General features: G+C 52.0%; 91 protein-coding genes and 2 pseudogenes (2 of these 93 running past the window's edge). 49 read left to right on the top strand and 44 right to left on the bottom strand.

Features of this window, described 5'->3' with window-relative positions:
• A protein-coding gene (gene pyrH, locus BQ5591_RS19405; protein ID WP_022162665.1) for a UMP kinase crosses the window boundary here: on the bottom strand, nucleotides 1-389 show its 5' portion. It extends 322 nt beyond the left edge of the window; only the first 389 of its 711 coding nucleotides appear in the window; it begins with the start codon at nucleotides 387-389; its stop codon lies off the left edge, out of view.
• Between the two features lie 232 nt (nucleotides 390-621).
• Between pyrH and BQ5591_RS19400 the strand changes: the two genes are divergently transcribed.
• The 5 genes from BQ5591_RS19400 to BQ5591_RS19380 all read left to right on the top strand — a co-directional run bounded on the left by BQ5591_RS19400 (nucleotide 622) and on the right by BQ5591_RS19380 (nucleotide 8311).
• Nucleotides 622-1689: an efflux RND transporter periplasmic adaptor subunit gene (locus BQ5591_RS19400; RefSeq protein WP_071150584.1), complete on the top strand. Its 1068-nt coding sequence runs from the start codon at nucleotides 622-624 to the stop codon at nucleotides 1687-1689.
• A gap of 13 nt (nucleotides 1690-1702) precedes the next feature.
• Nucleotides 1703-4741: an efflux RND transporter permease subunit gene (locus tag BQ5591_RS19395; RefSeq protein ID WP_071150583.1), complete on the top strand. Its 3039-nt coding sequence runs from the start codon at nucleotides 1703-1705 to the stop codon at nucleotides 4739-4741.
• Between the two features lie 295 nt (nucleotides 4742-5036).
• Nucleotides 5037-6338, top strand: a complete 1302-nt coding sequence (locus BQ5591_RS19390) for a TolC family protein (RefSeq protein WP_071150582.1) — start codon at nucleotides 5037-5039, stop codon at nucleotides 6336-6338.
• A 113-nt stretch (nucleotides 6339-6451) separates the two neighbouring features.
• Entirely contained in the window at nucleotides 6452-7504 is a 1053-nt protein-coding gene (locus BQ5591_RS19385) for a sensor histidine kinase (RefSeq protein WP_071150581.1), read from the top strand.
• An 18-nt stretch (nucleotides 7505-7522) separates the two neighbouring features.
• Nucleotides 7523-8311, top strand: coding sequence for a LytR/AlgR family response regulator transcription factor (locus tag BQ5591_RS19380; protein ID WP_071150842.1), 789 nt, complete (start codon nucleotides 7523-7525; stop codon nucleotides 8309-8311).
• Here BQ5591_RS19380 and BQ5591_RS21005 read toward each other — a convergent pair.
• Both BQ5591_RS21005 and BQ5591_RS19370 read right to left on the bottom strand, forming a co-directional pair.
• Entirely contained in the window at nucleotides 8308-11070 is a 2763-nt protein-coding gene (locus tag BQ5591_RS21005) for a heavy metal translocating P-type ATPase (RefSeq protein ID WP_083381042.1), read from the bottom strand. The two genes, BQ5591_RS19380 and BQ5591_RS21005, sit on opposite strands and share 4 nt — an antisense overlap.
• A 239-nt stretch (nucleotides 11071-11309) precedes the next feature.
• Nucleotides 11310-12662, bottom strand: coding sequence for an MATE family efflux transporter (locus BQ5591_RS19370; protein WP_071150580.1), 1353 nt, complete (start codon nucleotides 12660-12662; stop codon nucleotides 11310-11312).
• A 176-nt stretch (nucleotides 12663-12838) separates the two neighbouring features.
• Here BQ5591_RS19370 and BQ5591_RS19365 point away from each other — a divergent pair, with 176 nt between their 5' ends.
• Entirely contained in the window at nucleotides 12839-13522 is a 684-nt protein-coding gene (locus tag BQ5591_RS19365; RefSeq protein ID WP_022162140.1) for a tetratricopeptide repeat protein, read from the top strand.
• A 19-nt stretch (nucleotides 13523-13541) separates the two neighbouring features.
• On the opposite strand, the gene BQ5591_RS19360 is transcribed toward BQ5591_RS19365, so the two are convergent.
• Complete coding sequence (locus tag BQ5591_RS19360) at nucleotides 13542-17600, bottom strand: hybrid sensor histidine kinase/response regulator transcription factor (protein WP_071150579.1); 4059 nt, start codon at nucleotides 17598-17600, stop codon at nucleotides 13542-13544.
• Nucleotides 17601-17810: 210 nt separating this feature from the next.
• On the opposite strand from BQ5591_RS19360, the gene BQ5591_RS19355 reads away from it, so the two are divergent.
• The 5 genes from BQ5591_RS19355 (at nucleotide 17811) to BQ5591_RS19335 (ending at nucleotide 29120) form a co-directional block, all read left to right on the top strand.
• Entirely contained in the window at nucleotides 17811-19757 is a 1947-nt protein-coding gene (locus BQ5591_RS19355) for a glycoside hydrolase family 97 protein (RefSeq protein WP_071150578.1), read from the top strand.
• 163 nt (nucleotides 19758-19920) lie between these two features.
• Entirely contained in the window at nucleotides 19921-23079 is a 3159-nt protein-coding gene (locus tag BQ5591_RS19350; protein ID WP_071150577.1) for a SusC/RagA family TonB-linked outer membrane protein, read from the top strand.
• A 34-nt stretch (nucleotides 23080-23113) separates the two neighbouring features.
• A complete protein-coding gene (locus BQ5591_RS19345; RefSeq protein ID WP_071150576.1) occupies nucleotides 23114-25138 on the top strand; it encodes a RagB/SusD family nutrient uptake outer membrane protein in 2025 nt (674 codons plus the stop codon).
• Nucleotides 25139-25164: 26 nt separating this feature from the next.
• Nucleotides 25165-26505 carry a BT_3987 domain-containing protein gene (locus tag BQ5591_RS19340; protein ID WP_071150575.1) on the top strand — a complete coding sequence of 447 codons (1341 nt, stop codon included), beginning with the start codon at nucleotides 25165-25167 and terminating at the stop codon, nucleotides 26503-26505.
• A gap of 197 nt (nucleotides 26506-26702) precedes the next feature.
• Entirely contained in the window at nucleotides 26703-29120 is a 2418-nt protein-coding gene (locus BQ5591_RS19335) for a glycoside hydrolase family 2 TIM barrel-domain containing protein (protein WP_071150574.1), read from the top strand.
• Nucleotides 29121-29370: 250 nt separating this feature from the next.
• On the opposite strand, the gene BQ5591_RS22075 is transcribed toward BQ5591_RS19335, so the two are convergent.
• Nucleotides 29371-29493, bottom strand: coding sequence for a hypothetical protein (locus BQ5591_RS22075; protein WP_262483125.1), 123 nt, complete (start codon nucleotides 29491-29493; stop codon nucleotides 29371-29373).
• Between the two features lie 241 nt (nucleotides 29494-29734).
• Between BQ5591_RS22075 and BQ5591_RS19330 the strand changes: the two genes are divergently transcribed.
• Nucleotides 29735-30622 (top strand): hypothetical protein, encoded by an 888-nt coding sequence (locus BQ5591_RS19330; RefSeq protein WP_159434525.1) that lies wholly within the window; start codon nucleotides 29735-29737, stop codon nucleotides 30620-30622.
• Between the two features lie 40 nt (nucleotides 30623-30662).
• On the opposite strand, the gene BQ5591_RS19325 is transcribed toward BQ5591_RS19330, so the two are convergent.
• Entirely contained in the window at nucleotides 30663-31436 is a 774-nt protein-coding gene (locus BQ5591_RS19325; protein ID WP_071150572.1) for a biotin--[acetyl-CoA-carboxylase] ligase, read from the bottom strand.
• A gap of 100 nt (nucleotides 31437-31536) precedes the next feature.
• Nucleotides 31537-31902, bottom strand: coding sequence for a YraN family protein (locus BQ5591_RS19320; RefSeq protein WP_071150571.1), 366 nt, complete (start codon nucleotides 31900-31902; stop codon nucleotides 31537-31539).
• A gap of 87 nt (nucleotides 31903-31989) precedes the next feature.
• Between BQ5591_RS19320 and BQ5591_RS19315 the strand changes: the two genes are divergently transcribed.
• Both BQ5591_RS19315 and BQ5591_RS19310 read left to right on the top strand, forming a co-directional pair.
• Entirely contained in the window at nucleotides 31990-32223 is a 234-nt protein-coding gene (locus BQ5591_RS19315; RefSeq protein ID WP_022162225.1) for a hypothetical protein, read from the top strand.
• 48 nt (nucleotides 32224-32271) lie between these two features.
• Complete coding sequence (locus tag BQ5591_RS19310) at nucleotides 32272-32706, top strand: nucleoside deaminase (protein ID WP_071150570.1); 435 nt, start codon at nucleotides 32272-32274, stop codon at nucleotides 32704-32706.
• A gap of 13 nt (nucleotides 32707-32719) precedes the next feature.
• Here the strand turns inward: BQ5591_RS19310 and BQ5591_RS19305 are convergent, their stop codons facing one another.
• The 3 genes from BQ5591_RS19305 to BQ5591_RS19295 all read right to left on the bottom strand — a co-directional run bounded on the left by BQ5591_RS19305 (nucleotide 32720) and on the right by BQ5591_RS19295 (nucleotide 34491).
• Nucleotides 32720-33013: a DUF4834 family protein gene (locus BQ5591_RS19305; protein ID WP_022162223.1), complete on the bottom strand. Its 294-nt coding sequence runs from the start codon at nucleotides 33011-33013 to the stop codon at nucleotides 32720-32722.
• 67 nt (nucleotides 33014-33080) lie between these two features.
• Nucleotides 33081-33791 (bottom strand): CDP-diacylglycerol--serine O-phosphatidyltransferase, encoded by a 711-nt coding sequence (pssA, locus tag BQ5591_RS19300; RefSeq protein ID WP_022162222.1) that lies wholly within the window; start codon nucleotides 33789-33791, stop codon nucleotides 33081-33083.
• Nucleotides 33792-33804: 13 nt separating this feature from the next.
• The gene (locus tag BQ5591_RS19295; RefSeq protein ID WP_071150569.1) at nucleotides 33805-34491 is read right to left on the bottom strand and encodes a phosphatidylserine decarboxylase family protein; all 687 of its coding nucleotides are present in this window, start codon (nucleotides 34489-34491) and stop codon (nucleotides 33805-33807) included.
• Between the two features lie 171 nt (nucleotides 34492-34662).
• Here BQ5591_RS19295 and dnaE point away from each other — a divergent pair, with 171 nt between their 5' ends.
• From dnaE to BQ5591_RS19280, 3 genes are all read left to right on the top strand, one after another.
• On the top strand, nucleotides 34663-38460 hold the full coding sequence (gene dnaE, locus BQ5591_RS19290) for a DNA polymerase III subunit alpha (protein ID WP_071150568.1): 3798 nt from the start codon (nucleotides 34663-34665) through the stop codon (nucleotides 38458-38460).
• 139 nt (nucleotides 38461-38599) lie between these two features.
• On the top strand, nucleotides 38600-38914 hold the full coding sequence (gene trxA / locus BQ5591_RS19285; RefSeq protein WP_071150567.1) for a thioredoxin: 315 nt from the start codon (nucleotides 38600-38602) through the stop codon (nucleotides 38912-38914).
• 45 nt (nucleotides 38915-38959) lie between these two features.
• Nucleotides 38960-39295: a hypothetical protein gene (locus BQ5591_RS19280; RefSeq protein WP_071150566.1), complete on the top strand. Its 336-nt coding sequence runs from the start codon at nucleotides 38960-38962 to the stop codon at nucleotides 39293-39295.
• A 391-nt stretch (nucleotides 39296-39686) separates the two neighbouring features.
• Here BQ5591_RS19280 and BQ5591_RS19275 read toward each other — a convergent pair whose 3' ends face one another.
• The 9 genes from BQ5591_RS19275 to recJ form a co-directional block, all read right to left on the bottom strand.
• Nucleotides 39687-40460, bottom strand: coding sequence for a prephenate dehydrogenase/arogenate dehydrogenase family protein (locus tag BQ5591_RS19275; RefSeq protein WP_071150565.1), 774 nt, complete (start codon nucleotides 40458-40460; stop codon nucleotides 39687-39689).
• A 203-nt stretch (nucleotides 40461-40663) separates the two neighbouring features.
• Nucleotides 40664-41731 (bottom strand): bifunctional 3-deoxy-7-phosphoheptulonate synthase/chorismate mutase type II, encoded by a 1068-nt coding sequence (locus tag BQ5591_RS19270; protein WP_071150564.1) that lies wholly within the window; start codon nucleotides 41729-41731, stop codon nucleotides 40664-40666.
• Between the two features lie 146 nt (nucleotides 41732-41877).
• Nucleotides 41878-43185: a pyridoxal phosphate-dependent aminotransferase gene (locus tag BQ5591_RS19265; RefSeq protein WP_083381041.1), complete on the bottom strand. Its 1308-nt coding sequence runs from the start codon at nucleotides 43183-43185 to the stop codon at nucleotides 41878-41880.
• On the bottom strand, nucleotides 43160-44008 hold the full coding sequence (locus BQ5591_RS19260) for a prephenate dehydratase (RefSeq protein ID WP_022162017.1): 849 nt from the start codon (nucleotides 44006-44008) through the stop codon (nucleotides 43160-43162). The genes BQ5591_RS19265 and BQ5591_RS19260 overlap by 26 nt, the downstream gene beginning before the upstream one ends.
• A gap of 282 nt (nucleotides 44009-44290) precedes the next feature.
• The gene (locus tag BQ5591_RS19255; protein WP_071150562.1) at nucleotides 44291-45052 is read right to left on the bottom strand and encodes an endonuclease/exonuclease/phosphatase family protein; all 762 of its coding nucleotides are present in this window, start codon (nucleotides 45050-45052) and stop codon (nucleotides 44291-44293) included.
• Between the two features lie 12 nt (nucleotides 45053-45064).
• Nucleotides 45065-46063: a Gfo/Idh/MocA family protein gene (locus tag BQ5591_RS19250; protein ID WP_071150561.1), complete on the bottom strand. Its 999-nt coding sequence runs from the start codon at nucleotides 46061-46063 to the stop codon at nucleotides 45065-45067.
• A 161-nt stretch (nucleotides 46064-46224) separates the two neighbouring features.
• Entirely contained in the window at nucleotides 46225-47184 is a 960-nt protein-coding gene (locus tag BQ5591_RS19245; RefSeq protein WP_071150560.1) for a tetratricopeptide repeat protein, read from the bottom strand.
• Nucleotides 47185-47415: 231 nt separating this feature from the next.
• Nucleotides 47416-49356 carry a RecQ family ATP-dependent DNA helicase gene (locus BQ5591_RS19240; protein WP_071150559.1) on the bottom strand — a complete coding sequence of 647 codons (1941 nt, stop codon included), beginning with the start codon at nucleotides 49354-49356 and terminating at the stop codon, nucleotides 47416-47418.
• Nucleotides 49357-49397: 41 nt separating this feature from the next.
• Nucleotides 49398-51113, bottom strand: a complete 1716-nt coding sequence (gene recJ, locus BQ5591_RS19235; RefSeq protein ID WP_071150558.1) for a single-stranded-DNA-specific exonuclease RecJ — start codon at nucleotides 51111-51113, stop codon at nucleotides 49398-49400.
• Nucleotides 51114-51368: 255 nt separating this feature from the next.
• Between recJ and BQ5591_RS19230 the strand changes: the two genes are divergently transcribed.
• The 3 genes from BQ5591_RS19230 (at nucleotide 51369) to yaaA (ending at nucleotide 52661) form a co-directional block, all read left to right on the top strand.
• Nucleotides 51369-51575 carry a hypothetical protein gene (locus BQ5591_RS19230; RefSeq protein ID WP_071150557.1) on the top strand — a complete coding sequence of 69 codons (207 nt, stop codon included), beginning with the start codon at nucleotides 51369-51371 and terminating at the stop codon, nucleotides 51573-51575.
• A gap of 10 nt (nucleotides 51576-51585) precedes the next feature.
• Nucleotides 51586-51768 carry a hypothetical protein gene (locus BQ5591_RS19225; RefSeq protein ID WP_022162237.1) on the top strand — a complete coding sequence of 61 codons (183 nt, stop codon included), beginning with the start codon at nucleotides 51586-51588 and terminating at the stop codon, nucleotides 51766-51768.
• Between the two features lie 128 nt (nucleotides 51769-51896).
• Nucleotides 51897-52661, top strand: a complete 765-nt coding sequence (yaaA, locus tag BQ5591_RS19220; RefSeq protein WP_071150556.1) for a peroxide stress protein YaaA — start codon at nucleotides 51897-51899, stop codon at nucleotides 52659-52661.
• A gap of 492 nt (nucleotides 52662-53153) precedes the next feature.
• On the opposite strand, the gene BQ5591_RS19215 is transcribed toward yaaA, so the two are convergent.
• A complete protein-coding gene (locus BQ5591_RS19215; RefSeq protein WP_022162235.1) occupies nucleotides 53154-54011 on the bottom strand; it encodes a helix-turn-helix domain-containing protein in 858 nt (285 codons plus the stop codon).
• Nucleotides 54012-54255: 244 nt separating this feature from the next.
• On the opposite strand from BQ5591_RS19215, the gene BQ5591_RS19210 reads away from it, so the two are divergent.
• Nucleotides 54256-55896: an alpha-L-fucosidase gene (locus BQ5591_RS19210; RefSeq protein ID WP_022162234.1), complete on the top strand. Its 1641-nt coding sequence runs from the start codon at nucleotides 54256-54258 to the stop codon at nucleotides 55894-55896.
• A gap of 465 nt (nucleotides 55897-56361) precedes the next feature.
• On the top strand, nucleotides 56362-56748 hold the full coding sequence (locus tag BQ5591_RS19205; RefSeq protein WP_071150555.1) for an L-rhamnose mutarotase: 387 nt from the start codon (nucleotides 56362-56364) through the stop codon (nucleotides 56746-56748).
• A 54-nt stretch (nucleotides 56749-56802) separates the two neighbouring features.
• Here the strand turns inward: BQ5591_RS19205 and BQ5591_RS19200 are convergent, their stop codons facing one another.
• The gene (locus BQ5591_RS19200) at nucleotides 56803-57816 is read right to left on the bottom strand and encodes a LacI family DNA-binding transcriptional regulator (protein ID WP_071150841.1); all 1014 of its coding nucleotides are present in this window, start codon (nucleotides 57814-57816) and stop codon (nucleotides 56803-56805) included.
• Between the two features lie 183 nt (nucleotides 57817-57999).
• Between BQ5591_RS19200 and BQ5591_RS19195 the strand changes: the two genes are divergently transcribed.
• The 4 genes from BQ5591_RS19195 (at nucleotide 58000) to BQ5591_RS19180 (ending at nucleotide 62391) form a co-directional block, all read left to right on the top strand.
• Entirely contained in the window at nucleotides 58000-58932 is a 933-nt protein-coding gene (locus BQ5591_RS19195) for an aldo/keto reductase (RefSeq protein ID WP_071150554.1), read from the top strand.
• Nucleotides 58933-58943: 11 nt separating this feature from the next.
• Complete coding sequence (locus tag BQ5591_RS19190; RefSeq protein ID WP_071150553.1) at nucleotides 58944-59867, top strand: amidohydrolase family protein; 924 nt, start codon at nucleotides 58944-58946, stop codon at nucleotides 59865-59867.
• 13 nt (nucleotides 59868-59880) lie between these two features.
• Complete coding sequence (gene fucP / locus BQ5591_RS19185; RefSeq protein WP_071150552.1) at nucleotides 59881-61131, top strand: L-fucose:H+ symporter permease; 1251 nt, start codon at nucleotides 59881-59883, stop codon at nucleotides 61129-61131.
• A gap of 225 nt (nucleotides 61132-61356) precedes the next feature.
• Nucleotides 61357-62391 carry a zinc-binding alcohol dehydrogenase family protein gene (locus tag BQ5591_RS19180; protein WP_071150551.1) on the top strand — a complete coding sequence of 345 codons (1035 nt, stop codon included), beginning with the start codon at nucleotides 61357-61359 and terminating at the stop codon, nucleotides 62389-62391.
• On the opposite strand, the gene BQ5591_RS20995 is transcribed toward BQ5591_RS19180, so the two are convergent.
• Both BQ5591_RS20995 and BQ5591_RS19175 read right to left on the bottom strand, forming a co-directional pair.
• A complete protein-coding gene (locus BQ5591_RS20995) occupies nucleotides 62278-62865 on the bottom strand; it encodes a methylated-DNA--[protein]-cysteine S-methyltransferase (protein ID WP_083381040.1) in 588 nt (195 codons plus the stop codon). The two genes, BQ5591_RS19180 and BQ5591_RS20995, sit on opposite strands and share 114 nt — an antisense overlap.
• Nucleotides 62866-62884: 19 nt before the next feature.
• Complete coding sequence (locus BQ5591_RS19175; protein WP_071150550.1) at nucleotides 62885-63319, bottom strand: acyl-CoA thioesterase; 435 nt, start codon at nucleotides 63317-63319, stop codon at nucleotides 62885-62887.
• A gap of 81 nt (nucleotides 63320-63400) precedes the next feature.
• Between BQ5591_RS19175 and BQ5591_RS19170 the strand changes: the two genes are divergently transcribed.
• Both BQ5591_RS19170 and BQ5591_RS19165 read left to right on the top strand, forming a co-directional pair.
• On the top strand, nucleotides 63401-63964 hold the full coding sequence (locus tag BQ5591_RS19170) for an L-threonylcarbamoyladenylate synthase (RefSeq protein ID WP_022161945.1): 564 nt from the start codon (nucleotides 63401-63403) through the stop codon (nucleotides 63962-63964).
• A gap of 4 nt (nucleotides 63965-63968) precedes the next feature.
• Nucleotides 63969-65759 (top strand): chloride channel protein, encoded by a 1791-nt coding sequence (locus BQ5591_RS19165; RefSeq protein WP_071150549.1) that lies wholly within the window; start codon nucleotides 63969-63971, stop codon nucleotides 65757-65759.
• A gap of 228 nt (nucleotides 65760-65987) precedes the next feature.
• Here the strand turns inward: BQ5591_RS19165 and BQ5591_RS19160 are convergent, their stop codons facing one another.
• The 5 genes and pseudogenes from BQ5591_RS19160 to BQ5591_RS19140 form a co-directional block, all read right to left on the bottom strand.
• A complete protein-coding gene (locus tag BQ5591_RS19160; RefSeq protein ID WP_071150548.1) occupies nucleotides 65988-66482 on the bottom strand; it encodes an HU family DNA-binding protein in 495 nt (164 codons plus the stop codon).
• 212 nt (nucleotides 66483-66694) lie between these two features.
• A complete protein-coding gene (locus tag BQ5591_RS19155; protein ID WP_071150547.1) occupies nucleotides 66695-68485 on the bottom strand; it encodes a GLUG motif-containing protein in 1791 nt (596 codons plus the stop codon).
• Between the two features lie 123 nt (nucleotides 68486-68608).
• On the bottom strand, nucleotides 68609-69478 hold the full coding sequence (locus BQ5591_RS19150) for a fimbrillin family protein (RefSeq protein WP_071150546.1): 870 nt from the start codon (nucleotides 69476-69478) through the stop codon (nucleotides 68609-68611).
• Between the two features lie 34 nt (nucleotides 69479-69512).
• A complete protein-coding gene (locus BQ5591_RS19145; RefSeq protein ID WP_235817119.1) occupies nucleotides 69513-70379 on the bottom strand; it encodes a hypothetical protein in 867 nt (288 codons plus the stop codon).
• 29 nt (nucleotides 70380-70408) lie between these two features.
• Nucleotides 70409-70924: pseudogene (locus BQ5591_RS19140) on the bottom strand (DUF3575 domain-containing protein); the annotation flags it as partial.
• Between the two features lie 752 nt (nucleotides 70925-71676).
• Between BQ5591_RS19140 and fmt the strand changes: the two are divergent.
• From fmt to BQ5591_RS19120, 4 genes are all read left to right on the top strand, one after another.
• The gene (fmt, locus tag BQ5591_RS19135; RefSeq protein WP_071150545.1) at nucleotides 71677-72648 is read left to right on the top strand and encodes a methionyl-tRNA formyltransferase; all 972 of its coding nucleotides are present in this window, start codon (nucleotides 71677-71679) and stop codon (nucleotides 72646-72648) included.
• Between the two features lie 39 nt (nucleotides 72649-72687).
• Nucleotides 72688-73338, top strand: a complete 651-nt coding sequence (gene rpe, locus BQ5591_RS19130; RefSeq protein ID WP_071150544.1) for a ribulose-phosphate 3-epimerase — start codon at nucleotides 72688-72690, stop codon at nucleotides 73336-73338.
• Nucleotides 73339-74925, top strand: a complete 1587-nt coding sequence (locus BQ5591_RS19125) for a ComEC/Rec2 family competence protein (RefSeq protein ID WP_071150543.1) — start codon at nucleotides 73339-73341, stop codon at nucleotides 74923-74925.
• 230 nt (nucleotides 74926-75155) lie between these two features.
• Nucleotides 75156-76388 (top strand): Cof-type HAD-IIB family hydrolase, encoded by a 1233-nt coding sequence (locus BQ5591_RS19120; RefSeq protein WP_022162800.1) that lies wholly within the window; start codon nucleotides 75156-75158, stop codon nucleotides 76386-76388.
• Between the two features lie 511 nt (nucleotides 76389-76899).
• Here BQ5591_RS19120 and BQ5591_RS19115 read toward each other — a convergent pair.
• The 5 genes from BQ5591_RS19115 to BQ5591_RS19095 form a co-directional block, all read right to left on the bottom strand.
• Nucleotides 76900-79185 carry a hypothetical protein gene (locus tag BQ5591_RS19115; protein WP_071150542.1) on the bottom strand — a complete coding sequence of 762 codons (2286 nt, stop codon included), beginning with the start codon at nucleotides 79183-79185 and terminating at the stop codon, nucleotides 76900-76902.
• 196 nt (nucleotides 79186-79381) lie between these two features.
• Nucleotides 79382-80278 carry a hypothetical protein gene (locus BQ5591_RS19110; protein WP_071150541.1) on the bottom strand — a complete coding sequence of 299 codons (897 nt, stop codon included), beginning with the start codon at nucleotides 80276-80278 and terminating at the stop codon, nucleotides 79382-79384.
• Between the two features lie 78 nt (nucleotides 80279-80356).
• Entirely contained in the window at nucleotides 80357-82063 is a 1707-nt protein-coding gene (locus BQ5591_RS19105; protein ID WP_071150540.1) for a hypothetical protein, read from the bottom strand.
• Nucleotides 82064-82072: 9 nt separating this feature from the next.
• Entirely contained in the window at nucleotides 82073-82576 is a 504-nt protein-coding gene (locus BQ5591_RS19100) for a hypothetical protein (RefSeq protein ID WP_071150539.1), read from the bottom strand.
• Nucleotides 82577-82641: 65 nt separating this feature from the next.
• Entirely contained in the window at nucleotides 82642-84504 is a 1863-nt protein-coding gene (locus BQ5591_RS19095; protein WP_071150538.1) for a hypothetical protein, read from the bottom strand.
• 536 nt (nucleotides 84505-85040) lie between these two features.
• Between BQ5591_RS19095 and BQ5591_RS19090 the strand changes: the two genes are divergently transcribed.
• The 3 genes from BQ5591_RS19090 to glmM all read left to right on the top strand — a co-directional run bounded on the left by BQ5591_RS19090 (nucleotide 85041) and on the right by glmM (nucleotide 88236).
• Entirely contained in the window at nucleotides 85041-86072 is a 1032-nt protein-coding gene (locus BQ5591_RS19090; protein WP_071150537.1) for a DHH family phosphoesterase, read from the top strand.
• A gap of 138 nt (nucleotides 86073-86210) precedes the next feature.
• Complete coding sequence (locus BQ5591_RS19085; RefSeq protein WP_071150536.1) at nucleotides 86211-86810, top strand: BamK family beta-barrel-assembly machinery protein; 600 nt, start codon at nucleotides 86211-86213, stop codon at nucleotides 86808-86810.
• Nucleotides 86811-86847: 37 nt separating this feature from the next.
• Entirely contained in the window at nucleotides 86848-88236 is a 1389-nt protein-coding gene (glmM, locus tag BQ5591_RS19080) for a phosphoglucosamine mutase (protein WP_022163767.1), read from the top strand.
• Between the two features lie 292 nt (nucleotides 88237-88528).
• Here the strand turns inward: glmM and BQ5591_RS19075 are convergent, their stop codons facing one another.
• From BQ5591_RS19075 to BQ5591_RS19065, 4 genes are all read right to left on the bottom strand, one after another.
• The gene (locus tag BQ5591_RS19075; RefSeq protein ID WP_071150535.1) at nucleotides 88529-89026 is read right to left on the bottom strand and encodes an NUDIX hydrolase; all 498 of its coding nucleotides are present in this window, start codon (nucleotides 89024-89026) and stop codon (nucleotides 88529-88531) included.
• Between the two features lie 5 nt (nucleotides 89027-89031).
• Nucleotides 89032-89178, bottom strand: a complete 147-nt coding sequence (locus tag BQ5591_RS21490) for a hypothetical protein (protein ID WP_159434524.1) — start codon at nucleotides 89176-89178, stop codon at nucleotides 89032-89034.
• Nucleotides 89171-89464, bottom strand: coding sequence for a nucleotidyltransferase family protein (locus BQ5591_RS19070; RefSeq protein ID WP_071150534.1), 294 nt, complete (start codon nucleotides 89462-89464; stop codon nucleotides 89171-89173). Before BQ5591_RS19070 ends, BQ5591_RS21490 begins: the two co-directional genes overlap by 8 nt.
• A gap of 78 nt (nucleotides 89465-89542) precedes the next feature.
• The gene (locus tag BQ5591_RS19065) at nucleotides 89543-90766 is read right to left on the bottom strand and encodes an S-adenosylmethionine:tRNA ribosyltransferase-isomerase (RefSeq protein ID WP_071150533.1); all 1224 of its coding nucleotides are present in this window, start codon (nucleotides 90764-90766) and stop codon (nucleotides 89543-89545) included.
• Between the two features lie 1094 nt (nucleotides 90767-91860).
• On the opposite strand from BQ5591_RS19065, the gene BQ5591_RS21700 reads away from it, so the two are divergent.
• From BQ5591_RS21700 to BQ5591_RS18990, 14 genes and pseudogenes are all read left to right on the top strand, one after another.
• Complete coding sequence (locus tag BQ5591_RS21700) at nucleotides 91861-92289, top strand: hypothetical protein (RefSeq protein ID WP_205410650.1); 429 nt, start codon at nucleotides 91861-91863, stop codon at nucleotides 92287-92289.
• 25 nt (nucleotides 92290-92314) lie between these two features.
• A complete protein-coding gene (locus BQ5591_RS19055; protein WP_159434523.1) occupies nucleotides 92315-92956 on the top strand; it encodes an outer membrane beta-barrel protein in 642 nt (213 codons plus the stop codon).
• Between the two features lie 25 nt (nucleotides 92957-92981).
• Nucleotides 92982-93317, top strand: a complete 336-nt coding sequence (locus tag BQ5591_RS19050) for a hypothetical protein (protein WP_071150530.1) — start codon at nucleotides 92982-92984, stop codon at nucleotides 93315-93317.
• A gap of 57 nt (nucleotides 93318-93374) precedes the next feature.
• On the top strand, nucleotides 93375-93800 hold the full coding sequence (locus BQ5591_RS19045) for a hypothetical protein (protein WP_071150529.1): 426 nt from the start codon (nucleotides 93375-93377) through the stop codon (nucleotides 93798-93800).
• A 42-nt stretch (nucleotides 93801-93842) separates the two neighbouring features.
• Nucleotides 93843-94529: a hypothetical protein gene (locus BQ5591_RS19040; protein ID WP_071150528.1), complete on the top strand. Its 687-nt coding sequence runs from the start codon at nucleotides 93843-93845 to the stop codon at nucleotides 94527-94529.
• A 645-nt stretch (nucleotides 94530-95174) separates the two neighbouring features.
• The gene (locus tag BQ5591_RS19030) at nucleotides 95175-95654 is read left to right on the top strand and encodes a hypothetical protein (protein WP_159434522.1); all 480 of its coding nucleotides are present in this window, start codon (nucleotides 95175-95177) and stop codon (nucleotides 95652-95654) included.
• Between the two features lie 66 nt (nucleotides 95655-95720).
• On the top strand, nucleotides 95721-99059 hold the full coding sequence (locus BQ5591_RS19025) for a SusC/RagA family TonB-linked outer membrane protein (protein ID WP_071150525.1): 3339 nt from the start codon (nucleotides 95721-95723) through the stop codon (nucleotides 99057-99059).
• A gap of 19 nt (nucleotides 99060-99078) precedes the next feature.
• The gene (locus tag BQ5591_RS19020; protein ID WP_071150524.1) at nucleotides 99079-100596 is read left to right on the top strand and encodes a RagB/SusD family nutrient uptake outer membrane protein; all 1518 of its coding nucleotides are present in this window, start codon (nucleotides 99079-99081) and stop codon (nucleotides 100594-100596) included.
• Between the two features lie 42 nt (nucleotides 100597-100638).
• Entirely contained in the window at nucleotides 100639-101517 is an 879-nt protein-coding gene (locus BQ5591_RS19015) for a zinc-binding metallopeptidase (protein WP_022163779.1), read from the top strand.
• Nucleotides 101518-101559: 42 nt separating this feature from the next.
• Nucleotides 101560-102837: a DUF4302 domain-containing protein gene (locus BQ5591_RS19010; protein ID WP_083381037.1), complete on the top strand. Its 1278-nt coding sequence runs from the start codon at nucleotides 101560-101562 to the stop codon at nucleotides 102835-102837.
• An 86-nt stretch (nucleotides 102838-102923) separates the two neighbouring features.
• On the top strand, nucleotides 102924-103949 hold the full coding sequence (locus BQ5591_RS19005) for a BACON domain-containing protein (protein ID WP_159434521.1): 1026 nt from the start codon (nucleotides 102924-102926) through the stop codon (nucleotides 103947-103949).
• A 560-nt stretch (nucleotides 103950-104509) separates the two neighbouring features.
• Nucleotides 104510-105619, top strand: a complete 1110-nt coding sequence (locus BQ5591_RS19000) for a DUF2027 domain-containing protein (protein WP_071150839.1) — start codon at nucleotides 104510-104512, stop codon at nucleotides 105617-105619.
• Entirely contained in the window at nucleotides 105616-107631 is a 2016-nt protein-coding gene (locus tag BQ5591_RS18995) for a tetratricopeptide repeat-containing sensor histidine kinase (protein ID WP_071150521.1), read from the top strand. Before BQ5591_RS19000 ends, BQ5591_RS18995 begins: the two co-directional genes overlap by 4 nt.
• A 130-nt stretch (nucleotides 107632-107761) precedes the next feature.
• Nucleotides 107762-108514, top strand: a pseudogene (locus tag BQ5591_RS18990) (LytR/AlgR family response regulator transcription factor).
• 166 nt (nucleotides 108515-108680) lie between these two features.
• Here the strand turns inward: BQ5591_RS18990 and BQ5591_RS18985 are convergent.
• From BQ5591_RS18985 to BQ5591_RS18955, 7 genes are all read right to left on the bottom strand, one after another.
• Complete coding sequence (locus BQ5591_RS18985) at nucleotides 108681-109037, bottom strand: hypothetical protein (RefSeq protein ID WP_022163785.1); 357 nt, start codon at nucleotides 109035-109037, stop codon at nucleotides 108681-108683.
• A gap of 318 nt (nucleotides 109038-109355) precedes the next feature.
• Complete coding sequence (locus BQ5591_RS18980; protein WP_071150520.1) at nucleotides 109356-109958, bottom strand: LysO family transporter; 603 nt, start codon at nucleotides 109956-109958, stop codon at nucleotides 109356-109358.
• Entirely contained in the window at nucleotides 109955-110242 is a 288-nt protein-coding gene (locus tag BQ5591_RS18975) for a LysO family transporter (RefSeq protein ID WP_071150519.1), read from the bottom strand. The genes BQ5591_RS18980 and BQ5591_RS18975 overlap by 4 nt, the downstream gene beginning before the upstream one ends.
• Before the next feature lie 107 nt (nucleotides 110243-110349).
• Nucleotides 110350-111435, bottom strand: coding sequence for a DUF4249 domain-containing protein (locus tag BQ5591_RS18970; protein WP_071150518.1), 1086 nt, complete (start codon nucleotides 111433-111435; stop codon nucleotides 110350-110352).
• A gap of 18 nt (nucleotides 111436-111453) precedes the next feature.
• Nucleotides 111454-114174, bottom strand: coding sequence for a TonB-dependent receptor domain-containing protein (locus BQ5591_RS18965; RefSeq protein WP_394331814.1), 2721 nt, complete (start codon nucleotides 114172-114174; stop codon nucleotides 111454-111456).
• A gap of 31 nt (nucleotides 114175-114205) precedes the next feature.
• Nucleotides 114206-115096 carry a FecR family protein gene (locus BQ5591_RS18960; RefSeq protein ID WP_071150516.1) on the bottom strand — a complete coding sequence of 297 codons (891 nt, stop codon included), beginning with the start codon at nucleotides 115094-115096 and terminating at the stop codon, nucleotides 114206-114208.
• Between the two features lie 140 nt (nucleotides 115097-115236).
• Nucleotides 115237-115343, bottom strand: the 3' portion of a protein-coding gene (locus tag BQ5591_RS18955; RefSeq protein ID WP_022162094.1) for a hypothetical protein. It continues 319 nt past the right edge of the window; 107 of the gene's 426 nt are visible here — the last part of the coding sequence; its start codon lies off the right edge, out of view; its stop codon occupies nucleotides 115237-115239.

Genomic DNA, 115343 nt, shown 5'->3' with positions numbered 1-115343 from the left:
GACATGATGACTACTTCGCCTGCTTCCATGCATTCGATGGCGCGCCATTTATTGTAGAACTCACCGATGGGCTCCATGCGTACTGCTGTCAGTACACGTGCCTTTACACCTGCGGCCACCAGTGCCGAGCTCAGCGCCAGGCTGTTGATGACTGTAGCCAGCATACCCATCTGGTCGCCCTTCACGCGGTCGAAACCTTTTGAGGCTCCGCTCAGTCCGCGGAAGATGTTTCCTCCGCCGATGACGATTCCTATCTGTACGCCCATTGCGTGTATTTCCTTAATCTGTGCTGCATATTCGGCCAAACGCTTCTCGTCGATGCCGTACTGCTTTTCGCCCATCAGGCTCTCGCCGCTGAGCTTCAGTAAGATTCTTTTGTACATTGCCATAATTCATTCAGTTTTTCGGTTTGGGGCAAAGGTAGGAAGAAAAAACGAGAGCAGATGTAAGTGACTTCCTGAATTTGTTGCGTAGCAGTGCTGAAAAAAAGCAAGTTCTTCTTTCGATTGGCATTTTCTCCGTTTCAGTCGCCCGAAACTTCGCTTGGGTAAGAATTCTCTTATATCCTTCCGGCTTCGCTTTATTTTTGCAGCAGTGATTATATGCAGAAGTAAACGAGTTATGAAGAAGAAAATGAAAACAGAACTTTGTGGTGTGTGTCTGGCTCTGCTGCTGACAGCATGCGGAGGGCCGGCCGAAGAAAACCGGGCATTGCCCGTAGTCAGCGTGGCGCAAGCCGAAGCCGTGACAGGCAGCGGCAGTCGCAACTATACCTTTATCTCCGAACCCTGCCGCACGACGGAACTGGCCTTCCGTGTGGGCGGACCTGTGCAGAGCTTTACAGTACAGAGCGGTCAGTTCTTCCGCAAGGGGCAACTGATTGCCGCTATCGACCCGCGCGATTTCCTTGTCCGCAGGGAGCGCGCCGAAGCCCTTTGCCGTCAGGCCGAAGCCGACTATCGCCGTACGGCCAGCCTGTACGAGAAGAATAATGTATCTGGCACGGCTTACGAGAAAGCCCGTGCCGACTATGCCCGCGCCCGTGCCGATTACGACATGGCGCTGAACGAACTGAACGATACCCGGCTGATAGCCCCTTTTGATGGCTATGTGCAGCAGGTATACATTGAACGCCATCAGGAAGTGAAAGCCTCGCAGCCCGTGCTGACTTTCATCGACCTTTCGCAGGTGAAACTGGAAACTTACGTGCCCGAGGACATGGCCGTATCGCTTCGCCGCGGGGTGCCCGATTCAGTGTTTCAAGTACGCTTCGACCGTTTGCCTGGACAGGTGTTTGCTCCTGCCGAAACCTATCTGACGCAGACGGCAGCCGATAATAATCTCTCTTTCCGACTCACTCTTTTACTGGACAATCAGGACAATAGCTTGCTTGGAGGAATGGCAGGGAGTCTCTCTGTATCTCTCTCCTCAACTTCTGCTTCACTCTCCTCTCTGGCCATTCCCCAGGCGGCTGTCTGTCAGGACGACCGCCGGGGCAGCTATGTCTGGACGGTGCAGGCCGACGGCAGTGTGAGTCGTTGTCCGGTTACATTGGGCCGTTTGCTGAAGGATAGCCGCGTAGAAGTTGTTTCTGGCTTGAAGCCCGGTCAGCAGGTAGCCGTGACGCGTCAGGCCTATCTGAACGAAGGCGAAAAGGTAGTAGTGGAACAGGCTGATGCCGCAGAATAGGAGGGAACATCGCATGAAGACGATTGCTAAATTTTTCCTGAAGAACAAAGCGCTGAGCTGGCTGTTACTGGGGCTGATATTGCTGGGAGGCATCATCTCGTACATCGGTATGGGTAAGCTGGAGGACGCACCGTTCACCATCAAGCAGGCCGTAGTGACCACGACTTATCCCGGCGCTTCGCCGTTGGAAGTGCAACAGCAGGTGACCGATGTGCTCGAAGAAGCCATACAGTCGCTGGGCGAGCTTTATTATCTGAAGACGGAAAACCGCGCCGGTCTGTCCAAGATTACCGTTTATGTGAAGAAAGAGATACGTGCCGATGCCATGCAGCAGCTTTGGGACAAATTGCGCCGCAAGGTAGGCGATGCACAAAGCAAGCTGCCTGCAGGAGCAGGTACTTCGGTCGTGAACGACGACTTTGGCGATGTGCTCGGCGTGTTCTATGCCCTGAGCAGCACGACACGTACGTACCGCGAGCTGGAAGATCAGGCCGAACGCATCAAGAACGAACTGCTGGATGTGGAGGATGTGGCCCGGGTGGAACTTTTTGGTGTGCAGAACCGTACCATCGAGATAGAGGCCGATCCTGCGTTGCTGGCTGCCAGTGGCGTAACGATGGCCGACATCGCTGCTGCCTTCGATCGCCAGAACCGTGTAGTAGATGCCGGTGCGGTAGAGACGGCACACAACCGCCTTCGTGTGGAGGCATCGGGCAGTTTCACGACATTGGAAGAACTGGAGAACTTGACAGTAGTGTCGCGTAGCGGAGCTTACTTCCGTTTAGGCGAGATAGCTGCCGTGAGCGAAGCCTATCTGCACCCGGCACGCAGCCTGATGCAGACCGATGGCGTACCGGCCGTGGGCATTGCCATCTCGACTGTGGCCGACGGCAATATGGTGGATATGGCCGAACGGGTGTCTGCCCGCATCGGCGAGCTGGCCGACGCAATGCCCGAGGGTTATCACCTCTCTGTCGTTTACGATCAGGGCCGCGAATCTGCCGCTGCTAACGATGGTTTTGTCCTTAACCTCATCATTTCGGTGGTGACGGTGGTGGCTGTGCTGCTTTTCTTCATCGGCATGAAGAACGGTATCCTGATAGGCAGCGGACTGGTATTCTCCATTTTCGGTACACTGATATATATGTATGGTACAGGCATTGCCCTGCAACGCATGTCGCTGGCAGCCATCATCATTGCAATGGGTATGCTGGTAGACAATGCCATTGTGGTCTACGATGCCACGTTGGTCAACATGCAGCGCGGCATGCGCAAGCGGACAGCCATCCTTTCGGCTGTAGGCACTACGGCTATGCCTTTGCTGGGAGCTACGCTTATCGCCGTACTTACTTTCCTGCCTGTTTACCTTTCGCCGCACATCACGGGCGAACTGCTTTCATCACTCTTCATTGTGATTGCCGTGTCTCTGTTGCTCAGTTGGGTACTGGCCATTTCGCAGAACGTGTTCTTCGTGCAGGAGTTCGTACGCCGTCCCCGTCCGGAGGAGCTGAAAGGCGAACTCTTCCAGGGACGTCTTTACGACCGTTTCCGCCGTGCTTTGCGGTGGACCATCCGTCATCGTTATGCCGTACTGGCAGGCATGCTGGGTCTGTTGCTGTTGAGCGGTATGGCTTTCCGGCTGATTCCCCAGCAGTTCATGCCTTTGCTCAACAAGCAGTATTTCTCTGTAGACATGTGGCTGCCCGAGGGTACCCGCGTGGAGGAGACGGCCCGTCAGGCCGAGGCACTGGCCGACACGTTGATGCGTCGTGTGGGAGTCAGACATGTATCGGTTTTCGTAGGGCAGACACCGCCGCGTTACTATCTGGCTAACGCTGCTTATGGTCCGCAGAGCAATTATGCCCAGTGTCTGGTCGAGGCCGAAAGTCCTTCTGTAGCCCGGCAGATGCAGGCTGGTTTGCAGGATGAGTTGTCGCAACGTTTCTCGGACGCACTGGTACGTGTCAACCGTTTTGAACTGAACTCCATTCCGCAGGCACTCATCGAAGCCCGTTTCTGTGGAGACGATCCGCGGGTGCTCGACTCGTTGACGCAGGCTGCTATCGACGTGATGCGGCGCAATCCCAAAGTAATGAATGCCCGTAACGAGTGGGGTAACAAAGCCATGATGCTTCGGGCTGCCTACTCCCCCGTGAAGGCGGGCCGTCTGGGCTTGGGCAAGGCCGACCTGATGACAGCCGTAAAGAGCACGGGCGACGGTACGGCCGTGGGCATCTACCGCGATGGCGACAAGCAGGTACCCGTATTGTTGCGCACGGCGGGTGGCAACAACCTGTCGCAAGACGGCTTGGGCGACCTGGCTGTATGGAACGGACGCAACTCTGCCCCGCTGGCACAGCTGACCGACAGCATTGCCCTTGCCTGGGAGTGGCCGCTGGTGAAGACCTACAACCGGCAGCTTTCGATGGCGGCTCAGTGCGACGTCCGTCCCGGTCACACGATGAAGGAAGTGCTTGGTGAAATCCGTAGCGAGATTGAACAGATGCAGTTGCCGCCGGGTTACACCTTCTTCTGGGACTCGCAATACAAGGACCAGAAAGAAGCCATGGCCGCACTGACGAAATATTTCCCCCTGGCACTGGTGTTGCTGGTACTTATTCTCGTGGCATTGTTCGGCAATTTCCGCCAGCCGTTGCTCATCTTCCTCATCCTTCCGCTTTCGGTCATCGGGGTGGTGATAGGCATGTTGGTGACAGGTTTTCAGTTTGGCTTCTTCTGCATTGCGGGCTGGCTGGGGTTGCTGAGTATGATTATCAAGAACGTCATTGTGCTGGTCGACGAGGTGAACCTGCAACGCAAGGCGGGTGTAAAAGCTTCGGATGCTATTGTTGAGGCTACGGTGTCGCGTACACGGCCTGTGCTGATGGCTGCCGTCACGACCATCTTTGGCAGCATCCCGTTGCTGTTCGATGTGGTGTTCGGCGGTATGGCGGCTACCATTGTCTTCGGGCTTTCGTTTGCCACGTTGCTTACGCTCTGCGTGACACCTGCTCTTTATGCAGTTTTCTATCCGGAAGCAGCCAAGAAGTGAGCTGTTTGTACAGAACATTAATCAGACATTATTCACCTTAATCAAGTTTTACGGATGATATTGTTCTGCTTTAGCCTGATTAAACAGTCAGTTTAGCCTTGGTAAACTCTCAGTTTACTGCCGATAAACCGACAGTTCAAAGCCGGTAAACTCGAAGTTTACTACGGATAAACCGACTGTTTATTTCCGATAAACAGAAGATAAACTGATGCAGCCTTGTTTGTCAGGTGTTTGTAAGCCCCTTGACTTATGGCTGTCAGTTGCAAGACTTAACTTATTTAACAACCATTATCGTATGAAATCAAGATATTCTATCACTATGTGTTGTGCCTTGTTGGCATGTACCCTGCAAGGACTTGCACAGGAACATCCGTTGCTCGATGCCTATCGTGCCCAGGTACAGGCTTACAGTCCCGACCTGCGGGCTGCCGAACATGCCGTGGGCGCAAGCGATGCAGCGCGGCAGATGGCACGTGCTGACTTTCTGCCCAAACTTTCGGGAGGGGCCAACTTCAACTATACAGGAGAGCCGTTGCAACTGGACGTAAACGTGCCGGGCACAGATGATGTACTTTCCTTCGAAGGAAGAAATACGAAGTACGGTGCTTCGCTCAACTTGTCGCAACCGTTGTATACAGGCGGTGCCTTGCAGGCAGCTTACGACAAGGCACGGGGCGAGGACCAAATAGCCCGTCAGGAAGTGCGTCGCGTGACGAACGATCTGCGATACGAGGCCGACGTACGTTATTGGAACCGTGTGGCCCAGTGCGAGCTGGTGTCTGTAGCCGACCGTTACCGTACGTCGGTAGCGCAGTTGGTTGCGGTGGTTCGCGAACGGGTGGAGCTGGAGTATACCGACCGTAACGACCTGCTGATGGCCGAAGTACGGCTGAACGATGCCGACTATCGGTCGGAACGTGCCCGCAACGAAGCCGAAGTAGCTCGCCTCTCGCTCAACGCTCTGGCCGGAATCCCCTCCGGGGAGCAGATACTGACAGACACGCTGGTGGCAGTTCCTTCTCTGGCCGGATTGTCTTTTCAGGTGGAGGATGCTCTGTCGCGTCGCCCCGAGATGCAGATGGCCGAGACGAACATCGGCGTGCAGCAATCTGCCGCACGCATGGCCAATGCCCGTTATCTGCCCTCGCTTTCTGTGGGAGTGGATGGTAACTACTCGTCGCCGGGCTATGACTTCCGGGCAGACCTCGACCCCAACTATTCGGTTTACGCCAAACTCAGTGTGCCTATCTTTGAGTGGGGCAAACGTCGTCATACCCGCAACAAAGGCCGCTATCAGGTAGACATAGCCCGTGAACGCTGTATGCAGGTGGCCGACGGGCTGCGTCTGGAGGTAGAAACAGCCCGTTGCAACTACCAGCAGGCAATGGAGCAGGTGCGACTGACCGAAAGTTCGTTGCGCAAGGCGGCCGAAAGTGAGACGTTGGCACTGGATAAATATCGCGAAGGCAGTGTCTCCATTGTAGAGGTTATCAATGCACAGCTCTATCATCTGGAGGCACAACAGAACCATATCCGTTCGAAACTGAACGCCTGTCTGGCAAAAAGTGCATTGCAGCGGGCTTGTGGGGAAGGATAAATCGCTATATTTGCGGGTGTACCGCCGCCGGTGTACAGGAAATTATCCGGATGCGCAGGCGGACTGTACGCCGAAGCTACCGGCTTTGTACAATGAACAAAAACAGAACTCGTATGCGACCGACCAGACAATCATACATTTGGGACATCTTGCTGTATTCCGGATTGGGATGTTTTTCCTATTTCTTCCTGGTGCGCTTTGCCGACATTCCTTTGCGCCATCAGGACCGGCTGCTGACACCCCAAGCCTTTGTAGCTGTGATGCTGTTGTTCAACGGCGTGGGACTGGGAATGCGTTATATCCGGTTGCGGTTGCGGAGCAGCTATCCGGCCTTTCTCGACAACCGGCGGCGGATGGTGCTCTTTCTGGTGCTGTCGGCCTTGTTTCTGTTTGCCCTCAACTATCTGCTGCTGGTATCGGTGAAACTGCTGCTCGACATTCCCCATCCTTTTCAGTTGGTGTATAAGGGGACACGCCTGCTGCTTATTACGTGGCTGACGGAGCTGGTCATTGTCAGTCAGTCGGTCAGTAACCGTTTTTACAGGGACTTGCTTGCTGCTTACCGCCGTACGCAACAGCTGGAGGAAAGCGCCTTGCAGGCCCGCTACATGGCACTGCAAAGTCAGCTCAATCCGCATTTTCTGTTCAACAGCCTCAATACGCTGATTGCCGAAATCGAATACAATCCGCAGGGAGCAGTCGGCTTTACCCGGAACCTGTCCGACGTTTACCGTTATATCCTGACGTGTCAGGACAAGCGCCTGGTGAGTCTGCACGACGAAATGGGGTTTGTCGATACGTATGTCCAGCTGCACCGTGTCCGTCTGGGTGATTGTCTGACGGTAGACTGGCAAGTGGCCGATGCCATTCGCGAGGAAGCCCAACTGCCACCCCTTACGCTGCAACTGCTGGTCGAAAACATTGTGAAACACAACGTCATCAGTCCTTCGCGCCCGATGACTGTGACGGTGGAGGCACTGACGGACGGAGAAGGAAGTGCCTGGCTGCGTGTGTCGAATCCCGTACATCCCAAGTTGGGAGCTGTTTCAGGCGGACATGGGCTGAAGAACCTGGCGCAGCGCTACCGTCTGCTGTGTGGTAAGGAGATTGTTGTGGAGAAGCAGGAGAATTGTTTTGATGTGAAAGTTCCTTTACTATATGAATGAATACCGATGGATGAATTGATGAACAAGAAGACAATCAGGGCTGCCATCATCGAAGACGAGCTGCCCGCCGCCCGACTGCTGCAAGGCATGCTGAAAGAGCTGCGCCCCGAGTGGGACATCCTGCTGCTGCCCGGAACGGTAGAGGAGTCAGTGCAATGGTTTGCAGCCAATCCTCATCCTGACTTGCTTTTCCTGGATATACAACTGACAGATGGGTTGTCTTTCTACTTCATCGAGCAGGCACAGCCCGAAAGCATGATTGTGTTCACAACCGCTTACGACGAGTACGCCGTCCGTGCCTTCACCGTGAACAGCATCGATTATCTGCTGAAACCTATCCATCGGGAGCGTCTGGCCGATGCCCTCCTGAAGTTTGAACGTCTGACGGCTCCCCGCATCCGTCAGCAAAACAGTTTGCTCGATATGCCCGAACTGCTTCGTGCCCTTGCCGGACATCAGGCAAGCGCCTATCGTACCCGTTTCTTAGTGAACGGTGCACGCAACCTTTACACCCTGGCTGTGGACGAGGTATGTTACTTCTATTCGGAGGAGAAAGTGACTTTTGCCGTAACGGCCGATCGCCGCACGCACATCATCGATCTGCCACTTGCCAAACTGGAGGAACAACTCGACCCGAAACGCTTCTTCCGCGTCAGTCGCCAGTTCATCCTTTCGGCCAACTGTATTCGTGATCTGGAGCCTTACTTTAACGGAAAAATGGTAGTACACGTTACGCCTCCTTTCGACGGCAGCATTCAGGTGAGCCGGGAACGGGTAGCGGCCTTGAAGCTGTGGCTGAACAGTTAGGCCTGTTCAGCCGCCAGAATCTGATAATCTCCGGCTTCCTTCGTAATCTGTGCCTGTAGCTCTTCCAGTGTGTAGCTTTTGCCGTCGGTGAATTCGATGGTGGCTGCGGGCGGGTCGAGGGTGACGGTGGCACGGACGCCTTCCAGACTGTTCAGGGCTTTCTCCACGTGCATGCGGCAGTGGTTGCACATCATACCTTCAATTTTATAGGAAGACTTAGAGAATGAAGAACCCTCGGAAAATGAAGAATGAGGAGTGGAGAATGAAGAATTTTCTTGAGGACGTTTGGGCATTGAGCAGCCCAATTCTTCATTCGTTTGGGATTCTTCATTTTTCATTTTTAATTCTTCATTACTCATAGATTCTTCATTACTCATAGATTCTTCATTCTTCATTCTTAATTCTTCATTTTTCAGCCTCAGACTATTTGTCACCACACTGACGCTGCTGAAGGCCATGGCTGCCCCGGCTATCATGGGATTGAGCAGAAAACCGCAGACGGGGTAGAGCACACCGGCGGCGATGGGCACTCCTATCAGGTTGTAGAAGAAGGCCCAGAAGAGATTCTGGCGAATGGTTCGCACGGTGAGGTGCGAGAGGCGCAGGGCTTCGGGCAGTTTGCCGAGGTCGCCCGTCAGCAGGGTGATGCTTGCCACGTCCATGGCTATGTCGCTACCGGTGCCCATGGCGATGCTGAGGTCGGCCTGTGCCAGGGCGGCGCTGTCGTTGATGCCGTCGCCCACCATGGCTACGGTTTTGCCCTCGTGCTGCAGGCGGGCGATGAACGAAGCCTTTTCTTGCGGCAGCACGCCGGCGTGGTAGTGGCGGATGCCTGCCTGGGCGGCGATGGCGCGGGCAGTGGATTCGTTGTCGCCCGTCAGCAGGTGGACTTCGATGCCCTGACGTTGCAGGGCGGCGATGGCTGGGCGCGAGGTCGGCTTGATGCGGTCGGCAATGGCGGCAATGGCCAGTGCTTCGTGTTCGTCGGCCAGCCAGATGACGGTCTGCGCTTCGGCCGTCAGTCGTTCGGCTTCTTCCTTCAGTTGCGGGCTGACACTGATACCTTGTTCGGTCAGCAGACGGCGGTTGCCGGCGTAGTAGAGGGTGCTGCCTACCGTGCCGCGGATACCCCGTCCGGTGAGGCTTTCAAATTGCCTAACTGGAGAAATATTTTTCTCTAACTGGGGAAAAATATTTTCCAAGTAGCGGACGATGGCTTCGGCCAGCGGATGTTCGGAGTGTTTTTCCAGTTCGTAGAAGGCTGCGGCCAGACGCTCGTCCTCGTTTTTCCAGCGGAGCGACGTCACTTGCGGATGGCCTTCGGTGACGGTACCCGTCTTGTCCAGCACTACGGCGTTTACGCGTCGGGCGCGTTCCAGGCTTTCGGCGTCCTTGATGAGGATGCCCCGTTCGGCTCCTTTGCCGATACCCACCATGATGGCGGTAGGTGTGGCAAGTCCCAAAGCACAGGGGCAGGCTATGATGAGCACGGTGACTAATGCCAGCAGGCCGTGAGTGAAGCCGCCGGCTGGGTCGAACACCATCCATGCGGCAAAGGCCAGCAGGGCGATGCCCATGATGACGGGCACAAAGATGCCCGCTATGCGGTCGGCCAGCTTCTGTACGGGAGCTTTGCTGCCCTGAGCGTCCTGCACCATGTGGATGATTTTGGCCAGCAGCGTGTTCTTTCCCACCTGTTCGGCACGGAAGACGAAGCTGCCTTTCTGGTTGATGGTGCCGGCATAGACACGGACACCCGCCTTTTTGCTGACGGGCACCGGCTCGCCACTCAGCATGCTTTCGTCCACATACGATTCGCCGCTGACTACTGTTCCGTCCACCGGTACCCGTTCGCCGGGTTTTACCAACAGCAGATGGCCGGGAAGAACCTGCTCCAATTTAAATGAAGAATTAAGAATGAAGAATGAAGAATCTTTGGAAAATGAAGAATGAGGAATGAAAAATGAAGAATCTTCTTGAGGACGTTCAGGCATTGCGCAGCCCAATTCTTCATTCTTCATTCTTAATTCTTCATTTAAATAGGGCTCTTCATTCCCAACAAGCGTTACCGTCTTCGGCTGCAGCCCCATCAGCTTCTTGATGGCACTGGTAGTGTTGCCTTTGGCACGCTCTTCGAGCAGACGGCCCAGCAGAATGAAGGCGATGATGACGCTGGAAGCTTCGAAATAGACGTGCGGCTCGATGCTCCGCGACAGCCAGAAGTCGGGAAACAGCAAGTTGAAGACGCTGAACAGGTAGGCGATGCCGGTGCTGAGGGCTACGAGGGTGTCCATGTTGGCTGCACCGTGTTTCAGTTGCTTCCAGGCATTGATGTAGAAACTTCGGCCTAACCAGAATACTACCGGCGTGGCCAGTATGCCCGTCACCAAGCCGGCATAAGGCATGTCCATGAAGACCATGCTGATGACGATGATGGGCAGCGACAGGACGATGGCCCACGTGGCGCGGAATTTCAGTGCCTGGTATTTCTGCCGGTGAGCTTGCTCCACTTCGTCGGCCGTATGTTCGTCGGTGTGTATCAGCAGGTCGTAGCCGGCTGCCTGTACGGCCTGTTGCAGGGATGCTTCGTCGCAGCAATCGGAGTCGTACTCGACGGTAGCCGTGGCGGCGGCATAGTTTACTGCCGCGTGCCGGACACCCGGCTGATGATTCAGTGCCTTGTCAACCCGCGCTGCGCAGGCGGCACAACTCATGCCCATCACAGGGAAGGTTTTCTGAATGGTATTCTTGTTGCTCATGTTATCCTTCTTTTGGCTTTTCGCGGTGCAAAGATACGGAAAACGGAGGACGTTGTGTCGGGAGTGGCTGTTAAAAGATGTGAGTTGTTCTGCCTGTCAGCCCCCGTCTGGAAGGCTCTGAGAAGGGGGGCTGAGCCGTGCAAGTGTGGCTCGCGAGCCGTGCAAGTGTCTCTCGTGAGCCGTACAAGTGTCTCTCACGAGCCGTGCAAGTGTCCTGCAAACGGGGAACAAAGGTGGCTTTAGCCTACTGCCGGCGAGGCGAATGCACGACGCACAACTCCGCGGCTCAGCACCGTCTGTACGGCTCCGCGCACAAACAGGTAAACGATGAAAGCCAGCCACAACGCATGATTGCCCAGTACCGGCCGGAGCCCGTAGTGCAGGGCGAAGAAGCAGACGGCAGCCGCAGCCATGGAAAGAAGCATGCCGCGGGTGGCAGTGGCACCGATGAACACTCCGTCCCAAATGAATGCCGCCACGCCGGCAGCAGGAATGGCCAGTGCCCAACCGAAATAGCTGTCGGCAGCGGCGGTCACCTGTCGGTCGTCGGTAAGCAGGCACAGGAAGGCATTGCCCCCGAAGGCATAGGCCAGGGTGAAGAGGACCGCCATCAGGAAGCCCCACACGAAGAGCCGCCGCACCGTATCGCCGAATGCCGCACGGTTGCGCGCTCCGATGTAACGCCCGCTCATGGCCTCGCCCGCATAGGCAAAACCGTCCATCACGTACGAGAACAGGGTGAAGAGCTGCATCAGCAAGGTGTTGACCGCCAGTATGATTTCTCCCTGAGCGGCACCGGCCGAGGTAAAGAACAGGGTGACTGTCACCAGGCAGAGCGTGCGCAGAAAGATGTCGCGGTTGACGGCGAAGAAGCGCCGCATCGCCTGGCGTTCCCACAATCCGTTGCTACCTGCATCCGAGCCACCGCCTTGTCTGCCGGGCAGATACTTCTTCAGTTTGCCATATTGGCGCAGCCATAGTGTCAGCCCCATGACAAAGCCGGCATATTGCGCAATGAGTGTGCCCAGTGCCACACCCTCGACCTTCATGCCGCATCCGAAGACCAGGCTGAGGCTGGCCACGATGTTGACCACGTTTTGCGTGATGGCGATAAACATGGGTGTGCGCGAGTTCTGCATGCCGATGAACCAGCCCGTCAGCCCGTACAGTCCCAGCATGGCAGGAGCTCCCCAAATGCAGATATGAAAATAGACGGTCGCCATCCGGCGTACTTCGTCGGTGGGCTGTATCAGCAGGAAAGCCGCCTGACGGATGGGCACTTGCAGGGCGATGAGCACCGCCGCCACCGCCATGCCGATGCCTACGGAGCGGAGCAGGATGCGAACCACCTCGGGCAGATCGCGCCGCCCCAGTGCCTGCGAGGTCATGCCGCTGCTGCCCATACGCAGGAAACCGAATATCCAGTAGATGATGTTAAACAGCATTCCGCCCACGGCGATGGCGCCGATGTAGGCCGGTGCGCCGAGGTGTCCCACGATGGCCACGTCGATGAGGCCGAGCAGGGGCACGGTGATGTTGGACACGATGGACGGCAGGGCAATTTGCAGGATTTGGCGGTCTCTGGGCTTCATGAAATTTCCTCTTTTTTCTTTGGGCGGCAAAAGTACACAGAAAAAAGGAAAAAACGGACAGAAAGATTAACAATAATTCAACTTCGGCGCGTTGTTTGTTGTTATGGAAATATCTACATTTGTAGGTGGTTTCCCGAGACGGGGAATCTGGATATAAACCTATCAGTCTTACATCAATGAAAACCTTAACTTTGCTTCTATCTATTGTTTTGTGCTGCCCCTTGGCGCTCTTTGGCCAGTCGGCCGCTGTGTTGCTGGAGAAGGTTGCCGAGGCACTTGCTTCGGGAAACGATGAGTATGCCGTCAGCCTGTTCCGTCAGTCGGCTGTAGCCGATGCCGAGCAGACGGAAATGTTCTACTGGACCCACGTCAACAAGAATGCTGCGGTGACTCCGCGTCTGGCTCAGGAGCTGGCTGTGCGTTACAAAAAAATCAGGAATTACGATAAAGCCTATCTTTTCTATCGGGAAGTGTTGCAGGCGCATCCTCAGGATGTGCCCACTCTTGTGTCGTGTGCCGAGGTACAGTTGATGCGGGGCGAGTCGGACGATGCAAAACGTATTTACGAACAAGTGATGACGCTCGATCCCGAGAACCTTCAGGCCAACATCTTTCTAGGCAATTATTTTTACCTTCAGGCCGAGCGTGCCCGAAACAAGCTGAACGAGGACTACCGAAAGATAGCTTCGCCTACGCGGATGCAATATGCCCGTTACCGTAACAGCCTGTCAGATATCTTCTCGAACAGTTATTCCAAAGCTCGTACCTACTTGCAGAAGGTACTCCAGCTGTTCCCCTCGACCGAGGCCGGAAAGACGCTGGAGAAAATCAAAAGCATCGAACTGGAAATGAACCGTTAAGCGACGGGGAAAGCGACGCTTAGGATGGCTCGCCTCCGGCCTTTTCGCGCAGCTGTTTCAGGTATTCGGACGGTATTACGCCGTACTCTTCCTTAAAGCATTGGCGGAAGTAGAACAGGTTGTTGATGCCAACCTTGGCCGCTATCTCCGAGATGGTGTATTTTCCTTCGAGCAGGAATTGCTCGGCATATTTCATTTTCATCTTGCGTACGTACTCGTTGGCCGACATACCGGTCAGCGCCTTCATCTTGCGGTACAAGGTAGAGCTGCTCATGCACATCTTGTCCGAAAGGTAGCCTACGTCTATCTTGTCCGACGACAGGCGGGCTTCTATCAGTTCGTTGATTTTATGGATAAACTCGTTGTCGAGCTTGTTGAGCGACTCCATGACAGCAGCCGACTTGCTTGGCGCCTCCCCCGACTTGCTGCGGAAATGTTCCGATAGGATGCGGCGGTTCTGAATCAGGTTCTCGATGCGGCTGTGCAGCAGGCTGGCGCTGAAGGGTTTGGTCAGGTACGAGTCGGCACCCACGGCATAGCCTTCTTCCTTGTCGTGCAGCGAGTCTTTGGCTGTAAGCAGGATGATGGGGATGTGGCTGGTGCGCACATCGCTTTTCAGGGCACGGCACATTTCGTTACCGTCCATCACGGGCATCATGATGTCGCTCACAATGATGTCGGGGATTATTTTCAGTGCAATGTCTCTTCCTTCCTTGCCGTTGGCAGCCGTACGTACGTCGAAGTGTTCGCTGAACGATTCGGCAATGTAGTCGCGGATGTCCTGGTTGTCTTCTACGACCAGCAGGATGGGATGTTCGTCGGCATTCGGTTCCGGCTCCTGTTCCGTGGTTTTCTCTGCATCGTTCTGCTGGATATCGGTGTGCAGGGCGTTGGGGTAGAAGTTATCGGTCAGCAAGCTGATGCGGAACGTGCTGCCTTGATTGAGTTTGCTTTCGACGCTGATTTCGCCTTCGTGCAGTTTGACGAGGTTCTTTACCAGTGCCAGTCCGATGCCCGTACCCGATGCCTGATGCTTTCCACCTTCCTGATAATAGCGTTCGAAGATGTGGGGTAGGGCATCCGGATGAATGCCGTAGCCGGTATCGCTTACCCAAAGTTCGGTGTAGCAGATTCCGGTACGCTCGGCGAGACGTATTCCGATGGTGATGCTGCCCTTTTCGGTGTATTTGATGGCATTCGAGATGAGATTGTCCAATATGGACTGTATCATCTCTTTGTCGAAATACATCGTTATGTTTTCCTCTTCTATATCCAGTTTGATTTCTACATCTGGCTTTTGGTTCAGTTCTCTGTATTTCAGTCCGGTTTCGTGTACCAGTGCGGCAATGTTGCCCCGGCAGACACAAAGTTTCCGGTTTTGGGTTTCGGTCTTGCGGAATTCCAGAATCTGGTTGATGAGGTTGAGCAGGCGTATGGCACTCTGATGTATGACGCTCAGTTTCTGAGCATCTTTGGCCGAAAGCGAATTGTTCTTTTGCATATCCTCCAGCGGTCCCAGTATCAGGGTGAGCGGTGTGCGCAACTCGTGAGTGATGTTGGTATAGAAACGCAGACGTTCGTTGTTCAGTTCCTGTTCATGTTGCAGGTTCTGTTTCTCCAGTTTATACAGGGTTTCTGCATCCAGCCTTTTCTTGTAGATGTAGAGCAGTACCGACAGAATGGAGATGGCCAAGGCAAAATAAATCGTTTTGGCCCACCAGGTAAGCCATAAGGGAGGGGCGATGTATATATCCAGCGTAGTCATGTTGTCGGCCCATTCCTGATTGCGCATACGTGTTCTTATCTGCAACTTGTATTTTCCGGGCGACAGGTTGCGGAAAGTCAGGTTATGGATGTCGGTCACGGTGTACCATGCATTTTCGAGTCCTTTTAACATATAGGCATACTCCACCTGGTCGGTCAGGGCATAGTTCTGAATGTTGAAGGCTACGCTGAAACTGCTTTGCCAATGTTCCAGTTCTATGCTTTTTTTGCCGTTTAGGGGTATGATGACAGGCTTGTTTTCGAAGTTTTCGCTGGGCTCGTGGATAACCAGAGAATTGATGAATGCCGGTGGCGACTGACGTTTCTGTAATACCAGTTCGGGGTTGAAGTAGCACAATCCGTCTATGGAGCCGAAGTACAGGCGTCCTACCGAATCGGTTGCCGTGCAGTTACGGCTGAAGTTGCCTAGTGGCAGGTTATCGTGCTGGTCGTAATTGTACAGGGTGTCTCCATCGTTGCACAGGCAGCTGATGCCTTTGTTGGTGCTGAACCAGATATTGCCCTCTTTGTCTTCGTTGATGGCCTGAATGTGTGTATTAACCAGTCCGTCTTCGCGTCTGTATACTTTGTAATCCCGCTTTTTCAGTGAAGGGAAACACACCAGTCCGTCGCCGGTGGCAGCCCACATGCGGCCTTTACTGTCTTCGTAAAGAGCATTGAGGGTGTTCGACGGAAACTGGCCGGCTACGTTGAAAGAAGCTATGGGATTGAACGATTCGTCAAATATTGTTAGCCCGCCTCCGAAGTAGCCTACCCAAAGCTGTCCTTCCGAGTCCTTTACAATGCACCGTACCAGATCGTTTGTCGAGCCGTAGTGGGCTTTTATCTTGTGTGTATTGCGGTCAATCTGGTAAATGCCTTCGCTGGTGCTGGTCCATATATTCCCTTCTTTGTCCTCGTGGAAAGCTCTGACATCGACATGACTTTGTGCAGGCGGAAGGATCTGTTTGAAGTTGCGGATTTGTGCATCGTAGTAGAGGATGCCTCCATAAAAAAGGCCGAACCATAGTCCTCCTTTCGAATCGCACAGAGATGCCTGTATGGGTGCACCGGACAAATTCTTGTTCCGGCTGTTATAGCAATCTACCTGTTTTCCCTTTCTGAACAAGTCGATTTCGCCTTCGTCCATACCTATCCATAGATTACCTTGACGATCGGCACAGACACTTGACACAATTTTACTGGTCAGGTGGTTATCCGTGTAAGGGAAAGGAGAATACTTGTATACGGAGAATAATGGCTGGCTGCGGTTGATGAAGTTGATTCCCCCGCCGTAAGAGCCGGCCCATACATTGTTGTATGTATCTTGAAACAGGCAGCGGATGGTTGCTTTGGACAAGCCATACTCGTTGTTTTCTTCTTTGATAATTGTCAGATTACTGTGATCGGGTGCATGGGACATGTGTTGTGAGAGGTCCATTATGGCAATTCCACCGAACTCCATGGCTATCCACAGCTGGTTGTCGTTCAGCTGTTTTATGTCGTGTATGCGGTGCGAAAGGTTTTTGTCTTTATCGTTGAAGCGGATGAACTTTTCTGCTTCCGGATTGAATAAGGCAAGTCCTTTTCCTGTTCCTACCCAGATGTTTCCGTTGCGGTCTCTGCATATGCTTCCTACTTCGTTGGAAGGCAAACTGTTGGCGTCGTTGGGGTCGTGGGTGAAGTTTTTGATAGTTTTCTCTTTGGTAGACAAGATACTGAATCCGTTTTCAGCATGGCCGACATAAAGGATTCCATCTTCTCCTTTCTCAATGGCCCAAATACCGTTACAGGGAAAGCCGGGTACGGTTTGCGAATTGTAGTGGGTGAATTTACCGGTCTTTTTATCCAGATATTCAATGCCGCTCCAATAGGTACTGATGAAGAGATTGCTGTCATTGGCAGCTATAATGCGGGTTATGTCGTTTGTGATAAGACTTTCCGGATTGTTGGGATCGTGCTGGTAGACGGTAAAGGTGTTTTGGGCATAATTGTATGCATTCAGTCCGTTGCGTTGTGTTCCTATCCAGAGTATGGAATCCTGAGGATCGTCAAGAACACAGTTCAACTCGTTGCCGGCAAGGCTTTGTCGGCTGTTGTTTTCTTCTTTATAATAGGAAGAGAAGTTGACACCGTCAAATTGGTTCAATCCTTCTTCCGTCGCAAACCATAATACGCCCCTTTTATCTTGAGCGATGCTTACGACGTGGTTGTTGGACAATCCTTGCTTGATGCCTAGATGTTTTATAATATAAGGTTGCGCTGTTGCAGTAAGTGGCAGCAGGATACATAAGGTGAATAAGACTTTTTTCATTGTTACATGCACTTCTTGTTCAGTCAGCCAAAAATACAAATAAATTCGTTAGTTCGTGTATACGGATCGTTCATTGACCGATTTGTATTCATTCATTGCACGATTTCGAGTGTCTCATTCGTTTGCTGTAGGATATATTTGCACCCGATTTGAAGAATATGATTCATTCTTTCTTTTAACCCCGATTCATAATTAATTAAATAGTTTACCATGAAAAATGTAAATCAGTTAGCATTATTATTACTGCTGAATGCCTGTTCGGTTGCCGCTCAGGATGTAACGGTAAGCGGACCGGATCAGAGGTTGCAAGTTGCTTTTGACTGTCAGACCGACGGTGGGCTTGCTTATTCGGTCGTGTACGATGGAAAAACAATGTTGGCGAATTCTCCTTTGGGACTTGAAACCAACATGGGAAGTTTTGTGAAAGGCCTGAAACTGGAGCGTCACGAGATTCATTCCATTGATACAGTCTACGAACAGTCGCGTATCAAAGCGTCGCGCATTCATTATCAAGCTAATGAACTGACTTGTCATCTGACGAATGCCGAAGGCAGGCAGATGGCTGTCACCTTTCGTGTCAGCAACAATGATGTAGCACTTCGTTATTCTTTACCTCGTCAGCACGGCACAGGAAGTGTGCGTATCATGTCCGAAGCCACCGGCTTCCATTTTCCGGAACAGACTACTACATTCTTGTGTCCGCAAAGCGATGCCATGATTGGCTGGAAGCGGACGAAACCCAGTTACGAAGAAGAATATAAAGTAGATGCGCCCATGAGCGACCGTTCGCAATATGGCCATGGATATACTTTCCCCTGTCTGTTCCGTGTGGGCGACGAAGGTTGGGTATTGGTCAGCGAAACCGGTGTGGACAGTCGCTATTGTGCGTCTCACCTCAGTGATGCCGAGAACGGCTTATACCGTATAGCGTTCCCTATGCCCGAGGAGAACAACGGCAATGGTACAGTAGAGCCGGCGTTTGCTTTACCTGGTAGTACCCCTTGGCGTACGATTACTGTAGGCGAAAGCCTGAAACCTATCGTTGAAACAACTGTTTCTTGGGACGTAGTAGAACCCCGTTACACTACGAAGCAAGATTATCGCATGGGACGCAGTACGTGGAGCTGGATTCTGTGGCAGGATGACAGCTCGAACTTCGACGATCAGGTGAAATATGTCGATTTGGCTGCGGCGTTAGGATATGAGTACGTATTGGTAGACAGTTGGTGGGATAACAATATGGGATATCAGAAGATGGAAAAGCTGGTGGAGTATGCCCGTAGCAAAGGAATAGGAATCTTCTTGTGGTATAGTTCCAGCGGTTATTGGAACGACATCGAACAAAGCCCTATCAACAAAATGGATAATGCCATTATCCGTAAGCAGGAGATGAGCTGGATGCAGAAGTTGGGTGTAAAAGGTATCAAAGTGGACTTCTTTGGTGGTGACAAGCAAGAAACGATGCGCTTGTACGAAGATATATTGAGCGACGCCGACGACCACGGACTGATGGTTATCTTCCACGGATGTACTTTGCCACGCGGATGGGAACGCATGTATCCCAACTATGTGGGTAGCGAAGCGGTACTGGCTTCCGAGAACCTGATTTTCAACCAACACTTCTGCGACAACGAGGCGTTTAATGCCTGCCTGCATCCGTTCATCCGCAACACGGTGGGCTGTATGGAGTTTGGCGGTACGTTCCTCAACAAACGTCTGAATCGTGGTAACGACGGCGGTACTACCCGTCGCACGACCGATGTCTTCCAGTTGGCTACTGCCGTACTGTTCCAGAATCCGATCCAGAACTTTGCATTGGCTCCCAACAACCTGACCGATGCTCCGCAGCTGTGCATCGACTTTATGAAGCAGATACCTACTACGTGGGACGAAGTCCGCTTCATCGACGGTTATCCGGGCAAGTATGTCGTTCTGGCACGCCGTCATGGTGATACGTGGTACGTGGCTGGTATCAATGCCACCCAAGAGCCGTTGAAGCTGAAGGTAGACTTGCCTATGTTGTCCGGCAAAACAGTTTCTTGCTACAAGGATGACAAAAAACAGCAACCGATGTGTGAGTCACTGAAAGTAAAAGCTGATAAAAAAGTCCAGCTCGACATTCTTCCGCAAGGAGGCGTTGTCTTGGTCGGAAAATGAAGCTTATAACGCTCAGAATAGCCTACAGGGCATGTTTAGAACATATTTTGAATGATTTGTATATGTCCAAATCACGATTTCGAGTTGCTTTTTCGTGCTCTGTGGGATAATTTTGTATTCCAAAATAATATCAATTTTTATATTAACTTTAATCTATTAGCAAATGGATTCAGAACTAATGAAAAACAATCGAAAACTGGTAATGAGCCTGCTCCTTTGTGCTGGTTTCATTAGCGGTAATCCTCTTGTTGCAGTTGCTGGTTCGGGTGATCTTTCCGTACAGGGGGTCACTCAGAGTACGACAAATCCCAAGCGTACACTGCTTGGTACTGTAGTCGACGCTTCGACCGGTGAAGCGTTGATTGGTGTAAACATCCGGTTGAAAGGAACGGATACGGGAACCATTACCGATATAGATGGTAAGTTCTCTATCGAAGTTACCAGCAAATCGGAACTTTTGGTTTCTTATATCGGTTATAAATCGCAAGAACTGGTTGTTGGCGATCTGGGTGTCATGACCATTAAAATGGAGTCGGACAACGAAGTGCTGGACGAAGTTGTTGTTGTAGGACAAGGTACTCAGAAGAAAGTATCAGTTACAGGTTCTATTACTACCGTTAAGGGTGCTACTCTGAAGGCTCCGTCATCTTCACTGACCAATGCTTTGGCCGGTAAGTTGTCGGGTATCATTTCGATGACCAATAGCGGTGAGCCGGGATCTGCTTCTGAATTCTATATTCGTGGTATCAATACCTTTGGTGGTGTAGCTACTCCGCTGATACTGTTGGACGGTGTGGAAATCTCATCAACTGACCTGAACCGTATTCCGGCGGAGTCTATCGAGAGTTTCTCCTTGTTGAAGGATGCTTCGGCTACAGCTGTTTATGGTAACCGTGGTGCTAACGGTGTCATGTTGGTTACCACCAAGAAGGGTGCCGAGAATACGAAAGCTACGGTAAACGTATCTTTGGAAGCTTCTTATTTCAAGCCGATGAATGTTGTAGAATTTGCTGACGGTGCTACTTATATGCGTACTTATAACGAAGCTGCACAGGCAAGAAGTGCTACAACCATTACTTCTCCCCGTTATACGGAAGAGCAGATACAGAATACGGCCAACGGCACGAATCCGTATGTCTATCCCGATGTGGACTGGTACGACCTGCTGTTCAGGGAAGGTAACTATAACCAGCGTGCCAATATCAATGTTCAAGGTGGTGGATCGCGTGTATCTTATTATTTAAGTTTACAGGCCAATCACGATACCGGTTTGCTGGATGCTCCGACTGATTATTACTACAATCCGAACATTAATAACTGGGAATATAACTTCCAGAATAATATTTCGTATAAGCTGACCAATACCACGACGGTCGACTTGCGCATGATGGCTCAGATCGGTAACCAAAAAGGTCCTAACTATTCAACTTCCGATTTGTATAAGGCTGTTATGTCTGCCAATCCCGTTTCATTCCCTGCTTATTTCCCCGGTGATGATGAGCACATCTATTTTGGTAATGCAGAAGTAAAATCGGGTGTGTATGGTACGAACCCTTATGCTTATATGATGAGTTCATTCAAGGAAACCAACTATAACACATTGAACACTTCGCTGAATTTGACTCAAGATTTGAGTTTTATTACAGAAGGTTTGAGTGTGAAGGCATTGGTGAATTTTAAGAACTGGTCTCAGTCTTATTATTCCCGTTCACTGACACCTTATTATTATAGAGTAAAAGATGGTTCTTATGATCCGGCTACAGATACTTATGACCTGGAACTGCTGCAAACAGGTACTGACTATGTTAGCCAGTCCGGAGTCACCAAATCGGCCGATCAGACATTTTACTTTGATGTTCGTGCCGACTGGAAGCGCAGCTTCGGTGAACATAACCTGTCGGCGATGTTGATGTACATGATGCGTGAATATCGTAGTGATGTATTGCCTAACCGTAATCAGGGTTATTCCGGCCGTCTGACTTACGACTATGCCAACAAGTATCTGTTTGAGTTCAACTTTGGTTACAACGGTTCCGAACGTCTGGCCGCCGGCGAGCGTTTCGAGTTCTTCCCTGCAGCTTCTATCGGTTGGGTGGCAAGTGCAGAAAAATTCTGGGAACCGATTTCTCAGTATATCAATCACTTCAAGATCAGAGCATCTTACGGTCTGGTAGGTAGTGACCAGTTTAACGGAAGTGCTCCTCACTTCTTGTACCAAAATAACATCAGCATCGGTGCCGGACATAATTTCTGGACGGGTCTGCCTACCAACGAAACTTTCCGTAGCGGTCCTGCCTTCTATGTATTGGCTGTTGAAAATGCCGGTTGGGAACACGTAAAGAAGTTTGATATCGGTGTGGATATGTCAATTCTGAATCAGGTGAACATCACATTTGATTATTTCCACGACCTTCGTGACCGTATTCTGATGGCTCGTTCTTCATGGCCTAATCTGTTGGGATATTGGGGTTCGGTACCTTGGAGTAATATTGGTGAAGTAGTGAATCAAGGTGTGGAATTAAGCGTCAACTGGACCAAACAGTTCGGTAAAGACTGGACGGTAGATTTCCGTGGAAACTTCACTTATAACCAGAACGAATATAAGTATGTAGACGAACCTGAATATCCGTATGTATGGCAGACTAAGACTGGGAAACCGCTGAACGTACAGACAGGTTACATTGCCGAAGGCTTGTTCTCAAGTCAGGAGGAAATAGACAACTGGGCCGACCAGTCACAGCTGGGTGCCAACATCATGCCGGGTGATATCAAGTATCGTGACGTGAACGGCGACGGACAGATTACGACCGAAGACCAGGTTATGTTGTCGCCTTACGATGAAATCCCCCGCATACAGTACGGTTTCGGATTGAACGTTTCGTATAAGAAGTTCGATTTCGGCGTATTCTTTAACGGATCGGCTAAACGTAAGATTATGATCAACAGTGGTTATGCTCCCTTCTTGTCGGGTGGTGGTGACGGATCGAACGTAGAAAGTCTGGAACGAAACCTGATGCAGTGGATTGCTGATGATCATTGGTCGGTAGACAACCCCAACCCGAATGCCGCTTATCCGCGTCTGGGTATCACAAGTGCCGACATCAACAACAACATTCAGCCTAGCTCTTACTGGTTGCGCAATGGTAACTTCCTGCGCTTTAAGACACTCGAAATCGGTTACCGGTTCCCGATGTGTCGTGTTTACTTCAGCGGTGATAATCTGGCTGTATTCAGTCCCTTTAAGTTGTGGGATCCTGAACTTGACTGGAACTCCTATCCGTTGCAACGTACATTTAACTTAGGTGTTCAGTTTACATTCTAAAAAAGTTGGTTTAACTTACATTGTATATAAAGATATGAAACTTCTAAAGAAAATAACCCATATAACGCAGGCTTTACTGATACCGTGCTGCCTGCTCACTTCGTGCAACTATCTGGATGTCATTCCGCCTGCACAGGCCGACTTCGACGATACGATGAAAGATGAGGCTGCTACCTTAAGCTTCCTGTACACTTGTTACGGTTATGTACCCCGTTGTCAGGTTTACGACTTCAAGGCTTACGAATTGTCGGCCGATGAAGTAATCTTCCCGAAGGATTGGGACATGTACGGTCAGCAAATGGCTTGGGGAACAATATCGCCTTCTTATTATAAAGTGTGGAGCGGCAGTCAGACTTCGGACGATTTCAACATTTGGACTCCCAGCTACAACTGGATTGGTTATGTTCATCATTTCCTCAGTCTGATTGACGAGCTGCAACCGACGGGTGTGACCGAGGAGGATAAGGCCCAGTACAAGGCTGAGTGTTACTTCCTGGAGGCTTACTACCATTTCCGTGTCTTACAGGCTTTTGGTCCGTGTCCGATTATTCCTGAAAAAGTAGATCCGAACATTACGAACGAAGAGATTCCGGGACGTTCTCACTTCGATTATTGTGTGAACTGGATTGTTCAGAAGCTGGACGATGCAGCTGCCGTACTTCCTGCTGTTCGCGAAACGGCTGACTTGGGACGTGCAACTTCTACCATCGCCAAGTGTCTGAAAGCCCGTGTACTGTTGTATGCAGCTTCTCCGTTATGGAACGGTTCATTCCCTACACCGAGTTGGAAGAATACCAATTACGAGACTCCGGGCTACGGTTACGAACTGGTCAGCTCTTCTTATGATGAAACGAAGTGGACGCGTGCGCTGACTGCCTGTCAGGAAGCTTTGAGTGCTGCTCAGGCTGCCGGTTACCAACTTTTTGATATTGAAACAGCCAATGAGAAGGCAGAACGTGACGGCATCGACTTGCCGTTCATTCCGGGACGTGAAGAAGATACGGAAGAGAACATCCTGTTCAAACAGCGTGTCCGTATGTTCCAGTATCTGGTAACTGCTACCGAGGGCGACAATAACAAGGAACTGATTTGGGGCCAACGTATCGACTCTGACGGAACCAACAGTGGTGAAGCTACCACAGCCCGTCTGCCGAACCGTGTAGTGAAGAAAAGTAACGGAAGCTGGAACGGTGGTTGGTCTGGATTTGCACCGACTTTGTACACTGTACAGCATTTCTATACCGAGAATGGTGAATTGCCCGAGGACGATCCTGACTTCTTCCCGCAGAGCGAGTGGTATACGCGTTTCTATGAAGGAGCTTCCAGCCCGTCGCTTACAACCGATTTGGATGGTGAAGATGTCAAGAACGATATTATCAAGTTGAATGCCAAGCGCGAAGCCCGTTTCTATGCCTGGATTGCCTACGACGGATGCGAATATGCCAAGAAGATTAACAACGGAAACCCGCTGTGGTTGAACTTTAAGAACACGAACACCAATGGTTGGCGTGCTTCCGATTCGCGTAATATCTCAGGAACCGGTTACCTTTCGAAGAAGTTCATCGATCCGGCTATCAACTACACAACGAGCGGTTCGACCAATCATGCTGCTGCCCGTCGTCCGTACATCCGTATGGCTGAGTTGTACTTGAACCTGGCCGAATGCTACGCTGCTCTGAATCAGGAAGGTGAGGCTTTGAACAATCTGAACATTATCCGCAAACGTGCCGGTATCAGAGACCTGACGTCGGCCGATCTGTCGGAAATGAGCCTGATGGACTGGGTTCGCAACGAACGTTTCGTGGAACTGTTTGAAGAAGGACACCGTTACTACGACCTGCGTCGTTGGGTGATCGCTCCCGACATGCTGAAAGCCGGAACACGTTTTGGACTGACCGGTTTGACCTTGAATCCGACTTTCGAGGAATTTAATACGCCAATACTTATTGACCAGCCTTTCAAATGGGATACCAAGCAATATCTGCTTCCTGTATGGTCGAGAAGTGATTATGATGAACTTTACAGCAACCCGCAGATGGTACAGGCTCCGGGATATTAATCGTCTTACTATAAACAACACATTCTATGAAAATTAAAAATATATGGTTGGCAGGCGGATTGCTTCTGTTGGCAGCCTGTAACGAGTCGGAATACGATCTGGAGAATCTGGTTCCGGCGGAATATCATAAGATTCTTTACGTGAACAACAGTGGTAAGCAGGAACTTACCCTGTTCGATACGGAGGAAGATAATACGTACTCCTTCTCGGTGTTCAAGGCGGGCAGTGACCCTTATCAGACGGCTTCGGTCGATGTCAATGTCCTGTCGCAGGAAGAAGTGGACAACGAATACAGTCAGTTGGAAGGTGTCAGCTACAAAGTGCTGAGTACCGACTGCTACTCGCTTGGTACTACTCATCTGGATTTCTCGGTTGACGACCGTTACAAACTGGTAGACATCGCGCTGAAGCCACAACAGGTGAAAGCGTTGATGGCGACCGATCCCGAGTCGGTATGGGTGTTGCCTCTGCATGTGACCAGCGAGAGCGACTCTATCAATGCCAATAAGGATGAACTGTTCTTGCAGATTATGGATGTTATTATGCCGGCACTGGGCTTTACCAGTACATCAGTAACTGTCGACCAATACAATTACGGTTCGGCACCGGATCTTAACAAGAACATTGGTATCGGACTCGATACCGACAACAAGTGGGACATTACAGGCCAGTTGGTGGTAGACGAAGCCTACATAGCTGAGTACAACGAAGAAAACGGTACCGTTTATCAGATGCTGCCCGAAGGAACCTATACCGTTCCCGAGTCGGTAACGCTGGCTGCAGGTATCACCAATTCGAGCATCTCGGTTGCCGTGAGCGCCAGTGCATTGGAACCGGGCGACTACATGTTGCCTATCCGCATCGAAAGCGTTTCGCAGTTCTCTATTTCGTCTAGCAATGCCGTTTATCCGCTGGCTATCCGCATCATGGCTCCCGAACTGGATCGTACCGGCTGGACTGCCGAAGCCAATACGGAAGAGCTTGTAGGTGAGCTTCCAAGCGGTAAAGCTGATTGTGCTCTCGATGGTGATTTAGGCACTTACTGGCATTCTATGTGGAATAGTGGAGTCAATCCGGGTATGCCTTACGAAATCATTGTTGACACGAAGTCCGAGCATACTTTCTCGCAGTTTGCTTTGGTTCAGCGCCAGCACGACAGCTATATGGATACCGCTTACGGTAAGTTCTACGTCAGCTCCGATAAGGAAGAGTGGACCGAAGTAGGCAGCTTCTCCATGCAGCAGGTAATGACTGCCCAGACGTTTGGTGTGATTCCGACCGAAGGACGCTACTTTAAGGTCGTAATCGAAGCCAGCTACCGTGGCAACAATGCTTCGCTCAGCGAAATCTACGCTTACGGATTCTAAAGGCAGACGTTCTGCCGGAAGGCTCTGAGTATACAGCAGAGGGCGAGTCAAAATTAAGAAGTATTATTTAAACTCCCCTCCTTCTGGAAGGAGGAGAGTTTCAGATACTTTTGTTTTGACTCACCCTCTTTTATTTTGCCGATGGAAGTTTTTATATCTTTGCATTATAGAATACGATTAAACGATTTTTCTTTATCATGAAAAACAGGCTGATTACTTTGCTGCTGGGGCTGTTCTTTGTTTGGGCTCCAGTGATTCCGGCCGCTGCCCAGGTATCCTTTGGCAAAGCCGGTAAGTTTAACGACGGATGGCTGTTCACGCTCTCCGACGATTCGTTGATGTCCTCTACCGACTACGATGACGCCCGCTGGCGCAGGCTCGATTTGCCTCACGACTGGTCGGTTGAACATCATTTGTCACCTTCGCTGGCCAGCTGTACCGGCTATCTGCCCGGCGGCGTGGGCTGGTATCGCAAGCATTTCCGTATCGACGACGATGCGGCACGTCATTACATCTACTTCGAGGGTGTATACAACCGCAGCGAAGTCTATCTGAACGGGCATCTGCTGGGCAAGCGTCCGAACGGTTACATTTCCTTCATGTACGACCTGACTCCTTATCTGAAGGAAGGCGACAACGTGCTGGCGGTACGCGTGGACCACAGCCGGTCGGCCGATTCGCGCTGGTACACGGGTTCGGGCATCTATCGCGACGTGTGGATGGTGTCGGCTCCAGAGGTTCATTTTGCACAATGGGGCATTGGCTGGCATGCCGTTTCGCTGACCGATCGCAGGGCGGTGATTGCCGTTGACGTGGAGGTGGAAAAGCATGTGGAGGCCACAGGACGGATGGAAGTGCGGACGGCTTTGTTTGATGCCGAAGGCCGTTGTGTGGCTCAGACTTCCGGACGTGTAACTGACGGTAAGATTGGGCTTTCCAAACAGACGTTAACCTTACGGGTGAACCGTCCTAATCGGTGGAACCTTGATACACCTTATTTATATACGTTGAAAACGGAATTGCTGTCTGACGGCAAACGTCTGGACGGCAGCGAAACGAAAGTCGGACTGCGTACGCTGGAGTTCGACCCTGACAAAGGATTTGCGCTGAATGGCCGCTGGATGAAGGTGAAAGGCGTCTGCCTGCACCACGATGCCGGTGTGCTGGGTGCCGTAGTACCGCCCGAAGTGTGGGAACGTCGTCTGCTCAATATTAAGCAATATTTAGGTGCTAATGCTATCCGCCTGAGCCATAACCCGCAGGCTCCTGTTGTGTACGATTTGTGCGACCGTCTTGGCCTGCTTGTAATGGATGAGGCTTCGGACGAGTGGGAGTTTCCCAAGCGGAAATGGGTAAAAGGTTGGAATAAGGGAGAACCGGTTTTCCAAGGTTCGTTCGACTTCTTCGAAGAATGGATTGAGCGCGATGTGACGGACATGGTACGGCGTGACCGCAATCATCCTTCCGTTTTCCTGTGGAGCATAGGTAATGAGGTGGACTATCCGAACGATCCTTATTCACATCCGATATTGGATGGAAGTACCATTAATCAGCCCATGTTTGGTGGTTACAAGCCGGATGCCCCCGATGCCATGCGTATCGGCGTCATTGCGCAGCGGCTGGCTGCTTGTGTGAGGGCGGTGGACACAAGCCGTCCGGTGACAGGTGCTTTGGCTGGTGTGGTGATGTCCAACCAGACGGCTTATCCCGAAGCTGTCGACGTGGTGGGCTACAACTACACCGAAAACCGTTATGATGAAGACCACGCCACATACCCCGACCGTGTCATCTACGGCAGCGAGACGGGTTCGGGCATTGATGCTTGGTATGCTGTGAAGAATAAAGACTTCATATTCGGTCAGTTCATCTGGACCGGTACCGACTATCTGGGTGAGGCCGGTGCATGGCCTTCCCGTGGATTGGGAACCGGATTGCTTGATTTTTCCAGTCTTCCGAAGCCTCGCGGACATCATCGTGCTTCGCTGTGGTGCGAACATCCGGTGACCTACATCGGCACCTATCCCAAGGCCGACTATCTGTCGCCCGATGCTTGGGACATCTGGAACTACGAACCGGGGCAGATGGTGCGCGTGGTGTGTTATACCAATGCTCCGCAGGCACGCCTGTTGCTCGACGGCAAGGAAGTGGGGGTGCTGAAACCTTACGACCCGCAAAGCGGCATCATCCATTGGGACATTCCCTATCAGGCAGGCGAACTGCGTGCCGAAGGCTGCGACGAGGCGGGCCAGGTGCTGTCGTCCTATAGCATCCGTTCGTCGGGCCGTCCGTATGCCATCCGTGTCAGTGCCGACCGCACGTCGCTGTCGGCCGACCGTGCTACGGCCCATCTGACGGTAGAAGTGGTCGACGAACAAGGCATCGTGGTGAAGCTGGCCGACAACGATATTCGTTACACCATCGAGGGTCCGGCACGTCTCCTGGGACTTGAAAACTCGAACAACAGCGACATGAGCGACTACACCGCCCGCCATCGCCGCGTATTCCAAGGCCGTCTGCTGGCTTACGTGCAGACTACGGGGCAGAAGGGCGACGTGCGCATCCGTTTCACTTCGCCTTTGCTTCAGGGAGCCGAAGTCCTGCTTCGGGCGGAATAGGCTTCGACTGCGAACAACACTTGCATGGCTCGCGAGCAACACTTGCACGGCTCGCGAGCCGTACTTGTATTATTCGTGAACATTGCTTGTTACGTTGAATTACTATTGATGTTACACTGCTAAAGTAGGTAGTTACGAATGAAAAGTGAATAATGAAAAATGAAAAACGGGTGAAGGATGGATACGCGGACGATGCGGAGAGGGACGGACGAACACGGATAAGCACGGATAAAAAGGAGAAAATGAAAAATTAATAATTAAATCCGCGTTCATCCGCCTCGTCTGTGTAGTCCGCGTATCCATCCTTCACCAATTCATTTATATTCAGTTGCTTGCGGTGAAACTTCACCCGATAGGCTCTTGCGCTCATCACGGCTGTAGAAACGGCCTGTTTTTTCCCTAGTTAGGAAAAATTTTTTTTCTAACTGGGAAATAATTTTTTCCTAACTGGGAAAAAAAACTTGCAAAACTGGCATCCGCGTTCTTTTGAAAATGAAATCAGTTTGTTACCTTTGTCTTATCGTACAGTAGAATGACTCGAATTGAAGAGCTATAGAACTGTAACTGTAATAACGAAGATAGAAACTGTATTAGGTGTGTAAAAAATGTTCAGCATGAAAAATCTCGCTAAAATTCTCCTATTTTCTCTGTCGCTGCTCAGCGTCAGTTTGTCGTCGTGCTCCGAAAGCGAAGACAGCGTTCTGCCTATCGAACTGACTTATGAAAGCCCGGACGTCGTGTTCGACAATGAGAACCCCCGTATGACGATGATGGGCTACGAAACGTCCGAACGCGTGCTGCTTATTCGTGGCGGGCAAGGCGAATACCGTGTGGAGAGTTCCAATAATGCAGTAGCAGAGGCTCGTTGCGAGGGCAATCGGCTGTTGGTCCGTCCCATAGGAGCAGGGAAGACGAACGTCATCATCCGCGACGAAAGCGGCTGTGACTATTGTTTGTCTGTGTCGGTAGGCTATCCGTTCTATAAGTATGCCGTGATAGACAACCGCGTGTCGTTGCAGGGCGAAGGCCTGACCGATGACGAAAAAAAGGCGTTGGAAAAGGAAATGCTGGAGGCACAGACCGGACCTGCCGTTTTGGAAAGTTACGCCTTTGTCTATAAGAATGAAGCCAAAAGCGAAGGTACGCTGGTGCTCGGTTCTTCACATTACAGCTTCGATGCTTCGGCACAGGTCGTTGTACCCGAAGAGCCGTTGCAGGTCGATGTACGTACCGACGACGGTTTTGCCCGCAGCTTCTTCTTCGAAAGTTTTACGCCCGTACGTTTCTCGTCGGAAAACGGCAGTGTCTCCGACGAACTGTTTCTGAGCGAACGCAATGCCGGAGTTGCGCCCGCTACCCGTGACCTCGACCAGACACCCTATTTCCGTTGCTTCGTCTTCGACCGTACCGCGCAGTACAAGGACCGCTATCCGGTTCTGGAGCACGCCTGCTACCTGCAAGTAGCGGTAGAGCAGTATGTAGGGGTCACCACTGAGGACTGAGCCGGGCGGTTTCCCCCTTTTCCCGCTGCAGGCTTCGTGCCTACAGCACGTATTGTACTTCCTTGAACAGGTAGCTGCGTTCCTTCCCGTTCTCGTCTTCCAGCACAAAGCGACCGTCCGCTTCGACGCGCAGCAGGCGGGCCTGAAAGCGACCGTCGGCATCCTCGTACATGTGGTAGCCGCGGCGGCGGAACAGCGAACGGGCGTAACGGGCATTTACTTCGTCGGCGTAGGTTTGGGGATCTTCCATGCGCAGTCCTTCGTAGTAGATTTTCATCCGTTTCAATATGTGCGTCAGTATCTCCTCACGGTTCTGTTCCTTGCCGGTGATCTGCTTCAGCGAGACAGGGTTGGGAGCATCGCTGCGGAAAATCTCCTGATTCACGTTCAGCCCGATGCCACAGATACAGCGGCTGATGCTGCGTCCCGTCAGTTCGTTCTCTATCAGCATGCCGCAAATCTTCTGTTCGCGGTAGTAGATGTCGTTGGGCCATTTGATAAAGAAGTCGTTCGACCACCGGTTTAGCTCTTCCTTGATGGCCAGCGAGGCTATCTGCGACAGGATGAACTGTCGGCGCGGCTCCAGAAAGGTGGGGTAGAGGACGACGCTGAACAGCAGGTTCTTGCCTTTCTCCGACTCCCAGCTGTTGCCGCGTTGCCCTTTGCCGGCCGACTGGAACTGGGCGGTTACGGTTGTGTACTCGGCAACGGACTCGGGCTGTTCGTTGCACAATTGGCTCAGGTACTGATTGGTCGATACGGTCTCGTCGACGTCAATCATCGGAAACGTAAAGTTCTCAGGCAATGTTTTCATATTCGTTACGCGTTTTACGGTTGAATTTCTTGATTACTTCTTCGTAAGAGAAAATAGCTGTTTTCTATGTCCATGATTAATATGGTTATTCCCTTGCGTTTCAGAACAGGGGCGGGTAAAAAGCTTCTTTGATGTGTTCGATGCGGAAGTTCTCTTTTTCGCCTACGGCAGTGATGATGTCGAATCGCACAGGAGCATCGATGCCGAAGTGCTTGATGTAGGCGTCGGCTGCTACCACGATGTGGCGTATCTTCTGCCAGTCCACAGCTTCGTGCGGCTCCTTGTAGTCGGTGTTCCGGCGGGTCTTTACTTCTATTACCACCAGCTCGCCGTCCTTGGTTGCCACGATGTCCAGTTCCAGGTGGTTCTTGCGCCAGTTGCGGTGGAGTATCTCGTAGCCGTTTTTTTCGAGGTAGCTCACGGCTGCGTCTTCTCCGGCTTTGCCTAAGGTATTGTGCACTGCCATTTTTTCAGTTTTTGGTTCTTCCCCTACAAAATTAATCTTTTTTCTGCTTTGTATTTACAGAAGTAAAGCTAATTTTGCAGGAGAAATATGAGAAAGCGAGATAGAACCTGTGCCAAGTCCACGCCTCAGGAACCGAAACGCATGCAACGCATGGTGTGCCTGATGAGCGAGGAAGAGCTGCGGATTGTGGATAGTTATCTGCGTAAGTACAAGATAACGAACAAATCACGTTGGCTGCGAGAGACTGTGCTCGCTTTTATCCATAAAAACATGGACGAGGATTATCCCACGCTGTTTGGCGAACATGACATGCGGCGGTAGCGGATAGTATTTCCCTCTTGTTCCTCATTTCTCATTCTTCATTTCCTTATGGACGATACTTACTACATGAAGCAGGCCCTGGCCGAAGCGCAGAAAGCTGCCGAGCGGGGAGAAGTGCCGGTTGGTGCAGTAGTGGTGTGTAAAGACCGCATCATCGCACGTGCTTATAACCTGACAGAAACCTTGACCGACGTCACCGCGCATGCCGAGATGCAAGCCATTACAGCAGCTGCCTCCTCGCTGGGCGGAAAGTACCTGAACGAATGTACGCTGTATGTCACGGTAGAACCGTGCGTGATGTGTGCAGGGGCTATCGGATGGGCACAGACTGGGCGTCTGGTCTTTGGAGCAGCGGACGAAAAGAGAGGATATCAGCGCTATGCGCCTCAGGCATTGCATCCCAAGACGCAGGTGTCGCAAGGCGTACTGGCCGACGAGTGTGCCCGGCTGATGAAAGAATTCTTCTTGAACAAACGGCGCTGACAGGCGTGCCGGATTATTCTTTTACTTCCTCGAAGTCGACGTATTCGCCGTCGTCTTTCGTGAAAATCTTTTTGCGTTTGAAGTGTATTTCCCCTTCTTCGGGGCTGATTCCTTCGTCGTTGTTGGTGCGCGAAGAAGTCTGTTGGTTGTTCCCGCCAAACGAATAGCCACCGCGGTGGTAGTTCTGGCCAGCTGTCTTCTTGCGTCCGAAGCCGAACAGGCTGCGCACCAGTCCGCCAATGATACTGAGGCCGATGAGCAGTATCGCTATGATGAGTATGAACAGGAATCCTATGAAATGTAACATGTGTATCGAAGTATTTAAGTTGTTTCTTTATACAACTGCTACTACAACAACCGTGCCAGACTAAAGTTCACGCTTTTTTCCGTCCTGTCAGCAGCGAAACGAAGATGTACCACACGATGCAGGTGGCAAATCCTTTCACTTGCAGCGTGGCAAGGAAAACAACGCAAAGTATCAGGAAGCTGAAACTTACTTTATTGTCTTTCCATGACAGATTCTTGAACTTGAGCGAGAACATGGGAATTTCCGAAACCAGCAGCCACGAGAACAGGCACACCAGTACCAGCAGGTAGAGCGGGTGGAAACTTTCGCTGACGAGCAGCGGATGGTAGCCGGCTACCAGCGAGGCCCAAAACAGGGCATTGGCAGGAACGGGCAGGCCGATAAAGGAAGTGGTCTGGCGTGTGTCGTTGTTGAACTTTGCCAGTCGCAGGGCCGAAAACACTGCTATCAGAAAAGCGGCATACGGCAACCACGCTGCAACTCCTTCCATATAAGCCGGATAGTGCATTTCCTTGAACAACGAGAAGACGATGAGCGAAGGAACCAGTCCGAAGCTGACATCGTCGGCCAGCGAATCCAGGTCTTTCCCGATGACGGAGTGAGCATTGAGCGCACGTGCGGCCATACCGTCGAAGAAGTCGAACACGGCACTGATGATGATGAAGAGAAGTGCCATTCCGTACTGTGCTTCGAAAGCCATCACACCGGCTATGCAGCCCGAGAACAGGTTCATGCAGGTCAGCGTGTTGGGGATATGGCGGGTAATGCGGTTTGCCATGATGTTACTGGTTTTATTTAAGTTTGGCTATCACGGTTTGGTTACCGGTAGTCAGTTGTCCTAATTTGACGAGGATTTCGGTGCCCAGCGGGAGATATACGTCCACGCGCGAGCCGAATTTGATGAAGCCCATGTGTTCGTCGATGTAGCATTCTTCGCCCGGTTCGGCATAGGTCACAATGCGTCGGGCCATGGCACCGGCTATCTGGCGTGCCATTACTTCTACGCCTTCGGGGGTTTCAATCACTACCATCGAACGTTCGTTGTCGGTGCTGGCCTTGGGCAGCCAGGCTTTCATGAACTTGCCGTTCTGGTGGCCTACCTTTTTGATAGTACCGTCTACAGGGTACCAGTTGGCATGTACGTTGACGAGGCTCATAAAAATAGAGACCATGATACGGCGGTCGTGGAAGTATTCCGTTTCTTCCACTTCTTCAATCACTACTACTTTGCCGTCGGCCGGGGCTACGACTACCTTTTCGGTGTCGCCGCCAAACAGACGGATCGGGCAGCGGAAGAAGTTCACCATAATACCATATACCACAAGGCTGATAGTTGCAACGATGTAGAAGGGAATTTTGCATTCCAGTCCGAAATACAAGCCGGCATTGAGTACGAGCAGCAACAGAAAACTGCCTACCAATGTGTGTGTTCCTTCACGGTGAATACGTATCTTTTTAAGTTTTTTTAGTCGGACCATTTACCTTCGTTTATATTTTATACTAAAATTATCTGCAAAAATAGGCTTATTTTGAAAATCTAACAAGAAAAAACAAGCAGAAATGCAAGTGTTGATAACTTTTAGGGGAATATTTTTGTTAGATGTTTCATTGATTGTACTTTTATGCGTTCAATATAAAAGAATGTTTGTATGCAGGATTTTGTTCATCTACACGTTCATACCCAGTATTCGCTTCTTGACGGACAAGCCAGTGTCAGCCGTCTGGTAGACAAGGCCATGAAGGATGGCATGAAGGGAATTGCCGTGACCGACCACGGAAATATGTTCGGCATCAAGGAGTTCACCAACTATGTCAACAAGAAGAATGGCGGGCCGAAAGGAGAAATCAAGGACCTGAAGAAGAAAATGGCCGATATTGAGAGCGGCAAGGAGGAATGCGAGGACAAAGAAGCAGCGCTGGCTGATTGCCGTTCCAAGATAGCCGAGGCTGAAGGCCGCATCTTCAAACCCATCATCGGCTGCGAGATGTACGTGGCGCGCCGTACGATGGATCTGAAGGAAGGTAAGCAGGACCAGAGCGGTTATCACCTGATTGTACTGGCCAAGAACGAGAAGGGATATCACAACCTGATCAAACTGGTGTCGCGTGCCTGGACAAAAGGATACTACATGCGTCCGCGTACCGACCGTAGCGAGCTGGAGAAGTATCACGAAGGACTGATTGTCTGTTCGGCCTGCCTGGGAGGCGAGGTGCCCAAGAAGATCACCAACGACCGGCTGGAAGAGGCCGAGGAAGCCATCCGCTGGTATAAGAATCTGTTTGGCGACGATTACTACCTGGAACTTCAGCGGCACAAGGCGACGGTGCCCCGTGCCAATCACGAAGCCTATCCGTTGCAACAGAAAGTGAATGCCAAACTGCTGGAGTTCGCCAAAAAGTACGACATCAAAGTGATCTGTACCAACGATGTTCACTTTGTGGACGAAGAGAACGCCGAGGCGCACGACCGTCTGATCTGCCTTAGTACGGGCAAAGATTTGGACGACCCCACCCGCATGCTCTACACCAAACAGGAGTGGATGAAGACTAAGGCCGAAATGAACGCCCTGTTCGAGGACGTGCCCGAAGCCTTGTCGAATACGTTGGAGATTCTCGATAAAGTGGAATTCTACTCTATCGACCATCCCCCCATCATGCCGACCTTTGCCATTCCCGAGGACTTCGGCACAGAAGAAGAATATCGCAAGAAATATACCGAACAGGACCTGTTCAACGAGTTCACCCGCAACGAGAACGGTGAAGTGGTGCTCGACGAAGAAGCTGCCAAAGCCAAAATCAAGCGTTTGGGCGGCTACGAGAAACTGTACCGTATCAAGCTGGAAGCCGACTATCTGGCCAAGCTGGCCTTCGACGGTGCCAAACGCCTGTATGGCGACCCGTTGAGCGAGGAGGTGAGGGAACGGCTTGTATTCGAGCTGTACATCATGAAGACGATGGGTTTCCCCGGCTACTTCCTCATCGTGCAGGACTTTATCAACGCTGCCCGTACCCAACTGGGCGTTTCCGTTGGTCCGGGACGTGGTTCGGCGGCTGGTTCGGCTGTGGCCTACTGTCTGGGTATCACAAAAATCGACCCTATCCAGTATGACCTGCTGTTCGAGCGTTTCCTCAATCCCGACCGTATCTCCTTGCCCGATATCGATGTGGACTTCGATGATGACGGACGTGGCGAAGTGCTGCGCTGGGTGACCGAGAAGTACGGACAGGAAAAAGTGGCTCACATCATCACCTACGGTACGATGGCTACGAAGATGGCCATCAAGGACGTGGCGCGTGTGGAGAAGCTGCCGCTGTCCGAGTCGGACCGCCTGTGTAAGCTGGTGCCCGACAAGATTCCCGACAAGAAACTGAACCTGCCCAATGCCATCGCCTACGTGCCCGAGTTGCAGGCAGCCGAAGCATCGCCCGACCCGCTGGTGCGCGAAACCATCAAATATGCCAAGATGCTCGAAGGCAATGTGCGCGGAACCGGTGTACATGCGTGCGGAACCATCATCTGCCGTGACGACATTACCGACTGGGTGCCTGTCAGCACGGCCGACGACAAAGAAACGGGCGAGAAGATGCTCGTCACCCAGTACGAAGGCTCCGTCATCGAGGATACGGGACTTATCAAGATGGACTTCCTCGGTCTGAAGACGCTGTCCATCATCAAGGAGGCGGTAGAGAACATCCGCCTGCACCGCGGACTGAAGCTGGATATAGACAAGATTTCGATTACCGACCCTGCCACTTATCAGCTGTATTGCGACGGTCGTACCATCGGAACCTTCCAGTTCGAGTCGGCGGGTATGCAGAAGTACCTGCGCGAGTTGCAGCCCAGTACGTTCGAGGACCTCATCGCCATGAATGCCCTGTATCGTCCGGGACCTATGGACTACATTCCCGACTTCATCGACCGTAAGTGGGGCCGTAAGCCTATCGAATACGATATTCCCATCATGGAGAAATATCTGAAGGACACGTACGGCATCACCGTCTACCAGGAGCAGGTGATGTTGTTGTCGCGTCTGCTGGCCGACTTCACCCGTGGTGAGTCCGATGCACTCCGTAAGGCGATGGGTAAGAAACTGCGCGACAAGCTGGACCACATGAAGCCGAAGTTCATCTCCGGCGGACAGAAAAACGGTCACGACCCGAAAGTGCTCGAAAAGATATGGGCCGACTGGGAGAAGTTTGCTTCGTATGCGTTCAACAAGTCGCATGCCACGTGCTACTCGTGGGTGGCTTACCAGACTGCCTACCTGAAGGCCAACTATCCTGCTGAATACATGGCGGCTGTGATGAGCCGAAGCTTGTCGGACATCACCACCATCACCAAGCTGATGGACGAATGCAAGGCAATGGGCATACAGGTGCTGGGTCCGGATGTAAACGAAAGTAACCTGAAGTTCACCGTCAACCCCGAAGGCAACATCCGCTTCGGACTGGGTGCCGTGAAGGGTGTGGGCGAAGGCGCTGTGCAGAGCATCATGGACGAACGTGCCAAAGGCGGGCCTTTCAAAGGTATCTTCGACTTTGTGCAGCGCGTCAACCTGAATGCCTGCAACAAGAAAAACATCGAATGTCTGGCACTGGCGGGCGGTTTCGACAACTTCCCCGAACTGAAGCGTGAACAATACTTTGCCGTCAACTCGAAGAACGAAGTCTTCATCGACACATTGGTACGCTACGGCAACCGCTATCAGCTGGACAAGGCGGCAGCCGCCAATTCGCTGTTTGGTGGTGAGAATGTGGTGGAGATTGCCACTCCCGAGATTCTGCCGGCCGAACGGTGGAGCGACTTGGACCGCCTGAACCGCGAGCGCGAACTGGTGGGCATCTATCTGTCGGCTCATCCGCTGGACGAATATGCAGTAGTGCTGGAACATGTGTGCAACACGCACATGGCTGAACTGGACGACAAAGCCTCGCTCGTAGGGCGCGAAATCACCATGGGCGGCATTGTCACTTCCGTACGCCGTGGCATCAGCAAGAACGGAAATCCTTACGGCATCGCCAAGATTGAAGACTACTCGGGTTCGGCCGAACTGCCTTTCTTTGGCAACGACTGGGTGACCTATCAGGGGTATCTGGGCGAGCGTACCTTCCTCTTCATCAGGGCGCGCTGCCAGCCCAAGCAATGGAGGCAGGACGAACTGGAGCTGAAAATCACTTCGATGGAACTGCTGCCCGACGTGAAGGAGAAGCTGATTAACAAGATAACCATCGTCATCCCGCTGGATGCCCTCAACACGGCCCTCATCACCGAACTGGCCGAGCTGACCAAGGAGCATCCGGGCAATACGGAGCTGTACTTCAGGGTGCGCGACACGGATACGAAGCAGACACTCGACCTCGTTTCGAGGCCTGTCAGGTTGTCGGTAGGGCGTGAGTTAATTTCTTATTTAAAAGAACGTCCGGAGCTTGACTTCCGGATAAATTAGCTATCTTTGTTTCACGAAGATAGGATGCGGTTCGGTAATGTCAAGCCCAAAAGTAAACCTTGGGCTTGATATTACGCTCACCTTTCCTTATCTTTGCCACCACTAATATCAATTTCATACAATTAAATTATTTGTAACTATGGCTTTAGAAATTACAGACAACAATTACAAGGAACTGTTGGCCGAAGGCAAACCGGTTGTGATAGACTTCTGGGCTCCGTGGTGCGGACCCTGCAAGATGGTAGCTCCCATCATCGAGGAACTGGCTACCGAATACGAAGGCAAGGTAATCATCGGCAAGTGCGACGTGGACGAGAACTCAGACATGCCCGCCGAATTTGGCATACGCAACATCCCCACCGTACTTTTCTTCAAGGAAGGCAAGCTGGTGGACAAGCAGGTAGGTTCGGCTCCGAAACCAACTTATGTGTCGAAAATCGAAGCACTGCTGTAACATCCGTATCAGACAACTGACGTTAAACCTCTAAATTCATACATTATGGGACTGGAAGACGATTTCTTGAAACAGGATGCAGACGATGAGAAGACCATCGAGTACATCAAAAACTATCTGCCGCAAGAGCTGAAGGAGAAGTTCTCCGACGATGAGTTCTATTATTTCCTCGACTTGATTGACGAGTATTATTCGGAGAGCGGCATTCTGGATGCGACTCCCGACGACGAGGGATACATCGACATCGACCTGGAGAAGGTTGTGGACTACATCATCAAGGAGGCCCGTAAGGATGAAATGGGTGAATACGATCCCGAAGAGATTCTCTTCATCGTCCAGGGCGAGCTGGAGTATACCGAATCGCTGGAAGATGAAGACTGATCCCGCTTCCGCAAGCCGGAAACGGCGATGAAGAAATGCTGAGGGAGGGCGTACCGAAACAAAAGTATCTTAAGTTCTCCTCCTTCGGGAAGGAGGAGTCCCCGATAGGGGGAGGTGGTAGGTGAAAACATAAAGTATGGATATACGATGTTTTGTGATAACCTACCACCCCGCCCGTTGGGCACCCCTCCTTCCCGAAGGAGGGGAGTCTGATGATACCACTTGGTTTCGTTGCGCTCTCCCTCTTTTTTGCCCCCTCGGAGAATGCTGTCTATAAGGCAGTTGTGGGACACTTGCACGGCTCGCGAGCAACACTTGTACGGCTCGCGAGCCGTGCAAGTGATACAGACGAGCGACACAAGTGTCCCACAAACGGTCTGCCGGAGCCGCTTTACTTGATGTTTTCGCGGATCTTCGTCAGGTATTTCTTCATGCCTTCAGCATCCTTGTTGGTGATGATTTCCAACAGCTGCTTCAGCTCGACGCGGATATTCTCGACTTGTGCCGGCGTGCGCGGGTTGAAGAGGATTTCCTGCAGCAGGTAGTCGTCTTCGTTCAGCAGCCCCTGAGCAATGGCCATGTGCTTCTTGAAGGTGGTGCCCGGTGCTTCCTGATGCTTCATCACGGCTGCAAAGACGAAAGTCGAAACGAAGGGGATGGACAGCGAGTAAGCCACCGTCTCGTCGTGCTCGTCGAAGGTGTATTCGAAGATGTTCAGCTTCAGCGTCTGATACAGGTCCTTGAAGAAGATGCGTCCCAGGTGATCGCCTTCGGTGATGATAATGGCGTTCTCCGTATTCAGGTGGTTGAGGCTGGCGAACGTGGGTCCGAACATGGGGTGGGTGGACACGTAGCGGAAGCCGCTTTCCTGATAGAACTTTTTCAACCCGGTTTTCACCGAAGCGATGTCGCTCAGGATGCAGTCCTTGGGCAGTACGGGCAATACCTGGCGGAAGGCGTCGAGGGTGTATTTCACCGTGGCGGCGTTGATCACCAGCTCGGGTTCAAACTCTTTTATCTCGTCCAGCGTGGTAAAGCGGTAGGTGTTGTAGACAAAGCGCAACTGGTGCGGGTTGACGTCGAACACGGCCGTCTCGTGCTGGAAACTCAGTACGTCGTTGAAGAAGGAGCCCATCTTGCCGGCTCCGAGGATTAATATTCTCATAATATAAGCCTCACCCTCGTCCCCTCTCCCAAGGAGAGGGGGGAGTGGGATGTTTTAAGGCCTCACTCTTTCGTCTTGCTCCCAAAGAGAGGGGAGAGTGAGGCGGACATTATACATAATTTTATGGTTGTACAGTTGTATTATCAGCCGGAGCATTCTTCTTCCTTCTCCCTCTCCTTGGGAGAGGGTCGGGGTGAGGCTCCTTATTTATTAATGATTTCCATCTGCTGCCTTACACTCTCCTCGTGGATAGCTTCGAATACTTTCTTGATGAATTCCGAATCCATACCACAGAGGGCACCTTGCGAGCCGCGCTTTTCGAGGATTTCATTGTAGCGGCCGGTCTGAAGGATGGTCATGCCGTGCTCCTTCTTGTAAGTACCTATTTCGCGAGCCACTCGCATACGTTTGGCCAGTTCCTGAATCAGGTTGTCGTCGCACTCGTCAATCTGCTTACGCAGTTCGGCCAGGTTTTCGGTGCTCTGGTTGGTTTCGCGGATGACGAGCAGATTCAGTATGTAGTCCAGAATGTCTGGCGTCACCTGTTGTGCGGCGTCGCTCCAGGCAGCATCCGGATTGCAGTGGCTCTCTACGATGAGGCCGTCGAAACCCAGGTCCATGGCCTGCTGACACAGCGGTGCCACGAGTTCGCGCTTACCGCCGATGTGGCTGGGGTCACACAGAATAGGCAGGTTGGGGATGCGGCGGCGCAGTTCGATGGGGATGTGCCACTGGGGCAGATTGCGATAAATCCGCTTATCGTATGCCGAGAATCCGCGGTGGATGGCTGCCAGACGTTTCAGTCCGGCCTGATTGATGCGCTCCAGGGCACCGATCCACAGTTCGAGGTCAGGATTGACGGGGTTCTTCACCAGCACGGGAATGTCCACACCGCGCAATGCGTCGGCTATCTCCTGCATGGCAAAGGGGTTGGCTGTGGTGCGTGCGCCTATCCACAGGATGTCGATGCCGGCCTTCAGTGCCTCGAATACATGTTTGGCGGTAGCTACTTCGGTAGCGACGTACATGTCTGTTTCTTTCTTCACTTCCTTGAGCCATGCCAGGCCTTCTACGCCGATGCCTTCGAAGCCTCCGGGTTTGGTGCGCGGCTTCCAGATGCCGGCACGGAATATTTTGATTCCCTTATCTGCCAGTAGTTTGGCAGTGTTCATTACTTGTTCTTCTGTTTCGGCGCTGCACGGACCTGCAATCACCAAGGGACGTTTGTCGTCGACGCCCGGGAGGGCAATCTTTTCTAATTCGAGTTCCATAACGATTGAATTAAGCATGATGAATGAAGAATGAAGAATTTATCTGCGGTGGCATTCTCGTTCTTACGGATTCATCATTGTAGGTTCTTATGTTTATTAATTGTTTCTGTGGTTTACGAATGAAGCAGTCTAAAATTCTCCGTTCTTCATTCTTCACTCTTCATTTTCTTTATTCTCTCCAATGCTTCCGCCAGTTTGGCATCCTTGCAGCAGAGCGAGATGCGGATGTAGCGTGCACCGTTCGAGCCGAAGATGAAGCCGGGGGTGATGAAGACACGGGCCTCGTGTAGCACGCGTTCGGTCAGCTCTTCCACATCCTTGCACCAGTCGGGGATGCGTCCCCAGAGGAACATGCCTACCTGACGTTCGTCGTAGGTGCAGCCCAGTGTGTGCATGATTTCTCCGGCCAGTTGGCGGCGGTTGCGGTAGTTGCAGTTGTTACCTTCGTACCAGTCGGCAGTGGCGTCGAGGGCAGTGGCGGCAGCCAGCTGCATGGCGCGGAACATACCGCTGTCGATGTTGCTCTTTACCTTCAGCACCCATTGTACGAATTGCGGGTTCGAGGCCAGCATACCGATACGCCAGCCGGGCATGTTGTGGCTCTTGCTCATCGAGTTGAACTCGATGCAGCAGTCCTTGGCACCCGGCACGCTGAGGATGCTCAGCGGATGGTCGTTCAGGATGAAGCTGTAGGGATTGTCGTTCACGATGATGATGCCACGGCGGCGGGCAAAGTCAACCAGACGTTCGTACAGCTCGGGCGTGGCGGGTGCGCCGGTCGGCATGTTGGGATAGTTGGTCCACATCAGCTTGACGCGGCTCGTGTCCATGGCTTCCAGCTGTTCCCAGTCGGGCATCCAGCCGTTGTCCTCGCGCAGGTTGTAATTCACCACTTCGGCTCCCAGAATCTTGCTTAGTGACGTATAGGTTGGGTAGCCGGGATTGGGCACCAGTACCTGTTCGCCGGGGTTGACGAAAGCCAGTGTGACGTGCAGGATACCTTCTTTCGAACCGATCAGCGGTTGTATTTCGGTCTTGGGGTCCAGTTCCACGCCGTACCAGCGCTTGTACCATGCGGCAAAGGCCGAGCGCAGTTCGGGGATGCCTACATAGGGCATGTAGCCGTGACCGTCGGGGTTCTGGGCAGCTTCGCACAAGGTGCGGATGGTCTGTTCGGAGGGCGGCATGTCGGGGCTTCCGATACCCAGACTGATAACGTCCATTCCTTGGGCATTCATCTGTGCCACTTCCTTCAGCTTGCGCGAGAAGTAGTATTCGCTGACGGAAGACAACCGGTCCGCCGGCCTGTAACTCGTAGCTTGTAGCTCCTTACTCGTAGCTCGTAACCCATTACTCGTAGCTCGTAACCCATTACTCGTAGCTCGTAGCTCACTACTCGTAGCTCGTAGCTCACTACTCGTAGCTGTATCACAGTGTAGATTTTCCTTCTTCATATTCTCCCAGTATTTTAAGTTCTTTGGTCAGCGGTGTGATGGCCGCGATGGATTGTTTGTATTTCAGTACATTGTCGAACACGACGTCTACATAGAATTGGTATTCCCATTCCCGTCCGATGATGGGCAGCGACTGTATCTTCGTCAGGTTGATGCGGTAGAACGACAGGATGGACAACACTTGCGACAGGCTTCCTTCGGTGTGCGGTAGGGTGAATACGATGCTTGCTTTGTTCACCTCGTGCGAGCGGTGGCGGTTCAGTTCGTCTACCTGCCAGGGGTCGGCCACTACTAGGAAACGGGTGAAGTTGTGCTTGTTTGTCTCAATGCCTTCCTGCAATACTTTCATGCCATACAGTTCGGCTGCTGCTTTCGAACAGATAGCTGCATGTCCTTTCAGGTGTTCCTTCTGGATGATTTCGGCACTACGGGCGGTGTCTTCGCCTTCCACAACTTTGATGTTAGGATGCTGGCTGAGGAAATCGCGGCACTGCATCAGTGCGATGGGGTGCGAGTTGACTTCGGTGATGTCGTTCCAGTCCTCTTCGGGCAGGCAGACAAAGCTGTGCGAGATGCGCAGTTTGTGTTCGCCGATGATTTGCGTGCCGCTTTGCCGCAACAGTTCGTTGTTGTGAAGCAGGCTTCCGGCAATGGTGTTTTCAATGGCCAGCATACCAATCACTTGGCTGTCCTGGCGAATGGACTTGAATACGTCCTCGAATGTAGCGCAGCATATCAGTTCGATGTCTTCACCTTCGAAGTATCGGTGGGCTGCAATGTCGTGGAAGGAACCCAATGTTCCCTGAATGGCTATTCTTTTCATAAGTCTGTACTGTAACAAAAAATCCCGCTTCCAAACATGGGAGCGGGATTCATATCTTTAACTTTAAGTTCTTAATTCAGTTCTTAAGCGTCACTGTCACTTGACACATACAAACTCCCGCTCTACTTTGTTGCTAAAGTAAAAGTAAAAGAAGAAGTAATATGCGTAAGTAAACAGATTCATGCTTTTGTTCTCTTTTTGTTTTTAATTATGGGGCAAAAGTAATACTTTTCTTTTAAAAGCAAACAATATTCCATGTTTTTTTTGAAAAGAGTATCAAAATTACTTTTTTAGTACCAGAACGTCCACTTGTACGGGACGGTGGTCCGAAGCAGTGGTCTCAGGCAAGACATTTTGTTGCAACACCTTGAAGTCACATTCATTTGCGGTATACCCATAGATGTAGTCAATACAGTGGTCGGGACGGTCGGCTGGGAACGTATATGCGGTGGTATCGCTCAGTGTGGTGAAGTGCCGATTCAGTTCCTGCTGAGGCTTTTCATTGGGACGGGAGTTCATGTCGCCTGCCAGCAGTACTGGTTTGTGGTGGTACTTTTCTACTATTTTCAGAATCTCCCGTACAGATGCCAGCTGGTCTTCGGGCGTTAGCGATAAGTGGGTGGCGCAGAACACATAGTCCTTAAATTCGGCCACGAGCATGGTTCGCTGTTCTTCGCGTCCGGGCATAGGTATTTTCTTGTAACTCAACGGCTGTTCTTTGGACAACAAGCCGATGCCGTAACTTCCTCCTTGAAAGGGAATGGCAGATACAAAAATACCGTGCATGCCGGTGAATGTTTCCAGTTCTTTTAAGGCATAGACACCATTGTTACGTTGAGTCATGCTGTCCAGTTCCTGCAGAGCCACTACGTCGGGATCAGCTTGCTTGATGACTTCTGCTATACGGTTGTAGTCGCGAACGTTGTCCAGCCCAATGCAGTTGTGTACATTGTAGGACATGACACGCACGGGTATTATATCCTGTCCGCAGGAGCAGAGTCCGCAGCACAAGGCAAGAGTGTAAGCCAGTAAATGTTTCTTCATGGATACGCTTGTTTAAATTGTAGCACCATGGTCGGCCGGATAGACAACTCCCCATTCGGCCCGCAGCTGGTCGAGCAGGCGCATGATGGCCAGTGTTTCGGCATGAGGCATGGCTGTAGGTTCCAGCTTTCCTTTGCGCAGGTCATCGATGCAGGCCTGTACTTCGTACTCATAACCGCTGATTTGGGGCGGGCAATCGTAGATCTTCACCAGTTGGTGGTCTGCATTGTAGATGGCTGCCTGGTGTGGGTTGTTGATGTTGTCTACTATGATGTATCCTTTATCGCCCGAGATGATGCCCTGGCGGTTGTTGGCGCAGCTCACCGTAGCTTGTAGAGCTGCCATTTTGCCGTCGGCATAGCGGAAAGAAATGCTTTCCTGGATATCTACGCCATATTCGTTCTTCACGCAGTGCGACTGTATGTCTGCGATGTCGGTATCGAAAACCATGCGTGCAAAGTTGATGGGATAGACACCGAGGTCGAGCAGGGCACCTCCGCACAGCTCGGGTTTGGCTATGCGCTCCTTGTTGGCGACGGGATAGCCCAGGCTGGCTGTAAGCATGTCCGGTTCGCCGATGATGCCGCTGTGAGCCAGCTCGCGTATAGTGGTCGAGAAAGGCATGTAGCGTGTCCAGATGGCTTCGGCAATGTACACCTGTTGCTCTTTGGCCAGTTGCAGCAGACTTTCTGCTTCGCGGGCATTGGCAGTAAAGGCTTTCTCGCACAGAACCGCTTTGCCGTGCAGGATACAGAGCCGGGCATGTTCATAATGATGCGAATGCGGCGTAGCTACGTATACAAGGTCGATTTCCGGGTTGGCAACCATTTCTTCGTACGAGCCGTAGGCGTGTTTGAAGCCCCATTCTTTGGCAAAGGCCTGGGCGCGTTGGAGGTCGCGTGCGGCAACGGCGTAACAGTTGACATCCTTCATCTGTTGCAAGGTAGCAGCCATTTTGGTAGCTATTCCTCCTGCTCCCAATATAGCAATGTTGTTCTTTTCTTTACTCATCGTTTTTTTCTGTTAGTTTTATGATAATGGGCTTATGCCCTTTGTTTCTTCTTTACCTTCATTCTGTTGGCTCAGTAGGGCGCATATTTTTTCCCAGTTGGAGAAAAATATTTCCCCAGTTAGGAAAAAATTTTTTGCTAACTGGGGAAAAAAATCAGGTCTTACAGCCCCAATATGTCCGTCTGCCGACCTCCGGGCTGGTTATTGTACTGGCCGTTGAAGGCTTCGCTTTCCTTGGGGTTCAGTTCGAGTTCCTTTTTCATGTCCTCGGTGGCACCTTCTTTGTCGCCGTTCAGCAGCTTGGCACGGCCGCGTTCGTGATAGGCCTGCACGAAGTTGGGGTTCAGGTCGATGGCCTCGTCGAAGAGGGCAATGGCTTCAGTCAGTTTCTTTTGTCCGATGTACAGTTGGCCCAGGTAGAGGAACCCCTGTTCGTTGAAAGGATTCAGTTCGGTGACGTGGGTATAGTCGGCTTCGGCACCGTCAGCGTCGCCGTTGGCTTCTTTTATTTTGCCACGCAACAGGAGGGCACTTTCGTCCTCATCGTTCTGTGTCAGGATGGCTTCGATGTCTTCCATGGCCTCTTTGTATTGGTGCATTTTGGTCAAGGCTTCGGCACGCATCAGGCGGGCTTCGGTGAAGTCGTCTTTCAGTACGATGGCTTTGGTCAGGTGGGCGATGCACATCAGGTCGTCTCCCTGTCCGTTGTTGGCCTTGCCCAGCAGATAGTGAGCCATGGCGTTGCCTTCTTCGATGGAGATGGCTTTCTGTGCGGCTTCGGCCATGGCAGGATAGTCTTCCAGCATGTAGCACACGTTGGCCAGTGTGAGGTAGGTGGCTGTATGATTGGCTTCGTGCTGGATCATGGTTTCCAGCAGACGGCGTGCTTCTTCCAGCTGGTTGGTCTGGATGTAGACCTGTGCCAGGTAGCTCATGGTTTCGAAGTCGTCCTGCAGCTTCAGGGCTTCGGTAAAGCATTTGATGGCATAGTCGGTGCGTCCCATGCGCTGGGCACGCATTCCGTCGTACTTGAATATCTCAAAGTTTTTCTGGTCGTTTTTTTGTTTTTCCGCTTCCGGGTTTTCGGGCTTGCCGGAGAAAAAAGATTTGAAGAATCCCATGGTTATCTTTGCTTTTAAGTGTTACAATGTTTGAAAACGCCCTCTTGATCTGGCACTTTCGTCTCAGGAACCTGCAGCTGTCTGCCTTCGGAACTTTGCTGAAGGAGGAGCGGCAGTTTCTTTCGTGAAACAAAAATAGTGCAAATCGGGTGCAAATAAAAATTTATTGTCAGGTTTCTGCATCCGATTCGCAGGCTTGCGTCGTAAGTAGGCTTGCGGAGGGCCGGAAAGCTATTGGCAGATGGTGGCTTTTCCGGTAGTTCCGGGTTGTAGCTGTAGCATACCGTTGACGGCAAAGATACGCTGCTCGTCCAACAACTGTTGCAGGGCTTCGGTAGCATCTTCGCGACTGATGTTGAGTCTTTCGGTAATGGCCGACGGAGGTAACGGACCTTCGGCAAGCAGTTGCAGGATGGACTGGTGCAGCTGATCGGGCGCATCGTCGAAAGAGCCTTTCTTGTGGCGGAGTCTGATGCACGTGTCGCACTGTCCGCAGTTGTGCTCGTTCTTTTCGCCGAAGTAGTAGAGCAGCATGCGGCTGCGGCATATCAGGTCGTTCTCGACATACTCCAGCATGTACTCGATGCGGTCCTCGTAGCGGCGTTTCCGTTCTTCATAGACGGAGGGGGGAATATGAATCTGGCTGATGTCCATCCGCTCGCGCGTATATATTATATAAGGTATCTTTTTCTGCGGGATGTAGCTGACGATGTGAAGTTGCGCCAGACGTATCAGCGCTTCGTACACTTGTCGGCGGGTGAGGCCGGTGCGCGTGGCCAGCGAATCTTCGCTGATGAAGGCGTAGTCGGTGAACAGACCTGTATACGAGCGAAGGATAATCTGTATCAGGCGGTCGGTCTCGTCGCCCAGCCCGCGGAGTTTGTACAGTTCGTCGCGTCGTACGGTGAAAAGCAGGCGCGAGGCGTTGTCCTGTTCGTCGGTGTACTCCAGGTAGCCGGCCTGGGTCAGTATCTTCAAGGCGCTGTCCACGGGCACGGGGAAGTACTTGAACTTGCGGCAGAAGTCCTCGATGTCGAACTCGCGCACACAGTCCTGCCCGTCGCCCATCGCCATCTGGTAGTAGTATTGCAAGTGTTCGTAAACGTCCTTGATGTAGTCTTTCTCGGGGAAGGTATCGGGCACGCGTTTGCGCAGCGCGGCTTTGTCGGACCGGGCGTAGAGGATGACGGCATAGGCTTTCTGTCCGTCGCGTCCGGCACGACCGGCTTCCTGAAAGTAGGCTTCGACGGAGTCGGGCAGGTCGAGGTGGATGACCAGACGTACGTCAGGCTTGTCGATGCCCATGCCGAAGGCGTTGGTGGCTACCATGACACGGCTTTCGCCCGTCTGCCAGCGGTGTTGGCGGATGTCTTTGGCGGCGTCGTCCAGTCCGGCGTGATAGAAGTCGGCGGTGATATGTTCGTTGTTTAGTAGTTCGGCGGTCTCGCGGGTGCGGCGGCGGTTGCGCACGTAGACGATGGCGCTACCCTCCATGCGGCGCAGGATGTGCAGCAGTTCGGCGGTCTTGTTCTCGGTGTGGCGGACGATGTAGGCCAGATTCTCGCGTTCGAAACTCATGCGGAAAACGTTTTCGCGGCGGAAATGGAGGCGTGCCTGTATGTCCTTTACCACTTCGGGGGTGGCGGTAGCGGTGAGTGCCAGCACGGGGACGCCGGGTAGCAGGTCGCGCACTTCGGCTATCTTCAGGTAGGCGGGACGGAAGTCGTAGCCCCATTGCGAGATGCAGTGGCTTTCGTCGACGGTGATCATGCTGATGTGCATCTTGCGCAGTTTGGTGCGGAAGATGTCGGTGCCGAGCCGTTCGGGCGAGATGTAGAGGAACTTGTAGTTGCCGAAAATGCAGTTTTCGAGGGCGGTGACAATGGCCTGCCGGTCCATACCCGAGTAGATGGCAAGTGCCTTGATGCCCCGTTTGCGCAGGTTCTGCACCTGGTCTTTCATCAGGGCTATCAAGGGGGTGACGACAAGACACAGCCCTTCCTGTGCCAGGGCAGGCACTTGGAAGGTGATGGACTTGCCGCCGCCGGTAGGCATCAGCCCCAGCGTGTCGTTGCCCTCGCTGATGCTGCGGATGATGTCTTCCTGTATGCCGCGGAAGGAGTCGTATCCCCAGTACTGTTTCAATATCTGGTAGTAGACGGGCGATAGCATACGGTTGCCGGACTATGGGTTATAAATGGTTTCACAAGGGCTCAGTTGGGCTTGATGTCTTCGATCTGAAGCTGTACTTCGCCACGCTTGTGGGTGTTCTCCTCGATGGTGTAGCAGATGTCGAACGAGCGCTTGGTCTTGATGTAGCGCACGTGCGAGCTCTGTCCGAAGGCAATGCCGTTCATCACGTTGTTCGACTTGTTGTCCACCAGTTCCAGCTTGATGTGCTCCTGGTCGCGTCCCACTACCTTGCTGGTGCCATAGTCGTAGACGTTGTGCGTACAGAATATGGGCTTGGTATTCTCGGGACCGAAGGGGTTGAACTTCTTCAGGTCGTTGAAGAAGCGGGGCGTGATGTCCTTGAAGTCGATTTCGGCGTCGATATCGATGATGGAGCTCATCTGTTCGGGACGGATGTTCTGCGCCACAAACTCTTCGAACCGCCGGGTGAAGAGGGGAACATTCTCTACCTTCATCGAGAGGCCGGCTGCATAGGTGTGCCCGCCAAAGTTTTCGAGCAGGTCGCGGCAGTATTCGATGGCTTTGTAGACGTCGAAACCCGATACGGAGCGTGCCGAACCGGTGGCCAGGTCGTTGGTGCGTGTCAACACTACGGCGGGGCGGAAGTAGATTTCGGTGAGGCGCGAAGCCACGATGCCGATGACTCCCTTGTGCCAGGCTTCGTTGTAGAGGACGATGGAGTGGCGATCGGCCAGTCCGTCGAGTCCGGAGACGATGGCGTTGGCCTCTTCGGTCATGTTCTTGTCGAGGTCCTTGCGGGTCTCGTTGTATTGGTTGATTTGTCCGGCTTTTTCGAGGGCAGCGGAAAAGTCTTTCTCGGTGAGCAGGTCGACGGCTTCCTTACCGTTCTGTATGCGTCCCGACGCGTTGATGCGAGGGCCTATCTTGAAGACGATGTCGCTGACGGTGATTTCCTTGTCGGCCAGTCCGCACACGTCGATGATGGCCTTTAGCCCGACGCTAGGGTTGCTGTTCAGCTGCTTCAGGCCGTGGAAGGCCAGTATGCGGTTCTCGCCCATGATAGGGACGATGTCCGAAGCGATGCTGACGGCCACAAGGTCGAGCAGGGGGATGAGGTGGTGGAACTCGATGCCGTTGCTGATGGCAAACGCCTGCATGAACTTGAATCCTACGCCGCAGCCCGAGAGGTGCTCGTAGGGGTAGGTGTTGTCGAAGCGTTTGGCGTTGAGTATGGCTACAGCAGGTGGTAGCACGTCATCGGGCACGTGATGGTCGCAGATGATGAAGTCGATGCCTTTCTCGCGGGCATAGGCTATCTCGTCCACAGCCTTGATGCCGCAGTCGAGCACGATGATGAGTTTGACGCCCGTCTCCACGGCGTAGTCCACTCCTTTGTAGGACACCCCGTAACCTTCGTTGTAGCGGTCGGGGATGTAATAGTCGATGTTCGAGTAGAACTGTTGAATAAACTTGTAGACCAGTGCCACGGCTGTGGTGCCGTCTACGTCGTAGTCTCCGTAAATCAGTATCCTTTCTTTCTTTCCCATTGCCTTGTTCAGGCGCGCTACGGCCACGTCCATGTCTTTCATCAGGAAGGGGTCGTAGAGTTCGGGCAGTTGTGGGCGGAAGAATTTCCGTGCGGCGGCAGCCGTCGTTATTCCCCTTTCCACGAGCAGTCGTCCCAGTATGGGGTTAATGCCCAGTTCCCGGGCCAGTGTCTGGCTTGTCTCTGCCTGTTCGGGTGTGATGGGTAAATAATTCCATTTGTGAGTCATTTTATATATTGTTTTTTCTTTTTCCAGTCTCGGGTGTCGGGGGGCGAAAAGAGCCCATTTCCCCAACAAGTTGTAAAGGTAGCAAAAAGTCTTGAAACAAGGATGAAAAAGGCCACGAAATCTTTCCGTAAGGAGCAGAAATGGGCAGACGGGGCATTCGGACAGCGAGGGTTCGTAGCCGAAAATGTGTTTTTTGTTTGCTTGTGCGCAGACCTTTCGTTATATTTGCAAAACAATGAATGTATGATATAGCCCATGACACCTCCGGATATAGCACACTCGACCCGAGAAGAGCGCAGAGCCTTCGTTGCCGATGCGTGGAAGTGTCTGCACAATTGCGAATTATGCGGCAAATGCCATGTTCTGAAAGGGAAAGATGCGGAAACGCTTTATGCCGACTATATCGAGGGGAAACGGACTTATATGGACATTACATTGGAAATAAGAAACAATAACTATTAAAATTGGAATTATGGACGTAAAAGAACAAGTGTTGGCAACAATGAAAGAGGCCGGAACTCCTCTGAATGCAGGTAAAATAGCAGAACTGAGCGGACTTGACCGCAAGGAAGTGGACAAGGCGATGAAGCAGCTGAAAGAAGAGGGTGCAATCGTTTCTCCGGTTCGCTGCAAATGGGCACCTGCTGAAAAATAAGTTGAACGTATGTTGACGTCGGGCGGCAATACCATGTAGGTTTGGGGTTGCCGCCCGATTTGTCTATGCATCGAACCGATACTTTTGTTAACGTTCCGGCTTTACCGAAACTTAAAAACTTTTACCGTATGCTTACATTCATATCCTGTGCCAAAACCATGGCTGCACGCTGTGCGCTGAACGTGCCTGCCGTGTCCGAACCCCGCTTTGCCGGCGAGGCGCTGCACACGGCGCTCGAACTGTCGCAATATCCGGCTGCCGAGCTGGAGGGCTTGCTGCGTGTCAATGCGAAGATTGCTGCCGAAAACCGCTTGCGCTACCACGACTTCTGCTCCGAAGACAACCGCCCGATGCCTGCCATCGGTGCCTATACGGGCGTGGTGTTCAAGCGCATCGCTCCTGCCGACTTCACAACCGATGACTTCCTCTTTGCGCAGGAACACCTGCGTATCACTTCGTTCCTCTATGGACTGCTGCGCCCGCTCGACGGCATCCGGCCTTACCGCCTGGAGGGCGATGTGCGTCTGGCGGCGAACGGTGGCATCACGATGTTCGACTACTGGAAACCGCTGCTGACTGACGTCTTCATCGACGACATCCGCCGGCAGGGTGGGGTACTGGTCAACCTGGCGAGCAGCGAGATGAAGGATCTCTTCGACTGGAAGCGTGTCGAATCCGAAGTACTGGTCGTGACGCCCGACTTCCAGGTGTGGAAGGACGGACGGTTGAAGACAGTCGTAGTCTACGCCAAAATGTGCCGCGGCGAGATGACGCGCTACCTGCTGAAGAACCGCATCGATTCGCCCGACGGACTGCGTGCTTTCGAGTGGGAGGGCTTTGCCTTCGACGAAGAACGTAGCACGCCCGACCGCTGGCTCTTCACGATAGGCTGATGCGGAAACCGCCGTGTCACGCTTAAAACCGTTTGGCTTTCAAAATGTTCGATATTGGCTTTGTTTGCTGACACGGCCTTCGTGCAAATCTTTCGAAATAGAAGCCGTTGAGGCTGAAAACCTGCATAAACATGCGCGAATACAAGTGTTGTATGCGGAAAATATGCACTTTCGGACTCTTGAACGCTTGCACGGCTCGTGCGGATGGCCTGTACGGCTCGCGAGCGACACTTGCACGGCTCGCCTTCCACACTTGCGCGGCTCGGGAGCGTGCCCCGTTTTCGGAGGAAAACGCTGCTTCCGATGCTGAAAAACGGTGCTTTTGTGCTGCTTTCCGGCTGTCTGTTCGCTGGCTGAAATGTCCGGATTTTGCTATCGCGCTGTATGCCAGGAGGATGAATACTACGCGCTTCGAAAATCGGCACCAGCCTTGCCGGCGGTCCGAAAAACACGATTCTCGACCGCCGGAAAATGCAAAGTGTCACTTTGACATCAGTGGTACGAACTGCGGTACTCCTGCGGGGTGACGCCCGTCATCTTCTTGAACAGGCGGTTGAAGTACGAATAATTGTCGAACGCCAGCGACGAGGCGATATTTTTCACCGGCATGTTGCTGGTGACGAGCATCAGCTGCGCCTTTTCAATCTTCTTCTGGTTGATGTACTGTAAGGGACTGACGCCCGTCTCGTGCTTGAAGAGGCGGCTGAAGTGGTCCTTCGACAGGCAGGAGTCATCGGCTAGTGCGTCGAGGTCGATCATCTCGTACAGGTGGTTGTGGATGTAGGTGATGGCCGTGCGCACCCGCTCGTCCTTGCTCTTTATCTTCTCCTGCGCGCGCTTGACGAAGTGCGACAACAGCTGGTAGACGATGCCTCGCGACTCTATTTTGTCGCAGAGGGCGCGTTGCTTGTTCTTCATCACGTTTTGCAGCAGTGTGGGGTTGTTGTCGTACGACGTCGGGTCGGACTTCGGCAGACTCATGTGCGGATTGATGGTGCAGAGTCGTTTGAAGAGGTACAGGTCGAGTTCGGTACCCGGAATTTCCACAGGCATGTCCCATTCATCGAAGAAGCAGCTTTCCTGCCGGTGCTCTTCATATATATGTAAGTAGTAGTGGCAGAAGTAGGAGTTGCAGATGTAGCTGTGACTCGTGAAGGCCGGGATGCAATACATGTGGTTGGGCTTCAGCAGGTAGGTACCCGTAGGAAGCTCGATTTGCGCTTGCCCGTCGGTGACGTAGTACAGCCGCATGAAAGGGCTGTTGACATTCTTCCAGTTCCAGTCGGCATTGTGTATGGCCAGGCCGACGTTGAGAACCAGCGGATGTAGTTGGTCGATAGATGTTTTCATGGTATTTGTTGTGTTTGAAAATCTGGGGTAAAGGTAGTTTTTCTGTTGTAACTATCAAAGAAAATATCGGAATAGTGCAAGCTTTTGTCGCTTTTGTTCTATCGATTCGGATAAAAACTGCTAAGATTGTCGGTTTTGTGCTATATATGGTCGAAAATGTTCTATCATAGTTCTGACCTTATTGTGTATTTTTGTGCTGTCAAATTATAACCCGATTCAATTAACCCAAAACAGAACACTACTTATGAAGAACAAGATTCTGCTATTCTCATTACTATTTTCAGCCAGCGTTGCTTCGGCACAGAATTATCAAGTACCCGTGTCCGAGCAGGACGAGCCGATGATGACCGGCAAATTTGAGCCCACGTGGCAGTCGCTGGAAAACTATCAGGTACCCGAATGGTTCCGCAATGTCAAGTTCGGCATCTGGGCGCACTGGGGACCGCAATGCGTCGAAGGCTCCGGCGACTGGATGGCGCGCAGCCTCTATATGGAAGGCTCCAACGAGTATAATTACCACGTGAAGAACTACGGTCACCCGTCCGAGGTAGGCTTCAAGGATATCATTCCCCTGTTCAAGGCCGAAAAGTGGGATCCCGACAAGCTGGTCGGATTCTATAAGAAGATAGGTGCTCAATACTTTTTCGCCCTGGGTAACCATCACGACAACTTCGACTTGTGGGACAGCCAGTATCAGCCTTGGAACTCGGTGAACATGGGTCCGAAGCAGGACATCCTCGAAGGTTGGGCCAAGGCAGCTCGCAAGCATGGCCTCTATTTCGGCGTCAGCCTGCATGCCGACCACGCCTGGAGCTGGTACGAACCCTCGCAGCGTCACGACACGAAGGGCCCCAAGAAAGGCATTCCCTACGACGGCAAGCTGACCAAGGAAGATGGCAAAGGCAAGTGGTGGGAAGGTTACGACCCGCAGGACCTCTACGCCCAGAACCATCCCTTGAGCAAGAACAGCTGGGATAACGGCATGATTCACAGCCAGTGGGCCTGGGGAAACGGAGTCTGCATCCCCACACAGAAGTACGTCACAAACTTCTACAACCGTACACTCGACGTCATCAACCGCTACAATCCCGACATGCTGTACTTCGATGTGACGGTAGCCCCGTTCTATCCCATCAGCGACGCCGGACTGAAAATAGCCGCCCACTTCTACAACCACAGCATGGCCACCCACAAGGGTAAGCTGGAAGCCGTTATGTTCGGCAAGATACTCGACGAGAACCAACGCAAAGCTCTGGTATGGGACGTGGAACGCGGCGCGCCCAATGAAATCGTCGCCGAGCCGTGGCAGACCTGTACCTGCATCGGTGGCTGGCACTACAATACCTCTATCTACGAGAACAACGGCTACAAGTCTGCTGCCAACGTAGTGAAACTGCTGATGGACGTAGTCAGCAAGAACGGCAATCTGCTGCTGAGTGTCCCCTTGCGCGCCGACGGTACGTTCGACGAGAAAGAAGAAGCCATCCTCAACGAGTTTGGCGACTGGATGAATATCAACAAGGAAGCCATTTACGACACCCGTCCCTGGAAAGTATTCGGCGAAGGCCCCATTGCTAGTGCCGACATCAAAATCAATGCCCAGGGCTTCAACGAAGGATCTTACGGACAGGCCACAGCGCAGGAGATCCGCTTTACACAAACCAAAAAATACCTATATGTCACCGTTCTGGCATGGCCCGAGAATGGTAAAGTCACTGTGAAATCCCTCTCTGCCGGCAACGAACTCTACCCCGACGAGATAAAGAAAGTCGAACTGCTGGGCTACGGTAAAGTGAAGTTCACCCGCACCTCCGCCGGCCTGGAAATCGAGCTCCCCGCCAAGCGGCTGAACGAGATTGCGCCGGTGTTCAGAATCAGGAAATAATGAAAACGTGCGTCAGAATATAAATAGCTGAAGTCATTCTTCTTGTTAAACAAGAATGACTTCGGTTTATTTCTTTCTTACTCGTGATATCCTGTTTGTCCGATGCCTGCATGCTACAGTTGGGAAGTCTGCATAGAGCATGCCGGCAAGGGAAAGAACAAGGGGGTACTTGTTCCGGTTCAAATAGTTTGTTGCAGATTTGTATATCCAAAAGGAAAGACCTAACTTTACATTCATCATAACCCGAATGTCGCGGAATCAGGAAGAACACAGTGAGGTGTTGTTGCCAGCCATTGGCTGGAGTAAAAAATGGGAATGTTCTTCTGTTTTCAGTTCTACATGCACCGATGTACGTCTTTTTATTGGCCGGGTATCGGGCAGGGAGAATGCTTGTGATGCAGGAGCAATTCTTTTTTTGTTACTTCCGTTTCCGTTATTTTAAATAATCAATTAAAATTATTTTTTATGCAACCCAATCAAGGTTATAAAACGAGACAACATGCTGTGCCTGTGAAGCGTTATTGTCAGACGCTAAGTTTGAAGAACAATCCGGAGCTGATAGCCGAATACCGGGAAATCCACAGTCGGGAGAATGCCTGGCCCGAGATTTTGGAAGGCATCCGTTCGGTAGGAATCCTGGAGATGGAGATTTATATTTCGGGAAGCCAGCTGTTCATGATAGTCGAGACTCCGCTCGATTTCGACTGGGACTCGGCCATGGAGCGTTTGGCGCATCTTCCTCGTCAGGCGGAGTGGGAAGACTGTGTGGCCCGATTCCAGGAGTGTGCCCCCGGCAGTACTTCTTCACAAAAGTGGAAACTGATGGAACGGATGTTCTATCTGTACGATTGATAATTTCGGAAAACGGCAGCATCGGGGAAAGGAGCGCCGCACAGCGGCAACCCATTACTTGATGCTGCTTTCTCTTATCTCCAGACGGGTGGGCACTACCACCTGTCTGACGGTTTTGTCCCCCTTGATGCGGTCTATCAGCAGGCGGCAGGCGGTTTCGCCCATGCGGTAGGTCTGATGTGAGACGGCCGACAACTTGGGCTCTACATAGTTGGCGTGCTGTTCGTCGGTATAGCCGATGATGGCTACATCCTGCGGGATGCGTAGCCCGTGACTCTTGATGACTTCCATAGCGGCAAAGGCAAGCGTGTCGTTCATGGCCAATATGGCGTCGGGAGGCTGGGGCAGTGACAGCAACGATTCAGTAGCAATTTTCCCCTCTTCGTAATCTATTTTGCGGCATACCACCAGCTCTTTCTGTATGGGGATGCGGTTCTCGCGCAAGGCTTCCAGGTAGCCGTGTTTCCTTCGCCGTACGATGTCCAGATGGTTGGCACCGCCGATGAAGGCCACCCGTTTGCTTCCGTTGTCCAGCAGGTGCTGCGTAGCCATCTGGGCAGAGTGTTCGCCGTCGGCCACGACGGTAGAGAACATGTCAGTCAGGCATACGCGGTCGAACAAGATGACAGGCATGTTGATGTCGGCCAGTGCTGCCCAGTGGCCGAAGTCGGTCGTCTCCTGCGACAGGCAGGCGATGATACCTTCGACACGCATGTTGACCAGATTCTCGATGTTCTTCTTTTCGTGCTCGTACGACTCGTGCGAGGTCGTGATGATGACAAAGTACCCGTTGGCAATGGCCATATCCTCGATGCCGCTCAGGATGGAGGAAAAGAAATGGGTGACAATGTCCGGCACAATGACTCCGATGATGCGCGGAGCATTTTTGCGCAGGCTGATAGCGAACGGATTGGGACGGTAGTTCAGCTCCTGTGCCAGTTGTTTGGCGCGGGCGCGCAGGTCGGCACTTATCTCGGGGCTGTCCTTCAGCGCCCTCGACACGGTAGGCACCGACACGCCGAGCTCGCGTGCCAGGTCTTTCAGGGAGATATGTTTCGGGTTTGCCATCGGTGCGTTGTTGGGATTCTTTTCAGTTGCAAAGAAAACACTTTTCGGCTGAAAAGCCAGCGAAACAGACAATTCTTTTTACGTAAACCGTTACGTGCCTTTTTACGGACTTATGTGAGGGAAGGGGAACGGATTGCCCCTATCTTTGCCTGTATAGAAATCAACATTTAAAAACACAAGATTATGCAATACCATGAAATCGGTAAGACGGGAATGAAAGTATCTTCCCTGAGTTTCGGAGCTTCGTCGCTGGGCGGAGTATTCCATGACATTAAAGAAAAAGAAGGCATCGAAGCCGTGTTTACAGCCATCGAACTGGGCATGAACTTCATCGACGTGTCACCCTACTACGGACACTACAAGGCCGAAACTGTGCTGGGCAAGGCACTGAAAGACATTCCCCGCGACAAGTACTACCTGTCCACCAAAGTAGGACGCTACGGCAAAGACGGCGTCAACACGTGGGACTACTCTGGCAAACGCGCCACAGAAAGTGTCTACGAAAGTATGGAACGCCTGAATATCGACTACATCGACCTGATTAATGTGCACGACATCGAGTTTGCCGACCTCAATCAGGTGGTGAACGAAACCCTGCCTGCACTGGTGGAACTGCGGGAGAAAGGTGTTGTAGGGCACGTGGGCATCACCGACCTGCAACTGGAGAATCTGAAGTGGGTCATCGACCACTCTGAACCGGGTACGGTAGAAAGCATTCTGAACTTCTGCCACCACTGCCTGAACGACGACAAACTGCTAGACTTCCTGGATTACTTCGAGTCGAAGGGAATAGGTGTCATCAACGCATCACCCCTGTCGATGGGCTTGCTGACCGAACGTGGTGTGCCCGTCTGGCACCCGGCTCCACAGCCGCTGGTTGAGGCCTGCCGCAAGGCGATGGAATACTGTAAATCGGTCGACTACCCCATCGAGAAACTGGCCATGCAATACTCTGTCAGCAATCCGCGCATTGCCACGACCCTCTTCAGCACGGCCAACCCGCAGAATGTACGCAAGAACGTGGCCTTCATCGAAGACCCCATCGACTGGGAACTGGTGAAGAAAGTACGCGAAATCATCGGAGACCAGCAGCGTGTCAGCTGGGCGAACTCTTAAAACCGTGAGCCATGGAATATCCGATTATCGATGCGCATGCCCACTTGTGGCTGCGTCAGGACACAGTGGTGGACGGTCTGCCCATCCGCACGCTGGAGAACGGCCGTTCGCTCTTCATGGGCGAGGTACGGCAGATGCTTCCGCCCTTTATGATTGACGGTCGCAACTCGGCCGAAGTCTTCCTGTCGAACATGGACTATGCCCAGGTGTCGGCAGCAGTCATCACACAGGAGTTTATCGACGGCATACAGAACGAATACTTGGCCGACGTGGCTGCCCGCTATCCCGACCGCTTCTTCGTGTGCGGTCTGTGCGAGTTCCGCAAGCCGGGCTTCTACGAGCAGGCCGAGCAATTGATAGAGCAGGGATTCCGCGGCATCAAGATTCCCGCCCAGCGTCTCTTGCTGAAGGAAGGCCGCGTATGGCTGAACAGCGACGAGATGATGCGCATGTTCCACCTGATGGAGCAGAAGCAGGTGCTTTTGTCCATCGACATGGCCGACGGCGCCACACAAGTGCCCGAGCTGGAAGAGGTGATACAGGAATGCCCGCAGCTGAAGGTGGCTATCGGCCACTTTGCCATGGTGACCATGCCGGGCTGGACCGAACAGGTGAAACTGGCCCGTCATCCGAACGTCCGCATCGAGTCGGGCGGCATCACGTGGCTGTTCAACGACGAGTTCTATCCCTTCCGCGGCGCCGTACGCGCTATCCGCGAGGCAGCCGATCTGGTGGGCATGGACAAGCTGATGTGGGGCTCGGACTATCCGCGCACCATTACGGCCATCACCTACCGCATGTCGTACGACTTCGTGAGCAAGTCGGCCGAGCTGACCGACGACGAGAAACGGCTCTTCCTGGGCGAGAATGCCCGCAGCTTCTACGGCTTCGGTACGTTGCCCGAACTGCCTTACATCAAGAACATGTCAGAATAAGGAGGGACCGGTTATGAAGAAACAGAATTACGCTGTCCCCTTGATGCTCGTCTTTACGCTGTTCTTCCTGTGGGCCATCAGCAGCAACCTGCTGCCCACCATGATACGACAGCTGATGAAGACGTGCGAACTGAATACGTTTGAGGCCTCGTTCACCGAGACGGCCTACTGGCTGGCCTATTTCATTTTCCCCATCCCCATCGCCATGTTCATGAAGCGATACAGCTACAAGGCGGGCATCGTCTTCGGCCTGTTGCTGGCGGCGTTTGGCGGACTGCTGTTCTTTCCGGCCGCCATGCTGAAGGAGTACTGGGCTTACCTGTGCATCTTCTTCATCATCGCTACGGGCATGTGTTTCCTGGAGACGGCGGCCAATCCGTACGTTACCGCCTTGGGCGACCCGGCTACGGCTCCCCGGCGGCTGAATCTGGCCCAGTCGTTCAACGGACTGGGAGCGTTCATTTCGGCCATGTTCCTGAGCAAGCTCATCCTGAGTGGCACGCACTACACCCGCGAAACGCTTCCTGCCGACTATGCCGGTGGCTGGGAGGCCTATATTCAGACGGAGACCGATGCCATGAAGATGCCTTACCTGGTACTGGCCATGTTGCTGATTGTCATAGCTGTCGTGTTCGTCTTCTCGAAGTTGCCCAAGATTGGCGACGAGGAGCACAAGGCGGCAGCCGGCTCAAAGCTGATTGACTTCGGCGTGATGCGTCGCTCGCACCTGCGCTGGGGTGTCATCGCCCAGTTCTTCTACAACGGCGGACAGACGGCCATCAACAGCCTTTTCCTGGTGTATTGCTGTACGTATGTGGGGCTGCCCGAGGATGAGGCCACCACGTACTTCGGACTCTATATGCTGGCTTTCCTGCTGGGCCGCTGGATCGGTACGGGACTGATGGTGAAGTTCCGTCCTCAGGATATGCTGCTGGGGTATGCCTTGCTCAACGTGGTGTTGTGCGGAGTGGTGATCGGCTTCGGAGGCATGGTGGGGCTGTATGCCATGCTGGGCATCTCGTTCTTCATGTCCATCATGTACCCCACACAGTTCTCGCTGGCCCTTAAGGGACTGGGTGACCAGACCAAGAGCGGCTCGGCTTTCCTTGTGATGGCCATCGTGGGCAATGCCTGCCTGCCGCAGCTGACGGCCTACCTGATGCACGTCAACGAACAGTTGTACTACGCTGCCTATATCATTCCGCTCATCTGCTTTGCCTTCTGCGCCTACTATGGCTGGAAGGGTTACAAGGTAGTGGACTGATACGCGGCTACACGGCTTCTGAAGGACACCTGCACGCCTTTTGCAGGACACTTGCACGGCTCGCGAGAGACACTTGTACGGCTCGCGAGCCACACTTGCATTGCTCACGAGCCACACTTGTGTCGCTCAAAAGGCCGGAAAGTGCGGTCCGGAAGGCAGGACTCCGGTGGCGGAGAATAAAGAATGGAACATTGATAATGAAACTAGAATAAACTAACTGATAAGATGAAAGCAGTACAAATTACCGGCCCTTCTGAAATGAGGGTCATCGAGATGGAGAAGCCTGTAGTGGCTCCCGGACAAATTTTGGTAAAGATAGAATATGTAGGCTTTTGCGGTTCGGACCTGAACACGTATCTGGGTCGCAACCCGATGGTGAAGCTGCCCGTAGTGCCCGGTCACGAAGTAGGAGCTGTGGTCGAGGAAATAGGCGAGGGCGTACCCGAAGGCCTGTTTGCCAAAGGCATGAGCGTGACACTGAACCCCTATACCAACTGCGGAAAGTGTGCTTCGTGCCGCAACGGCCGTGTCAACGCCTGCGAGCACAACGAAACGCTGGGCGTGCAGCGCAACGGCGTGATGTGCGAATATGCCGTCATGCCTTGGCAGAAAGTGATTCCCGCTCCGTCGATGTCGTCGCGCGACTGTGCGCTCATCGAGCCGATGAGTGTCGGTTTCCATGCCGTTTCGCGCGGTCAGGTGGTCGATAACGAACGGGTGATGGTCATCGGTTGCGGTATGATTGGTATGGGTGCCATTGTCCGTGCTTCGCTGCGCGGCGCTACCGTCATTGCCGTCGACCTGGACGACGAGAAGCTGGAGCTGGCCCGCAAGGTAGGAGCCACGTACGTCATCAACTCGAAGACGGAGAACGTGCACGAACGCATGCTGCAGCTGACCGACGGACTGGGTGCCGACGTGGTGATTGAAGCCGTAGGCAGTCCGGTCACCTACGTGATGGCGGTGGATGAAGTAGGCTTCACGGGTCGCGTGGTGTGCATCGGCTATGCCAAGAGTCCGGTAGAGTTCCAGACGAAACTGTTTGTGCAGAAGGAGCTTGACATACGCGGTTCGCGCAATGCCCTTCCGGCCGACTTCCGTGCCGTAATCAATTATTTGCAGACGGGTGTCTGCCCGATTGACAAGTTAATCAGCCGCATCGCCGAGCCCGAAGAGGCCGCTGCCGCCATGGCCGACTGGGCAGCTGCTCCGGGAAAGGTGTTCCGCATTCTGGTGAAGTTCAATCCCCTCCAGAAGTAACAGTGCCGCTTTGCGGTCGAGGCCTCCGGCATAGCCGGTCAGGCTTCCGTCGCGTCCGACGACGCGGTGGCAGGGAACAATGATACTGACAGGGTTGTGACCCACAGCGCCTCCGACGGCCTGTGCAGCCACAGCCCTGTCGCTGTTTTGCAGCCGGGCCAGTTGGCGGGCGATGTCCCGGTAGGTCACCGTCTGTCCGTAGGGGATTTCCTGCAGCAGTTTCCATATCTGCTGGCGGAAGGGGCTTCCTGCGAGTTGCAGGGGTGGGTTATTACAGGGGCGGCAGCCGCGGAAGTAGTCGGCCAGCCACAGGCGGACGTCGTCGAACAGGGGCAGGTCGCGCCATTCGTATGCGTCGGCTGTCAGGTCGGGAAAGTACTTCTGCCCGTCAAACCACAGGCCGGTCAGGCAACAGCCGTCGCCAGCCATCGTCATCGGCCCCAAGGGCGAGAGGTAGGGTTGCAGGTAAGTCATGGCATACGTGCGTGGAAGGTTACTTCTTTCTCCTCAGGTCTTTGCCCTCGTAGCGGCAGATGGCTTCTATCCAGTCCTGCTCTAAGGGCTTGGATTCGTGTCTGGTGAGGTCGAACGCCACCATCACCGAGGTGCAGACGCATTTGGTTTCGTTCGTCAGCGTGTCGATGACCCGCTGCGCCAGGCGGAAGCTTTTGGTACCGATTTCGGTGACGGCAGTCTGCACGGCAATGTGGTCGGAACCGTAGATTTGCGAGAGGAAGTCGGCTTCGATGTGGACGACGACAATGCCGTCCTTCTCCCAGTCGACATGCGGACACACCGAAGCGAAGTATTCCGTCTTGCCCAAATCGTAGAACGAGAAATAGACGGTGTTGTTGACGTGTCCGAACTTGTCAACGTCGTTAAAGCGTAGTTGTATAGGCAGTGTGTGGTTAAAGTGAATTTCTTCCATTGTTTTCTTCGAAACGTTGTTAGTTATCGCTGCAAAAATACTATTTTTGCGTGTTTAATCAATGAAATTATACAGCAAGAAATGACAGAAGACATCAAAAAAGCCTGCGAGGTGATGAGCCGGGGCGGGGTGATATTGTATCCCACAGACACCATCTGGGGAATCGGGTGCGACGCTACCAACGAAGAAGCCGTGCGCCGCGTGTACGAAATCAAGCAACGTGCCGACAGCAAGGCCATGCTGGTGCTGGTCGACTCGGCCGTGAAGGTGGACTTCTACGTGCAGGACGTGCCCGAAGTGGCATGGGACCTCATCGAACTGGCCGACAAGCCGCTCACCATCATCTACTCCGGAGCGCGCAACCTGGCGCCCAACCTGCTTGCCGCCGACGGCAGCGTAGGCATCCGCGTCACCAGCGAAGCGTTCTCCAAACGCCTTTGCCAGCAGTTCCGCAAGGCCATTGTTTCGACGTCGGCCAACATCAGCGGACAGCCCTCGCCCGCCAACTTCAGCGAAATCAGCGAGGAAATCAAGTCGGCTGTCGACTATATCGTGGGTTTCCGCCAGGAAGAGACCGGACACCCCAAACCTTCCAGCATCATCAAGCTCGACAAGGGCGGACTGATAAAAATAATCCGGGAATAGAGCAATGGCAAAAGAACATAAAAGCAGATTGCAGCGCTTCATCATCTGGCGCGAGAAGAACCTGAAGGAGAAACAGTTCATCCTCATCCTGAGCTTCCTGGTGGGCATCTTCACGGCTTTCGCGGCACTGATACTGAAGATGCTGATACACTGGATACAGAACTTCCTGACGGAGAACTTCGATACGACCGAGGCCAACTACCTGTATCTGGTCTATCCGGTAGTGGGTATCTTCCTGGCCGGACTGTTTGTGCGCTATGTGGTGAAGGACGACATCAGCCACGGAGTCACCAAGATTCTGTATGCCATCTCGCGGCGGCAGGGGCGCATCAAGCGGCACAATACGTGGTCGTCCATCATCGCCAGCTCCATCACCATCGGGTTCGGTGGTTCGGTCGGAGCCGAGGCGCCTATCGTGCTGACGGGGTCGGCCATCGGGTCCGACCTGGGTTCCGTCTTCAAGATGGAGCACCGCACGCTGATGCTCCTCGTGGGCTGTGGTGCGGCGGGTGCCGTGGCGGGCATCTTCAAGGCGCCCATAGCGGGACTGGTGTTCACGCTGGAGGTGCTGATGATCGACCTCACCATGTCGTCGCTGCTGCCCCTGCTGATATCGGCGGTGACGGCGGCAACGGTCTCCTACGTGGTGACCGGGCAGGAAGCCATGTTCAAGTTCCACCTGGACCAGCCTTTCGAGTTGGGGCGCATTCCCTACGTCATCATGCTGGGCATCTTCTGCGGACTGGTTTCGCTCTACTTCACCCGTGCCATGAATTCGGTCGAAGGCGTCTTTGCCAAACTGCAGAAGCCATACAAGAAACTGATGGTGGGCGGTGCCATGCTCAGCATCCTTATCTTCCTCTTCCCTCCGCTCTACGGCGAAGGCTACGACACCATCGAACTGCTGCTCAACGGCACCAGCAATGCCGAGTGGGACACGGTGATGAACAACTCCCTCTTTTACGGGCACAGCCACCTGCTGCTCATCTACCTGATGCTGATTATCCTGTTCAAGGTGTTCGCTTCGAGTGCCACCAACGGGGGCGGCGGTTGTGGCGGTATCTTTGCGCCTTCGCTCTATCTGGGCTGCATTGCCGGTTTCGTGTTCTCGCACTTCAGCAACGAGTTCGACGTGACGGCCTACCTGCCCGAAAAGAACTTTGCCCTGATGGGCATGGCGGGCGTGATGAGTGGCGTGATGCATGCCCCGCTGACGGGTGTCTTCCTCATTGCCGAGCTGACGGGCGGTTACGACCTGTTCCTGCCTCTGATGATTGTTTCCGTCAGTTCCTATCTGACGATTATCGTCTTCGAGCCCCACAGCATCTATTCCATGCGTCTGGCCAAGAAAGGCGAGCTGCTGACCCATCACAAGGACAAGGCCGTGCTGACGCTGATGAAGGTGGAGAACGTGGTGGAGAAGGACTTCATCGCGGTTCGTCCCGACATGGATTTGGGCGAAATGGTGCGGGCCATTTCCCAGTCGAGGCGCAACGTCTTCCCCGTCACCGACCAGGAAGGCAAGTTGCTGGGCATCGTCCAGCTGGACGACATTCGCAACATCATGTTCCGACAGGAGCTTTATCACCGCTTCACGGTGGGCAAGTTCATGACTTCGGCTCCGGCACGCCTGCTCGATACCGACAGCATGGAGCAGGTGATGCAGACTTTTGACGACACACAGGCATGGAACCTTCCCGTGGTCGATGCCGACGGGAAGTATCTGGGTTTTGTGTCGAAGTCGAAGATATTCAATTCGTACCGTCAGGTGCTGGTGCACTTCTCGGACGAGTGATTTCTGTAGAAGGAAGGCAGGGAGGGATGCGTCGGATGGTATCTGAAAGTGTTGATATTCAGTAATCCGTAAAACCTACCACCCCGCCCGTTGGGCACCCCTCCTTCCCGAAGGAGGGGAGCCGAGATACCCCATTCTTCATTCTCCATTCTTCATTTTCCCCATTCCTCATTCTCCATTCTCCATTCTCCATTCTCCATTCTCCATTCTCCATTATCCATTAAATCCTTATCCCAGCGGGTCCTCCCCTCCTCCCGGTTCCGTCGTTCCGCCGCCGGTCGAGGTGCCGCCTTCCTTGCCGTCGTCGTAGCCACGCAGTTCGGTGAACTCGATGCCCTGCAGGGCTGCGGCGGATCGGGTGCGTTTGCCGCCCGAGTAGGTGTCCATGGTTTCGGGCTGGAAGTTGATGCGGGTGGAGGTGACGTGCGTCGTGGGCACCCACTCGGCGCGCGTGTCGGCAGGTTTGGAGCTGAAGCCCACCTTGAACGAGCCCAGGCCGTTGATTTTCACGCGGTTGCCCGCCAGCAGCTGGTCGCGCAGCACTTCGGACAGTTCGGTCAGCACGGCCAGCACGTCGGAGCGCTTCATCGAGCTGTTGCGCTGGATGAGTTCGGCCAGCTGGTCGGTGTCCACCACTTCGTCGGGCACGGCCTTTGCATACCACTTGCCCTTCTGGGGCGATTTCTCTCGGTTGTCTTGATAGAGTCTGTACTTGATAGCCATAGCATTTCGTTTTTTCAGGTTTATATTGCGGGCGGAACAAGCCTCCGTCCTTGGCTTTTCTTTTTGCTGTGCGTGTGTGCCGGAGTGTCCGGCGTGCGGGAGGCGGCCTTCCGATGTGCAGGAGGTGGCTTCCCGATATGTGGGAGGTGACCTCCCGATGCGCGGGAGGTGGCCTCCCGTTGCGGGCGGAACTTTTCCCGCCCGATGGTTTACTATTTTTTCAAGGTAGGCAATTCTCCAGTGAGTTCGTAACGCCACTCTGAACCTGCATTCTGCAGGGCGGCGTTCATGGAATCAATGGTATCTTCCCATTTAACATTTGTACCGTCCACCTTGATGGTGCCGTTGGTGCCGCTATCCATTTTGCCAATACCATTAGCAGGGTTGCTGCTCCAGTAGCAGGCGGTGTTTTGGCCACTATTGTTCATACCCACAATGCCGCCGACATTGCCTTGTCCGCTGACAGTTCCCGTGGCATGGTAGCAGGCGGTTACGGTACCTTGGGCATTAACTCCCACCACACCGCCGGCATAGCCGGTAGTCGATGTGACGGTCACGTTGCCCGTGGAGTAGCTGGCCATGAGGGAGCTATTGTTTCCTAGGTTGCCCACCACGCCGCCGACGGTGGAGTAGCCTTCGACTGCGGCGGAGGAGTAGCAGCCCACGATGGTTACCCCGAGATAGCTGCCTCCGGCTATTCCGCCGACATTGACACTACCCGTCACAGTCCCTTCCGCCGAGCAGCCGGAGATGGTGCCATAATTCGTTCCCACGATGCCGCCGGTATCGTTGAACCCTCTACCTGTCACCGTGCCATTGACCGAGCAATTCTCTACAGTGCCGTCGTTCTGTCCCGCAATGCCGCCGACGTGCGTGCCACCTGTTACGTTCACTTCTGTCAGCGTTACGTCCTGCACCTTGCCTCCGCTGCCGAGACGGCCAATCAGTCCTACATAGTCCGTTCCCGATTGGTCAATCTTCAGCCCCGTGATGGTATATTTGCCGCCGCCGTCGAAGGTGCCGGTGTATGGTTGGCTTTCAGTCCCTATCGGCGTCCACTCCCCGGTCAGGGTGATGTCGCCGGTCAGGGTGATGTCGATGTCGGTCTTCCCCTCTTCGTTCACCAGCTTGGCGAGGTTCTTCAGACCCTTCCCGTTGTCCGTGTTGTAGATGGTCTGTCCCTGGTCGTCGGTCGTGGTGGTATAGCCCGGGTCATAGTCCAGCGTGATGTTGTAGAACTTGCCTGCCACGGGAGTGATGCCGGAGGAGAGTTCGCGCTCCTCGGTGCCGTTCGCCCGCAGCTTGGTTATTGTGTAGCCGGGCACCACGTTCGCCTCCCAGCAGTTGATGACGTTGCCGTTTTCGGTGTATTCGCACTTCTTCATCTCTATCCAGCCCTCTTGCGAGCCTTGTCCGGCCTTGCCCTTTTCATAAGTACACTGTGTATAGGTATAGAGCTGAAGGGAGGTTACCTCGCCGAGTGCCGCGGCTGTGGGCGTGACGCGCACCTTGGCCAGTTGGTGGGCAATGGTCAGCATGACGGGTGTCTGGTAGTTGCCCGTGCCCGAGCCGTACAGCAGGTAGGCAAGACTTTGGCTTTGGTCGCCGAGGTCGAGGGTGCCGCCCGTGGCGGGGTACCAGGCGGTGACGGTGTGGTCGCCGGTGTCGCTCCAGTACAGGGGTGTTTCGGCTTTGACGGTGTGGTCGTCCTGCACGGTGTAGATGCCAGTCTCGTCTTTGCCGTCTATCTGTACGGCGAACAGGTCGCCCGTGTCGAACACGCTGCCCGTGCCGTCCACGGTCTCGCTGACGCGTGTCTGCGGTGTGCCCCAGGGCTGCGCCTCGCCGCCCTCGGTGCCGAGGGTGATGCGGGCTATCTCAAGGGGGTATTGTCCTTCGGGCAGACGGTCGCCGTCCGCCAGTTCGTCCTTCGTGCAGGCAGCCATGGCAAGGAGCAGCGCGGCTGCGGCAAGAAGGACATGGATGGAATGTCTTTTCTTCATATCGGGTTGTTTTTTATTTGTTTTCGTTTTGTGCTGCCGCCGCCTGCGAAGGCGGCCGTCGCACCATAATATCTATGGGCAGCTCCGGCTTGACGCATGCGCCGGTGCAGCGGTATGTGGGGCTTACAGCGTGATGCTTACATCGTTCGAATCTCCGGGTTCCCACGGCTTGATCTCCGGTTCTTCCACCGTGATACCATTGTTACTGAGCGTTATGTTGTAGGTGTAGGCATAGCCTGCGGAGAACTGATTCGCTTCAGGCTTGGATGGATTCGGCAGTGTGGTTGTATAGTCCAGTCCGTTGAAAGACACTGTAAGGTCAAGAGAGGTGGTCACTCCCTGCGGGAGAATGATGACTTGCGAAGTGGTGGCACCGCCCAGCTGCATGGTAATCGGCGATTCGGAGGCTGCGGTTACGGCAGTCGTGCCGGTAGCCGTGTCGAATGTGCCTTCATGCTTCAGCCCCTCCAACGTGTAGCCGGCAGGTTCCGTTTCGTTGAAAATGAGACCATCGCCTGCCTTGAAGGTGAACTTGATGAGACTCATGCAGTGGTGGAACGCATGGTCGCCGGTGAAGCTCACCGTCGGGTTGTGGGTGTCGCCCGTGGCTCCCGAGGCAAAGAGGAAGTCGATGCCCGTGCCCTGCTTGTCGGCTGCGGTGCTGACGGTCACCGTTCCGCCGTCAGACTGATACGGATAGTAGGCATGGAAGGTATGCGTTTCGGTGTCATTGAAATAGATGGTCGTACCGTCGGTCACGAACTGTCCGTTCTCTCTCTTGTAGGGCACGTTGGAGCAGCCTGCACCGGTGATGCCGATGCGGTCGCCGTCGGTCCAGTCGGTTCCTTCCGAATTGACGCGGGTAGATGCAGCCTCATAGATTTCGGCCGTAAACTGGGCGGCTACCGGGCCACCGTTCAGGTTCTCGTTGTCGTTGTTGCAGGCGGCCAGTGTCAGTGCCAGCGCTGCGAGTGCAAAATGTCTTGTTTTCATCCTATTCACTATTAATTGTTAATTATTAATTTTCCTACATCCCCGCATCCACATCGCCTCCGTCCACCGGTTCCCAACCGGTGATTTCGGCGTTGCCTTCCTCCATGCCGACAGGCGTTTCCAGCGTGCCGGTCACGCGGTAGGCGGTGGTCATATCGCCGTTAAAGTCCGCAAGGGCTTCCGTCAGGTCGACCTCCGTGCGCTGTGTGCGTCCGCCGTCCACAAATACGATGTCCAGCACCATGGTCTGCACGGCTCCCATCGCACCCAGCAGGCGCACGTTGGCCGTGAGCTTGCTGCCTTCGCGGGCAAAGGCAAAGACCGTGGAGACAGGTTCGCCGATGGTCTGTTCCGCCTCCATGTCGAAGGCACCGGCTATGCCGCCAAGGGTGGCAGTGACGCTCTGTATCAGTTCGGGGCGGCCCTGCGTCACCTCCAGTTCCAGTTGCAGGTCGCGCACGCGCTGCTGCGGGGCGGGGCTGACGCGCAGCGTGTCGTCGGCAGCCACCGTCATCTCCCGGCAGGCGGTCTTCAGGTAGCCCGGCAGGGGAATGACGGATGCACCGTCCGCACGACTCATGCCGCCGGGGGCATTGACCCGTGCTGTCCGTCCGTCGAAGGTGAAGCCCTCGGCACGGTTGTAGACCACCAGGCTGTGCGCTCCCGGCGCAAGCAGCCACGGGCAGGTAAAGGGCGAACCGTCGATGTCGGCCGTCTGCCCGTCGATGTCCATCACATAATCGTCAGTAGCCGCCAGTCCCGTCAGGCTGATGGTGACAGCTCCCCGGTCGGGGTGGGGCGTGCGGTAGAGCGTGTTCTTCACGCAAGCGGACAGCAGCATGGCTGCCACACCTATCATATAGTATATCTTCTTCATACCACTCAATTCCTCATTCCTCATTTAATTCTTCATTCTTCATTCCTCATTCTTCATTTAATTCTCCATCCCAAAGTCACCCCCGCATCAATCGGTCCCCACCAGTTACGGGTCTTCGTGCCACGGAAGACACGCACACCGTCGACCACCTCGTAGCGGTCGTAGTCGGCCTTCAGGTATCCCACGGCCAGCGAGAAGTCGAGCACCAGTGCGTCGGTCAGCCTCATCCGATAGCCGCCCGTCAGTCCGCCGCCCGTCAGGCTTCCTTGCTTGCCTGTTTCAGATAGTTTGTAGTTGAACTCGCCCGTCTTGAACATCGCGCCGAAATAGCCGCGCTTCTCCTTGCCGACATAACGACGCGCCTCGGGCATCACTTCCCACAGCGCATAGCGGCGGTCGCGGTTGCTCCAGCTCCACGCGGTCCACGAGCTACTGACCAGTATGCCCCACGAGGGGTTGATGCGCCACTCCAGCCCCAGATCGGGCGTAAGGGATGCCCAGCGCAGCAGATTCGCCCGCAGGGACAAACGGGGTTCGGCCGGGCTTATGCCTGCCCCCTGCTGCGCCATGGCCGGGAGCAGCAACAGCGACAACAATACGGTCGCAATCAGTTTTTTCAAGTCTATCATGGATTAATGGTAAATGGTTAATGATTAATGGTTAATGATTAATGGTTAATGATTAATGGTTAATGATTAATGGTAAATGGTTAATAAATTCTTCATTCTTCGTTCTTCATTCTTCATTTTCCTGTTCTTCATTTTTTCCCCGCCCCGCCCAAGTGCAGCAGGAAACAACAGAAAAGGGCGGAAAACTCCCGAATAAAGAGTTCCCGCCCTTGCATATATATAATAATAAGGTATATTGACGCGCGACTAACGTCAGGTGAGAATGTGTGTGTGTGTGTTTACACAAATTCCGCACATATCCAAATTCTTAGCTGACTTATTGGATGGATGATGAATGGAAAAGGGCACACAAGAAACCTCCCTTTGCCAGTAAAGGGGGGAAGGCTGCTCTTTGTTTGCGAAGCTGGCCATACGCGTTGTGCTTATTACAGAGTGCTTTTCTGCCATAAATATCAGATTTGTGTGCTATGAACTAATCGCAAAAATAAGATTTTATCATTATATATCAATATCTTTCTTATATTTTTTTCGCTTTTCTGCTTCACCATCCCCCTTCATTAACCATTAATCATTAACCATTAACCATTCACCATTCTAAAGATAAATCTTTGACGATAAGGAAGAATTGTCTACCTTTGCGGATAACTAAAGCGGCTTCACCTGTTGCGGCTGCCCCTAAAATCCTTAGACAAATGAAGAAAGAAGATTTACGCATTGTATATATGGGTACTCCCGACTTTGCCGTGGAGGCCCTGCGCTGCCTGGTGGAAGGCGGTTACAACGTAGTGGGCGTCATCACCATGCCCGACAAGCCTGCCGGTCGCGGACACAAGTTGCAATACTCGCCCGTCAAGCAGTATGCGCTGGAATATAACTTGCCCCTGCTTCAGCCCGAGAAACTGAAGAACGAGGAGTTTGTGGAAGCCTTGCGTGCCTGGAAGGCCGACCTGCAGATTGTGGTGGCATTCCGCATGCTGCCCGAAGTGGTGTGGAACATGCCCCGCTTGGGAACCTTCAACCTGCACGCCTCCCTGCTGCCCCAATATCGTGGCGCGGCGCCCATCAACTGGGCAGTCATCAACGGCGAGACGGAGACGGGCATCACGACTTTCTTCCTGAAGCACGAGATTGATACGGGCGAAGTCATTCAGCAGGTGCGCGTCCCCATAGCCGATACCGACGACGTGGGCATCGTCCACGACAAGCTGATGGTGCTGGGCGGCAAACTGGTGACCGAAACCGTGGACGCCATTCTGGACGGCAGCATCCACAGCATCCCGCAAGAAGAGATGGGCGTGACGGGCGAGCTGAAACCGGCTCCCAAAATCTTCAAGGAGACATGCCGCATCGACTGGAACCAGCCGGTGAAGCGCATCTACGACTTTGTGCGCGGCCTTTCGCCCTATCCTGCCGCATGGGCAGAGCTGAAACTGCCGGAAGGCGAACCGGTCGTAGTGAAAATCTTCCAGACGGAAAAGATCATGACGCCCCATTCGCTGGAGCCCGGTACGCTACAGACCGACGGCAAGACCTACATCCGCGTGGCGGCAGCCGACGGATTTGTGGGCATCTGCGCCTTGCAGCTTCCCGGCAAGAAACGGCTGAAGACCGACGAACTGCTGCGCGGCTTCCGGCTGACGGACGAGGCGCGCTTCGTGAGATGAAACAGAGAACAGAACCTTTAGAGATACTATGACTGTGTTATGAAACCGATTATTTCTCCCTCTATCCTGTCTGCCGACTTCGGTCATCTGGCGGACGACATTGAGATGCTGAACCGTAGCGAAGCCGACTGGGTGCACATCGACATCATGGACGGTGTGTTTGTGCCCAACATTTCTTTCGGCTTCCCCGTGCTGAAGTACGTAGCCAAGCTGGCACGCAAACCGCTGGACGTGCATCTGATGATAGTGCAGCCCGAGAAGTTCATTCCCGAAGTGAAGGCACTGGGCGCACACGTGATGAACGTGCACTACGAAGCCTGTCCCCACCTGCACCGCGTGGTGCAACAGATTCGTGAGGCGGGTATGCAGCCGGCGGTGACCATCAATCCGGCCACTCCGGTGTGCATGCTGAAGGACATCATCAACGACGTGTACATGGTGCTGCTGATGAGTGTCAATCCCGGCTTCGGCGGACAGAAGTTCATCGAACATTCGATAGAGAAGGTACGCGAGCTGCGCGAACTGATTACGCTTTCGGGTTCGGATGCCCTGATCGAGGTGGATGGCGGCGTGAATCTGGAAACGGGTGCACGGCTGGTGGCTGCCGGTGCCGATGTGCTGGTAGCGGGCAGTGCCGTGTTTGCAGCTCCCGATCAGGAAGAGGCTATCCGTTCGTTAAAGCGGCTGTAAATGTCGTCTGTCTGGCGGCGACATCCTTTCCTGCGGCTGTTGGTAATGCTGATGGCTGGTATTGCGTGTGCCGACTATTGCCCCTCGTGGCAATGGACGGACGTCAGCCTGGCAGTAGGGGTGGCATGTGTGCTGCTGATGGTGTGCCTGCGGCGTTCTGGCAGAATATTTTTCGGACTGTTGACCTATGTGATGATGTTTGCCTTTGGCTTTCTGCTGATGGGGCAACAACTGAAGCTTACGCACTACGACGTCGGAAACGGGATTTCCGACTGCCAGATTCTGCTGACTGAGGTTCCCGAACCGAAGCCCAAGACCGTCATGTGCCGGGCCAGGTTGCTGGCCGAGGCGAGGGGCGATACGCTTTCGCTCTGCTACGGGCGACCTGAATTTCTGTTCTATATAGCTAAAGATTCCGTTTCGCTTGCCTTGCAGCGGGGCGACACGCTGTGGGTAAGAGCGCGGCTCAAACCTCCTTCCAACGAGGGTGTAGCGGCCGGGTTCGACTATGCCCGCTACCTGAAACACAACGGTGTGAGTGGTACGGCCTATGTGCCCGCGGGGAAATGGATAAAGACGGGGCATTCCTCGGAACGTACTCTGCGGCAGAAGGCGCTCGACCTGCGTGAAGAGTTGCTGGGCATCTATCGCCGTCTGGGGTTTGCAGGCGATGAGTTGGCGGTTCTTTCCGCGCTGACTCTGGGCGACAAGACCGATTTGAGCAAGGAACTTATGGAAACGTATTCCGTATCGGGAGCCAGTCATGTACTGGCACTCTCGGGACTGCACGTCGGTTTCATCTATGCGTTGATTCTTGTGTTTTTCGTACCCTTGTGGAAGCGGTGGAGGCGTTTGAAGCCTTTTCTGTCGCTGGTAGCTGTGGGGCTGTTGTGGGCGTTTGCTTTCCTGACGGGGCTTTCGTCGTCGGTGGTGCGTGCGGTGCTGATGTGTTCGCTGTTTGTGGTGGTGGGACTGCGTACCGAAAAGGTGCTGACGATGGACGCGCTGATTGTCGCCGCATTCCTGATGCTGTGCTGGCGTCCGTGCTGGCTGTTCGATGTAGGTTTCCAGATGTCGTTCTCGGCAGTGGCGGCAATTCTGTTGCTGATGCCGGGATTGTGGTCGCTGTGCCCATTCGGCAACCGTTTCCTGCGATGGGTGTATGGATTGCTGGCGGTTTCGTTGGCGGCGCAGGTGGGGGCGGCCCCGCTGGTGGCATTCTACTTCGGACGGTTTTCTGTCCATTTTCTGCTGACTAACTTATGGGTGATTCCGCTGGTGTCGCTGGTGCTGTATGTGGCGGTGGGCGTACTGCTGCTTACGCCTTTCCCCGTGTTGCAACAACCGCTGGCCGAGGGACTTCGGGTGCTGGTGCGCTTGCAAAACGAGGGACTGCGCTGGATAGAGTCGTTGCCGGGTTCGTCGATTGACGGCATTAGGCTGCATGTGGCAGAACTGATCATGATTTATGTATGCATCTACCTGCTTTGCAGGGCACTGTATCGCCCTACGGCACGTGCCGTCTACTGGGCATTGGGGGGAGTGGCGCTGCTGTTGGTGACGAGGCTGGGGTACTTGTTTTATTAGTTGATGAGTTGACAAGGGACGAGTTGACGAGGGAGGTGATAAGTACATAGGAAGTGCTCTTGTTGTCTGTAGCCTTGTCTCTTGTTCCTTGTCTCCTCGTTAACTTGTCCCTCGTCAACTTGCCAACTCGTCCCCTCGTCCCTCCTTAAAAAGCGTAAAGAAAATTGTTTATCTCGTTCAAATCCTTAACTTTGTGTCCCAATAGAGGAAACCATTAAATCTTTATTGCCATGAAGTACAAGCTATTGGTTCTTGATGTAGACGGTACGCTGCTGAACGACGCAAAGGAGATTACGAAGCGTACCTTGTCGGCCCTGCTGAAGATACAGCAGATGGGCGTGCGTGTGGTGTTGGCATCGGGTCGTCCGTCGTACGGCTTGATGAAAGTGGCCAAAACCCTGGAACTGGGCAATTACGGTGGATTTATCCTGTCGTACAACGGTTGCCAGATTATCAATGCACAGAACGGAGAGATACTTTTCGAACGCCGGATCAATCCCGAAATGTTGCCTTACTTGGAGAAGAAAGCCCGGAAGAACGGCTTTGCCCTGTTTACTTATCACGATAACCTGATTCTGACCAACAACTCGGACGACGAACATGTGCTGGACGAAGCCGAACTGAACGACCTGGTCGTGATAGAGGAGGAAGAGTTCTCGACCGCCATCGACTTTGCCCCGTGCAAGTGCATGCTGGTGAGCGACGACGAAGCGGCACTGGTAGCCCTTGAAGAGCACTGGAAGAAACGTCTGAGTGGTGTGCTCGACGTATTCCGCTCCGAACCCTTCTTCCTGGAGGTAGTGCCCTGCTCGGTTGATAAAGCCAATACGCTGGGTGCCCTGCTCGAACATCTGGGCGTGAAGCGCGAGGAAGTAATGGCCATTGGCGACGGTACGTGCGATGTAGCCATGCTTCAGCTGGCCGGCATGGGCGTAGCCATGGGGCAGGCACCCGACTCGGTGAAGGCTTGTGCCGACTACATCACCGCCTCGAACGAGGAAGACGGTGTAGCAGCAGCCGTCGAGAAAATGATACTGGCCGAAGTGCGCATCGGCGATGTTCCCCTTGACCAGCTGAACGCTCAGGCACGCCACGCCCTGATGGGTAATCTGGGAATACAGTACACCTACGCCGATCAGGATCGTGTGGAGGCTACTATGCCGGTGGACCATCGTACGCGGCAGCCTTTCGGCATTCTGCACGGAGGGGCCACACTGGCACTGGCCGAGACGGTGGCCGGACTGGGTTCGATGATTCTTTGCCAACCCGACGAGATGGTCGTGGGGATGCAGGTGAGCGGCAATCACATTTCGTCGGCACTCGAAGGCGATACGGTGCGGGCCGTGGGTACCATCGTCCATAAGGGACGCTCGTCGCATGTCTGGAACGTGGACGTCTTTACCTCGACCAACAAGCTTGTCTCTACCGTCCGTGTGGTGAACAGCGTGATGAAGAAGCGTTGAAAGCCTAAGCCTCCTCCACGGTCTCCGGGCCGTTCCGGTAGTTCCCACGCTTTCGGGGGAACTATGAAGGAGGGGGTATGCTATGCTTTTGTTTTGTTTTGTTTTCTTTTCTTTTCTTTTATTTGTGTACCGCGGGCAGGTTCAACCTGCCTTTTTGCCCTTAAATGTTGCAGAAAAGGGATTATTGACGACATATTGCGTAATATTTGCGGGCTGTTGCGGTGCACAGACTGTGCAAGCATGACGTGCGAACTGCACTTGCATGGCTGGTGAACAACACTTGTACCGCTCACGAGCCACACTTGCGTGGCTCGCGAGAGACACTTGTGTGGCTTGCGAACCACACTTGCGTGGCTCACGAACCATACGTGCATAGTTCGTCCTGTCCCTTCCGGCTGCAAATATAGAATGGCTTCGGGAAATATAAAAACGAAACGGAGAGTAGCGTTCAACAAATCGTCGTGTTGAACGCAACTCTCCGTCTTTTCTATCTCAGAATCAGAATGATCCCTTACTCTTCACCGTAGATGTACTCCACGGGCGACTTTTTGAAGCGCAGAATACGGGTATCGTGCACTCCGGCACCGTTTTGCGTCAGGTACAGGCCGGCCATGCTGCCGTTGAAATACCATCCGCTGCCTGTGGGCGAATATACGGTAAACAGTATGTTGTTGTAGTGGCCGTGGTAGATGCCCGATGTATTCCATTGGGCAGACGGGCCATACCACACAACAGGCTCGTATTGCGTGAAGTCGGGACTCTTCATGGCGATGTAGATGAGGTCGTTCAGAGCCAGTTCGTCGATGACGAGATCGTTCCGCCGGCGCTGTTCGCGCTGTATCTTGCTGTGCCCTTCCCAGGGATTCTTCAGGATATGGGTTCCGTTCCACATCACCCATACGTGGTCGGTGGCATCGAATACGCGGTTGAACTCTTCCATGCTGGGTACCTCGTAGCCGTCGGGGGCAAGGGTGGTGGGCTCCAGCTTGTTCATGTGTGTATTGCCCGCTGTGGTGAATCCGTCAAGCACGGCGACGCCGTCTTGTACTATTACTTGCATGCCCTGTGTGCGTCCTCCCTGATAAGCCCAGCCCCAAAGGTCGTAGAACTCGTCGATGGTGCAGTCGCGCAGGTAGTTGAATACCGTGGTTCCGGCTTTTACGGCAGGGTCGTTGGACGAAAGAATCTGGTCGTCGAACGATTTTGAGTTGCCGCGGGCATTGTACTTGCACCACCATACGCCGTGCAGCCAGGTGACAGGTAGTCCGTAATTGCGGCGCGATACGGTATATGCCTCGCGTGCCGAACCATCGGCTTTGTTGCGGATGACGATTCGTGCTTCCTGTACCCGTCCGTTGGCAGTAGGATCGTTGGGCTTCCAGCCGGCCAGTACACGATAGACGTTGTTGCCTTCCTCTTGTGGAGCGATTTTCATCCACGGATCTTCACCTTCGTTGAACTCGGCAAAGATTTCTTTTTCTTCGGGCAGGGTGATTGTTGCCAGTTCGTTGTCGATGTAATGATCGAAACGGTGGGCATAATTTTGCAAATCAAAATCCAGCAATCCTTCCATTTGCGTCGGATTGGCTTGCAACACCAAGCGAATGTGGTCTTCGGGATAGGAGTTGTCCAGTCCTTTGCGGTGGAACTGCAGGCTGGCTTCATTGCTGGCATGGCCCGGCGGATAGAGCAATTTGCGTATCCGAAACAGGTTCTTACCTTCGATTCCGCGTGTCTGTGTCACGGGCTCTACGGTCAGCGGATAGCCTTCGAGGGGGAGCATCTCCAGTTCGTCATCACAGTCTACGGCCAGCAGCACTTCGGTGGCGTTGTGCGGGAAAATGAGAGTACTTCCTCCGTCGGCCACCTGTACGTCGTCGGGCAGTTGCGAGGCAGACCGGTCCACGGTGAGCCGGCTGTCCAGACTGGGGATGAGCTCGGTATCTTCGCCTTTGGCCCATTCCTCAACCACGAGGTGTGCTCCACTCAGGTCCTTGCGTAGGGTTATGGTGTAGATTGTGTTGCGTTTCAGTACTTCGGGTAAGGGCTGTTCCATTTCGTAGGTAGTTCCGTCCATCTCGGCTTTAACGTAGACTTTCAGGTCGGGATTGGCCTGCTCGTACAGATACATGATGGCTGCCGAGTCCTGTTTCAGTCCTTGGTCGAAGGTCAGCAGGATGTCTTCTTTTTCGGCTCCCTGCGGTGTCTGTACGTCGGTTTGCGGAAGGACAAATGTCTGTTTCGCCGCACTCCTTACTCCGAACTGGTGTACGCTGAAACTGCCTGCTACGCGGGCGCGGAAGTCGAGTCGAGCCGTTCCGTGCTTCAGTGTCAGGGGAATGGTACTGACGGCTTGTCCGTTTAGTCCGATCTGTCCGGTCAGGAAGGGCTGTACGTGTCCGTTTGCGACCGTAAGGGTTTGTTGGCAGAAGTCCGCTTCGGTCAGCACACCGGTTTCGGGCACTAGACCAGTTTCCGCATTGGCCAGCACGTACAGCGTACCGTCTCGACGTTGCAGGTCGAGGTTGTAGCTGTTCTCGCTTTCGGCTGTCAGTTGGGGATGGTATTCGGTCAACACCCCATTTTCGAAGAGATAGGCATCCATGCGTTCGATGCGGTTCTCGCCGGATACGGGTTGTGCCTGTCCTTCGGCGCTGAAATGGCTGAGGCTAACCCGAAGCAAGGTATGGCTGTTGTCGGCGAAGTATTCGTTGGTATGCTCGTCCGAACAGGCATTCAGCATCAGCAGGGTTGCCAGCAGGGCAGTTGTCCGTGTAATGTATCTTTGGATGTTCATAAGTTTTAAGCTTTTAAGTTCCCGAGTTTTTAAGTTTCTAAGTTTCTGCTTTCTTAAGTTTTAAGGTTCCTGACTATTTTGAATTTTTGGGTTCCTTCAGTTTTGAGTTTGTAGAGTTCCCTCTCTGTAGAAAAGTAGGAACCCCGCAAACTCAAAAACTCAGGAACTTAAAAACTCAAAAACTTACAACTGGCATTTAGCGTCGCCGTCTGTAAGGAGTCAGGTCGGTGTTGGTACCTTCTTCCCATTCGTCGTACGATACGTTCAGCTTGATATCGAGGCGATCCTGACGTACGGTAATGGTGTAGACGGTATTTCTCTTCAGCGGACCGTCGAAGGCTTTGGTCAACGTCTTCTCTTCACCGCCGATAACGGCTGTCGCGCTGATTTCTATGCTCTGGTTCTCCTGTTCGTATACATAGAGCATCCCCGATTTGCCGTCGGTGATAGGTTGCTGGAATACCACGGTTGTATCCTTGCGGTTGGCGTTGGACGGCGACTGGATACCTTCTTGCGGGAACAGGTAAGCCGAATTGGCCAGATTGCGTACAGTGACGTTCTTTACCGATACTTCCTCGATCGATTCTACGGCCAGGTCGAAACGTGCCATTCCGCGCTTCAGCGATACCGAAGCAGTGCTTGTCTGGCTTCCGGTGCTTTCCAAAGCCAGCATTCCGGTGAAGAAGTGTTCTGTTTTAGCAGGCATGTTGATGATACTTTGTTTCCAGTTCGTTTCATCCAGTTCTGTCCCTTCCAGACCTTCGGTGGGGATGGTTCCGCCCGTATAAGCCAACAGGTAAAGATTACCCGAACGACTGTCTATTTGCAGGTTATAGTTCTCGGATTCAGGAGCTCCCAGTTCGTAGATCTTTGTCATTTTCCCATCTCTGAACAGGAAAGCTTTAACGTCGGTTATGTCATTTTCGCCATCAGCAGCCTGAATCAGACTTTCGTAGGCGGCCAGTCGGGCATTGATGATTGTAGTACCCGGGTTGCCGGACGGCAGATTTTCTTCTGCATCGTTCGTACAAGACGTCATCACAAATGTGGTGCATACTGCAAAGGTCATAGCCTTCATAAACTTCAATTCCATAATCGTTTGTTTAGTTTTGGTTAATAATAAAAAATGTAAACTACATGTTGTCAGCTATCGGCTGAAACAGTGATTGTATTAGTTGTATATGTATTCTACCGGACTTTTGATACAGCGTACTGCACGGGTCTTGGTAGAGTTTTGTGCTGTAAATTTGAACCAGTTCTGCCCCGGACGGCTGGCTTGTGCATAGCCTTCCATGTACCAGCTGCTCGATGTGTTTCCGGTAATGGCCATTATGATGGACATTTGTGCGATGTTTCCGGCAGTGTTGTTCCATTGATGTCCCAGTCCGTACAGTGTCCAGTGATTGCCTTCGTACTCGAAGTCGTAAAAGGCTATCGTACCGTAGGATTGGTCCAGAAATCGGGCTTCACGTTCTACAATGTTCACGGTAATGGTTTGTCCCTGGCTGTTCTGGTGGGTTCGGGTACCTACACCTCCGATATTGCAGTTGGTGCTCCACACGAAGAAAGCATAATCGTCGTATGTTGGCAACTGATAGCCATCGGGTGCCATTTGCGTGGCAGGTATTTGCCCCCAGTTTTGTGCGGAGCCTTTCATCCCTTCGTGGTAGAATGCAGTTCCGTTGTGGCTCAGTGGCAGTTCGTCAGGATTGCCACCCTGATACTGTCCGCCCATTAGAACCAACAGCTCGTCGTCGCTGCAGGTGGTCAGGCGTTCCAGTACGCCGGTTCCTGCTGCCAGGTCATCGGCTATGCTGATCTGGTCGCTGAAACTCTTGACGTTACCCCGCAGATTGTATTTACACCACCAGGTTCCGTCGATGTTGACAACGGGAAGTCCCCAGTTTCTGCGCCGTATAGGATAAGCTTCGCGGTTGCTTCCGTCGCTGTCGGTGATGACCAGGCGGGCTTCCTGCATGCGTCCGTCGGCTTCGGGATCGTTGGGTTTCCATCCGCCCAGTATGCGATAACTGCCGGCATCCTCGGCCAGTTTTATCCACGGTGTCTGCCCGTTTTCCGTTTCTACTGTAGCTATTTTACCAGCGGGCAGAGTGAGACGTCCCAGTTCTCCTTCTATGTATCGGCCGAAGTCGCATATACCGTCTTCATCGAGGATAATGCTGCCTTCGAGCTGGATAGGACTGGGCAAGAAAGCAAGCACGATGCGCCCTTTGTGGATCTGCTCTTTGTATACATCGGCATAGATGTATTCGCGTATGGTACCGGGCAGACGGTGAACATTGCTCACTGTAAGGCGTGCTACCGGTTCAAGGCTACGGTTAGCTGTAGCCTGTACGCTGACTCCGGTGATGCGTCCGTCGACTGTGACTGTTGCTCCCGGTTCGGCATCGAGAACGAGGTTAAAATTGTTCTCGGTATAGGGGATGAAGACACTGTCGCAGGTGCTGTTTACCTTTACGTTGGCCGGCAAGGCAGAGGCTTCGACATTAACCCTTGCTTTGATTTGGGTTTCAGAACCGGAGGTATCGCCTTGTTCCCAGTCGCCGTTGCTGATGTTCATCATTACGTCACCTCCGCGTCCGTACACATGGATGGTGTAGACCGTGTTGCGTCGGATGGTGGTGGGTAGGGTAGCCTTCAACTTGTGCAGCGCATTTCGGAAACGCACCAGTACTTCGGCCTGTATGTCTGTGTCCTGTTGCTCGCAGATGTAAAAGATTGTTTCGCGCGCATTGGACAGGGGAGTGTTATACTGCTTGTCGAAGCGGGTGGTCGCTGCATCCTGAGGATGGGTGGCGGTTGCCTGCGGGTTAAGGTAACCTTCGTCGGCCAGGCCGTCGATACTGACTTGCAGCACTTCTACACCCTAGTCGGTCGATTCGAGGTCGATGCGGGCAACGCTGCGTGTCATGGCAACGGTCAGTTCCGACGCTGACTGACTGTCCAGTTCCTCCCGACCGCTCATCAACAGTCCGTGTTCCGTCATATCGCTGGTCGAAGCCGAGAGGGCCAGAAAGTCGTCGAGGGTAGTCGCGCCGGGCACCAGTGCTTCCAAGGCTGTTACTTGCGAGGCATTGGCCAGGAAGTAAAGGGTTCCGCGGTTGTCGGCCAGATTCAGATAGCAGCGGCCGTCATCGCCGGGCACCAGCGGACCGTAAGTTTCCTGCAACTGTCCATCGTCGAAACGGAAAGCTTTTACGTCGTTCATCCGTTTGTCGTCGGTGGTAGCGGCAGTGCCTTGCAGCCCGGCAGGTTGCAGAATCACAGATAACTGTCCTGCGGCGGGTGTATCGGAAAATTCGGTTTCGGCAGTGCATCCGGCTCCCAGTAGGGACGCAAAGAGGCAGCAAGCAATAAAATTGTATTTCATTGTTCGTTGTTTTAAGTTTTAATAAGTACGTGTGCACGGCTATGGTGCGGTGTAGGCCTTTGCCATCAGGGATACAGGGTCGGGTTGTTCCGGCTGTTGAGGTACGACGGTGAGTCGATGGGGAACTGATGCAGATTGTTGACGTAGAAGTTGTTCATCAGCTTCTGTGCCCAAGGACCGTAGGTGAAAGCACTGCTGTGGTTGTATCCCATCACGTGACCCAACTCGTGGAACATGATTTCGCAGGCGTAGGTGTTATTGTAGTGTGTAAGCCAGGCGTTTTGATAGGCTCCGAATATAATGCCTCCACCCAGTCCGATAACACCGTTACCCGAGTATACCAGTCCTACTTGCAGGGTACGTTCTCTACGCATCTGCGAGAGTACTTGATCGGCTGTCACCTTGTCGTCTACACCACCGTTGCCATATAGAATGTCTTCGTTGGCTCTGAGGATTTCTTCGTGTTCGTCCATGTCGATCATGTAAGTGAAGTTGATAAACATGGCCACTACCTCGCGGCAATGTACGGGACGTATACCCATCCAGTTGCCTACCGGGCCTCCGTTTGGCAGGTCGGGGTCGCCTCCGTAAAGGCTGAAGTAGATGTCCCAACCGTGTACGATGGATTTTATCTTGGCCCAGTACGGGTCGTCGGACTCTATCTTGTATTGGGCTCCGGCGAGCTGTGCAGGTGTCAGATTGCCGATTTCGATCAGCTTGCCCGACTCGGTGCGGTACATGCCGTTACGGCTGCTGAAGGCGACTTCGTGAAAGAAGTCGGCAAAAGCCGGTATGGAGTCGAAGTAGGCCAAATCGAAATACTCGTTGCTGACGGACGGAATTTGTGCCTTGATGAGCACCCGTTTCAGGTCGCGAGGCGAATAGAAGCGGGCATGAAGCTGACCGGCATCGTTCACCTTGATTTGCAGCGGGTGTGCGGTGTTGAACCTCCGTTGTGACGGGTCGGCATAGATGGTTTTGGACTCTCCGTCTTGCAGTATCTTGGCATGATTACCTTCGTTGTAAGCCTGTCGGGTGACGTACATGGTGCCCTGATAGTCGTCGGGATGCTCCATCCGTGCGTGTACCTGTTCGATACGGTTAGGGCTTATGGCGTCTACACCGAACAGGTAGCTGCATTGGCGCTCACCGCCCCGATAGTGGGTGGTAGTGAGGCTGATTTCGGCATTAATCTGCGCACCTGCGGTGGTAGGCATAAACCAGTAGGTGTTCTGGTCGTCCAGCTCAATGGGATCGGTCTGCCCGTTGCTTTGTCCGGCATATCCTCCGTCGCCGGTGAAGGCTGTGTAGAAGGTACCGGTGTGAAACGACAGTGTCTTCTGCGTTGTGGCAGTACGCACGTCGTCGTTGTTGTAGAGCAGGCCGAGGTCGAGGCGCCCCATGATGCGCTTCTGCACGATTTCGGCGGGCAGATGCACGATGTATTCGTGACCTCCGGCAACGGCCTCGCGGCTGACGCTGAAAGGGGTCTTCGAATAGAAATATTCGGCTTCGAGAGGTTTCTGCAGGTCGGACGGGAAGCTGATCCATTGGTCGGTTTTCTGCTTCAAGGGGTGAATGGTGGCCCCGTCGTCGAGCAGATTGCCTTTGATGGCAAGAATCAGCAGTTCGTATTCGCCTTCCTTCAGGCCTTCGATTTTGATTTCCTGGTTTTGGTGGTTGTAGATGCCCTTCAGGCCGCTGGCTATGGCGCCGTCTTCATCGACTACGTAGAATTCTACCCGGTCGTAAGGAGCATCGGTTTCGGTAGTTTGGCGGGTGTGGGCATCGTCGTTCTCGTAGCGGTCGCTCCGTAGTCTGACGGTAGGTGTGTCCGCCGCCGTCTGTAAGGAGTCTGCCCATTCATCCTGTTGGCAGGAGATAAAGGCCAGACTGCATAAAAATGTTATCCAAACAATCTTTTTCATCCTGTCTCTGTAAGTTGTGGTTCTCTCTAATACCTGTTATACGTTTGTTATCCTGAATCTCTTTTACCTGTTGTTCTTTTTTCGGCTTCGGCCATGAAAAAAGCGCGATGTGTCTCGCCGGTTGGGGTGAAGGCATATTGCGCTTTTGTATACTATAAACGTCGTTTGAGTCGAATTGTTCATTGCACATTTGCGGCTTCGGCGTTTTCTATGTGTCCGACCGGAGCTTTCCGGCGGGTTTTCATTGTCATTAAACGGAAATGGTAGAGAATTGTTTGGGGAAGCTGTGATATTTAACTTTTCTAAACAAATTCATTGTTTTCGTCTTTCTTGGGTTTAGGCCTTTCTGCCGGGGCGTTTGAGCGACGCAAGTGTGGCTCGTGAGCCGTGCAAGTGTCTCTCGCGAGCCGTACAAGTGTTTCTCACGAGCCATGCAAGTGTTGCTCGCGGGCGGGTTGGGAAATATTTCGTCCGGCGTGCCTGTCCTTCCAAACTTTATTTGTACTTTTGCCGCTTCGAAGTAAAACGAAAAGAACATGTTGACGAAAGTTATTGAACAAGCCAATATCGACCATTTTGCCAAATGGCTGGACCGTGCGGACAAGATGGTGATTGTGTCGCACGTGGGTCCCGACGGCGATGCCATCGGCTCTTCGCTGGGATTGTGGCACTTCCTGAACTCGCAGGATAAGACTGCTAACGTGATTGTACCGAACGCTTTCCCCGACTTCCTGAAGTGGATGCCGGGCAGTAAGGACATTCTGTTGTACGACCGCTATAAGGAGTTTGCCGACAAGCTGATAGCCGAAGCCGACGTTATTTGTTGCCTCGACTTCAATGCCACCAGCCGTATCGACGCCATGAAGGAAGCTGTGTTGGCCTCGCCGGCACGCAAAATCTTGATTGACCACCACCTGCATCCCGAGGATTTCTGTAAGATTACCATTTCGCATCCGCAGATTTCGTCGACGTCGGAGCTGGTGTTCCGTATGATTTGCCGCATGGGCTACTTCAGCGATATCACGCGCGAGTGTGCCGAATGCATCTACACCGGTATGATGACCGATACGGGCGGGTTCACGTATAACTCGAACAACCGCGAAATCTATTTCATCATCAGCGAACTCCTCACCAAAGGTATCGACAAGGACGAGATCTACCGCAAGGTGTTCAATACTTATTCCGAAAGCCGTTTGCGTCTGATGGGGTATGTCCTGACGCAGATGAAGGTCTATCATGAACACCGTGCTGCCCTCATCACACTGACCAAGAAAGAACAGAGCCAGTTCAGCTACATCCGTGGCGACAGCGAAGGATTTGTCAACATTCCGCTCAGCATCAAGAACGTTGTCTTCTCCTGTTTCCTGCGCGAGGACACCGAACGGCCTATGATTAAGGTATCGCTGCGCTCGGTCGGCACCTTCCCCTGCAACCAGCTGGCAGCCGAGTTTTTCGGAGGTGGCGGACACCTGAACGCTTCGGGAGGCGAATTTTACGGAACGATGGAAGAAGCGAAAAAAGTGTTCGAACAGGCGTTGGAAAAATACAAGCCCCTGTTGCTGAAGTAGACCGTTACGGTGCCGTATGCAGCCGTGCACAACGCCTTGCATACGTGACGAAAGGTTAAAAGATACGAACTTTCTGTCCGTAGCTTTCAATATTCGGGGAAATCAGATACTTTTGTACAGAATTACTAATTGACAGAAATGAAGAAACTTACCTTATTTTTATTTACCCTGTTCGCACTGAGCCTGGCTTTTCAGGCCTGCGACAATACAAAGACTTATGCTGAGATGCGCGAAGAAGAAGATGCCGCCATTGCCGACTTCATCACCGAACATGGCATCAAAGTCATCTCGCAAAGCGAATTCTATGCACAAGATTCGATGACGGCCGAGAACGAATACGTACAGCTGGCCAGTGGAGTCTACATGAACATCGTAGACAAAGGCTCCGAAAATCCTGCCGATACGGTGAAGCCGAACGACATTGTTCTGGTACGCTTCATGGAGTACAGCCTGCTCGACAAGGACACAACTTTGTCCAACATCAATGCAGTCGATGTAGACGAGTTCCTCTATCAGGTTACCTCTTCTTCCATCACCGGCATCTTTACGAACTCCAACGGTTACATGTGGTCGTATTACGGTACTTCAGCAGTGCCAGCCGGCTGGCTTGTTCCCCTGTCCTATGTACGCGACCGTGCTCACGTGCGTTTGATTGTACCTTCGAAGATGGGACATCAGACAGCCATGCAGTACGTCTACCCTTACTATTATGACATACGTAAATATCAGATATATTGATACTTCATTTCTAACCAAATAATTTAAATTATTATCTATGACACTGATTAAATCTATTTCCGGCATCCGCGGAACCATCGGCGGCAGTGCAGGCGAGGGACTCAATCCACTCGACATTGTGAAATTCACTTCAGCGTACGCCACTCTTATCCGTAAGACGTGTACCGTTAAAAGCAACAAAATTGTAGTAGGCCGCGACGCCCGCCTTTCCGGCGAGATGGTAAAGAACGTTGTGGTAGGTACCCTGATGGGTATGGGATGGGACGTGGTCGATATCGACCTGGCTTCTACACCGACTACCGAACTGGCAGTTACGATGGAAGGTGCCAGCGGTGGTATCATTCTTACCGCTTCACACAATCCCCGTCAGTGGAATGCCCTGAAACTGTTGAACGAGAAGGGTGAATTCCTGAACAAGGAAGAAGGCAACGAGGTGCTCCGCATAGCCGAGGCCGAGGCTTTCGAATACGCCGAAGTTGACAAACTTGGAACTTACCGCAAAGACCTGACTTATAACCAGAAGCATATTGATAGCGTGCTGGCTCTCGACTTGGTGGACGTAGAAGCTATCCGCAAGGCCGACTTTCACGTAGCCATCGACTGCGTGAACTCCGTGGGCGGTATCATCCTGCCTCAGTTGTTCGAAGCACTGGGCGTGAAGCACGTTGAAAAACTCTATTGCGAGCCTACAGGCGACTTCCAGCACAACCCCGAACCGCTGGAGAAGAACTTGGGCGACATCATGAACCTGATGAAAGCCGGCAAGAACGATGTAGCTTTCGTAGTAGACCCCGACGTAGACCGTCTGGCCATCATCTGCGAAGACGGACGCATGTACGGCGAAGAATATACACTGGTCAGCGTAGCCGACTACATCCTGAAGCATACACCGGGTAGCACCGTGTCGAACCTCAGCTCGACTCGTGCCCTGCGCGACGTGACTCGTAGCTACGGACAGGAATACTACGCATCGGCCGTAGGTGAAGTAAACGTAACCACGAAGATGAAAGAAGTAGGTGCCGTTATCGGCGGCGAAGGCAACGGTGGTGTCATCTATCCGGCCAGCCACTACGGACGCGACGCTTTGGTAGGTATTGCCCTCTTCCTGAGTCATCTGGCACACGAAGGCAAGAAGGTGAGCGAACTGCGTGCTACTTATCCTGCTTACTTCATGGCTAAGAACCGTGTAGACCTGACTCCCGAAACCGATGTAGACGCCATCCTGGCTAAGGTGAAGGAAATCTACAAGAACGAGGAAATCAACGACATCGACGGTGTGAAGATTGACTTCCCCGAGAAGTGGGTACACCTGCGTAAGAGTAATACCGAACCGATTATCCGTGTATACAGCGAGGCTCACACACAGGAGGAAGCTGAAGAAATCGGTCAGCAGATTATGAAGGTAATCGAAGAACTGGCGAAATAAATAGAAAAGACTAATAATGAAGAATGAAGAACTGCCTGCCTTGTGCAGGACGGTTCTTCATTCTTTTTTTTATGCTCTGGTATGTTCGGTTTGCATGAGGGTGTCAAAAACAAAAGTATCTGAAACTCTCCTCCTTCTGGAAGGAGGAGTACCCGAAGGGGGAGGTGGTAGGAAAAATAAATATTGATACACAGAGTGTCGTAAAACCTACCACCCCGCCCGTTGGGCACCCCTCCTTCCAGAAGGAGGGGAGTCAGATACCATAACTAAGTTTTGACACACCTTCACTGTTTTAAATGATTTTCTCTATCTCTCCCTCGAAGTTGGGCGTAAAGACTCCTTTTCCCAGATTGGCACGTATTTCTTCGATGGGCCAGAAGCGTCCGCCGTCCAGCTCGTCGCTGGGGGTGACGGGGCCGTCGTAAACTGTTTTATAGGTGAAGACCAGTTCGCGTTCGCGGGCTGATTCGAAGACGTAGTGTGTCACCTGCTGGGGCGTAAACTCGGTGATACCCAGTTCTTCGCGTACTTCACGACGGAGGGCTTGTTCTACACTTTCGCCCAAATCCACATGCCCGCCTACAGCCGTGTCCCACTTGCCCGGCTGGATATCCTTCCACTCAGGACGCTTTTGCAGATAGAGTTCGCCACGCGAGTTGAATACGTGCAAGTGTACGACGGGGTGCAGCAGCTTGCTGCCGTTATGGCACTCGCCGCGTGTGGCGGCACCGATGATATTCCCTTCTTCATCGACGAGGGGAAACATTTCTTGGTTGTTGTCTTGATTCATATTTGTTATTCAGTAGAAAACTTCTGTATCAATTCGATGATGACAGGCCGTATGACGGGCAGGTCTTCTTTAATGGTAGAGAAGACAATACTTTCGTCTATGGCTTCCAATATCTGTTGCAGGCGGTCGCATACCGTATATTTCTTATACATAAACTGTATCGTTTAAGATGTTGTCCTTCAGTAGCGGTCGCAGGGAGTTCCGGAAGCGGACTAAATCTACATTGCAACCGAAGAGTGCTTTCAAGGCTTCTTTGAGCTCATACATCAGGGACAGGGAAGGCTTTTCCACTTCCACGACAATGTCAATATCGCTGTCTTCTGTATTTTCCTGACGGGCAACTGAACCGAATATGCCGATATTGATGATGCCGAATCTCTGGCCGAAGGTTTGCTTGAAATCCTTCAGTTTCTGTTTGCATTCTTCTAACTGTAACATATTCTAAAGGTTTTATGGGTTGAGCGATACAAATATAAGCATTTCTTCCTTTTGGGCAAATATCGACAGGATATAATCTTACGGTATCAGCAGCGACGAGTCCCCGTAGCTCAGAAAACGGAAGTCGTGGGCCAGGGCATAGTCGTAGATGGTGTGCCAGTCGCCGTGGACAAAGGCCGAGACGAGCAGCAGCAGCGTACTCTGTGGCTGGTGGAAGTTGGTCACCATGGCACGGACGATGCGGTAGTCGTAGCCTGGGGCGATGATGATCTGTGTGCTGGTGTGCAGGGCTTCTATGCCGTGACGGTCCAGATAGTCGCGGACGGCCGTCAGGGCTTCGACCGCTGTGGGGGCTTCGCCTTCCATTTCGTAGGGCTGCCACTGGCGGACGTGCAACTGTTCTTCCGTAGCGTCAGGGTTCTGCAACAGGGTGACGCCGATGTGATAGAGGCTTTCGAGCGTGCGCACCGATGTGGTGCCTACGGCTATGGCCTGCCCCTCGTGGGCTATCAGCTTTTCTATCGTGCCGCGCGATACGGAGATGTACTCTGTGTGCATCTCGTGCCCTTCGATTTCTTCGCTCTTCACAGGGCGGAAGGTGCCGGCACCTACGTGCAGCGTCAGTTCTTCCAGGTCAACGCCTTTTGTGCGGAGTGCGTCGAGCACGCGGGGCGTGAAGTGCAATCCGGCTGTAGGGGCAGCTACGGAGCCTTTTATCTTGGAATAAACCGTCTGATAGGTCTCCTTGTCGCTTTCCTGTGTCTCGCGGTTCAGGTAGGGCGGGATGGGCAGCTCGCCGAACACTTCGAGAATGTCGGCAAAGGTCACCTCGGGATTGTCCCAGTGGAAGTCCACCCAGTGACTGGTGCCGCGGCACTCGCCCCGCTCGGCAGTCAGCGTCAGCGGACGTCCTTTTACGGTCATCTCGCGGCGCAGGGGGCCTTCTTTCCACTTCTTCAGGTTGCCCACCATGCAGAGCCAGGCGGCGTGCTCAGTCTGCTGGAAGTTCAGCACGTAGTCGTTTGGCTCGATGGGTTCCAGACAGAAAACCTCGATCAGTGCGCCCGTTTCCTTGCGGAAGTGCAGGCGGGCCTGAATGACCTTGGTGTTGTTGAACACCATCAGGCTGCCTGCCGGCACGTAGTCGGGCAGGGAGGTGAACTGGTCTTCGGTCACCTGTCCGTGGCGGTAAACCAACAGTTTGGACTGGTCGCGTACAGGCAGGGGGAACTTGGCGATGCGCTCGTCGGGCAGCGGATAGTTGAACTCGCTGATGCGGATATGTTTAGGGTCTTGTCTCATAATCGTATTTCTCCTTTTTCGGGTGCAAAGGTACGGATAATTAGGGAATGCGCGAATAGCTGCGGGGAAGTTGTTGTGGCATTTTTCAGCAACCGACAAGTCGGTACGCAAAGTCTTACTTCGGCTTTGCAAAGAGGGACTTTACACTGCTAAAGAGGGACTTTGGGGGCTCAACTTGTGCTTTCACCCTGTATGATGTTTGATTTTTCCGAAATAGCCTTCACGCTTTCACCCTGCTGTAACTCTTTCATTACAAACATTTTCCGGTGAAAGATATGTTTCACGGCTAGTGTCACTGTGTAAGCGTCTCCGCGCTTACGATAAATTCTGGCAGAACGGATTTCCTGGAAGGGGTGACAGCAATGTCAGTCTTGCATTTTTTCCCCAGTTAGGAAAAAATAAATTCCCAGTTAGGAAAAAATTTTTCTCTAACTGAGAAAAAATTAATGTGTAGTACAACCATCCCGATTTATGTTTCACTTTACCTTCAGTGTAGCGATGGTGAAACATCATGTTTCACCATATTTCCTTGTATATCAGTATGAAAATACGTGGTGAAGCCGTGAAACCAAAATCCCGAATGTTTGTTTTTTAGCCGTGTAACATCAAAAGTCAGTCACCACAACAAGCAATGTCCGGCCAGGACACAAGCAATCCTGCCGCCTATCGCAAGCAATGCCGCCGGGTTCTGTCCACAAAGCCCGCGAGTATGACTCACAACCCCGCCAAGTATTGCCTGCAATCCCCACGAGTATTGTTTGCAATCTCCACGAGTATTGCTTGTATAGCTCGCGAGCCGTACAAGTGTTTCTCGCGAGCCACACCAGTGTGGAACAGGAGCCGTGCAAGTGTGGAAGCAGTAGTGTGCAGGAAAAGAAAAAAGGGACAGAATATTTTGCTTTTTTATATTTATTTTAGTATATTTCGAGCCGAAAACGCTATAGCTCTATTCTTTGTTAACTTTATGCCTGCCACTTGAAGTTGAAAAATGGAGTCTCTTTACGATAAATTATATCCTTAATCTAATTTTTTTCGTAGGCAACTTTTTCTTTTTCCCGATTCATTTTTATTGTCACGTTTAAAGTAGTACATTTATGAAAACGAAATTCAGATGGAATGCGATGCAAGTCACTTTGACGAATATATTCATTTGGACTTTGATCCTTGGCCTGATGTCCCGGTTTAATTGGGTATATTATTCATTGGTAACTGTGCTGTTGGTAGGCTGTATCGGGGTTTATTGGAGGTTGTATTTGCAGGACAGAAGTAATTCTGAATGTCGTTCGTGTGAAGCAGATCTGTTGCTTGCTAATGATTCGAATGTCCGGAAATGGCGTTGTTTGCTGTGGATAAGTCTGGGGATTGCATTTGTTTCCTTTGTTTTTACATGGATATGGGTGTCCGATGTGGTTGTCATCTCAATTATTGAATGTCAGTCAACGATTCTGATTCTTATTTGCAGCGTAGTTCTTGATAATCGGATTCGTAAGTTGAAAGATCGGGCTTTGCAGGCGGAGAAATAATCTTGTTTAAATTCAATTTATGGTTATGAGAAAAAGTATTCTTTTTTGTTTCTGTTTGTTTTGTTGCTTGATTTGTGTTGCACAAGAACAAGAGCGCAAGGAAAAAGTCGCGATTTCGGTAGATTTAGGTGGCGGTAAATTGTTCGGGACTACAAATCTTTCTCCTTTTGGAGAAATTTATCGGCAGCAATATGATAAGGGTTTTTCGGGCAGCATTAAAGCCACGTATCGATTTCAGCAAAACTTTCAGGTGGGGCTGAAGTATAATCTTTTTGGAGCTACGGCAGATTTTGCGTTGCATAGCGGTGAATGGGTCAACAGCGATTTGTCGCTGAATTATTTGGCTCCCCAAATCGGTTGCCGGTACGATGTGACGGATCGGTTGATTTTTGATTTTATGTGCGGCGCAGGATATGCTTATTATAAAAACAGCGGTGTTTGCGACGGAGAAAGTTTTAAGGCAAAAAAAGGTTTTTGGGCTTCGAATTTCGATTGCTCTTTTTACTATCGGCTGTATCCTAATCTGTACTCCGGGCTTGGGTGCTCTTTTACCGGCGGCAAGGCTTCTTCCTATGAAATGAATGGCCATAAGGTAGAATTGGAAGGACGGAATGAGCTGAAACTGTTCCGGGGTGACATCTATTTTTCTGTACGCTCTTATTTTTAAGAAATAGCTAACTGATTTCAGAACCATGAATAAGAAATTAATTGCTCCCCTGATTTATTATTTCTTGGCTATTGCAGGATTCACAACGTCCCTTTTATGTCAAGAGAACAATAGGTTGTTTTCTTTTTCTATGGCTTTGATGTTTACAATGAGTGGTAGTCTGATTGGGGAATTGGTTTCCAAACGAGTTCAAGTAGCCAAACCGCCATTGCAGAAACTTGGAAAATGGCTTTTGGCAGCCATTCTATGTTCTGTGTTATGCTACGTTTTCATGACTGACATTACAATCAGAAACATTTTCATCGTGGTCATTAACGTTACTTTGGCGTTAAGTACAGTTTTCTATGCTTTTACTCATTGAACGATTAGGAAATATGTCTGTGAAACGTTATTTGTAGAAACTTATAAATGTGTATGTATGAAAACGAAATTCAGATGGAATGCGATGCAAGTCTCTTTGGCGACTATATTCTTTGGGGCTTGGTTTATCGGTATGATGTTCCGGTACAATTGGGTGTATTATTTACTGGTAACTGTGTTGTTGGTGGGGTGTGTCGGGTTTTATGTGCGCCAGTATTTGCGGGATAAAAAACAGTCGGAGCAATTTCTGGAAAATGCCAAATTTGAACATGATTCGAAGGTTCGTATGTGGCGCCGTTTTTTATGGGTTGCTCTTGGTCTTCACTTTCTGACAATTGTTTTTAAATGTATATGGATAATTGATGTCGGAAGTGATATATGGGCTTTTTTAGATTTGCCTTTCTTGTTTGTCATTCTTTCTGATTTCTTCCTACATATCCGTATTTGGAAACTGAAAGATCGGGTTTTGATGGAAGAGGAATAGACGGTTTTTAGGTAGTTATTCACGTTGTAATATTGTAAGAACATGGGAAAAAAAGTTCTGATTTCCTCTTTGAACAGATTGCTTGCCGTATGGCTGTTTATGATGTTCTCGGGTGTCTTTGCGCTTCGGGCGCAGAAGATATACCTGACCGATGCCGAACCGGCTGCAAGGTCGGTTGTGCTTACATATAGTTGGGGGATTGCGGGTTACGCTTCGTCGCATGGCATTTCGGCTTGGGATGTGGATGGCAAGGGCGGTGGTGTGGCCAATACGCTCCGGCTGATGACTTATTCTTCCTCTAACAGTGTGGGGTATGGGCTTTTGCTGTATGATGATATGCACTCGCAACGTTTCCGCGACGAGGGAGTGAAGGAGAAAGTCAACCTGCTGTATGTGGCTCCTCAGGCGTCTTACTTGAAGCGGACAACGCTGTTTCCCTCCTGCTTCGGCACGATGGGGGGAGGTGCCGGTTATGTGCACTATCAAAGTAAATCGACTTTTTCCGGCCATCCCGATGTTAAGACGTCTGCTTCCAGTGTGGGGCTTAACGCCTTTCTTAATCTGGAATACACCTTTGCCCGCCACTGGGGTGTCTGTCTGGAGGTAAATGCCCTCTATTCGCCGCTCAATCCGTCGGAAGTACAAGCTGATTTCATCCCTTGGAAGCAGCGTGACAAGTTCGGCTTGTTTGTGCTGACTACGCAGTTGGGCATCTCTTGTCATTTTTAGAAGTCACCACCGATATATACTGATATAAGTTTCGCAAGTTTATTAATCGGTTGTAGTTAAGAAGTTAAGGAGTTAAGAAGTTAAGGAGTTAAGCCGATACATTGTGAGCTGTTTGTTTCTCTATTGGCTTTTAACTCCTAAGCCTGTCCAAGACGGGCGATAACTCCTTTTAACTCCTTTAACTTCTACAAGTTTCGCACTTGCGAAACTTGAGTACTGATATAAAACGAATCGCGCCTTAATGCCGGTTGTACGTATAGCGACTGGCGTCAAGGCGCAATGTGTTTGTATATAGCCTTGTTCATGATAACCGATTTTCTTTGTCATGAGGTTCTCGAACGCTTTTTTCTGCAAACGAATGGAAACCTTTTTTGAACAATTTTAGTAATTATGTTATAAAACATGCCTGATTATAGCAAAATATATGCAAGGATATATATATTTGTGAAATCCAAATAAATTATTCATAATTTTTGAGAGAGAGTATTATGATAGCAACAGGAGGTCTCCTTGTTCTTCTTAATTCCACCCTATATAAGTAAGGATTGAAAAGCCTTGCAGATATCTATTTTTTGAAAAACACGCCGGGGAAGCACTCCGGCAATGGAAATATTATACTTATAGGAGGACCAAATTATGACAGGTATGAAAAAACGTTTTCTGAGGATCTACTACAGTTCTAAGACTCCATTTGTATGTCTGCTGTTGAGCTGGGCTTTTTTCTGTTTTATCTTGAATGGACAGGTGGCAGAAGAATTTCGGGCGGTTTATCAGTTGTGGGTCACTGCAATTAGCCTGTTTGTTGCTTTCGGTTTGCTTTATTACGAAGTCTTTGACAAAGAACGTTTCGAGGCGAAGAAAGAAATGTCCCGTCGCTTGAAATGTGCGGGCGAAGCAGAGATAGACGCAGCTTTCAGGCAGTCGGCCCGTGGAATGTGGAACAGTCCCAGGGTCGAATTGTCTCTCCTGTTTCTTCTGTGGGCGATTTTTGCCGTTATTATCTCCGATTATCAGGATTCCGTTTTTATCGGGGTCAGCCTTTTTGTCGTATGCTGTTTCGTGCTGAATGTTTATAACCATTGCAAAAAACAGTGTCCGGAAGAGCACCGTTTTTCAGAGCGCTGAATTTTGAAGGTGGGAAACTGCTATGATGATTCTTTAACTTTATATACTAATCTAAAATCAAAGAGCATGAAAAACAAACTTCTTGTGTCATTGCTTTTCCTTTTTGTAGGAATTGCTTCCATGACAGCGCAACAGACGGGAGTAAGCGGAGTCGTCATTTCCGGTGAAGACAATCAGCCGGTTATCGGGGCTTCCGTATTGGTGGTCGGCACAACGGTCGGAGTGACAACAGACGTTGATGGCAAGTTCCGGTTGGACAATTTGCCTGCATCGGCCAAAGAATTGCAGATTTCCTTTATCGGATTCAGAAAGGAAGTTGTGCAGATCACGCGTGGAAAGAATATGAAAGTGGTTTTGATGCCCGATTCCGAGATGTTGGAAGAAGTGGTGGTAACCGGTATGACCAAGGTGGACAAACGCCTCTTTACCGGAGCAGCCGACCAATTGTCTGCCGCCGATGTGAAACTGGACGGTATGGCCGACATCAGCCGTGGCCTGGAAGGACGTGCGGCAGGTGTGTCCGTACAGAACATTTCGGGTACGTTCGGTACGGCTCCCAAAATCAGGGTACGTGGAGCCACCTCTATTTACGGTAACTCCAAACCTTTGTGGGTGGTGGACGGAGTCATCATGGAGGATGTGGTAGAGATTGGAGCCAACGACCTTTCTTCGGGCGATGCCACTACACTGATCAGTTCGGCCATTGCCGGATTGAACTCGGATGATATTGAGAGTTTTCAGATTCTGAAAGACGGTTCGGCTACCTCTATTTACGGTGCCCGTGCCATGGCAGGTGTGATTGTTGTGAACACCAAGAAAGGAAAGGCCGGTACTACCCGGTTCAGCTATACCGGTGAGTTTACTACCCGCCTGAAGCCTTCGTACCGTACGTTCAACATCATGAACTCGCAAGACCAGATGGGCGTATACAAGGAGTTGCAGAATAAAGGCTGGCTGAATCTGGCCGGTACCTACCGGGCTGCCAACAGCGGTGTTTACGGCCGAATGTACCACCTTATCAATACATACGACCCTGTGACAGGCCAGTTTGGTTTGCTCAATACGGTGCAGGCCCGTAACGAATACCTTCGGGCAGCCGAATACCGCAATACCGACTGGTTCGACCTGCTTTTCAGCAATGCACTGATGATGAACCACTCGGTGAGCATATCAAGCGGTACGGAGAAGTCGAACTCATACATCTCGCTCAGTGTGATGACCGATCCGGGATGGATGAAGAGCAGTAGCGTGCAACGCTATACGGCTAATATGAATACGACTTATAACCTGACTAAGGAACTGTCGCTCAACGTTATCGGTAATGCTTCTTATCGTAAGCAGAAGGCACCCGGTACCATTGGTCAGTCGCGCGACGCTGTGTCAGGCGAGGTATCGCGTGGTTTCGATATCAATCCCTATTCGTATGCACTGAACACTTCGCGTACGCTGGATCCGGACGAAATCTATACCCGTAACTATGCCGACTTCAACATCTTCAACGAGTTGAATACCAATAACATCTTCCTGAATGTCGTGGATCTGCGCTTTCAGGGCGAATTGAAATGGAAACCGCTGAAGGGACTTGAACTGAGTGTGTTGGGAGCAGCCAAATACTCTTCTTCCTCGCAGGAACATAAAATATTGGAGTCGTCTAACCAGGCGATGGCTTATCGTGCCATGGACGATGCTACTATACGCAATAGCAATACCTGGCTTTATACTGATCCGGACGTACTCAATTCGTTGCCTTTCAGTGTCTTGCCTAATGGTGGTTTCTATAATAAGACCGATTATCGTATGCTCAGCTGGGACTTCCGTGCGGCAGCCAGCTACAATACGGTGTTCAGAGGAGAAAACATCCTGAACCTGTATGCCGGTATGGAAGCCAATGCCGTCGACCGCAGCAACAACTCGTTCGAGGGTTGGGGTATGCAGTACGAGAATGGTGAGATTCCGTATTTCGATTACCATGCTTTCAAGAAGATGCGCGAAAATAATTCTACCTATTATTCGCTATACAATACCAAGAAACGCATGCTGGCCTACTTTGCTACCGGAACTTACTCTTATAAAGGACGCTACAGCCTGACGGGAACCATCCGTTACGAAGGAACCAACCGTCTGGGTAAGGCCCGTTCGGCCCGCTGGTTGCCCACTTGGAACGTAGGCGCCGCCTGGAACGTACACGAAGAATCCTTCTTCCAACATCTGGAACCGGCTTTTTCGCACATGACCCTCAAAGGCTCCTACAGTTTGACAGCCGACGCAGGTCCGTCATACGTTACCAACTCGGTGGTTAACATCAACAGTTTCACACCCTGGCGTCCCAGTGCATCGGTGGGTGAATCGGGCTTGCAGATTGTAGAATTGGCCAACGGTGACCTGACTTATGAAAAGAAGCATGAGTTGAATATCGGATTGGATTTGGGTTTCCTTGACAACCGTATTAATCTGGAATTGGCTTGGTATAAGCGTAACAACTACGACCTGATTGGTGCCGTACTGACACAAGGTGTAGGTGGTGAAACACGACGCAATGCCAACCTGGCCAGCATGAAGTCGCACGGTTACGAGGCCACTCTTTCGACCCGCAACATCGTTACCAGGAACTTTAGCTGGAGTACCGACTTTATTTTCGGTTACAGCAAGACGCAGATTACCGACCTTAAATCACAGACTTATTTGTTCGATCTTGTGACCGGTTACGGACAACGCGAAGGCTACCAGTGGGGTAGTATCTTCTCCATACCTTTTGCCGGACTTGATTCTGACGGTTATCCGACCTTTATGTGGAACGGGAAACTGGTGGATAAGACCCAATACGGTAGTATCAACTTCCAGCAGCTGGAAAATCTGGATTTCCTGAAGTACGAAGGTCCAAAAGATCCGACCATTACCGGTAGTTTCGGTAACATTTTTACCTGGAAGAACTTCAAGCTGAATGTGTTTATTACTTATGCCGCAGGCAACAAGGTTCGTCTCGATCCTCGGTTCGCGCGCAGCTACAACGACCTGGACGCTACTCCCAAGGAATTCAAGAACCGCTGGATGATGCCGGGCGACGAGAAGATTACCGATATCCCCGTCATAGCCAGTACACGTGATAACAATAAGTACAGCAACATGAACTATGGTTACAACGCATACAACTATTCTGATGCACGTATTGCCGACGGTAGTTTCATCCGAATGAAAGAGATTTCGTTGAGTTACGATTTCCCGAAGAGCCTGCTGGGTGGTCAGAAGATTGTCAAAGGCCTTTCGTTGAAAGTGCAAGGTACGAATCTCTTCCTGATTTATGCCGACAAGAAGCTGAACGGACAGGATCCGGAATTCTTCAATTCTGGTGGTGTGGCCGCTCCGGTACCCAAGCAGTTTACGTTCACAGTAAGAGCCAATTTCTAACCATTAACAGTTATCTATCATGAAAACAAAAAATATATTATTTGCATTAGGCGTTGCCGGCTTGATGGGAAGCATGCAGTCTTGCGACAGTTTTCTCGACACTATGCCCGACAAACGTACGGAAATCAATACTCCTACTAAAGTAAGGGATATCCTGCTGTCTGCTTATCCTACACTGCATCCTACCATTATGTTCGAATTCATGTCCGACAATTATGCCGACAATGGTGACATGTACTCCAGTCCCATGAACCTGGCCATTGAGTCGTATATGTGGAAAGATGCCGTAGAGTCTGACTGGGATAGTCCGCAGGAAGTCTGGGATGCCAATTACCGTGCCATTGCTTCGGCCAATCAGGCTCTGAGTGCCATCGAAGAGATGGGTACGCCGGCCGAGTGCCTGCCTTACAAAGGAGAAGCACTGTTGTGCCGTGCTTACGGACATTTTATGCTGGCCAATACGTTCTGCATGGCTTATAACGAACGCACTGCTGCCAACGAACTGGGCATTCCTTATATTACTGCTCCCGAGGAATCGGTAGGCGTGGTTTACGAACGTGGTACGCTGGAGGATACTTATCGTAAAATCAACGAAGATATTGAAGAAGCACTGCCATTGGTGGCCGGAATTACTTTCAATGTCCCTATGTATCACTTTAACGAAAAAGCGGCTTATGCTTTTGCAGCACGTTTCAACCTGTTTTACGGAAAAGATTACGATAAGGTTATCGCATATGCAACCAAAGCTATCGGAACCGATCCGACAAGCGTATTGAGAGACCTGAACGGATATGACAAGTTTACCACCACCAAGGAATGGACTTACGGTTATATCAGTGCTGACGAACCGTCAAACCTGCTGCTGATAACCAACCGTTCGCTTTACGGACGTGTAGGTAACCAACGTTACGGCATCACCAACGACATTTTCCGTTCGCAGCTGGCGTGGTCTTACTTCCCCGGAAACAAGCAGCTGACTGTTTACAACACGGTGTTCCATTACAATTACATGAGCTATTTCATCCCGAAGATGACCGAAATCTTCGAAATCACCAACCAGATAGCCCAGACCGGACAGCCGCACGTTGTCATTCCTGCTTTCACTACCGACGAAACGTTGCTCTGCCGTGCCGAGGCACACGTGTTGAAGCAGGAGTATGAAGCTGCCGCTACCGACTTGTCTTACTGGTACATGAAAAAAGGTATTTCGGCCTGCAGTGCCCAGCAGATTATCGACTTCTACAAGGCTACCGACAGCAAAGGCAACCCCAATGCCAATGTGAAGGAACTGCATACAGGTGTTACCTATACGGAAGAACAGACTTATCTGATTCATGCCGTACTCCATGCACGTCGGGTAGAAGGTCTGCACGAAGGTATCCGCTGGATGGACATCAAACGCTATGGTATTTCCTATCAGCACAACATCTATAACGGAGAGCCTTTGACCCTGTTGCCGGATGATCCGCGCAAAGCCATTCAGATACCGCAAGAGGTATTGTTTGCCCCGGGCGATATGACTCCCAATCCAAGATGACTTTTTTAGCAAAACATAACGATATATAAACAGATTACGATTATGAAACTGAAATATTCCTTATTATTTCTGCTCTTGAGTGCCATGCTTTGTGGCGCATGCAGCGAAGAAGACCTGAATCCCACCAGCATCTTTGATGACGAAGTGGAAATGGAAAAGAACGAACTGGACATCTGGCTGGACAATAACTACCTGTATCCTTACAATGTAGACTTCAAATACAGGATGGAGGACATTGAATCGAGTTTGAGCAATAACTTGGTTCCTATTGAGTACGATCTGGCTGTACAGATGGCACGTATTGTGAAGCATGTGTGGTTTGAGGCTTACGACGAGATAGGCGGCATCAACTTCACGCGGCAATACGCTCCCAAAATCATTCATCTGGTCGGTTCGCGTCAGTGGAATCCCAACGGTACCATTACTTTGGGTTACGCGGAAGGCGGCTTGAAGGTGACACTGGTAGGCGGAAACTGGCTTGATCCTACCGACATTGCCGACTTGAACGAAATGTTTTTCAAGACTATGCATCATGAATTTGCTCACATTCTGCATCAGACCAAGGAATATCCTGTTGAGTACAACGACCTGAGCGAAGGACATTATTCGCCCTCCGGATGGAACAACCGTCACGACATGGCCGATTATGCGCCCTTTGGTTTTGTTACTGCTTACGGCAGCAGCCAGCCGGGTGAGGATATTGCCGAAATGACAGCCTGTTTCCTGACTTGGACCGATGCTCAATGGAAAGCGCTGGAGGAAGGTGCCGGAGCAGAAGGATGGGCCATTATACAAACGAAGCTGGGCATTGTAAAAGATTACATGCGTACCAATTTCCAGATTGATATGGACAAGCTGCGTGCGGCGATTGACCGGCGCTGCGACGAACTGCAGCGTATGGATATCAATGCACTGCCCTGATGATTGTCGGATAACGAATGTATAACACTAAAAACTGAAGTTATGAAAAACAAACTTTTATATATTATACTTTTAATGGCAGGATTGTTTCAGGCTTGTGCTCCTGAAGTGGACGACCTTTTCGACAAGCCGGCCCAACAGCGTATCAACGAAGAGATTAAGGCCTGCCGTGATCTGTTGGTCAGTTCGGAACAGGGCTGGAGGCTGGAGTATTTTCCTTCGGCTACCCAGGCTTACGGAGGCTATAACATGATTCTGAAGTTTACGGAGAAAGAAGTGACTGCCGCTGGCGAAACTGCCAGCAGCCCGTCGTACACGGAGACCAGTCTTTATTCCATGGGTTCGGACATGGGGCCTACGTTGAATTTTGATACCTATAATTCCATTATCCATTACTTTGCCGATCCTGACAAGCAGGAAGGTGCCGGATTGGGAAAAGGATATGAAGGCGATTACGAGTTTATCATCATGGGGCATTCTGACAATGAAATCATCTTGAAGGGCAAGAAGACCAAGAACGTCATGAGGATGATACGTATGGAGGAATCGGCCGAAAGTTATCTGACTGCTGTGCAGAAAATCAGAGATGACTATAACTCATTGTTTGGAGTAGAAGGTGCGTCGGGCACTATCAACGGACAGTCGGTCAGCTTGTCTTTCCCGTCCGACCGTAAACTTTCTGCTCAGATCGGTACTGAGGAATTGCAGAGTGCTGCGTATTTGTTTACGTCGACTGGTATCCGTTTTTATTCGCCTCTGCTGATAGGGGGCAAAGAAGTAGATTCTTTTGGATGGTCGTTTACCGATCAGGCTTTCGAATACGAAGGACAGACTATTCCGTTCCGTTACGACCCGAATATGGAGGACTATACGCAATATCTGGGCAAGTATACTATGAAGTATAATGGCTATTATGGAGCTTCGTCGTTGGAAATTGAACTTACAATTGGAACGTATAAACAAAATTATATCATCAAAGGAATGCTTCCGATTGATGTTATCATGACGTATGCCGAGCCGGTAGTTGATGGGGTGAAGACTCCGCGCATGGAATTGCTCAACCAGCAGTTGCTCGACGGAAGTGGCAATTATCTGTCTGTATGGAATGCCGAGAGTGGCCGCCTTACTTGGGGAGGAACCGATTTCCGATATGGTATGTACGGCGAACGTGATGCAGATAATCCTAATTTGTATCGGTTTGTAGACGATGGTCGACGTGAAGAAGCCACTACGGGTATGATTTTGTGGGGACAACCGGGAGAATACAGGGCATATGGAGAGTCGCGCTTTGCTCACATCACTTTGCTTAAGCATGACTGATACGCTGCTGAAATCTTAGGTTGCCGGCTTTGTACGGTTGGCAACCTATGAACAGAAAAATGGTAAACCAAATAACTGAAAAACGTATGATAAAGAAAATATATACTTTGTTGTTAATGGCATGTTGCATCGGATTTGTAGGATGCTCCGACGACGATGAAACAGTACAAGCCACTTTGAAAGTTGTGAAGTCCGATGTTTCTTACGACTGCTTCGGCGGAGAAGGAACGATCGAAGTGAATTCCGCAGATCCTGTTACTGCAACCAGTTCTGTCAACTGGTGTCAGGCTACTGCCAGTGGGAATGTGATTCAGTTGAAAGTTGCTCCCAATCAGAGTGAGTCGAGCCGGACGGCCGTCATCTCTCTTCAGTCAGCATCGGGAAGTACTCAAGTTGCCATCTATCAGATGGGAGATGTTCCTATTTCGGACATTGAAGGCCGAGCTTTGGGTAAGAATGGAGAACAGTTGACATTTCATCTAAAATCGGCTAATGAAATTCAGATTGAAAGTTCGGCCGATTGGCTGACTTATCAACTGGAAGGTGAACAACTGACGGTCAATATAGCCGATTTTCCCCCGGGATCTCCTACGGGAACCCGTTCTGCAACACTGACTGTCAGTGCCGGGAAGGTATACAAGATGCAATACACATATTCGCAGTTCAACATGGAGGGTGAATTCGATTGCTTCCGTTCGGTAGATGGTGTGCAGCAATCATACGGCACATGCCGGCTGGAAGAATCGGCAACTCCGTTGGTGTATAACGTGTATCCCAAAGGAAGTATTTTTGATGGTCCTTATAAAATCAGTTACGAAAACGGTAAGTTCGTCATCCGCTTCAATCAGGTGTTGGGAGCTTACGATGCCAAACGGAACATCGTACTGTGTGCATACGATAAGGCCGGAAGACTGTCGTGGGATACGAAAATTGAATATGTAGCCCCGGTTGCTTTCAATCAGGAGACAGGACTTATGACGCTTACATTCCAGGACAACGGAACCTGGGCAGGACAGCATGTGGACGGATTCTATTATAGTATCACCGACGAGCAAGGAACTCCTACGGGAACCGGATGGGCGGTGACAGACATTGTATGGGTAAGAAAATAGCAGACTCTCTCCTAAAGTTACGTTTTCTTTTCTTTGAAGCGTGAAAAGAAAAGAAGATGAGGTTTTGAAAAGGTAAAGGGATGGCGTTGTGAAACGTCATCCCTTGTTTATTTCTGCCTCCCATTATGTCCTAACCTACTATTCTCTCAGCTGCTAGATGTGTCTTCACCGTCCGATGAATCCTTTTTTCTTTTACTTTCTTTATATCTCGCGCGCCGGGATGTATATCTCAGCACGCGGGATTCATATCTCAGCACGTGGGATGTATATCCCGGCGCGCGAGATGTAACTTCCTGCGTGGATAGAACGATTGTGCAGGATAGAAACAGCGGACTGGGTTGTAACAAGGCGGTGACGTATGGCTTTTAAGGACATTCCTTTGCAGAAACATTTGTCTTGGGGGTATCTCGTGCCATTTTAGTGATATTTACGTATCTTTAGATAAGATAGGATGCGGTTCGGCATAGCCATATTGAAAACTTTGGTTTTCATTTGTCTCTGCGCTCACCTTTCACTATCTTTGCCACAAGGAAACCGAATGACTAAACAGAAAAGACATGATAAAAATAGGAGATAAAGTTCGCTTTCTGAGCGAAGTTGGTGGCGGAAAGGTCACCGGATTTCAAGGTAAAGACATTGTACTGGTAGAAGATGCTGACGGATTCGACATCCCGATGCACATACGCGAAGTGGTGGTGATTGAGACCGACGACTACAACGTGCCCACGCCCGCTTCGAAAGCTGCCAAGGCCGAACGGAAGAAAGCCGAGGAGCAGCCCGCCCGTCCCGCTGCGTCGCAGCAGGCTTACGAGCAGCCTCTGCATCGGGTAGAAAAGCCCGAAATATCAGTTTACCGCCAGCCGGAGATGAAAGGCGGCGATGTGCTGAACGTCTATCTGGCTTTTGTGCCCGAAGACATCAAGGCTGTCAGCACTACTCCGTTCGAGAGTTATCTGGTGAATGATAGTAACTATTACCTGTACTACACCTACTTGGGTGCTGAAGGAAAGGCATGGACAGTGCGCCAGCATGGACTGATAGAGCCTAATACCAAGTTGCTGCTCGAAGAGTTCGAAAAGTCGTCGCTCAACGACCTGGAACGCGTGGCCGTGCAGCTCGTGGCTTTCAAGGACCGTCGCTCCTTCCAGCTGAAGCCCGCAGTCAGTGTGGAACTGCGTATCGATGTGGTGAAGTTCTACAAACTGCATACTTTCCAGCCTACCGACTTCTTCGAAACGCCTGCCCTGATGTACGACGTGGTGCGCAACGACCAACCTGCCCGTCAGGTGTACGTGTCGGCCGAAGATCTTCAGGAAGCTCTGATGCAGAAACGTTCGGCCGATGCCCCCAAAAAACACCAGCCCGCAGCCAAGCAAGGCGGAAAGAATGGCATCGTAGAGGTGGACTTGCACATCGGCGAACTGCTGGACGACACGCGCGGCATGTCGAACGGTGAGATGCTGAACTACCAGCTCGACAAGTTCCGTGAGGTGATGGAACAGTATAAGAACAAGCGTGAACAGCGCATCGTCTTCATCCACGGCAAGGGCGACGGCGTGTTGCGCAAAGCTATTTTGGACGAACTGAAGCGCAAATATTCCTCCTGTAAGGCGCAGGATGCTTCGTTTCAGGAATACGGATTCGGTGCTACAATGGTGACCATTAGATGATAAAACGCTTGTACCATATCGTTTTGCTGCTTTGCCTGCTGGCACTGGCAGCCTGTGCTTCCAGGGAGAAAGAAGAACAGCCTTCCGAACTGCGGACGTTCGAACGCTTTTCGGCTTTGAATGGCGATTCTGTTTCGACTCATCCTTACGAAGTGCGGGCAAAGGCAGTGCAGGGTATGCAGGCATCGCACGACAGTCTGACGTGGTACAATTATCTGGCAATGGCGCTGAAAACCTATCTGGTTACTTCCGAGATGGACTCGGCACGGCTGGTGGTACGACAAATCGAAGACTTCATCAGCCGTCAGCCTTCTTCGCCGCAACTGGCCGACCTGGCAAGTGACTGCGCCAACAGTAAAGGCAACATCTACGTGCGTACAGGTTATATGGACTCGGCAGCAGCTTGCTACCATCGCGCTTACGAGCTCCGTATGCAGAGCAACCATAAGGAAAGTGTGCCCGACATCCTCATCAATCTGGCCGATGCCTGCAACCAGCAAGGCAAGCTGGACGTGGGAGCGGCCTGGTATCGTCGTGCTCTGTTGCTGTGCGATTCGCTTCAACTTCCCGACTCGCAGAAATATCCCATTTATTACGGATTGGGGCAGATCTATGTATGGCTGCGCGACTTCGAACAGTGCGATCATTACTACAATCTGGCAGCCAGGTATTTCGACGAGATGCGACCTACCGAGAAACACTTCTACCTGAACAACCGCGGCACATCCTATTACTACAGAGGCGATTACGAAACAGCCCTTACCTACTTCCGCCGCGTGATAGACCTGACGACGGAATATCCTGAAATGGTGTTCGAACGTAACCTGACGTGGCTGAACCTGGCCGATTGCTTCATTTCGTTGCAACAGCCCGATTCGGCAGCCCTTTATATCAACTTGTGCGAGCCTTTTTTCAAGGAATACGGAATGCCTGCCGCTCTTTACGCTATCGATACACAGAAGATGGGCCTCTGCTTGTTGCGGAAAGATTTGGAAGGCGCCCGCCGGGTGCTGGCTTCGAGCGTCACTTCGCCCGACGTCTACCCCGACCTGATTCATGTGCGCAATCGCAATCTGCAACGCTATTTCGAGCAGACCCAGAACTATCATAAGGCCTACGATTACCTGAAGAAAAACCGTGAACTGGACGACTCCATCCGCAACGAACACGTCAAGATGCGTACAGCCGACCTTGCCCTGCGCTATCAGCAGGACTCTACACTGATGTCGCAGAAAGTGCTCATTCAGGCTAAGGAAAACGAAGTGCTCGAACTAAGGCAGACCCGTATCATCTGGATTGCCTTGTGCGGAGTGGCTTTCCTCGTGATGGTCTTTATTTATATGTACAGCAAGAAGAAGCGTGCCCTGCTGCTTGTCGAAAGTCGTCGTACCGTTTCTACCCTTCGTCTGGAGAACATCCGCAACCGGCTTTCGCCTCATTTCATCTTCAATGTGCTCAATCAGGAGATGGCCGGACGCAAGGAGGAAGAGAAGCACGAACTGGCTTCGCTGGTCAAGCTGATGCGCCGCAATCTGGAATTGGCCGAGCAGTTGTGCGTTACCCTGTCCGAAGAGTTGGACTTTGTGCGTACTTACATCGATCTGGAGTGCCGTTCGCTGGGCGATGCTTTCTATCCCGAAATCAGTTTGGCTCCCGATGTGCATCCCGAACAGGTCATGCTCCCTTCCATGCTGATACAGATTCCCGTAGAGAACGCCGTGAAGCATGCTTTGCGCGGCAAGGAAGGCGAACGCCGACTGTGGATAACTGTAATGCGTACGGCAAGTGCCATCAGTATCAAAGTGACTGACAACGGTGGAGGTTACCGTCCGAACAGTCGTAATCGGGGGACGGGCACCGGTATGAAAGTCATCATGCAGACCATTCAGATTCTGAACATGAAGAACAAAGAAACAATCGACGTTTCGGTGCACAATGTCCTTCTCGACAGTGGTGAGACAGGGTGCGAAGTCGCTTTCCTGCTTCCCGACAAGTACGACTATACGATTTAAGAATGTCTTCTTAGTAACGTTTTTCGATTGGATAATCTCGATAAACGTCCGGATAGTCCACATTCTTCGTTTGCGCTTTTGTGTGAAATAAATATAATATTTATATTCGCCCAACAAAACGACGAAAGCTATGGAGAGATTTAGAGTGGTAATAGTGGACGATGACGACGTTTCATTGGAGAATCTGGACTTCAGCCTGCGCAAAGATACCCGCTTCCAGGTGGAGGGAGTGGCCCGAAACGGGAAGCAGGGAAAGAAGGTCATCACCAAAGTACGCCCCGACCTGTTGTTCCTGGATGTAGAGATGCCCGATATGACAGGGATGGAACTGCTACAGGACATACGCGATTCGATTTCCTAGAATATGAAAGTTGTCTTTTATACGGCTTACGACAAGTACATGATACAGGCCATTCGTGAGTCGGCTTTCGACTATTTGCTGAAACCGTTCGAAGAACAGGACCTTCAAGATATTCTGGAAAGGTTTGTACGTCAGAAAGAGGCGGACAGCCGGATTGTGCCGTATGCAGGAACTCCGTTGCATGCCGGGCAGACATTCATTGTGTTCACTCCGACAAACGATATGCGTGCATTGCGTCCGGCCGAGATCGGTTTTTTCCGTTACTGTTCCGAGCGTAAGCAGTGGGAAGTGATATTGAGTCAGCAGCCACCTCTTGTATTGCGCCGTGGAATGACAGCCGAGCAGATTATCCAGTATTCGCCCTGTTTTGTGCAGATACATCAATCGTACATCATTAATATTGATTATCTGATGATTATAAAAGACAGTAAATGTCTGCTTTATCCACCTTTCGACAAGGTGGACGAACTGCTCGTCTCGAAGAAATACAAAAAAGAACTGCAAGACAGATTTTGCTTGTGAAAGTAGCTCTGTCTACACATGTAGGTAAATATATGACTGGTTAGAACGATTGCGTTGCCATCATGGTGGCGGCGTTAATCAGAAAAGGCACCGGAGAATTGCTCTCCGATGCCTTTTTTATTTGAATTGTTAAATCAGTTTCATCCTTAATTATCGGAGTGAAGTGTTACTTCACTTCGATACCTTTGTTTTCCAACGTAGTGTTCAGAACCTTTGCATACTCTTCGTATTGCTTTTCATCCAAAGTTTCCTTCATCAGTTTCAGGTTGGCTTGAACAGCTTTACGTCTCATTTCATCCTGATCTTCTGCTACTTCGTTGGCCAATGTCATCTGCTTTTTGAAATATTTGCAAATGTCTGCCACTTTTTCATGCTGGCTTTGAGTCAACTTCAGGTATTTGCTCAATGTATTTACATTGATGGAACCTTCCCACTTCTTTTCCGTTGTCGGTTGATTGCCTGCTGCAAAAGTTGTAGCTGCCAAGCAGAATGCTGCCACTAATGTTAATCCAAAACGTTTCATAATACCTACTTTTTTAAATGTTAATCCTAAAAACTTTGTTATCCTAAAAACTCTTGTCCTAATACCTATTGAAAAACTCTAAGCGCTTAGTCTTTCTTTTTACCGATGCAAATATATGGACATGTTTTATAACACAAAAACAAATGAAAAAGAAAGTGTATGGAAAGCACTTCTTTTTTGACTTATATCAATTTCGGTGTGTGAAAACGTACTGTTTTTCGTGTATTTTGTAATAAGAACGTAATATTATAGGCTGTTTAACATTAATGGATGACGTATATCAGTGTTTTGCTTACAAAAAGACAAAAGTAGGTTTGTCTATAATGAACAGAATAAAGTGACAAGGAAGGTTACGGAGAAATCTGTCAGGCAACCATGGAATATAGATACCACTACCAGTTCCTTTCCGCTGTATCGGGTGATGATGGGCAGTGTAGTGTCCATGGTTGTGGCACCTCCTACGGCAATGGGAGCCAGTTTACCGAACCAGCGTACCAGCAATGGAGCGGCAAGCAGGGCGATTATTTCGCGCATAATGTTGCTCAACAGGGCGATGGTGCCCATGGCAGGACCTTTGTATTCGGTGATAATGATGCTGGAAAGCGAATAGTATCCAAAGCCCGAACCGATGGCACAGCAGTCAGCCGCGCTGCGGTGGGGCAGCAGTAGCGAGACGACAAGGCATCCGGCCAGCGTGCCGCCGATGGTCATCAGCGGTAGCAGGGCAAAACGTGGATTCAGTTGTCGGAAGCTCAGCAAGGTTTTAGGGTCGCACCCCACGCTGATACCTACAAAGAACATCAGTGCGCAGAGGGCGTAGAAACTGAGATCGGCTACGTTCAGGCTGTCGGGCAGCAGGTGTTGGTGTCCGCAGACAATGCCCAGTACGAAGAAGGCGATGATGATGAGACTACCTTTCATGACTTTGCGTTACCTCCTTTCCGGCAGATGTAGTTCCACAATCCCCAGGCTGCCAGACTGCTGCCTAGTACGGCAAACAGGGTGATGAGCAGTGCTTCTACTCCCAACGTGCCCAGGCCGTTGATGATGTCCGGGTTGCCTCCCACTTCCGTGCCCAGCAGGAAGAGTAACAACCATATCAATATGGTAATGATGCGGCCCACAGGGCGTGTGTTGCAGCGGCGCAACAGATAGCCCGTTCCTACACCGCCCAGCATGAGTGCAATAATGATCAGTACAAACATAATTTCTTGTTTCAGTAGATTGAGGGCACAAAAGTAGGCCTTTTTACCGAAATATCCTATGTCCGTATTGCTTCTTTAGGCTTTTTGTCAGACCATCCTGATACTTGTCAGGGAATGTGCAGGACGAACTGTGTGCGCGAATCGGCACCGACGAATCCCAGTCCACCCGTAACGTTGGTGGGGATGCTGACGGGTTCCATCAGAACTTCTTCGTAATTTTCGTCATCGAGTGTGTTCAGAGCCTTCTGGTAGCGGTATTGTTCTTCGGTAAGGCTATAGATGCTGACGGTAATGGTCTGGCTGTTGTGGTAGTCGATGTAGTTGAGGAAGTATGGCGGTTCGGTATGGTAAGTAGGCGTATAGACTTTCAAGGTGGCCGATGCATCGGGAAAACGATTGTCGGTAAACAGGTTGTATTTGTTTCTCGTGGTGGGAAACAGTTCATTCTCCTCGTCGTTGTAGTTGTGGGGATGGCCATCGGTCAGGATGATGTCTTCGCGGTTGATAATCTTGGGCATCGGGACGGAGGTTAGCAAGGTGTCGCGTTGTTCTTTTACGAGATTTCCTCCTGCGTCGTAACGATAGGTCCAGTATGTCACCAATTGCTGTAGTTCGTGGCTGATGTCCAGCCGGTAGTAGCTTTTTTCGCCGGGCAGGTCTTTCAGAGTGATTTTATACTGGCGGTAAAGTACATCTCCTGCATACTCGCGCAGATAGGCCAGGGCTGTATCCACTTGCAGGCTTTCGATGGGTTGGGGAACGGTGGTTTCTGCGCTTGCATGGTAAGTTCCGTTTTCGGCTATTGCCTCCAAGCGGATGTGATCGCCCGGGTGCAGTTCGGAGGTGATACGGAACTTCTTGAAGTGGATATTACGTAGCAGTTGCTCGAACTGTTCGTCGTCTATCGTCCCTTTCAGGTCGCTGCACAGTTCTTCGGGCGAAATCTCTTCGGGTGTTTCCACAGCTTTTCCATTAATATATAAGGTAAGACTGCCTTGTGTCACCCGTCCGATACGGTTGCCTTCGCTGAGGTGCAGGTAGGCATAGTTCTCTTTTGCGCCGGCAGTGAGTTGGGCGTTCAGTATCAGTTGAGGTTCCCGAGCCTGTTCGTTGTAGGGGATTTCGTTGGTACATGCAGTCAGTGCGATGCAGGTAACCAGAATAATTTGCAATATGCAGGGAATGTGTTTCATATCTTTCATGTTTAGGAGTTAGAATCTGTATGTATAGGTCACCGAGGGAATCAAGGGCAGAATGGTCAGCTTCTTGATAGTGGTTTTGGTATGCTGTGTGATGATCTCTCCGGGAGCAAAATTTTCGTAGATATTTTCTTGTTTGGTATATACGACGTTGGGATTCATGGCATTGTAAAGGTTGTAAATGCTGATGTTCCACGTACGCATACCGTGTTTGGTCTTCCTGTTGAAGTTGATGCCGACGTTCAGCCGGTGGGTGGGAGGAAGCTGATAGTTGTTCCGGTGAGAAATGTAGTTTTCCTGACCGATACTACCGTCGGGTTTGATGACGATGGTTTGCCGTTCGGGTACAGTCATGTAGCCTCCGGTGTAGAATATCCACGAAGCACCTACATCGATGCGGTCGCTGAACTTGTGGTTCAGGCAGAGGTTCACACTGTGACGGCGGTCGTACTTGTGCGGGAACCATTGTCCCTGGCTGATGCTACCGTCTTTGAAACGGCGTTCGCTTTTGGAGAGGGTGTACGAAATCCAGCCGGTTGTTTTACCCACCGTACGCTGTGCCATCACTTCCAATCCGTAACAGCGTCCTTCGCCCATCTCTACTTTCTCTTCCCAATAGGTGGAATTGCCGAAGAAGGAAACGCCGTCCTGATACTCCAGAATATGGCGCATTTGTTTGTAGTAGCCTTCTACGGAGAACTCCCAACCCGACAGCCCGTCGTAGTAGAGTCCGGCAGCATATTGATTGGAGTACATGGGGCGTATGTTGCGGGTGATGGGTACCCACAAGTCAGTAGGCATAGAGAGGGGAGTGGACGAGAGCAGATGTACGTATTGTGCCATGTGGGCATACGAGGCTTTGGCTGCCAGCCCATTGCCCAGGTCGTAGCGCAGGGAGAGGCGGGGCTGTGCCGACAGATAGCTCTTACCCTGTGTGTGGAAGAGGGTCAGGCGTCCTCCCCAGTTCAGGCTGAGCCGGCCGGACAGTTCCCAGTCGTCTTCGGCATAAAGGGAGAGTTCGAAACCCCGTTGTGCCTGATTGATGCTGGTTCGGTAGGTGGTGTCTGCCGGTGTGGTGGAAGTTCCGTAGTTCCCTTCGTGTGCGGTGGAGACACCGGGACTGAACAGGTGGTGGATAAATTCGGAGCCGAACCGTACGCGGTGGCTTGTAGAGGGCGTATAGTCGAAATCCATACGAGCACTCCAGTCGCGTATGCCCGAGTGGAATTTTGATGTATAGATTTGGTGTTCCAATGTGTTGCCGTTCTGTATTTTACGGTTTTCGGTATCTTCTTGTAGGGTCATGCGGTATTGGTTGTACGCTACGGTGGCGTTGCCAAAGAGCTTGGGACTGAATACATAGTTCCAGCGGGCATAGCCGATGAGGTTACCCCAGTTCAGGCGGGCTTTGCTGGTGTAATATTGCTGCGGAGAGGATGAATAGTCAGTCGGCTTGTCGTCGTTGTAATAGTGGTAATGGTCTTTGCCGCGGTAAAAGCCTAAGAAGAGGCGGCTGCGGTCGTTGAACTTGTGATTCAGTTTGGCATTCAGGTCGTAGAAGTAATAGTTGTATTTATCGGTGGAAATGTGAGTACCATATGACTCGGATGTGTTTACTGCATTGGGAATCAGTGCGGTGGGCATGAATCGTCCGCTCAGCGAGAAGGAAGTCTTGCCTTTGCGGATAGGGCCTTCGAGGTGCAGTTTGTCTGTCAGCGAGCCGATACTCAGCGAACCGTGATACTGGTGCAGGTCGCCGTCGTTGGTGCGCACATCGACAATGGACGACAGACGGCCGCCGTAGCGCGCAGGAAAACTGCTCTTGAAGAGGCTGACATTCTTTACGGCTTCGGGAGTGAATACCGAGAAGACACCCATCAGGTGGTCGGCGTTGTAGACGGGGATGCCGTCCAGCATTACCAAGTTCTGGTCGGGCGTACCGCCACGCACATACATGCCGGCAAATCCCTCCATACCAGCCTGTACGCCCGGCATCAGTTGCAGCGTCTTCAGCACGTCGGCTTCGCCAAGGATGGAGGGCGTGTGGCGTATCTGTGTGATGGGGATGTCGTGCGAACCCGTGTTGGCAGACTGGATGCCGGCTTCTTTGCGTTGCGAGGTGATGACCACTTCCTGCAACTCGACGTTGCCGGCCAGCTGTATGTTGATGACCGTATCGCGTGTCAGAACAAAGCGGCTTTGTTGCGGCCGGAAGCCAAGGTAGGAAAACGTCAAGCTGACCTCTCCTTCGGGGAGGGTCAGCGAGTAGAGGCCGAAGGTGTTGGACGAGGTGCCGGTGGCATATCGGCCTTCGGTGACGTTGGCACCGATGAGGGTCTCTGCCGACCCCTGCTCGGTGACGCAACCGCTGATGGTGAATCGGCGGCGTTCCTTCTTCTTGGGCATTTCGCGCTTGCGCAGTACGATGTGCTTTCCGTTGATGGAGAATTCCACAGGCTGGTCGCGGAAGGCCTGTTCCAGCAGTTCGCTGATGGTGAGCTGCTTTACTTGCAGACTGATGCGGCTGTTCAGCCGTACTTCCTCGCCGTAGACGAAGGTGAATCCGGTGGAGTTTTCCAGTCGTTTTACCAGACTTTCCAGAGTGGCGTTGCGTATTTCCATGGTGAGTCGGGCATTGGAGCTTTGTGCCTGCATCCGGACGCTTAGCAGAACCACACACATCAGAAGCAAGGCTCTGATGTGGTGGTGTTGAAAGAAATTAGATTGAATCATAGTGTTTGGTTTTTGTATATATGTTCATGTATTATTGTTTTTCGATGGTTTTTGTCTGTCGGGGGCTGATGACGATGGTTCCGCTTTCGTCACGGTAGCCGAAATGGCCAGCCTGCTGCAACACGTCGAGTATCTCCGTCAGACTTTCACCGCTGCTGAAGGTGGCAGTGAGGCGATAAGTAGCCAGTTGCGCACCTTCGATGCGGATGGGTGTGCGGAAGGCGTTGGATAGCTGTCGTGCGATCTCCTGCAACGTCTGTTGGCGGAAGAGGAAGAGTCCGCGGCTCCAGGCTATCTCGTCGTCGGCCGCCGGAGTGGCTTCCTGCCGTAATAATCCGGTATGGCGGTTGTAGACGGCTGCTTCGTTGGGTTGCAGTAACAGGCGCTTCTTGCCGTGGTCGGTGCTGACAGCTACGGAACCTTCGAGCAGGGTAGTCCTTACCTCGGTATCAGCGGGATAGGCTTCCACATTGAAATGAGTACCCAATACCTGCACTTCCATTCCGCCAGCTTCCACGGTGAAGGGGCGTCGGGCATCCTTACTTACCTCGAAATAGGCTTCACCCTGCAGGCGTACATCGCGCCGGTCGTGTTCGAAGCGTTTGGGGCAGGTGAGCGACGAATACCGGTTCAGCGTCACTTCCGTGCCGTCGGGCAGCGCCAGGTTGCGTACTTCGGCCAGGGTAGAGAACGTCTGCATGGGCACGGGGCGCAGTGCTTCGTAGGCCGTCCATCCGGCTATGCAGAGCAGGACAGTGGCTGCAGCGCCCGTCAGCCAAAGGCGGAAACGGCGTTGCCGGTGTGCGTGTGCGAAGATTCTGTCTTCCAGAATCTTCCAGCTGTTTTCGGCCGAATACTTTCCCCGGGGCGAGCGGGTGGAGCGGGCCAGACGGTCGAGCAGATTATCAAACGGGTCTTTCATCTTGTTTTTTCTTTTTGCTTATAAAGACAGTGGTTGCGTCCGGATTCCCTACTGTCGGAGCGAATTTTTTTTCGTTTATCTTAAAAAGCCGTTTTTTCTCTGCCTGTTCCCTTTCGGTCGGGGCGTTTCCTTTCCTTCTGTCATTTCTTTCCTTTGGGTTTCAGTTTTATCATCAGTTGCGTACTTTTCACCTCTTTGTCTTTCGGAGTACATACCAGCCGCAGGGTGCCTTGCTTGCCTATCCGTT

The organism is Bacteroides ndongoniae (assembly GCF_900108345.1).
Lineage (GTDB): Bacteria > Bacteroidota > Bacteroidia > Bacteroidales > Bacteroidaceae > Bacteroides > Bacteroides ndongoniae.
This window is presented reverse-complemented; position numbering and strand designations above follow the sequence as displayed.

Bases quoted from the DNA above. Each gene is read 5' to 3' on its own strand.
- BQ5591_RS19400 (WP_071150584.1), top strand. From the start codon at position 622: ATGAAGAAGAAAATGAAAACAGAACTTTGTGGTGTGTGTCTGGCTCTG.
- BQ5591_RS19395 (WP_071150583.1), top strand. From the start codon at position 1,703: ATGAAGACGATTGCTAAATTTTTCCTGAAGAACAAAGCGCTGAGCTGG.
- BQ5591_RS19390 (WP_071150582.1), top strand. From the start codon at position 5,037: ATGAAATCAAGATATTCTATCACTATGTGTTGTGCCTTGTTGGCATGT.
- BQ5591_RS19385 (WP_071150581.1), top strand. From the start codon at position 6,452: ATGCGACCGACCAGACAATCATACATTTGGGACATCTTGCTGTATTCC.
- BQ5591_RS19380 (WP_071150842.1), top strand. From the start codon at position 7,523: ATGAACAAGAAGACAATCAGGGCTGCCATCATCGAAGACGAGCTGCCC.
- BQ5591_RS21005 (WP_083381042.1), bottom strand. From the start codon at position 11,070: ATGAGCAACAAGAATACCATTCAGAAAACCTTCCCTGTGATGGGCATG.
- BQ5591_RS19370 (WP_071150580.1), bottom strand. From the start codon at position 12,662: ATGAAGCCCAGAGACCGCCAAATCCTGCAAATTGCCCTGCCGTCCATC.
- BQ5591_RS19365 (WP_022162140.1), top strand. From the start codon at position 12,839: ATGAAAACCTTAACTTTGCTTCTATCTATTGTTTTGTGCTGCCCCTTG.
- BQ5591_RS19360 (WP_071150579.1), bottom strand. From the start codon at position 17,600: ATGAAAAAAGTCTTATTCACCTTATGTATCCTGCTGCCACTTACTGCA.
- BQ5591_RS19355 (WP_071150578.1), top strand. From the start codon at position 17,811: ATGAAAAATGTAAATCAGTTAGCATTATTATTACTGCTGAATGCCTGT.
- BQ5591_RS19350 (WP_071150577.1), top strand. From the start codon at position 19,921: ATGGATTCAGAACTAATGAAAAACAATCGAAAACTGGTAATGAGCCTG.
- BQ5591_RS19345 (WP_071150576.1), top strand. From the start codon at position 23,114: ATGAAACTTCTAAAGAAAATAACCCATATAACGCAGGCTTTACTGATA.
- BQ5591_RS19340 (WP_071150575.1), top strand. From the start codon at position 25,165: ATGAAAATTAAAAATATATGGTTGGCAGGCGGATTGCTTCTGTTGGCA.
- BQ5591_RS19335 (WP_071150574.1), top strand. From the start codon at position 26,703: ATGAAAAACAGGCTGATTACTTTGCTGCTGGGGCTGTTCTTTGTTTGG.
- BQ5591_RS19330 (WP_159434525.1), top strand. From the start codon at position 29,735: ATGAAAAATCTCGCTAAAATTCTCCTATTTTCTCTGTCGCTGCTCAGC.
- BQ5591_RS19325 (WP_071150572.1), bottom strand. From the start codon at position 31,436: ATGAAAACATTGCCTGAGAACTTTACGTTTCCGATGATTGACGTCGAC.
- BQ5591_RS19320 (WP_071150571.1), bottom strand. From the start codon at position 31,902: ATGGCAGTGCACAATACCTTAGGCAAAGCCGGAGAAGACGCAGCCGTG.
- BQ5591_RS19315 (WP_022162225.1), top strand. From the start codon at position 31,990: ATGAGAAAGCGAGATAGAACCTGTGCCAAGTCCACGCCTCAGGAACCG.
- BQ5591_RS19310 (WP_071150570.1), top strand. From the start codon at position 32,272: ATGGACGATACTTACTACATGAAGCAGGCCCTGGCCGAAGCGCAGAAA.
- BQ5591_RS19305 (WP_022162223.1), bottom strand. From the start codon at position 33,013: ATGTTACATTTCATAGGATTCCTGTTCATACTCATCATAGCGATACTG.
- pssA (WP_022162222.1), bottom strand. From the start codon at position 33,791: ATGGCAAACCGCATTACCCGCCATATCCCCAACACGCTGACCTGCATG.
- BQ5591_RS19295 (WP_071150569.1), bottom strand. From the start codon at position 34,491: ATGGTCCGACTAAAAAAACTTAAAAAGATACGTATTCACCGTGAAGGA.
- dnaE (WP_071150568.1), top strand. From the start codon at position 34,663: ATGCAGGATTTTGTTCATCTACACGTTCATACCCAGTATTCGCTTCTT.
- trxA (WP_071150567.1), top strand. From the start codon at position 38,600: ATGGCTTTAGAAATTACAGACAACAATTACAAGGAACTGTTGGCCGAA.
- BQ5591_RS19280 (WP_071150566.1), top strand. From the start codon at position 38,960: ATGGGACTGGAAGACGATTTCTTGAAACAGGATGCAGACGATGAGAAG.
- BQ5591_RS19275 (WP_071150565.1), bottom strand. From the start codon at position 40,460: ATGAGAATATTAATCCTCGGAGCCGGCAAGATGGGCTCCTTCTTCAAC.
- BQ5591_RS19270 (WP_071150564.1), bottom strand. From the start codon at position 41,731: ATGGAACTCGAATTAGAAAAGATTGCCCTCCCGGGCGTCGACGACAAA.
- BQ5591_RS19265 (WP_083381041.1), bottom strand. From the start codon at position 43,185: ATGAAGAAGGAAAATCTACACTGTGATACAGCTACGAGTAGTGAGCTA.
- BQ5591_RS19260 (WP_022162017.1), bottom strand. From the start codon at position 44,008: ATGAAAAGAATAGCCATTCAGGGAACATTGGGTTCCTTCCACGACATT.
- BQ5591_RS19255 (WP_071150562.1), bottom strand. From the start codon at position 45,052: ATGAAGAAACATTTACTGGCTTACACTCTTGCCTTGTGCTGCGGACTC.
- BQ5591_RS19250 (WP_071150561.1), bottom strand. From the start codon at position 46,063: ATGAGTAAAGAAAAGAACAACATTGCTATATTGGGAGCAGGAGGAATA.
- BQ5591_RS19245 (WP_071150560.1), bottom strand. From the start codon at position 47,184: ATGGGATTCTTCAAATCTTTTTTCTCCGGCAAGCCCGAAAACCCGGAA.
- BQ5591_RS19240 (WP_071150559.1), bottom strand. From the start codon at position 49,356: ATGCTATCGCCCGTCTACTACCAGATATTGAAACAGTACTGGGGATAC.
- recJ (WP_071150558.1), bottom strand. From the start codon at position 51,113: ATGACTCACAAATGGAATTATTTACCCATCACACCCGAACAGGCAGAG.
- BQ5591_RS19230 (WP_071150557.1), top strand. From the start codon at position 51,369: ATGACACCTCCGGATATAGCACACTCGACCCGAGAAGAGCGCAGAGCC.
- BQ5591_RS19225 (WP_022162237.1), top strand. From the start codon at position 51,586: ATGGACGTAAAAGAACAAGTGTTGGCAACAATGAAAGAGGCCGGAACT.
- yaaA (WP_071150556.1), top strand. From the start codon at position 51,897: ATGCTTACATTCATATCCTGTGCCAAAACCATGGCTGCACGCTGTGCG.
- BQ5591_RS19215 (WP_022162235.1), bottom strand. From the start codon at position 54,011: ATGAAAACATCTATCGACCAACTACATCCGCTGGTTCTCAACGTCGGC.
- BQ5591_RS19210 (WP_022162234.1), top strand. From the start codon at position 54,256: ATGAAGAACAAGATTCTGCTATTCTCATTACTATTTTCAGCCAGCGTT.
- BQ5591_RS19205 (WP_071150555.1), top strand. From the start codon at position 56,362: ATGCAACCCAATCAAGGTTATAAAACGAGACAACATGCTGTGCCTGTG.
- BQ5591_RS19200 (WP_071150841.1), bottom strand. From the start codon at position 57,816: ATGGCAAACCCGAAACATATCTCCCTGAAAGACCTGGCACGCGAGCTC.
- BQ5591_RS19195 (WP_071150554.1), top strand. From the start codon at position 58,000: ATGCAATACCATGAAATCGGTAAGACGGGAATGAAAGTATCTTCCCTG.
- BQ5591_RS19190 (WP_071150553.1), top strand. From the start codon at position 58,944: ATGGAATATCCGATTATCGATGCGCATGCCCACTTGTGGCTGCGTCAG.
- fucP (WP_071150552.1), top strand. From the start codon at position 59,881: ATGAAGAAACAGAATTACGCTGTCCCCTTGATGCTCGTCTTTACGCTG.
- BQ5591_RS19180 (WP_071150551.1), top strand. From the start codon at position 61,357: ATGAAAGCAGTACAAATTACCGGCCCTTCTGAAATGAGGGTCATCGAG.
- BQ5591_RS20995 (WP_083381040.1), bottom strand. From the start codon at position 62,865: ATGACTTACCTGCAACCCTACCTCTCGCCCTTGGGGCCGATGACGATG.
- BQ5591_RS19175 (WP_071150550.1), bottom strand. From the start codon at position 63,319: ATGGAAGAAATTCACTTTAACCACACACTGCCTATACAACTACGCTTT.
- BQ5591_RS19170 (WP_022161945.1), top strand. From the start codon at position 63,401: ATGACAGAAGACATCAAAAAAGCCTGCGAGGTGATGAGCCGGGGCGGG.
- BQ5591_RS19165 (WP_071150549.1), top strand. From the start codon at position 63,969: ATGGCAAAAGAACATAAAAGCAGATTGCAGCGCTTCATCATCTGGCGC.
- BQ5591_RS19160 (WP_071150548.1), bottom strand. From the start codon at position 66,482: ATGGCTATCAAGTACAGACTCTATCAAGACAACCGAGAGAAATCGCCC.
- BQ5591_RS19155 (WP_071150547.1), bottom strand. From the start codon at position 68,485: ATGAAGAAAAGACATTCCATCCATGTCCTTCTTGCCGCAGCCGCGCTG.
- BQ5591_RS19150 (WP_071150546.1), bottom strand. From the start codon at position 69,478: ATGAAAACAAGACATTTTGCACTCGCAGCGCTGGCACTGACACTGGCC.
- BQ5591_RS19145 (WP_235817119.1), bottom strand. From the start codon at position 70,379: ATGAGGAATGAGGAATTGAGTGGTATGAAGAAGATATACTATATGATA.
- fmt (WP_071150545.1), top strand. From the start codon at position 71,677: ATGAAGAAAGAAGATTTACGCATTGTATATATGGGTACTCCCGACTTT.
- rpe (WP_071150544.1), top strand. From the start codon at position 72,688: ATGAAACCGATTATTTCTCCCTCTATCCTGTCTGCCGACTTCGGTCAT.
- BQ5591_RS19125 (WP_071150543.1), top strand. From the start codon at position 73,339: ATGTCGTCTGTCTGGCGGCGACATCCTTTCCTGCGGCTGTTGGTAATG.
- BQ5591_RS19120 (WP_022162800.1), top strand. From the start codon at position 75,156: ATGAAGTACAAGCTATTGGTTCTTGATGTAGACGGTACGCTGCTGAAC.
- BQ5591_RS19115 (WP_071150542.1), bottom strand. From the start codon at position 79,185: ATGAACATCCAAAGATACATTACACGGACAACTGCCCTGCTGGCAACC.
- BQ5591_RS19110 (WP_071150541.1), bottom strand. From the start codon at position 80,278: ATGGAATTGAAGTTTATGAAGGCTATGACCTTTGCAGTATGCACCACA.
- BQ5591_RS19100 (WP_071150539.1), bottom strand. From the start codon at position 82,576: ATGAAATACAATTTTATTGCTTGCTGCCTCTTTGCGTCCCTACTGGGA.
- BQ5591_RS19095 (WP_071150538.1), bottom strand. From the start codon at position 84,504: ATGAAAAAGATTGTTTGGATAACATTTTTATGCAGTCTGGCCTTTATC.
- BQ5591_RS19090 (WP_071150537.1), top strand. From the start codon at position 85,041: ATGTTGACGAAAGTTATTGAACAAGCCAATATCGACCATTTTGCCAAA.
- BQ5591_RS19085 (WP_071150536.1), top strand. From the start codon at position 86,211: ATGAAGAAACTTACCTTATTTTTATTTACCCTGTTCGCACTGAGCCTG.
- glmM (WP_022163767.1), top strand. From the start codon at position 86,848: ATGACACTGATTAAATCTATTTCCGGCATCCGCGGAACCATCGGCGGC.
- BQ5591_RS19075 (WP_071150535.1), bottom strand. From the start codon at position 89,026: ATGAATCAAGACAACAACCAAGAAATGTTTCCCCTCGTCGATGAAGAA.
- BQ5591_RS21490 (WP_159434524.1), bottom strand. From the start codon at position 89,178: ATGTATAAGAAATATACGGTATGCGACCGCCTGCAACAGATATTGGAA.
- BQ5591_RS19070 (WP_071150534.1), bottom strand. From the start codon at position 89,464: ATGTTACAGTTAGAAGAATGCAAACAGAAACTGAAGGATTTCAAGCAA.
- BQ5591_RS19065 (WP_071150533.1), bottom strand. From the start codon at position 90,766: ATGAGACAAGACCCTAAACATATCCGCATCAGCGAGTTCAACTATCCG.
- BQ5591_RS21700 (WP_205410650.1), top strand. From the start codon at position 91,861: ATGAAAACGAAATTCAGATGGAATGCGATGCAAGTCACTTTGACGAAT.
- BQ5591_RS19055 (WP_159434523.1), top strand. From the start codon at position 92,315: ATGAGAAAAAGTATTCTTTTTTGTTTCTGTTTGTTTTGTTGCTTGATT.
- BQ5591_RS19050 (WP_071150530.1), top strand. From the start codon at position 92,982: ATGAATAAGAAATTAATTGCTCCCCTGATTTATTATTTCTTGGCTATT.
- BQ5591_RS19045 (WP_071150529.1), top strand. From the start codon at position 93,375: ATGAAAACGAAATTCAGATGGAATGCGATGCAAGTCTCTTTGGCGACT.
- BQ5591_RS19040 (WP_071150528.1), top strand. From the start codon at position 93,843: ATGGGAAAAAAAGTTCTGATTTCCTCTTTGAACAGATTGCTTGCCGTA.
- BQ5591_RS19030 (WP_159434522.1), top strand. From the start codon at position 95,175: ATGAAAAAACGTTTTCTGAGGATCTACTACAGTTCTAAGACTCCATTT.
- BQ5591_RS19025 (WP_071150525.1), top strand. From the start codon at position 95,721: ATGAAAAACAAACTTCTTGTGTCATTGCTTTTCCTTTTTGTAGGAATT.
- BQ5591_RS19020 (WP_071150524.1), top strand. From the start codon at position 99,079: ATGAAAACAAAAAATATATTATTTGCATTAGGCGTTGCCGGCTTGATG.
- BQ5591_RS19015 (WP_022163779.1), top strand. From the start codon at position 100,639: ATGAAACTGAAATATTCCTTATTATTTCTGCTCTTGAGTGCCATGCTT.
- BQ5591_RS19010 (WP_083381037.1), top strand. From the start codon at position 101,560: ATGAAAAACAAACTTTTATATATTATACTTTTAATGGCAGGATTGTTT.
- BQ5591_RS19005 (WP_159434521.1), top strand. From the start codon at position 102,924: ATGATAAAGAAAATATATACTTTGTTGTTAATGGCATGTTGCATCGGA.
- BQ5591_RS18995 (WP_071150521.1), top strand. From the start codon at position 105,616: ATGATAAAACGCTTGTACCATATCGTTTTGCTGCTTTGCCTGCTGGCA.
- BQ5591_RS18985 (WP_022163785.1), bottom strand. From the start codon at position 109,037: ATGAAACGTTTTGGATTAACATTAGTGGCAGCATTCTGCTTGGCAGCT.
- BQ5591_RS18980 (WP_071150520.1), bottom strand. From the start codon at position 109,958: ATGAAAGGTAGTCTCATCATCATCGCCTTCTTCGTACTGGGCATTGTC.
- BQ5591_RS18975 (WP_071150519.1), bottom strand. From the start codon at position 110,242: ATGTTTGTACTGATCATTATTGCACTCATGCTGGGCGGTGTAGGAACG.
- BQ5591_RS18970 (WP_071150518.1), bottom strand. From the start codon at position 111,435: ATGAAACACATTCCCTGCATATTGCAAATTATTCTGGTTACCTGCATC.
- BQ5591_RS18965 (WP_394331814.1), bottom strand. From the start codon at position 114,174: ATGATTCAATCTAATTTCTTTCAACACCACCACATCAGAGCCTTGCTT.
- BQ5591_RS18960 (WP_071150516.1), bottom strand. From the start codon at position 115,096: ATGAAAGACCCGTTTGATAATCTGCTCGACCGTCTGGCCCGCTCCACC.